This window comes from Moorena sp. SIO3A2 (assembly GCF_010672265.1).
GTDB lineage: Bacteria > Cyanobacteriota > Cyanobacteriia > Cyanobacteriales > Coleofasciculaceae > Moorena > Moorena producens.
This window is the reverse complement of sequence record NZ_JAAHHC010000027.1, coordinates 1-98,363: the sequence shown is the minus strand read 5'-3', so window position 1 is coordinate 98,363 and position 98,363 is coordinate 1. Positions and strand designations below refer to the sequence as shown.

The following is a 98,363-nucleotide window of genomic DNA, read 5'->3' as shown; positions in this document are numbered from 1 at the left end:
GCATCTTGGTGGAACGGGCATCTTGGTGGAACGGGCATCTTGGTGGAACGGGCATCTTGGTGGAACGGGCATCTTGGTGGAACGGGCATCTTGGTGGAACGGGCATCTTGGTGGAACGGGCATCTTGCCCGTTACAATAACCCACCCTACTCCACTACTATGAACCAACGGTGATGTTTTGATTCACTGCTTGAATGGCTTGGCGAGCAATATCCTCTGGAATCCTGGTGTACCCTAGTTCCCCGTTGAGGTCCTGACCTTTAGTGAGAATCCAATTAACCATATCTTTTATCCCCTGGGCTTTGGCCTGATTGGGGTACTTCTGGTACAGTAGCAGCCAAGTTAGACCCACAATTGGATAACCATCGGCTGGATCGTTAAGTTTGAGGGTGAAGTCCTGGTTAAACTCCACATTGACCAGCCCTTTACTGGCTTGGTCAAGGCTAGGCTTGATATAGCGACCCTCTTGATTTTCAATCCTAGCGCTAGGGAAGTTGTTTTCTACAGCATAATTAGCCTCTACATAGCCAATGGCACCGTCAATCCGCCGCACTTCCCCAGCTACTCCACCATTTTGAGGACGGCTTGAGAAGACCTTGAAGCCCCAATCTGGTGTTGGGCTAGGTTTGATCAGACCATGGGTAATCGCACTCAAGTACTTGGTGAATATGAAACTGGTACCGCTACTATCTGAGCGCACAACAACTTTGATGTCTCTTCTGGGCAGGTAAGTGTTAACTTGCTTCCAATTACCAATTTGACCAGTAAAGATTTTCCCTAAAGTATCGCGAGATAGTCTGACAGAAGTCACTACACCTTGGAGATTGTAAATGACTGACACAGCTCCCCCCGCTGTTGGCACCATTTGCAAGCCCCGTTTCATCTGACTTTTTTCCTCATCGGTTGGGGGCATATCAGTGCCAGCGAAATCAACAGACTCGTTAATGAATTCCTCAATACCAGTACCACTGCCAATGGTACTGTAATTTACATTAACGCTGGTTTCTTGTTGGTATTGGGAAAAGTAACGCTGGTAAAGGGGTTGGGGAAATGAAGCACCGGCACCAAACAATGGTATTGCACTTGCTGCCTTGAGTGAAATTAATACAATGGCAACTGTAACTGTTAAGGTTATCAATGTCCGACGGGACTTGATTAGAGTTAAAATCATTATATTAATTCTCATAGTAATGAGGTACAAATTTTAGGGTTTTATGGTTTTAGGGAGTAGGGAGCAGGGAGAATGGAGCAGGGAGTGAGGCTACGCTAAGCGAACGTAAGAGGTAATAGGTAAGATGCAAGAGGCAAGAGGCAAGAGGTAATAGGTAAAAAATCCTGTGTACCTCATAGCTATAATAAAAGCTATAGTCTAGAAATATTAAGGATAATTCAAGGGGTAAGCTATCAGCTAATGCGCTACGCGCACCCTATGGGAATAGCTTATGGTTATGGGAAAACCATGACGTTTAAATTTTTGTTAAGTGATTTGGATTAGCTCCGACCGCACCTTAAGTGAAGCAGGGATGATAGTTGCTGGAGTTATGGGATTGGCCAAAAGGCCACGCTACGCGATCGCTTTTGTAAATGTTGCGTAGCTGGAGTTATGGGATTGGCCTTTTGGCCACGCTTCGCGATGAAGCTTCGCTTCCGCTAAAAGCGATCGCATCCTCCTCTACCAGATGTTCGTGATGGGGGGTGATATAACCTCTGAAAATATCAAAAACACTGGCATGTCCAGTAAGCGATGGGAAAAGGTGTTGAACAGGTAGGTATTATAACCAACAATTACATCCGATGGAACTATGCCCACTTCCTCGACTATGCCGCCGATCGCATCTTCCTACAAAAAGTAGGAGGAGGTTACATCTTTATCCACCGGATGCTGATGGAACACTTTGCCGATATGAAGCTTGAGAATTAACAGGTTACTATAGCATTTTGATTTGATATGTCAACAATAATATCAACCAGTATTTGATCAGCCGATTGTTATTTTAAAAACTATGTTAATTTCTAATACATTGTTTCCTCATTCCCAGGAAAATTATTAACAACAAGCCTGATCTATAGTAGAACCTGAATATCGCGTAGTGTTGGCTGTGCCGATCTAACCTTTTTGTAGTTTTCCGGAACGCATCCTTTAACTCTTGTAGATCCTCTTGAATTTTCCAAGAGGGTGATTACCAATTGACTCAGCAAAAAATCGAGTACGTTTCCTTGATTGAGGAGCTTAAAGGCAATCAACAGCCGACTGGGTTCTACAAAATTGTAAAAACTTCAAGTAGACCGGAGGAAAGACTAGCTCAACTGAGGACTTCAAGTACTTATGATCTTGAGGTTTACTCTTTGATCCGCTGCTTGGACTCTAGTGGAGTAGAAAAAGATCTTCATCGCAAATTTAAAGATTTTAAAAATTTTCAATCGAAGCGGAAAGGTAGAGAATGGTTCGATTTCAGAAACTACAACATTCATGAGGTTGTCGAAGAGATAAACTCATCTGTTAAAGATACTGCTCCTCCTGAACCAGGAGACTCTAAAGGGAATCCGATCGTCGGAGCACTTCTGTTGCTACCACTATTGGGTATTGTTATTATTAACAACCAACCTAGTCTTACAAAAGACCAAAGGAACTATCATGCCGCGAATAATGTTTTTAGTAGTAAAAATATGGATGCATTTGAACAGTATACTCAGGCTCAAGAGAAATTTCAAAAATTGGCAGACTCTTCTAGTCATAAATGTGTAAAAAAATATGGTGAGGATATGGTTGCCGTCATTTATGAATCTAAAACTTTTTTGAGGAGTACTGGGGGAGATTACCGTCAAGCTTGGAAACTATTTGAATCTCTCCGGGAACAAGTATGGCCAAAACAACCTGTCTGTAAGAAAATAATGGATGATATAGATAAGAAAAATAATTAATTAATTATTTTTTCGGTAAAACTTGGATTTGCAGCGATTGCCGTCTCTTAGTTATGATTGCAATCGCTTTTCTCTTTTGCCTGTTCAACACATCTGGCACGATCTTTAATTATATCAAATATAATCACTAACGAGTCCTTTAAAAAGTACCCCCAAGGGTACTGTCAAAGGATTATTGTATTGCTCATAATCAAAATAGCACTGAAATATTATTGCACCTAAATAGTTAGGGTAGGCAATTATTCCACTCTAAGATTAAGCTAGGGATAACTTAATATACCCTTCAGCTATTAGCTATCAGCTATCAGCTATCAGCCATTCGCGTAGCGTGGCCTTTGGCCAAGGCATGTGGCCAGACTACGGGAAAAGTTTATGCCCATAGCGCAAAATACTTGAGCTGCTTTTGAATAAAATAAGCTGACGGCTGATCACTGACGGCTGTTCGCGGAGCTTGCGCGTAGCGCTATATTGCCGAAGCTACGGCTAGTGACAGTGGTGCAAGATTTCAGGGAAAGCAACTAAAGTAAACCATTGAGTTAGGTATATATCCTAAATTTATAGTGATGGCAGACTATAGCAATCTCGAAAGCAATCTCGAATCAGAACAAACAGAACATGCAGATTTTTGTGAGCATTGTCACCAAATTAACCTGATAGATAATCAACTTGAAACCCTGATCCAGACACAAGCGATCGCAAAAAATCGATTAACCACTGTTCGACAGGCTCCTGGCTGCTCTACTTCTGTTCTGCGGGGACTAGACCAGCAGCTGATTGATGAAATGAAAGCATTGCACCCAATAGCTTGGTGAGTTTTGCCGACCTAGATGTGGCTAATGGTCCAGCAGTTCACCCTTTCCTTCAGGCAGCAGCTCAGCAGTCCCTGGCACGGGCAATTAAGGCTCGTGGTCGCACCCTTTCGGTAAATTCTGGTTACCGAACTATTGCTCAGCAACTAATGCTATTCAATCATGGTAAAGTTAGACGGTGTGGTATTCGTTTGGTGGCCCCTCCTGGTAAAAGTGATCACCAACGTGGTTTAGCAATAGATATCAATGACGATCAAGGCTGGAGACCTTATCTAGAGCGGGAGGGTTGGAGGTGGTTTGGACCTGCGGACAGACCTCACTTTGACTATAGGGGCAGAGCAAGACGAGACCTAGGTCGTCTTGCTATAAAAGCGTTTCAGCGACTCTGGAACCAATATAATCCGGACAAACCCATTGCTGAAGATGGGATTTTCGGACCAAATACTGAAGCGCGACTAAATCAAGCCCCCATAGTTGGCTTTGGAGAAACTAACGAATCTCTTCCAGAAAGAAGACTCAGCCTGACTAAACCTTATCTCGAAGGTGATGATGTTCGCGAAGTTCAGGAAGCTTTAGTTAAAGCAACTATTATGCTCGAGGTAGATGGCGTTTTTGGTCCGGCTACTGAGGAAGCTGTTAAGGAATTCCAGAAGCTAAAGGATTTAACAGTAGATGGAATTGTCGGAGCTGCAACTCGGTCGGCTCTGGGATTGTGAAGTTATAGCAACAGAAGTATAGTTGACGACATAGTATTTGCGTTTAAAGGAAACAGGGCATAGGGAATAGGAAATAGAAATATGTCTTAATCTTTACTTCGACTGCTATATTTGTGAACTTATTATCTCTCTTCTGCCTAGAGTGACAGAAGAGAGATAAAATCAGATGAGTAAAATTAGGATTAAGTCTACAAACTAGTTAAAGGTATCAACTACTAAGCCGAAGCCAGTGCTTGCGATCGCTTCTGCTTGTGCCTGCACTCGTGCCAACAGTTGAGAGCCTCAGATCCGGACATCAACCGGTAAATTGCGCTGATTAACTCACCCACATAGCTTAGAGCACTAAGGGTTACCGATCCAGTTATTAAGATTAGTAGCCAATTGATCAATAACTGTTGAATTAGTGAAAAAATAGAATTCATTGACAATCGTCTCATTTAATAGTAATGACTGGTAGGAGCAGTAACGTTACCTAATGATTATCCGATCTACCAGTCAGATTGTGAAGTCGTTAATTATACCTTACTTAGTGTCAATTGTCAATACCTGTTGGTGAAAGATAATTTAGCTCAATAGTCGGGAGCATCGTCTATTATCTATGGAAAAGGAAAACCAAAAGAATCAAAAGAATCAAAAGACTAAAACTAGAGTCTCCAAAACCTTGAATCTTTTCAGGAACTTTGGCTTAAAGGCAATTCCAATTATGATGGTAAGGAATTCTCTGGTTGAGGAATCAGAACTTACCCTCAATTTCTTAGTCTTAATCATTAGCTCTTGCTTAATTGCTACATTTGGACTAGTGCTCGACAGTGCTGCGGTGATTATTGGAGCGATGATTATTGCTCCTCTGATGTTGCCTTTAAGAGGATTGTCCTTTGCTACCTTGGAAGGAGATTGGCAACTGTTACGGAGTAGTTTTGTTTCCATTGCTGTAGGCACCGTACTGGGGATAAGTTGTTCTTGGTTAGTTGGTACAGTTATCGGATTCCCTGAATTTGGAGCCCAAGTTTTAGCAAGAACTCAACCTAATCTGATTGATTTACTAGTTGCGATCGTGGCCGGGGGAATTAGTGGTTTCTCTAAAATTCGTCCGTCTTTAGAAGATGCGGTACCAGGGACAGCAATTGCAGTAGCCCTCATGCCTCCCCTTTGTGTCGTTGGGTTAACCCTATCCCAGGGAGAATGGGCCTATAGTCAGGGCGCATTTCTCCTCTATATTACTAACCTGATTGGGATTAACCTAGCTTGCATGATCGTCTATGTCTTTAGCGGGTATGCTCAGAGTACTGAACTCAGCCGGTCTTTAAACTGGGGATTCTCGTTAGTGCTGATTGCTGTATTAGTCGTGCCCCTAGGACTTACCTTTTGGGACGTGCTTGAGCAAGGAAGAGTTGAGGAGCCAGTTCAGGAATTGATTAATAAGAGTCGAGTGTTTAACAAACCAGGTATAACAGAAGTTTCTACTTGGAAGATCAATCGGAAAACTAATCCTCCTTCTATCGAAATGGATATCCGTTCAACAAAACCGATTACATCGGAACAGGTACAGAGGTTTGAGGATTCGGTTAATATTAAGCTAGGTAAACCCTTTAAAGTGAGAGTTGAGGTTACTCCATTTATACCAGTGGAATCGCCTAATCCTAAACCTAATTAACTTGAATTGGAGTAAGCATTCAGCTGTCAGTGGTCAGCTGTCAGCCTAATGCTTACAGCGGTTTTAAATTCGGTCAGGTACAAAGTTATGGGTTTTAGGGAGCAGGGAATCGGGAATCGGGAATCGGGAATCGGGAATCGGGAAAAATACTGTGTACCTCACTTATGATTATAATTGCTATAATTTGAGCATAGTTTACCTTAGTAAAACGGATCAAGTGATATTTATTTGATGACATAAAAGGACACAAATAATGGCAATAATGGAGCTTTTTGGGGATGATTAGTAAAATTAGTAATACTGGTAGTAATACTGGTAAATTATTCACTATTGGTCATTCTAATCTCAGTATTGAAGATTTTATTGCTTTACTGAAGCAGCACGAAATTACGGCGGTGGCTGATGTGCGATCGCATCCTTACAGCCGTTACTTACCTCATTTTAGTCAAGCCCCCCTCAAGGCGGAACTATTGTCAGCAGGAATTCGCTATGTCTTTCTGGGTAAGGAGTTGGGGGCAAGACCGGCTGATCTCAGTTGTTATGTTGGTGGTAAAGCGTTATATGAAAAAATTGCCGCCACTGACCTGTTTTCAGCGGGTCTTAAACGGGTAATTCAAGGGGCTGAAACTTACCAAATTGCCTTGATGTGTGCTGAAAAAGACCCGATCACTTGCCATCGGACAATTTTAGTCTGCCAACATTTAGTGAAATCCGGTTTAGAGATTAATCATATTCTAAATGATGGCAGCTTAGAGTCCCATCAGGAGTTAGAAGAAAGGCTGCTCAGCTCTCATGGGTTAAGTGATTCCCAAATCAATCAACCGAAGCAACTTTCCCTATTTGATGACCCGACATCTATGGATAACTGGGAGAATTGCTCTCGGGAGGATAGACTTAAGGAAGTTTATCATAGGCAAGGGGATACTATTGCTTATCAAGTAAGCAGTCAGCAGTCAGCAGTCAGTGGTCAGCCTAATGCTTGAAATAAACCTTTCGTAGGGTGGGCATAGCGCTATAGCTGATAGCTGATAGCTGAGAGCTGAGAGCTGAGAGCTGATAGCTGATAGCTTGCCTTATCAAGACCCTGACTATGAATAAAACTATTAATTTATTTACAATTGGGTTTACTAAAAAGAGTGCTCAACAGTTCTTTGAGCTTCTGATTAATGCTGGAGTAAGGCGAGTTATCGATACGAGACTGAATAATAAATCTCAATTAGCTGGTTTCACAAAAAAGACGGATTTTGAATACTTTTTGCAGCAAATTGGGAATATTGACTATATACATCGTCTAGAATTGGCTCCGACCAAGGATATCCTAAATACCTATAAAAAAAATAATGGCGATTGGGAAACCTACGAAAAACAGTTCTTACAATTAATTACAGAGCGTGAAATCGAAAAGACAGTATCACCAGATTTATTAGATGGTAGCTGTTTGCTGTGTAGTGAACCTACTCCCCATAACTGTCATCGCCGTTTAGTAGCAGAATATCTGAGTCAAAAATTGGGAACTATAAAAATAGTTCACCTATGATTTATCCCAAATCCCCTTTGCTAAGACCATAGAAAAGCATCAGTCAGCTATCAGCTATCAGCTCTCAGCTCTCAGCTCTCAGCTATCAGCTATCAGCTCTCAGCTCTCAGCTCTCAGCTCTCAGCTCTCAGCCATCAGCCATCAGCTATCAGCTATCAGCTATCAGCTCTCAGCTATCAGCTATCAGCCATCAGCTATCAGCTCTCAGCTCTCAGCTCTCAGCTCTCAGCTCTCAGCTCTCAGGCATTCGCCTGTGGCGAAGCTACAGCGAACAGCTTTTGAATAAAATAAGCTGACCGCTGACCGCTGACCGCTGACCACTGACCACTGACCGCTGACCGCTGACCACTGACCGCTGACCACTGACCACTGACCGCTGACCGCTGAATGCTTACGTCTAAACTAACCTTACTTGGGATTAGATAGCAGCATGACTCAGATTATTTGCTTGGCTAACTCCTGGAAGCATGGCGAGAGATGTATCGCTGGAATTAATTCCCTTAAACGTCAATGGATTCGTCCTGTATCTGATTTACCGGATGGTCGCATTCCGAAACCAATGCGTCAGATTGCGGGAAGGGAACCAACTTTACTGGATATTTTAGATATTCCTTTGGCTAAAACTGGACCCGACTTTGGCTTTGAGTATGAAAATCTTTTGGTATTACCAGGACAATGGCGACGAGTAGGACAAGTTCCCGCTGGATATCTCAATAAGTTTTGCAGCCGGGAAAAATACATTCTCCATAATAATGAGCGCTATGTAACCGTGAATTTCTTGCAGTCATTACCGGTAGAGCAACGCTGTACACTACAACTGGTGAAAGCTGTGGAGTTCTTGGTTCAACCTATTGGTGTCAGAGATAAGGGTGTAGAAAAATGGGAAGGTTCACTGGTAACAGATTGTGGACAAGAATTGACTGCTACGATTACTGACCCCGTATTTGTTAGGCATTTAGAGTTAGGCTATCGACCACAAAATCAGTGTTTGGTTACGGTTAGTCTCAGCATGCCTTGGCGACCTGATTATTGGAAAAAAGATGATGATCCTTGTTGGAAGTTGATAGCGGGTGTGATTGAATTACCTAACAAATCAGGGAATAAACTGAGAATAGGAATGGATGATGAGCTTCCTTTTTAGGAATTCAAGTAGGGTGGGCAAAGTAAGATAATCTAGAGTATTCAGAATAATCCAACAGTTTTTGCCCACCATAAAAGTCAAATAAATACCAATTCAAGTAGGGTGGGCAAAGTAAGATAATCTAGAGTATTCAGAATAATCCAACAGTTTTTGTCCACCATAAAAGTCAAATAAATACCAATTCAAGTAGGGTGGGCAAATTAAGATAATCATTAATACTAAAAAAAAATAAACTGTTTTTGCCCACCCTACAACCTAAATGATAACAATTTTATTTCTTTTTGCTACAGAGGATACGGGAATCAGGTCATAAGATGATAAACTGATAATGTAAGGCGGTGATATAGGGGATTAAGGTGTACCAATATTTGGTGTAATTGGTATTACTAGGAACGAATGCGATCGCATTCTACTAACTAGCTTCCTATAATCAACTAAATCATTCCTTTACCATTGTTTACCATTGACGAAAGTTAATGGATAATCCCTAAGTCAGCATGGGAGACCCTAGTGATGCTAGTTGAGTTCAGCGTAGAAAATTATCGCTCATTTAAAGAGCGCCAGACCTTGAGCATGGTGGCATCTAAGAAAAAAACTGGCGAGAATAGCAATAGTTTCCCGATGCCTAATGTTAAGTCTCTGCGCCTACTCACCAGCGCTGTGGTCTACCAAAACTTCTTGAAATGTGAGAGCCTTGTGTCTTTAGACCGAGGGTGAAACAGAGAGACTGGGTTGACCCAGTCGTGTCTCTAAGCGTCTTTCTTTATTTCAGATCTAATAATTTTTTATACAAGTTCTCCCACACTGGTATTTGATTCTCTAGCTGATAATTGAAGCCACTTCCAAGTAGTCCCAGTTAGCCAAACGGTATGGGGCTTCTTCAATTCATAATGATGTACGGGTACTCCCCGCATTCTTTTTCTGGTTTTCCACTCATTTATTGTTGACATCTTCAGAACCAACCTCTCTACTAAGAGTATATAAAAAAACAAGGAGGTGATGACAAGTGTACAAGACCATTCCAGTCAAAGCTAGTTTTTCAGAGGAGGAAAAAGCCTTTTGGTTGTTCCAATGCGAGAATGCTAATAGCCTAGGGAATTGTGCAACTTATTATGCGAAGCAAAAACATTACTCTTGGTTGGAGCAACAACCAGAAGCTTATACTACTTTCTGGAGAGGGGATGTGTTGAGATATGGGTGGAAGACCTATAAGTGCGGGGTAAAATACGCAGAACTTTGTAAAGAACTAAAAGAGAACCCTCACTATAGAGCGATGGCAGCTCAGTCTGCTCAACAAACCCTTAAGTCTGTGGCTGAATCAATAACAAGTTATAACAAATTAGTTGGACTTTACTATAAAGGAGAAGTTGATAGGCCAAAACTTCTTAGATATAGAAAAAAAGGCGGATTGGCTGCTGTTACTTTTCCTAAGCAAGCTTTGACTTACAGGAATGGGTTCTTCTATCCCTCAATCAGTAAAGAGAGTAAACCTGAACTGCTTTGTGATATAACTTTGTCCCCTCCAGATTTTATTGATTCAGATTGGGTTAAGGAGGTCACTGTCCGACCATGCTTAGGCCAATTATGGATCGACTGGGTCATAGATGACGGGAAACAGCCCATAGACCTTAACCCCAGTCTTGACTATTCTCAAGCGTGGAGCTTCGATCATGGTGGAGATAACTGGCTAACAGGTTTATCGACTCATGGGCAAAGTCTGATTATTGATGGGCGAAAACTAAAGTCAATGAACCAGGGTTATGCTCGTCTAGTTGCAAAATATAAAACCGGAAAGTCTGATTTTTATTGGGATGCTAACTTAGATAGAGTTCAACTGAAGCGAAACAACCAGATCCGGGATACAGTCAATAAAACGGCTCGCTTTATTGTTAATCGCTGCCTCAATGACCGAATTGGCAACATTGTGATTGGTTGGAACGAACGACAAAAAGATTCAATAAATATAGGTCGAAAAGGGAATCAAAAATTTGTCGTAATCCCGACAAAGAGACTAATAGAAAGATTGAAACAATTATGCCCAGAGTATGGTATTAAACTGACAGTAACAGAAGAGTCTTATACAAGCAAGGCGTCATACTTAGACGAAGACCCATTACCAAGACACGGTGAAAAACCCAGTGGATGGCAACCTTCGGGAAAAAGAGTAAGGCGTGGACTGTATAGGACAAAGCAAGGATACCTAGTCAATGCAGACTGTAATGGTGCGGGAAACATTGCTAGGAAAGTAGCCAAACAGTTAGGTCTAGACCTAACCAAGGTGGGTAGGGGAGCTTTGACACTCCCGCATCGGTATGACGTTTTTAATTCTCTTAAAAAATCATATCGAATGAGAAGTGTTCGCGAAGCGTCGGCGAAAGCCGATAGCAGTACGGGAAAACCGCTACTGCGTAACATCCTCATAGAATCCTCCGTGTTTTAACCGGGGGAGATGTCAAGGTCCTAATGCTTCCGGGAAGAGTAATCTGGTGCGTGCAATCCACACCATGGGTCAGATTGTGCTCCAGTCCGCTACTGGCATGCAGCTTGGCAGTAGATGGAATATCGAACCATTTCGGTTAAATGCTGACTACCAGCAGAAGCCGAGCTGTTTTGAAATTATTTTCATTCAGGATAATATTCGCTACCAATACGGATTTTCCTTAGACCAAGAGCGGGTGTACGAAGAGTGGCTAATCGCGTATCCCAAAGGACGTCCTCAAACGTGGTTTGAGCGTAACTATCGTTCAGAAGAACAGGAGTATGATTGGTATTTTGGGCGAGGGCTGAAAGGCGAGAAGGAACGTATTAAGGGTTGTGTTAGCTCAAATTCTTTATTTCTATCTCATGCCGCCCAAAATAACCATCCTCAGTTAGGAAAGATATTTATCTGGTTTAGCTCTAAGTTAAAGTTAATTCCAGCAAGGTTCCAAAATCTATCTAATTTTACTGCTTTGAAATTTGATAGATATACTAATTATAGTGAAAATTTTTTAAAATTAATCAAGGGAGGTCATATCGACATATCAAATGGTATCCAACGATTATGTGAAATTGGAGGATATTGGATAAATGCTTTGGATAATGGATAAATTTTAATTATTGATCAACTAGACCGCAGCTTACATTCAGAAATATCAACCTATTTAATCAAGGAATTTAATGATAAAGCAGCTAATCAAAATAACGCTCAATTGATTGTTACTACCCACGATACAACTTTCCTAGATCGAGACATAGTAAATCAAGACCAGGTATGGTTGATGGAGAAAGATAGCAACAATAGCACTAAGCTCTATTCTTTACTAGATTTTAAAATTCGTGAGGATGAGTCCCTACAGAAAGGCTACCTCAAAGGTCGATATGGAGCGGTTCCCTTTGTTAGTGGGCTGGATAGTTATGATACCTACAAGACCACTAAAAATTGATCTGACTAGACCATCAAGGGGTGCATATTCTAAAAGCTGTTTGACCCGGTGGTGCGTTACGGGACGGGCTGTTCCAACGCTGACCACGAGGCGGAAAATGAATGCGAGCCCGTCCCTAACGCACCCTACACAACTACTGCCCTCCTACGGAGAATGGCAACAAAATCACTAGGGAATTCGTCAACTATCCCGAATTATCATTGGTCGCTCTACTTGTTGACTCGAACAGTATGACGCTACACTCCAGACTCTATCGCTATTGTTGGCTAGGATTACTAGTGATGATTCTGCCACTTTCCGCTTGTGCTAGTGATCCTTCCCCTGAGCAGCTATTGGAACAAAACCAGGAACGTTGGGAAACTCAAAAGCTAGATAACTACCGGTATAGATTACAGGTAAGTTGCTATTGTATTGGTGAGGTCACTCAGCCAGTAGTTGTAGAAATCCGTAATGGTGAAACGACTTCCATTGTTGCTGCTGATAGCGGCAAACCAGTTAATCGGAAATTTTTTAATACCTATGATTCCGTCTCGAAGCTTTTCGATGTTGTCCAAAAGGCTATTGATCAGGATTATTATAAGCTTGATGTTACCTACGACCCGACTTTAGGTTATCCAACTCAAATCGATATGGACTTCAGAGCAGAGATGGCGGATGATGAAAGAACTTTGACTATTGGGAATTTGGAAGAATTAAAGTAAGGTGGGCAAAGTAATATAATTGTAAGCTATCAGCTATCAGCTATCAGCTATCAGCTATCAGCTATCAGCTATCAGCTATCAGCTGATAGCCTGTCGCCACGCTACCGAAAGAGTTTATGCCCATAGCGCACGCTACACCAAAGAGCTTTTGAATAAAACAAGCTGACGGCTGACCGCTGACTGCTGAATGCTTACATATAATTTATAATAATCCAAATAATTCAACGGTTTTTGCCCACCCTACAAGACCGATGAGTAGATGAGTAGGGTGGGCAAAGTAATCTAATTTATAATAATCCAAATAATTCAACGGTTTTTGCCCACCCTACAAGACTAAAACCCAAGTAGGGTGGGCAAAGTAATCTAATTTATAATAATCCAAATAATTCAACGGTTTTTGCCCACCCTACAAGACTAAAACCCAAGTAGGGTGGGCAAAGTAATCTAATTTATAATAATCCAAATAATTCAACGGTTTTTGCCCACCCTACAAGACTAAAACCCAAGTAGGGTGGGCAAAGTAATATTATTTATAATAATCCAAATAATTCAACGGTTTTTGCCCACCCTACGATCTACAAACTAAAACCCAAGTAGGGTGGGCAAAGTAATCTAATTTATAATAATCCAAATAATTCAACGGTTTTTGCCCACCCTACAAAACCGATGAGTAGATGAGTAGGGTGGGCAAAGTAATATTATTTATAATAATCCAAATAATTCAACGGTTTTTGCCCACCCTACGATCTACAAACTAAAACCCAAGTAGGGTGGGCAAAGTAATATTATTTATAATAATCCAAATAATTCAACGGTTTTTGCCCACCCTACAAGACCGATGAGTAGATGAGTAGGGTGGGCAAAGTAATCTAATCTAGAAGAATCAAAAGAACTAAACGGTTTTTGCCCACCCTACAAGCTACAAACTAAAACCCAAGTAGGGTGGGCAAAGTAATATTATTTATAATAATCCAAATAATTCAACGGTTTTTGCCCACCCTACAAGACTAAAACCCAAGTAGGGTGGGCAAAGTAATATTATTTATAATAATCCAAATAATTCAACGGTTTTTGCCCACCCTACAAGCTACAAACTAAAACCCAAGTAGGGTGGGCAAAGTAATCTAATTTATAATAATCCAAATAATTCAACGGTTTTTGCCCACCCTACAAGACCGATGAGTAGATGAGTAGGGTGGGCAAAGTAATCTAATCTAGAAGAATCAAAAGAACTAAACGGTTTTTGCCCACCCTACAAGCTACAAACTAAAACCCAAGTAGGGTGGGCAAAGTAATCTAATTTATAATAATATTACTTTGCCCACCCTACAAGCTCACAAAGTTAAAAAGTGCTATAATGAAAATTACACTATTACTGACACCTATTGTGGTAGGTTGTATAATTACAGCTGCTCCAGTAGCCTTGGCGGATAGTCCCTTAACTAGTACTCCTTTTGCTAAGGCATATAAAGATGTTGATATGATTACATATGCCTCGGTTTATGGACTTGATGATAAGGTTTTCCAAAACCTAAGCAACCCCAATATTACCCATGATGTGCGAGCAGCGATTATCAACCAACTTGGGTTTTCTGTTGAGCCGAGCCAGAGGGCTAATCAGTATCTTGAGTATATTGCTCGCAGCCGTAGTCAGCAGCCATCAGCGATTACCCTTGAGATGTTAACGGCAGCAGAAGCCCTAGCGCTAGGCTATTTACTAGCGATGGATGACCCAACTTTGGAGAGTGCTGTTGCCGTAGCCAATCGCTCTAGATCAAGCAGTAGTCTGGGACAAGTTCAGCGAGCTAATGCTCTATTATTATTAGATGCAGCAGTTGTGAAGGATCCTGAAGATTTCTCTATTGCTTTCATCCGTAGCCTGGTTCGGGCACAACAGTCATTACGGGCAGGGATTGGTAATTGGTGTGCGGTATACCAGAATGTTTTTTCGGTCTTAAAGGAGTTTCCCCGTCAACGAAACATGCGCCCTGAAGCGATTGATGTGGTTAACGATTATATTAGAGGCTACCGGAACTATTGTAATAGTCGCTCTATTTCTCGTTGACATGGGATTTGGAATGCGATCGGCGTTCGCGCAGCGTGGCCAAAGGCCTCAGCCGCGCCAAAGGCGATCGCAAAACCCAATCGAGTTTCTAGTTTACTAGGTCAGCTTCACACCCCACACCCCACACCCCACACCCCATACCCCACCTCTCTGCTCCCTATTCCCTATATACAACCTTCCACAGCACATCAATACCTCTGCCCACATAGTCTGAATCCTGGTGTTGTTCAATCCATTCGGTTAAAGTGGGGATAACGGATTTTTTGCCCAATTGAACCAAGGCATCGGTTGCCATTATATGCACAAGAAAGTCCTTATCCTCAAGGAGTGCTATTAGACCCTTGACTACGGTTTCTGAGCTGTTGCCCAATTCAACCAAGGCTGAGGCTGCACTACTACGCACATAAGATTCATTATCCTGAAGCAGTGCTATTAGACCCTTGACTATGTTTTCCTTGACTACGGTTTCTGAGCTGTTGCCCAATTCAACCAAGGCTGAGGCTGCCCTCCAACGCACAAAATAGTCATTATCCTCAAGCAGTGCTAGTAGGGTGTTGACTAAGGTGTCTGAGCTGTTGCCCAATTTACCCAAGGCATCGGCTGCACTACTACGCACAAAATAGTCATTATCCTGAAGCAGTGCTAGTAGGGTGTTGACTAGGGTTTCTGAGCTGTTGCCCAATTTACCCAAGGCATCGGCTGCACTACTACGCACAAAATAGTAATTATCCTCAAGCAGTGCTAGTAGGGTGTTGACTAAGGTGTCTGAGCTGTTGCCCAATTGAACCAAGGCATGGGCTGCCATCATACGCACAAAAGATTCATTATCCTGAAGCAGTGCTATTAGGGCGTTGACTACGGTGTCTGAGCTGTTGCCCAATTGAACCAAGGCATGGGCTGCCATCATACGCACAAAAGATTCATTATCCTGAAGCAGTGCTAGTAGGCGGTTGACTACGGTGTCTGAGCTGTTGCCCAATTCACCCAAGGCTCTAGCTGCACTACTACGCACATCAGAGTCATTATCCTCAAGCAGTGCTAGTAGGCCGTTGACTATGTTTTCTGAGCTGTTACCCAATTGAACCAAAGCATCGGCTGCACTACTACGCACATCAGAGTTATGCTGCTCAAGCAGTGCTAGTAGGCCGTTGACTACGGTGTCTGAGCTGTTGCCCAATTCACCCAAGGCTCTAGCTGCACTACTACGCACATCAGAGTCATTATCCTCAAGCAGTGCTAGTAGAGCCTTGACTATGTTTTCCTTGACTACGGTGTCTGAGCTGTTGCCCAATTTACCCAAGGCATAGGCTGCCCTTCTACGCACATCAGAGTCATTATCCTCAAGCAGTGTTAGTAGAGCCTTGACTACGGTGTCTGAGCTGTTGCCTAATTTAACCAAGGCATCGGCTGCACTACTACGCACATCAGAGTCATTATCTTTCAGTCGTTCTAGCCATATTTCAATTACCTGATCTTTTTCCCCGAATTCAGCTCGATAGTTCAGCAATCGTTCCTGATCAATTAAATCAGATTGGTTTTTCAACAATTCCAATACCGGTGCCTGAAAATCCGTTTCATAAAAACTGCAAATTATTTGATAAACCTGCTTGCGAATATTATAACCAACCCGCTCGTCACCACTCACCTCCAACTCAACCAACCGCTCTAAAATCTGTTGCACTAACTCACGAGCAGCACCCCGCAAATTCTTTGGGTCTTCTGCTAAACAATTACCAGCAAACAACAAATCCCGATGCAACCACTGCTCATAGTCACTCTTATTATTCAAAACTATCTTAATCGCTTTCGCCGCTTTCTTCGGTTTTTGTTGTGCTATCAGCAATAGTAACACTTCGCGCCAGTGGGAGTCATGCAAATGCTCCCGAATATGATTCAAAACAATATCAAAATCCCCGTCATTATCCGCTTCATAGTCAATATCTTCAGCACACAAATATTCCTGAAAGGTCTTATGGACAAAAGCATAACAATCTTGCCCCTGCTCATTCAACAAACCAGTGCGATCGCGAATCAATTCTACAAATCGTTTCGCCTCTTGCTCAGCCTGATGAAGCTTCACCTCCTTCATGGTTTTAATCTGCTGCTTCAACTGATCAATCAAATCATCCCGGTCTATCAGCGATGCAGCGCGGTCTTGGGGGTTTCCCCCATGAGCGACTGCATCAAGAAGCGTGCCACTGTCGTTATCTTCAATATTTCCCTGAGTGTGAATCCAATAAGCCAGGGATTCCATCAACCGGGGTAAATCATCCAAACCCAAATAGGTTAACCACTTATCACTACTTAACTCTTTATTGGCATCCCAAGACGTTAACAACGTTTCCACTGCCTTGTCATAAAGCTTATGGCGCTCCTTGGGCAATACCGCTTGATACCGATGAATCAAGGCAATAATTGTCAACAATAACGGATTCCGTGCCAATAGCTTAATCCGGTCATTATCATCGAGAGCCTTTCGTAAAGTATCCTTGCGCCTTTCCGCTTCTGCTTTGTCTTTAAACCTACTACTATACCAGTTATCAATAAAGTCTGAAATTTTCTCGTCATCAAAGGGTTCAATTTGATAGTGGGGAAAGTCTTCAGTGCGGAAAAAGTCCCGTCGATAACCAGCGGGGCGAGATGTAATAATCGCCGGATTTCTGTTAAACTGTCCTAAAAAACTATGGATGCGCCTGACCACATCATACCGTTTAGCGTCTTCTGCTACTTCATCCAAACCATCCAGCAATATCAATGCTCTACCATCAGACAACCAATGGTCAAAAAATCCCACTGGTATGGTGTTGACGGCCATGGTTTTTTCAGCAAACATCCGGGCATAGTCGATCAGGCTTTTATCTGGATGTCTGGCCAAGTCTCGTATCCTAATTAAAATCGGTAGCCAGTCAGTATCACCATCTAATCCCAAAACCTCAGCTTTGCTCTGAGCTAACATTACCGCAAAATAACTCATCAAGGTGGTTTTACCAGAGCCTGGCGCACCTAATATCACTACTCGTCTTGACTGATTTTGACTCAACAACTGATCAGCCAAAAATTTCCTCGGAGTTGTCTTTTCCAACAGCGCCCTTTCTGGTTTTTCACCACTTTGCTCTGCTAACCGCTCCAATTCCAAATCCCTAGCAGTTGCCACCTCCTCCTCCACATCTGGCATTACAAAAATCTGGGCTAATTTCTCCGATTTTTCTACATCTTGCCCAGCCACAGCCATGCCAGCAAATGTAACATCATCAAACCAGTTAGCTAACTGTTTACAATAATCCTGTTTAGCTACCTGAAACTTTAGATAAGTAGCAGTATGCTCAAAATAACCCTTAACAAAGGTCTCTATCCAATGCTGGAGACTAGCTTGTTGATTTAGTTTAATGTTATTGGTTTCAGCTTGCTTTTGAAATAGCCTGACTAAAAAATAACAATCTGGCTTTTCTTGATTAAGTAAGGGTTTGGTTAATTCCTTCAAAACCGCTGGATTAGTAAAATAGTTGCCCAAAAACTTCTTAACTCCATTCCAGCCATCCGGGGGAGCATGAAAAAATAAGCGCTGTTGAGTATCGAGTTGTTTGTCCCATTGATCAACTGCTTCTACTCCAGCTTTGATGGCTTTTTCGACATCGCTTTTTGTCAGAGATTGAACTATATGCTTACCCACTACTGCCGCAGCAGTACCTAACAAAGATGTCGCTATTTTTGATATTTCTATACTAGTCAAAAGTGAGAGGGGGTCCATAATTAAGATGTGCTTAGGTTTAATGAGTTTAATTGTAATAGCAATTCATAGTCCCAACTGATTTAGAGCATCCCCACACTGAACCAACGCTTGATCTGAATTTGGTTCAATTGCCAGGGCTTGATTGTAGTTCTTAATTGATTCCTCTAACCGCCCTATGCTCTTTAAAGCATTACCTCGATTAATCAGCATCTGACTCAATAAAGTTGCTTGATCAAGTCCCAATTCTTGGTAAATCTGGATTGCTTTATCATAAGAAGCTATGGAGCGCTCATACTGCTTGAGGCAATATAAGGCTCCACCCAAACTACTTAAAGAAGCTAATTCTCCGTAGCGGTCACCAATCTCATGTTGAATTTGTAAACCCTGTTGAAGATAGTTAATCGCTTCTCGATATTGGCCTAAGGATCGATAAGCATTACCCAAGCTACTTAAACAATCTGCCTCACCCTTGCGATTGGCCGTAGGCCACGCTACGCGATCGCCGATTTCTCGTTGCCTTTGTAAAGCCTGTTGAAAATAGTCAATCTCTTCGCCAACAGGTCTACCACTACCAATATTGATATTGTTTTGCCCTGGTTGGATTACATTATCAGAGAAATCGTTAGCTCCTATATCAACAGAAAAATTAAAAACACCTGCGCCCCAATCAAAGAAATCCGGAGCACGGCGAATAAAGTATTTAATAGCAAATGCTGGCAAAACAAAAACGAAGCAAAGAGTTGGAAAATTATCTCGAAATAGCTCTCGCCGTTGGTTTAAGTGGCTCAAGATGGTAGGAACAGTATCAAGATTGTAGTAATCCCCGTCTCCCCGATATCCTGGCTTGATATAAGCTTCTAAAGATTTTTCGAGACCTTGAATGAAGAGAATACTCAATTGATCGCGGTCTAGAATATTTTTAACACGATCATAAAGATTATCAATGGGCTCGGTTAATGTTAAGGTTGCTATTTGCTTCTGGGGTAAATCCTGATGCACTCGCCCAATGATCCGCTTAGCCTCTGCTGGAGGACATTGCATGAACACAATCCCAAATCCCCTCCGTCGCTTCAGCGATCGCAAAAAGGCTTGGTAAATCTCTTCCCGAGAGGGAGGAGTATCGTTAGATGAGTTAGCAAGACTCATAAAGCTCTCACCTTGGCAAGTACATCTTGAAATCTTGGAATCCCTTCGATTAGTGGATGAACGTTACACCAAATCTGTAGGTTATCGTTTTCATCATAATAGCGGTATTCCAAGAGGCAGCGACTCAACAACAGACGTAAGTGATCAACATCATTATATGCCTGCTTGAGATGACATGCTCGTGCTAAAATTTCCCATTCAGTCTCCTGTACAGTCTTCTGATAGGTCTCTCGTGTTTCTTCAATCGCTCGCTTTGCCGCTCTTTTAGTAATCGGTAGTTCATCTGTCCAGTCAATCGCTTTCTGGATTAATTGCATCAAGTTTCGGACATGTCCACCACTCATTAGACAAAGATTCTTTAAGGTCTCACCGTTATCAAATACCGGCGGAAAATCTAGCCCATCTACTTTCCCCTCTAGGGTTTGAAGCAAGTTGGGTTCGATCAGGGCAATTCGACAATAGATCAATTCCCTCATTTTGTCTAGCCCTAGTTTATTTTCTGTTCCGTCTGGATTGCGGATCATGATCATTGGCAAGACATCAGGTTTATCGTAATTATTTTCGAGCTGAGTTCCCCGTCCTGAGTACACCATGGCTATTGGCACAGTATAAATTACATGACAAGCCAATCTTCGTAACATTTCACTGCGATTGAGATAAATTTCATCATAGTTACTTGGTTTCCCTATTTCTTGGGTTTCTGCCATGCGATCAAGGTTGTCAACAATCAATACAATTCCTCGACTCTTAGCAGACAAGGACTTTTGAGCTTCCTGGATAAAGTCGTTGAGAGCTTCGACTAAAGATGGCGTATTGGCGTTGATTTTTTTGCGGAGTTCACGCCGTTTATCTGGTGTTGCTCGAAGGTTAGTAGTAATCTTGGCAAACTGGGAGATTTGCCCCTCTAAACTTAACCCATCAAACGCTACCTCGGTCAGGGCAATATCCTGTAAGGATGCCCAACGATCTTTCATCCAATTTAGTAATGGATTATGATGTTCAAGCTTAATTGCTTCCACCAAGTGGCGAGTGCAAGCAAAAAGAATATCTGCATAATCAGCATCTTGGGGTTCAATATCTTCGTCATCTGCAGCAAAGTAAACCACAAAATACTTGGCTTGTTCTAAATACTCTTTTAGCCGTAAAAGTTCAGTAGATTTACCTACTCCTCTGTGCCCAGAGTAGAGCTGGCATGTTGGCTGCTTAGAGCGCGTTATTTTCCGTCCTAACTCTCGAGTAACCTCCCAACCTCCACGAACATCTTGACAGTCAACATAAGCCTTTTTTGGTGGAGGCTGAAAAGGTTCAAAGGAACTATATATTTCGCTCAGTAAGTCCAACGCCACGACTACCTCAAACAATGATTTAGTTTAGATATTATTTATTATAGTATATCAAATTTAAATTGGGTGAGGGATTTTATTATGGTTTTTAGGAAGTAGGTAACAGGTAACAGGGAACAGGGAATAGGTGAAAAACTGTGTATTTTTTTACCATTATCAACCCTAAACTTACCTAAGTTATCATCCCGACAAAAAACGCGATGCTCTGAGCAGCTAAGGGATGAAGCGTTCGCAAAGCGTGGCCCAAAGGCCTCAGCTTCCGCGCTTATGCGATCGCATGCCCTCAATCTAACCCATAATTCCTGGGTTTTGATCCCCCTAAATCCCCCTTAACAAGGGGGACTTTCCGGAATTAAACCTTTGATAAACAGGACTTTAATTACTCCCCCCAATGATCACGGGGGGCTGGGGGGGATCGAGATATAAAATGCTATAGAAAGCCATGGAACCATTGAGCAACTACGCGATTGACCTGCATGTCACGCTAGGCGATCGCATTCCCTCAATCTAACCCATAATTCCTGGGTTTTGATCCCCCTAAATCCCCCTTAACAAGGGGGACTTTCCGGAGTTAAACCTTTGATAAACAGGACTTTAATTACTCCCCCCAATGATCACGGGGGGCTGGGGGGGATCGAGATATAAAATGCTATAGAAAGCCATGGAACCATTGAGCAACTAAGCGATTGACCTGCATGTCACGCTAGGCGATCGCATTCCCTCAATCTAACCCATAATTCCTGGGTTTTGATCCCCCTAAATCCCCCTTAACAAGGGGGACTTTCCGGAATTAAACCTTTGATAAACAGGACTTTCCGGACTCCCCCCAATGATCACGGGGGGCTGGGGGGGATCGAGATATAAAATGCTATAGAAAGCCATGGAACCATTGAGCAACTACGCGATTGACCTGCATGTCACGCTAAGGGATGAAGCGTTCGCAAAGCGTGGCCCAAAGGCCTCAGCTTCCGCGCTTATGCGATCGCTTTCAAATATACCCTAGCAAAACGCTCTAAGAGGATATCTGAAAAGTTTTTTGATATTGAATTTTGCCCCCCTAGCCCCCAATTCTGGGGGGAACAAGAATCAATTTGTTGGTAAAAGTCCCCCAAAATTGGGGGATTTAGGGGGCTTTAATGTAGCAAATGAGACTTCTCAGACAACCTCTAAAAAAAAACGCGATCGCTACTACCAAATCAAGCAAAAAAACAAAAAAAGTAATCTAAACTTTTTCATAAATACCCCCTCCGTGCCAAAATTATTTTCAAAAAAAATCTGAAAATTACTTGACAACATAAAAAATATTTTATAAGATAAAAATGTCCTCGTACAAAACACCTAAAACTAATCATGGACAATCAAGACTTTATCCCGAATTCCGATGATAATCCTAACAATCCTAATCCGCCTGAATCCTCTGGCGAATCCCGGCCAGGACGGAAGCAAATCAAACATATATTGATCGGTTCTCCCAAAACTGTGCGGATGACAATTTACAGCCTTTATAGCCTTGGCTACGCACAAGTTGATGAGTGGAGCACTCCTCAACCTACCGAAAATCCAGGTGAAGTAATCAGTATATTGATTCGATATCTGTCGGTAGATTAAGATAGCAACTTGCCAGGGATGCCAATCCCTGGCGACAAGGAAAAACCAAGGATAAAGGACAAAGTCTCAAGTGTCTGTGATTAGTACGAGGAATAGGTTAGTAGGTTGTTGATTGTGACAATTTGCTAACGAAATAGAGGACAAATAGTCAAGGACTCTAGGGTTGTTGACAATTACAATAAATAATTCGGTCAAGCATTGGAATTAACCAGAACTTGACCGAATTTTTTTATTTTGATCATTGAGGGAACAGGGAATCGGGAATCGGAACCCACCCCTAACCCCTCCCAGGAGGGGAACGGGAATCGGGAATCGGGAATTGGGCAATTGTTGCGTAGGGTGCGTTAGGGGCGGGCTTGCTTTCATGTTCTCCTCTACGCGCCTGAAGCCGCCCCGTAACGCACCACCCAAAGACTTGTGATAGTGCAATAGTTTTTTTTTAAACACCCACATCACCTATATCACCCCTAGTGCAAATGCAATAGTTTTTCCAATTATCCACGTTAACCACTTATACCTCCCATAGTGTAAATGCAACAGTTTTTTTCAACCACCACTATCTCCACACTTTCCACCCATTGCATCTTTTAAAAAATCGTGTTAATATAAACAATATCGTAAACACAATGGTTTTTCGCCATGATGATTTCTACCGCACAAGCCGCTGAATTACTAGGTATCTCTGCCACTCGCGTCCGTTTCCTGTTGAGCAAGGGCAGAGTTAAAGGTGCTTATAAAGTCGGTAGAACTTGGGTGATTCCCTTATTTGATGGCATGCCCGTGGTCACTCCTGGCACTCGTGGACCAAAGCGGAATTGGTCAAAGCGTACAAATTACACGAAGGCTGTGATCCACGTTAACCAGAAAGTGATTCGCCAAAATCACAACACCGGCGAAAGGAATCCAGTGATTACTGTCAAACGAGGCACTAATAACACTTACGGTCATACCGTAGAAGTCAATGGCCCTTGTCGGGTCATGTATCGCCCGGATAATCCCCTACACTGTGGAGCACGGGTATGGATTGAGACGATTTCTGACTTTAAAGTGAGCTGAGCCAGGTCTAAGGTCAATCAAACGTTGAGCCATTCCAACCCCACATATGTCTCTGGGCATCAGCAAATTCAATATAAATTCGGTTAAGTGCTACACCCAAGGTCTCATTAATCGTCTTGCAAAAATCCTGACTCATGGCCTTAGTTTGAGTGGGCTTCATGGTGCCAATATTTTTAATTTCCACATAGCAAACTGGGTCAAAGCTACCAGCAAACGTCATAGCAACACCAGGCTCAAACGCTGTCATCACATAAGCTTCAGGTTTACCCACATGCTCGGCTAGTTTTCCTGACAGGATTTTCAGCAACCCTTCAACAGCTGCTGATTCTGGAGCATCAATGGAAGTTTGAACTTTAATTAGTGGCATAGTTTTGATATCACACCCTAGTTGAGCTTTTGAACAGTTGAAATGTTAAGCGGTCAGCGGTCAGTGGTCAGTAGTCAGCAGTCAGTGGTCAGTGGTCAGCGGTCAGTGGTCAGCCGTCAGCCGTCAGCCGTCAGTCGTTGGCAACTAACCCAAAGCTGATAGCTGAGAGGATATCTGAAAAGTTTTTTGATACTTAATTTTGCCCCCCTAGCCCCCCAAGCGAGGGATTGCTCGCTTGGGGGGGACAAGAGTCAATTTGCTTCTAAAAGTCCCCCAAAATTGGGGGATTTAGGGGGCTTGGATGTAGCAAATGAGACTTATCAGACAACCTCTGATAGCTGAGAACTAATAACTGATAACTGATAGCTAATAACTGATAGCTGATAACTGATAGCTGATAGCTGATAGCTCTAACCGCCATACTGCCAACCAGTGTTTTCCAGCAACAACTGATCTCCTTCCCGATGAATGCCAGCACCAACGACTTCAGCAACAAAGACGGTGTGATCGCCTTCTTCCACAGTTCCTCTGACCTGGCATTCTACATAACCGAGGGAGTCAGAAATAATCGGACAACCAGTTACTTCTCCGAAGTAAAATTCTACATCAGCAAACTTATTACCAACGCGACTTTGGGGTTTAAAAAATTTGGCTGCCATATCTTTTTGCCCACTATCGAGGAAGCTAAGGGCATATACTCCTGTTTTCTTAATAATGGCGTGGGATCCAGAGTCTTGTTTAACACAGTTAACGATTAGTGGTGGTTTGAAGGAAGACTGCATTACCCAGCTGACCGTGAAGCCATTGATTGTTTCTTCACCATCCCTGACCCCACAGATATATAGACCATGGGGAATTTTGCGCAGCATGGTCTTTTTCGCTTGTTCGTCTAGCACGAGTCTTTCTCCCTATTTTCTTAGCGTTCGCGTAGCGTGACCTTTCGGGCAAAGCCCGACGCTGGGCGAACGGTCAATCCCAATTAGTTTACAGAATTTTCCCTTTTAAAAGACAGGATTGGGGATGTCCTTTTGGGCTCTAAACATGCGCTTAACTCGATATAGAACACCTCTGGGCTGAAAATTATGCTTATACTGCCTGAATTCCCCAGCATCTAGCCAAACCCCGTGGCATTGGAAGCATTTTTCGTACCAGACGCTGTACTCATCAATATCAAGCATCCGGATCATTTTGGCTCCACAGCGGGGACAGCAAATATCATCATTGATCTTATTCAGCTCAGAGCCAATTTCCGGGTCTCCAATATCTAGACTCTCAGAACCTTTAATCTTTTTGAGTATTTCGGCCTCCAGGGAATCAAACCAAATGCCTTTGCAGTTGACACAGCGGTCTACTTCAATGCCATGGCAGGTAACTGGCTCTAATTTTCCTTTACACTTTGGGCAATTAAGTGTTGGGCAATTAAGTTCCTTCACACTTTCACACAAAAATTAATGTTATATCATATATCTTATACAATAGAAGGGTGAGGACGAAAGAGGTGAGAGTGTTCGGGATGATAGAGACGGGAACGGGTTTTAAGGCCATCACGGTTTAAAGCCGTCTTTAGTGCCGGACTGATTAAGTAAAGGGTTGTCCGAATTAGATTGTGCTCTTGAGTAGTTGCTGCCATTTTCTCAAGGTCCACTAGCCAGATTTTTTCATCTGGCCAGCCAATGCGGAAGCAAACCGCTACTGGTGTATCAGCAGAATAGTGTTTTAGGAGTTTGGCTTGAGCCGCTTCTACATGACGAGCACTCAGATAGAGGCACAAACTAGCTTGATGGGCAGCTAGGGATGCTAATTCCTCTGAGTCTGGGACCGCAGAAGCACGACCACTGATCCGGGTCAGGATAATCGTTTGTACTAATCCCGGTATAGTTAGCTCAACACCAAGTTGTGCGGCTGCTGCTTGAAAGGCGCTGATGCCTGGGATAACTTCAAAGGGAATAGAGGCTTCTGAGAGAGCTTGCATTTGCTCGTGGATAGCACTATATAGAGTCAAATCTCCTGAGTGTAGCCTGACCACAGATTTATGCGATCGCACCCGTTCAATCATCAGTGGCACAATCTCTTCTAGGGTTTTGTTGCCAGAGCGAATAATTTCGGCATCAGCCCGAACACTCTCTAACATCTGTTTGGGCACTAGAGAATCTGCCACGATAATAACATCTGCCTTTTGGAGGATTTTTAAGGCTTTGACAGTTAATAAGTCTGGAGCGCCTGGTCCAGCACCGATGATGTAGACCGCTGGTGCGATTGAATTCATATAGTTTCGGAATTATGCTTTAGGAGATAGTATTTTGGTAAGCATATGCGCTACTTGAGGTGCCGTCAGCTCTCAGCGGTCAGCCGTCAGCTCTCAGCCGTCAGCTCTCAGCTTTTTTATTCAAAAGCTGAGAGCTGATAGCAGGCGCGATCGCTGCACGGGGTCAGATGAGTAAAACGAGCAGGGATTTTCAAGCAGTCCTACCAGTAACCCAGATGCTTGTTTACTATCTCCCGTTGATTAGCTGACGGCTGAGAGCTGACAGCTTAAGCTGTGTGTTTACCTGTCTTTTACCTGTGTGTTTACCAGTTAGTGACCAACAATCAAGCCAAGGTTCCGAGCACCTTATAGATCAAGGAATTCACTAAACCAAGGGCAATTGAGCCAATCAAAGCGCTCCAAAATCCCCAGCGCAGCCGAAATCCCGTTACCAAAGCTGCGGCTAAGCCAAAAACAATGGTGTTGACCACAACAGCAAAAACCCCAAGAGTCAAGATAGTCAGAGGAAGAGCTAAAATATCCAGGATTGTTTTCAATAGGCCATTGAGAATACCAAACACCACTGCTGAAACCAATGCTTTACCAAAGCTATCAATCTCGACACCAGTTGGGAGTTTGGAAATGATCAACAAACTGATGGCAGTAACAAAACATGCAATTAAAAGACTAACAATATCCATGGGTATAACCCCCTAGAGCACCACTACTTAAACATTAAAGCGGAAAAGCATCACATCTCCCTCTTGCACAACATAATCTTTACCTTCTGAGCGAACTAACCCTTTTTCCTTAGCAGCCGTCATCGCCCCAGACGCTACCAAATCCCCATAAGCAATGGTTTCCGCCCGAATAAAGCCTCGCTCAAAATCCGTGTGAATTACCCCAGCCGCTTGGGGGGCTTTCATACCAGCAGTAATAGTCCAGGCCCGGGTTTCTTGGGGACCAGTAGTGAGAAAGGTACGTAAGCCCAACAATTCGTAGGTAGCACCAATCAAGGATTTTAATCCCCCTTCTTCCACACCAAGGGACTGAAGAAAATCCTCTCGCTCTTCCTCAGGTAACTCAATTAGTTCTGACTCTACTTGAGCAGAAACCACTACCACTTGAGCATCTTCGGTAGCAGCAATTTGCCGCACTTGCTCGACCCAGTCATTACCAGTGGCTAAGTCATCTTCAGACACATTAGCGGCATAGATGACTGGCTTACTAGTCAGTAACCCCAATTGCTTGACTGACTCGGCTTCTTCTTCTGTTAAACTAATCTGGCGCGCTAATTTGCCTTCATTCAACCCAGCGCTCAAGGTTTCCAAGACATCAAGTTCCATCTTGGCATCTTTGTTACTACGAGCTTGCTTCCGGGTGCGCTCAATCCGGCGTTCTACTTGCCCTAAATCCGCTAAGGCTAATTCTAAATTAATTACTTCAATATCCCGCCCTGGGTCAACGGAGCCGGAAACATGGATGATGTCATCATCATCAAAGCAGCGCACCACATGGACAATGGCATCGACTTCTCGGATATTGGCTAAAAACTGGTTACCCAAGCCTTCCCCTTTACTGGCTCCCTTGACTAAACCAGCAATATCCACAAACTCAATCCGAGTTGGCACAATTTTCTCAGATTCAGAAATCTTGGCCAGAACCTGCAACCGCTGATCTGGGACAGCAACTACACCGACATTCGGCTCAATGGTACAAAAAGGGAAATTCGCAGCATCTGCCTTGGCATTGGCAACTAGGGCATTAAATAAGGTTGATTTGCCTACATTGGGCAGTCCAACAATTCCAGCTCTTAGCATAGCAGTATATTATAGTACTTTAAAATGGACAATGGGCAATAGAAACTTGAACCGATCGGCCAGTTGTTCTACTGTTGTCCCAATTATCGCTTATCTTCTTGGTTTTTATTTTATAATTTTATTTTATAATTTTATTTTATAATTTTATTTTATAATTTTACTTAATAAATGGTCTCTAGTGATCTCTGATGGTCTCAATTAAACCAGTTTCAACTAAACTCCTTAGGGCTATTGCTAAACCAGATAAATTTACGTCTTTTGAACAGGAACGTGATAGTCGTAAGCAACATCTAGTAGCTTGTAGGGTGGGCAAAAACCGTAGGGGGATTTTGAGTATTATAGATCAGAAAAATTTGCCCACCCTACTTTAAGATGCAGCACGGCCAAAAATCCTTAAATCCTTATATAGTCAGTAAGATTCAGCTTGTAGGGTGGGCAAAAACCGTAGGGGGATTTTGAGTATTATAGATCAGAAAACTTTGCCCACCCTACTTGAATTAGGATTTTTTTTACTTGTAGGGTGGGCAAAAAATCCTCTAGCTTGTAGGATAGGGAAAAATAGTTGGGGGATTTTGAGTATTATAGAACATAAAAATTTGCCCACCCTAACCCTAATTGAATTAGGATTTTTTTTACTGGTCGGGTGGGCAAAAATAGTAGGGTAATTTTGAGTATTATAGAACATAAAAATTTGCCCACCCTACGTTAAGATGCAGCGCGGCCAAAAATCCTTCTATACTTGATTAACTCTTGCCTCTTGCCTTTCCTTAAGGGAGTATATTCACAAGTCAAATAAAAATGCTATATTACTAAATCTCTAAACTATGCCAACAACAGCTGATTTTCTGATCTACACTCAATGGGCAGGTATTCTGACTTTAGCCTGTGGCTTGATTGCTATACTCGGTTTTATCTTCAAATGGGGTCTCCGGTTTCGCCTGGTGGGAGTCACTGGGTTTATGCTGGTGCTAACGGCTAGCTTTTTCTCGTTATCCTTAGTACCGTTTACCCGTACTACCATTCCAGGGGCAATCCGATATACTGTAGTCTACGATAATGGTGGCAACCAAACGGTGATTGCTTTGCCCCCTAGTGCTACAGAGTCAGAAGTAGAAGCGACACTGCGCCAAGCTGCTAGTAATTTTTATTCCTATGGACGCCTCGGTGGCGCAAATAACCAGTTAACAATTCGAGCCCGGACGATTATCCATCCGGAAGCTGGTGTATCCAAGCCGGTATTGTTGGGTCAGGTTATGCGATCGCTTTCTCAGCGTGATGATCCAGATATGGTGATTGAAGTCTATTCCCAAGAATTTGCTCAATTGCCTCAAGAATAATGGGTATGAGGTACACTCAATTGTCTTCTCCCGACTCCCGACTACCTAAAACCCGGCGACTGTGTACCTCACCCAATTCATAACTCCTATATCGTTAACTGCTCAGAGTGATTAAAAAATTGCCGTGTCAACCCATAGGTTATCAATAAGGTTGCGATCAAATTAGTAAATGCAAGCATAAACATAATTAATATCTGATAGGAAGCAGCATCCAAGGGCTCAATACCACTTAACAATTGACCTGTGATGATTCCCGGTAAAGTGACCAATCCCACTACCATCATGGAGTTAAGAGTAGGAATCAACCCAGCCCGAATCGCATCCTTACGGTAACCAGCTACTGCTTGTTGTCCCGTTGCCCCTAAGCTTAAATGGGTTTCGATTTCCAGAGTGCTCTTGCTAATGGTACTAACTAGCCTTTCCCCTGCGATCGCAGCCCCATTCATGGCATTCCCCAGCACAATACCTCCTAAGGGAATCAGGTACTGGGGTGCATACCAAGGTTCTGGTTGAATCATCAATAGATTTGTATAGATTAAGGTCAATGCTGTACTGAAGAACAGGGAACTGAATACTATTGGTAACAATCTCGGTATCTTATGGTTACTAATCCGATTGCGGGCAGTAATCGTACCAATAGTCAGCATTACCATTAAGATAGCTAAAACAGGAATCGGGTGATCTAAGGCAAAAATTACAGCCAGCACATATCCCACAACAATAAGTTGTACGATAGTTCGGCCAGTTGCGATCGCTAGTTGAACTTCCAAACCCAGCCTTTGCCAGCTGGATAAACCAATTGCGATCGCCATCATGCCCAATCCCCACACTAAATCGCTAAGATCGAGTTCAATTAAATAATCCACCAGCCACCACAGCTAATTTGTTTTAATCCATTGTGTCAGATCGTCTGTTAATTGTGATTGCAGTTGAACGCGCACGCGCAGCCAATAGGCCAAGGTTATCTGGTTGAATGCGATCGCGTTCAACCAGATAACCTTCAAGGCCAGGAGTGAAAATTAAGCGACAGGTAAAATTTGAACCCTTTTTGCCAAAAATTCTGTTTTAATTAAAAGCAATTTAAGGTGTGAGGAACAAGTGAATACTATACCCCCTCTTGACTTAACACGGCAGTACCAAGTGATTGGAGAACAAGTCAGTGCTGCTGTCGGTGACGTTCTTTCATCTGGACGTTATATTGGTGGTCCAGTGGTAGAGCACTTTGAGCAACAGTTTGCCGCTTACACCGGTACCCTGGAATGCATTGCATGTAACTCTGGCACAGACGCTCTGTATCTCGCCCTGCGAGCTTTAGATATCGGACCCGGTGATGAGGTAATTACCACACCCTTCACCTTCATCGCTACCGCTGAAGTAATTGCTGAAGTTGGTGCTACCCCAGTCTTTGTCGATATCAATCCCGAAACCTTTAATATCGATCTCAATCAGATTGAGAAAGCGATTACCCATAATACTAGAGCAATTATACCAGTTCACCTATTTGGACAGCCAGTGGATATGACTGGTGTGATGGATATCGCCAAGACTCATTGTCTTGCAGTCATTGAAGACTGCGCCCAAGGGACTGGTGCTGAATGGGTGGGAAAAAAAGTTGGTAGTATTGGACATATTGGTTGTTTTAGCTTCTATCCCACCAAGAATCTGGGAACCTGTGGCGATGGTGGTGCGGTAACTACCAATGACAAAACTGTTGCGGCCTCAATACGGATGCTGCGAGACCACGGCAGAGCCTCTGGTTATTACCATAAAATCAATGGTATTAACAGCCGTTTAGATGCCGTACAAGCCGCTATTCTTAACGTAAAGCTACCCTATCTCGATGGCTGGAACAATGCCCGTCGTCAGGTAGCAACCCGGTATCACCAGTTATTGCAGCTATTACCTGATATAATCCTGCCTCGGGAAACCCCTGGTGGAAACTCCGTCTGGAACCAGTACACCATTCGCTTAACTCAAGATAGTAGCAATAGCAACTATCGGGACGAGGTGCGCCAAAAATTAAAGCAGGCAGGTATTAGTTCTATGGTCTATTACCCCCTGCCGTTACACTTGCAGCCAGTCTACAAAGACTTAGGCTATCAAATCGGTCAGTTTCCAGTTGCTGAGCAAGTCTGCCATGAAGTATTGTCCCTGCCAATGTTCCCAGAACTTACCGTTGAGGAACAGCAACAGGTGGTTTATGGATTGAAGGACTGTTTAGGGTGAAGGTTAAAAGTTAACAGGTTAAAAGTTAACCGGTTGAAGGTTAACCGGTTGTTCGCGTAGCGTGGCCTATTGGCCAAGGTTAACCGGTTGAAGGTTAACCGGTTGAAGGTTAACCGGTTGAAGGTTAGAAGACTAGTTTTCAAGCATGCAACCTTGGCCAAAAGGCCACGCTACGTGAACAACCCTTCAAGCATCCAACCTTCAAACCTACCCTACACCGAACGCCAAAGGCGAACAACCTTGGCCAATAGGCACGCGCGTCGCGTTCAACCGTTCAAGCATCCAACCTTCAACCAGATCACCTTCAACCTTGAAACCTTCAACCTTGAAACCTTCAACCAGATCACCTTCAACCAGATCACCTTGGCCAATAGGCCACGCTACGCGAACAACCATCAAACCTTCACCTCTTTACCCTTGACCCCTTGGAGGGCTTCTACCAAGCTGCGAACCGCTGCTACCATTGCGACTTCGCTATCTAACTGATTGATAGCCGAACCAACGCCAACACCAGCAGCACCAGCAGCAATGGCCATGGGAAGGGTCACACTGGATAACCCGGAAGCACACAACACTGGTACTGAGACAGCACGAGAAATTTCATAGGCAGCTGCCAAGGTTGGTGCCGCTTTTTCAATTAAACCCAAGGTGCCAGCGGAGCGAGGTTTACTGCTGGTACCCCCTTCAGTTTGAATAATATCGGCACCTGCTTTGACTAATTCTGCCGCTAGTTCTACTTGCTGATCTAACTTTAGAATGTGGGGGACAGTTACTGATAAGGTTATATTGGGTAATAATTTACGGGTTTCAATGGTCAGTGCCAATACGTCGGAAGCATCAAACCACTTCCCCTGAGCATAAAAGCTATCAAAGTTACCAATTTCAATCAGATCAGCACCAGCTTGGATAGCAATAACAAACTGCTTTGGTTCTACAGCAGAAACACAAATTGGTAAATCCGTTAACCCTCGTGCCAACCTGACTAGATCGGGGCAGGCGGCAATATCGACAAAAGTCGCTCCACCCCGTGAAGCTGCTTTAACTACAGCAGCAACTTTCTGGGTATCAAAATTATTTAAGCCACTAATTACTTTCAGGCAACGACCTTGGTTTAAGGCTTCGTTTAGTTTGTGATGCATAGTCATATTTTCTGTTTACCCCTGTATTATCAACCAACTTTACCTAATTTTTAATTAACTGTAGGAAATTTTTTTTCTCTCTGAAGAATTCATCCAAACCCCTATATTTTTGCCTAAACTAAAAGCAGATCGGTGCTGATGGCTACTCCTTCTATATACAAATAAATGAATTTCCCCCAAGTCAAGCTATCTCCTTTTCACAGTGACGTCTTAAAGAATACCGAGTTAGGTCAGCTTTGTGGCAAAAAGCAGCTGTTTCGCGCACGCTATGAAGTGTTACGGATGATTGGTCGAGGTGGTTTTGGTGTAACCTTTCTAGCCAAAGATACATCCTTACCGGGTCAGCCGTTTTGTGTCATCAAGCAACTTTGCCCCAAATTCAGTGATCCAAAAGCATTACATAATGCTCGTCAGCGGTTTGAGAGAGAGGCAAAAATTTTGAACAAACTGGGGACTCACCCCCAGATCCCCATGTTGCTCGATTATTTCGTAGACCATGGAGAATTCTACTTGGTTCAAGAGTACATTCGAGGCATTACCCTAGCTAGGTTGGTGAGGCGTTCTGGTTGCTTATCCCCAGGAGCCGTTAAAGGTTTTCTGCGAGACATACTACCGTTATTGCAGTATATCCATGACCATGGGGTAATACATCGTGATATCAAACCTCAGAATATTATTCTTTCTAATGATGATGGTCGGTTGGTACTAATTGATTTTGGGGCAGTTAAGGAGTTAATTGCCCAAGCATCAGATAACAGTGTAAGAAACCCAACTACCCATTTCATCGGTACGGTAGGATTTGCACCACCGGAACAGTTTAGCCTACGACCTGTGTATAGCAGTGATATTTATTCCCTAGGGGTTACCTGTCTTTACCTACTTACTGGAAAAGCCCCCCTAAAATTTCAGAGCGATCGCCAAACTAGTGAACTGAAGTGGGGCAAAGCATTGGACTTGAGTGATTCCTTTGCTAATATTCTCAACAGAATGCTGGCTATTTCCCTCAAAGAGCGTTATTCAAACGCAAGAGCGATCCTAAGGGCCTTGGATCATAAATTACTTCAAGAGAATCTTGACGAGTTTCTAGTTATTCAACCTCAAGCTAATCAACACCAACGACAGGCAAAGCAAAACACCGGGAAAAGTCAGAAGTATACACCTCCTACAGAAAAAACGGCGATCGCGATTCGAGAATGGAAACAAAGGATGCAAGCCAGACACCGCCAGAAGGATATACAAAGAGTTGAACACCTATTTAATCATTAGTGCTAAATTGGCCATTACAATGATTCCGGACAAAAAAAGTTAGTTTTTCATCCTTAATTGGTAAGCATTCAGCCGTCAGCCGTCAGCTTTACGTAACTCAGATTAAATGAATGCTGACCTGTTTTATTCAAAAGCTGTTCGGTGTAGTGTGACCTATGCCGATCAGCACATCAAGTAGCGTGCCCTATGCCCATCAGCTGATACGCGACACGCTGATAGCTGATAGCTTACCTTTATTTTTTACATGTCAGCCAGTATTACGCATGCCAGCAGCAATACCGTTGATCGTCAATAAGGCTCCTCGTAGTAACTCTCCCTTACTATACCGGGATTGAACCACACCCAATGTTACCTGGTTGCTATGTTGACGTAGGCGTTTGAGCAAAGATACCTGTAAAAATCCTAAGGGAACGATGGTACCATTACGCAAATGTACAGACCGTTGTAAATTGGGGTCGCCATCTAGGAGTGTTTGGTGTCCTGTAATCGTCAGGACTAAGTTGCGGGTCAGGTTAAATTCCTTAGCAATTTGCTCAAACAAATGCTCGAAGCGTTCCAGGTCTTCAGGGTTTGAAAGTTCCTTGACATAGTGGTGAGCAATTTGTAGATCCACCTTGGCTAAGGTCATCTCTACTTTGGAAATGACCATTTTGAAGAAGGGCCATTTTGAATAGAAACAGCGCAATAGGTTGATATTTTCCTCTGGAGCTTGATCAACAAAGCTTTGTAGGGCAGTGCCAACACCGTACCAGCTCGGTAGCAGGAAGCGGCTTTGAGTCCAACTAAAGACCCAAGGAATTGCCCGCAGACTGCTTAAATCCTTCTTCCCTGATTTACGCCGTGCAGGGCGAGAACTAATTTGCAACTGGCTAATTTCTTGAATTGGTGTCACTTGATGGAAGAAATCTACCAGATCCGGTTGGTCGTGAATCAGAGCTCGGTAATGGCTACGGGAGATCTGAGCTAACTCCTCCATAATTTCATTCCAGGGCTGGATATCATCAAAGCCATTATTGAGTAAGCTAGCTTGAATAACTGCTGTGGCTATTGTCTCCAGATGATAGAGCGCTAATCCTGGCAGAGAGTACCTAGAAGCAAGGACTTCCCCCTGTTCGGTAATTTTGATTCGGCCATTGATACTGCGACCCGGTTGCGCCAGGATAGCTTCATAAGATGGACCACCACCACGACCCACTGAACCACCACGACCATGGAAAATCCGTAAAACAATACCATACTCTTGAGCCACATGCTCTAAGGCTTTCTGAGCTTTGTGGATTTCCCAGTTACTACTTAGGAAGCCAGAATCTTTATTACTGTCGGAGTAGCCGAGCATTACCTCTTGTAAGTTAGGAGAGGTTAAAGCTTGAAGATTATTTGGTTGTTCAGCTTTGGCGTTCGAGTAGGGTAGGTTATTTGGTTGTTCGCGTAGCGTGGCCTTTTGGCCAAGGTTATTTGGTTGTTCGCGTAGCGTGGCCTTTTGGCCAAGGTTATTTGGTTGTTCGCGTAGCGTGGCCTTTTGGCCAAGGTTTAATGGGCTAACCTGCAACTTTTGATATCCACCAGCCAAACTAGCACGATACAAGGGTAGCTCAAACAGGGATTTCATCACTGCTGGAGCACGCTTAAGGTCTTCCACTGTTTCAAACAGTGGCACCACGCGAATGGTACTTTTACCAGTGGCTGGGTCATACAGACCAGCTTCCTTCGCCAACAAGAGGACTTCCAACAAATCGCTGGCCGTGTGACTCATGCTGATAATGTAGGTTTGGCAGATTTGGGGACCAAACTCTTGTTGCAGCTGCCGCACCATCCGGAAGGTTTCGATAGTCTCGCAGGTTTTTTCCGAAAATGGCAGTTCTGCTGGGATTAATGGACGTCGGGTTCGCAACTCAGCGGTTAACCACAAGCATGCTTCGGATTCCGATAGCAAGTTGTAGGGCTTAGGCAAAACTTGCAGGTACTCAGCAATTTCACTCAGGGCTTCTGAGTGGCGAGAACTTTCCTGGCGAATATCTAGGTGAGCCAGGTAAAAGCCATAAATTTCCACCTGACAGATTAAATTATCTAACTCACGACAGTTCAACCCGGTTTCCACCAGATTACTCTCAATCAGCTTTAGTTCTGCCAAGAATTCTTCTCCAGAGCGGTAAAAACTCCAGCTTTTACCATTAGCCATCTCATCTGGTACAGGCATACCATTGGCCAGCTGTTGGTTTCGCTCACGGGTGTTTTCGAGTTTTTGCTTAACGTAAGTCAGTTTGAGTCGATAGGGTTCTTGCCGATAGCGAATGGCGAGCTGTTCGTAAACCTCTGGCAATTGAGAGCGGTCTTGTTCTAGAGAGTCTAACAGTTCCGGTAGCACATCACACCAGTGCAACGACAGGCTCAATAATTCGGTCAGACGCCTAACCTCATCTATATATTTACCCAGCACCAAATTCCTCTGATAGCAGGCAGTTTGCCAGGTAATTTGGGGAGTGACAAACGGATTACCATCCCGGTCTGACCCTACCCAAGAGCCAAAATGACAGAAGTTCTTAGCGGGTGGGTTCAGCCAGGGGAATGAACCCTTCAACGCTTGCTTGAAACGACTATACAATTGGGGTATTGTATCAAACAGTACTTCGTGGAAGTAGTGAAGAGTGTAATCTACCTCATCAAGTACTCCCGGCTTAAACTGATGTAGCTCATCGGTGCGCCACCAGAGGCGAATTTCTTCCATGAGCTTTTGGCTACATTCAGTCACCTCCCAGGACGAAGTGATTCCTAAGGTACCATAGGTTTGCTCCGCTTGGTCTAATTGTTCCAGAATCTTAGCCATCCGTCGCTGTTTACCCCGAATCGTACGACGGACGATTTCTGTGGGGTGAGCGGTGAAAACCAAGCGAATATCAAGATTCTCAATCAGCCGCTGAATTTGACCAGGTGGCACATTTTGCTTGTGCAAGTGGGGAAATAGCCAATCTAGTAGCCCTAATTTTCTTTCCGATCCTTGGTTTTCCTGGTGGCTCTTTTCAATAACATTGGTAACCGCAGCCCCTGGTTGAGTAACCTGATTGCCTATTTCCACCTCTTTGTCAACGGTTACAACAGTTGACAAAGACGAATTACCATTTTTTAAAATACCTTGGGATAAGGGGGTTAACTCTGGTTCAGTGCTTCTTCGGTAGGAGCGGCGTCTTGAGAGTTGTTGATTTCGCTGTTCATAATGTTGTTCAACAATATTAATCAGCTGAAAGTAAAGGGCAAACGCCCGTGATGCTCGGATAGCCTCATTAAGGTCAAGCTGCTTGATTAAATCAGCTACTGAGGATTGAGGATCTTCAGTTGCTTGTCCTTCTGGAGAACACAATTCCCGCAGTTGCTTGAGTAAATCGACGAGTTCCTGACCACATTCAGATAGGAGAACAGATTCCCACATATCCTCTACAACTTTAAGTCGATGGCGCAGAAACAGGTCAGAAGTAGCGGGGAAGGTTGATTCTTGATTAGATGGAGATGGGAGCAAACTCATAAGCTCTATCTATTCCCTATACAAAGCTGATCTATTTTACGGGTTTGAGGTTCTTTGGAGTAATTAAGGAACAAGAATTTAAATTTCTTGGGAAAGCTCATGGAAGCTTAACATCTTTACATTAACTTTAATACTAAGCCAAATTGTTGAGTATCTGTCTAGCGGTTATCAATTTGGTGAGGTACAGAGTCTTGGGTTTTATGGAACAGCGGATCCCCGGAACAGGGAACACATAAGAGTTAATCTGGAAGAGCTAACACGGAACACATAAGAGGGAACAGGGAAAAAATCCTGTGTACCTCATTAGGCTAGAAACCGCTAGAAAAATCATTAAATTTCTGAAATCTGACTATTGGGTGTAACTGTGAAACTACAAATCTTTATACGTTTTTCTTGAACCATGACCCCAGTGTGGCTACTTCCCCCAACAGATTTGCAACTATTGAACCATGATGTCCATCTCTGGCGTGCGCAGTTGGAGCTGAGTGAATTATTGATTGAAAAATTGGCAACTACTCTTTCTGAGGACGAGCAGCAAAGAGCTCAGCGATTTTACTTTGAGCGGGATCGGAAGCATTTTATAGCAGGTCGGGGTCTTTTGCGCCAAATCTTGGGTCGCTATTTGGCCATGAACCCACGCCAAGTGGAGTTTTGTTATGGAAAGCGGGGCAAGCCAGCACTCCAGGAAACCTCTGGGGGCAGAAGACTCCGTTTTAATGTTTCTCACTCTCATGGACTAATTCTGTATGCTATTACCCGGGATCAGCGCATTGGCGTTGACCTAGAATATCTGCGACCAATGCCAGATGCTGAGCAACTCGCTCAACGTTTCTTTTCCCCCCAAGAGTATGCCGTGATTTGTTCTGTGTCTGAGGAGCAAAAGCACAAGGCATTTTTTCAGGGATGGACGAGTAAGGAAGCCTATCTCAAAGCAATTGGTGAAGGACTAGCTGGCTTGGAACAAGTGGAAGTTTCTGTAAATCCAGCTGAACCGACTGCCTTGCTGAGCATCAACAAAGACCCTCAGGCAGTTTACCCTTGGTCTATAGCTGGTTTAACCCCTGCGCCGGGTTACTTTGCCTCGTTGGTTGTCGAAAGAAAAGATTGGCAGTTAAGTTGTTTTGATTACACCGAGGAATCAGTCCCTGGTTAGAGTGTGGAGTGACTGGGTGTAGGGTAAAATTAGGCCGTAATCCTAACTGGTTAATCGTAACTGAACCAGATCAAGTAGTTTGCATCGGAATGCGATCGCTTATATCATGTCAGGATAATTACCCTTAATAAAAATTTCCCCCATCTCCCCATATTCCCCTCCTGGGAGGGGTTAGGGGTGGGTTCCCATCTCCCCACACTTTCCACCCTCCCCACCCTCCCCGCGCCCCCCAAAATTGATGGGTATTCAACCAGAATTGATATTAGGGGTGACCGGGGGAGCCTCAACACCCATTCACCCCGAACGGGTGTATAATCTTACCGTAAAATGGCACTAAGTAGGGATAGATTGTCACATCTCCCACACCTTTTTATAGGGGTATGCCTATAGATTGATAGGGCTGAGTTATCTTAGTTGGGTAGGTCGTGACTTGTCGATCATCGCTAGGCAAACGGGCACTCCCCTGATCCTAAGTTAGGGTGTCCACATTAGCCTCTGGAGTCGGCGACAGTCGCTTCATTCAACATTTGTTTTTTTAAAATTACCTCAAACTACCTTGGAAAGGAGTCAGTCGTGGCAAGTCATAAAATCCTGGTAATCGATGATAGTACGGTAATCCGCAAGCGTGTCAAAGAGATGTTACCTCCGGGGTTTGAAGTCCTCGAAGCTAAAGATGGGGTGGAGGGAATTAATTTAATTTACCAGGAAGAACCTAACTTTATAATGTTAGATTTTATCCTGCCAAAAATGAGTGGATTTGAGATTTTTGATAAACTTCAAAGTGAGCCTAAATTACAAAGAATTCCTCTGGTATTAATGTCAGGTCGAAAAGAAGAGGTAACTGCTAAAATTAAAGAACCTTTTAAGTATTTTGCCTTTATTGAAAAGCCTTTTAATAAAAAGCAGCTGACGGACGCTATCAAAGAATCTATGCAAAAGGCTAAGAAGCGACCAGCAACTCCTGCACCACCAACAATTAGTGCAGCTACCGATCAGTCCTCAGTCGCATCAGCTCAAGAAATTGCACAGTTGAAGGCAAAGGTTGCCAAAATGCAGAAAGAAATTGATGCCTTGAAGAAACAATTAGGTCAGCTGGTGACCTTTATTAAGCAAAAGTTGAAGTAGTTTATGCAAGTATAAAGGATGAAGTATGTTCTTACTTCATCATTCATCCTTCACTAATTCTTAGTCCAATTACTCCAACTCACGGCGTCCTTCTAAGGCTCTAGCTAAGGTTACTTCATCTGCATATTCTAGGTCTCCCCCCATGGGTAAACCAAAGGCAATCCGGGTCACTTTGGTAAACGGCCTGATCAGTTGACCTATATATAGTGTGGTTGTCTCCCCTTCTACACTGGGATTGATGGCTAAAATGACTTCTTGAATCGTTTTCTGGCTGACTCGTTGTACAAGTTGCTGGATATGGAGTTGTTCTGGACCAATGCCATCCATGGGGGAGATCACTCCTCCCAGAACGTGGTATTTACCTCGGTACTCGCGGGTTTTTTCGATGGCAATCACATCCCTTGAGTCGGCAACTACACAGATAGTCTTCTCGTCCCGGTTGGAATTGCGGCAAATTTGGCAGACGGGTTCAGCAGACAAGTGAAAGCATACTCTACAGAAACCAACTTGTTGTTTGGCTTCCACCAACGCTTGCGCTAGGGCTTTGACTTCCGGTGTTGGACGCTTGAGGATATGAAGGGCTAGTCGTTGGGCAGTCTTTGGACCAACTCCAGGCAGGCGTTGTAGCTCTTCAATTAAGCGAGCGAGGGGGCGTGTGTAAACCATCTATTGACACTCCCCGCCCTTGAAGGACGGGGATTCTTTCTTCAAAGGGATTCCAACGAATTTACCCTCAGAAAGCATCTTGACCGTGTGTCCCACGGCTGCAAGTCCGCGCATAGCGACTACTTGAGCGGCTGCAACATCTCTACTGGTTGTGTAGCCGCAATCTTCGCAATGATGAACACGCTCAGCTAACGTCTTTTTCCCAGTTTCAGTTAAGCAGTTGGGACAGATCTGACTAGTCTTTTTGGAGTCTACTTTTTGAAAATAGACGCCACGCTTAAAACAACATTGCTCTAATATCTGGAAAAACTGTCCCCATCCTGCATCCAAGCAGTGCTTACCCAACATCCCTCTGGCCAACCCTTTAAGATTTAGATCTTCAACAAAGATCATTCCAGCCCAATCACAGAGATTATGAGCTAATTCCCAGTGGTAATCTTTTCTGACGTTAGCAATTCGTTCGTGTAACTTACTGACTTTCTTTTGTGCTCGCACACGGTTTCTACTTCCAATGCGCTTCCTACTTACCCTCTTTTGCAGCAATTTAAGCTTGCGTTCAAGGCGTTTGAAAGGGCGTGGATTAGGAAACAAAGCACCATTGCTAACAGCAACAAAATGTGAAATTCCGACATCAATCCCCAAGGCTTCTCCGTGAGGCATGACTTGGGGAACATCTACATCCCATGCTAGAGTGAGCATCACATACCAACCGGAGGATCTCTTGACTACTCTAGCTTGCTTGACTACAGCATCAGCGGGTATCTCCCGTGATTGCCTCATCTTCACCCAACCAATCTTGGGTAGTTTTACTCTGTTAGCTTCAAGGGGCTTGACTCCTAGTTGTGGAAAGACAAAAGACCGCATTTGTCCCTGCTTCTTAAAGCGAGGAAAGCCATGTCCTTGTTCCCACATACTTACAAAGGCTTTTTCTAACCTTTTGAGTGTTTGTTGCAAGACATGAACTTGAACAGCTCTTAATTCTTCAATAGCTTTTCTGGCAGCAGTTAAACCACGACACTGACTGGCATAAGTAGGACGTTTAGCATCGGCTGGGATAATGTATTCCCTAGGGAGAGAGCAGGCGTTAATTTGACAGCTACGAGACTTATACCAGTCCTTGCGTTCGACTAAAGCGTAGTTATAAACCTTGCGGCATTGCTCCAACCAGTCTTCAAATAAAGAGACTTGCTTGGCAGTTGGCTTCAGTTTAAACTCGTAGGTTAAATTAAACAATTGGCTTTCCTCCTTAAGCTCAGGATAACACATTTTTGAATAAAGGTGCAAGCGTTAGCTCAATAAGTGGGATGACATGCTCAAAGCCGCCCTAGAAGGGCGGGGCTTGAAACCCATTATTTTTGTTTGGTCAAGAATCGGGAATCGGGAGTAGAGAATCGGGAAAGTGTTCATGGACAATTTAGTGCTACTAGATCATGGGATTTTTAGAATCACAGTGGCAAAACAAAACATTAGAATCAGCTCAGCTATAAGATATATAGATCTAGATAGATCTGCGATCGCATTTTATCCGCCCCTATGAGTACAACCCCTGATTTCCTGAGCCACCTCAACCCTTCCCAACTTCAAGCCGTTGAACATTTCTGTGGTCCGTTGTTAGTTGTTGCTGGTGCCGGGTCTGGCAAAACCCGAGCCTTGACCTATCGCATTGCTAATCTGATTCTCAAACACAAGGTCTCACCAGAAAATATCTTGGCGGTGACGTTCACTAACAAAGCCGCACGGGAAATGAAAGGGCGGATTGAGCAAATATTTGCTCAGCAGCTGGCGCAACAGAAGTATGGTCAACGGTTGGAGCTTCTGCCAGAAGACCAACAAACCCAGTTGCGATCGCGTGTTTACAAAACTATCACCAAACCGTTGTGGATTGGCACCTTCCACAGTCTGTTTGCTAGGATTCTCCGGTTCGATATCAATAAATATCAAGATGAGCAGGGACGGAAGTGGAATCGTAACTTTTCCATCTTTGACGAATCCGATGCCCAGACCCTGGTTAAAACCATTGTCACTCAAACCTTAAATCTTGATGACCACAAATTTAACCCCCGTTCTGTGCGCTATGCCATCAGCAATGCCAAAAATCGCGGTTTTTCTCCCCAGGAATTTGAGCTACAACAGTCCAATTTCCGGGGACGAGTGATTGCTGATGTCTATAGCCACTACCAAGAGCAGTTAGCTGCTAACAATGCTTTGGACTTTGATGACCTCATCTTAGTGCCAATGAGGCTATTCCAACAGAATGAGTCGGTCTTAAGCTACTGGCATCAGCAATTTTATCACATTTTAGTGGATGAGTATCAAGATACCAATCGGATTCAGTATGAACTGATTCGCTTGTTGAGTACCAATGGCGAAACTCGAAAGAGTCAGTGGGATTGGCAGAATCGCTCAGTTTTTGTAGTAGGGGATGCAGACCAGTGTCAGCCACCAGGTACTCAAGTACTCACTACTGAAGGATATGTCCCAATCGAAGCACTAGATCCAAATCAACATCGGTTAGTCAGCTATAACCCTCATTCTTCCGCAGTAGTTGGCAGAGTCGAAGGTTATCGTTTCAACAAAGCCAGTCGTCCTTTTAGTGGCCATCTGATTGAGGTAACGGTTGATAGCCAAACTACTCGCTCCACACCAAACCATCGATGGCCAATCCGGTGGAATCAGCAAGCTAAGGACAAGACTCATGTTGTCTACCTAATCCGCCGAGGTCAGTGGTACCGAGTCGGATGGTGCAAGCTATTTAAAAGCGATGGTGGATTTCAGTTAGGCTATCGAGCCAGGGTTGACAAAGCAGATGCCGCTTGGATTCTGGTGACAACCGACAATCGGACAGAAGCTTCCTTCAAAGTTTCTTATATTGCCGCTCGCTATGGTATTCCCACTGCCCCGTTTGAACCAATTAATGGTGCCACTGAGTACACCCGTCAGATGCTGGAGCAGTTATTTAATGCCCTGGGTGATGTGTTACCAGAACGGGGGATTTCCTGTCTTCAAGACTTTGGACTCGACCCAAACTACCCGATTTACAGCCCTGATATTGCCTATCAAGGCGGACGGGGTAAAAGTACTATCGAGCTAGCAGCGATTAATTTATTACCAGAACTGATGGATATAGCCGTCTATCAGGGTGGCAAAACAGTGGCTTGGAAACCAATTAGGATTCAGCGTCAGGAATACAGTGGCTTGGTGTATAGCCTAGAGGTAGAGAAGCACCATGTCTACTTTAGCGATGGATTGCTTACTCATAACTCTATCTACAGTTTCCGAATGGCAGACTTCACCATCCTTCTGGGTTTTCAGCAAGACTTTGGTGACGGTTTAGCCGATCAAGATACTCGCACTATGGTCAAGCTAGAAGAAAACTATCGCTCTAGGGAAAATATTCTTCAAGCTGCTAACCACCTGATCGAAAATAATACCCAGCGGATTGAGAAAATTTTGCGAGCAACACGGGGTATCGGGGAAAAAATCTATTGTTATAGCGCTGATGACGAATTGGAAGAAGCTCAGTTTGTAGTCAGTAAAATTATCCAGCTAAAACGACAAAATCCAGAACTGGATGGAGGCAGTTTTGCTATTCTTTATCGTACTAATGCTCAATCCCGTGCCTTTGAAGATGTCTTGATCAGAGCCGATATTCTCTATACTGTAGTTGGTGGGTTCAAGTTCTATGACCGTAAAGAAATTAAAGATGCTCTGGCTTACCTAAGAGCGATCGCAAACCCATCCGATACTGTTAGTCTATTGCGCATTATCAATACTCCTCGACGAGGAATTGGACAAACTACCATTAACAATCTGGTCGCAGCTGCCCAAGAATTAGGAGTTCCCCTGTGGGAAATTATCAGTGATGAGACCTCAGTTCATACATTTGCTGGACGGTCAGCTAAAGCGGTAAAGAAATTTGCTCAGCTTATTTCTCAATGGCAGGAGCAATTGGAAGAGCGATCGGCATTAGAGATTCTCAAAGGGATTATGGAAGAGTCTGGTTATATTGGCGATTTAAGAAACAAAGGCACTGAAGAAGCTGAGAATCGATTGGAAAATATTGTGGAATTGTTTAATGCAGTCCAGCAATTTCAAGAAGAAAACGAAGAAACGAGCTTAGAAGGGTTTCTTGCTAATGCAACTCTAGCCTCTGACATGGATAACCTGGAAGAGGGGAAAAAAGCAGTTTCTTTAATGACCCTTCACTCTGCTAAAGGGCTAGAATTTCCCATTGTCTTTCTAGTCGGCCTAGAGCAAGGACTGTTTCCTCACAGTCGTAGTCTCAGAGATCCTGTAGCGTTGGAAGAAGAACGGCGTCTGTGTTATGTAGGGATTACTCGCGCTCAGGAACAACTGTTTTTATCCCATGCTCATGAGCGACGCTTTTATGGGAATCGGGAACCGGCTAACCGTTCTCAGTTTCTCAAGGAGTTACCCTCAGAGTTAATTGAGACTATGGTGGGAATGTTTTGATGGTCTCCTCGGTACTTGATACATAGCGCCTTCATAGGTAAGCATTCAGCCCTCAGCTGTCAGCTGTCAGCTTAAAATAAACCCGGCGTAGCGTAGGCTCTTCCCGTAGCGTGCGCCAATGCGCAATGGGCAAAGGGGAGAATTTAATATTGATAATTGATAGATTAATGAGAATTGAAAGTTTTCATAAAAGTCCTTGGTCAAGGCCAAAGCCTGATAGCTGATAGCTGATAGCTGAATGCTTGTCTTCATACTTGATATTACTTCATACTTCATCTTAGACAGATGCCTTGGCAATTTCCTCAAAGACTAACCCAATCCCTAGGAGCAATCATAATTATCCTAGGTTGTATCTTAGCAGTTGGCAAGCTACAGCAACCCCAACTCAATGCCCTTAAACAAAGCTCCAAAAACATCTCACCCGCAGACCTCCAGCGAGACGTAGAAGCAAAACAAGTGTATCTCAATCTGCTTCAGAGACTACCTACATTTGGCTTCGATAATGTATTAGCTGACTGGGTATTTCTGAATTTCCTTCAATACTTTGGTGATCAAGACGCTCGCCGAATTACTAGCTATCAGCTTAGCCCAGAGTACTTTGACGTTATTATAAACCGAGACCCCAAATTTTTAACAGCGTATTTTTTTCTATCTAGCAGTAGTTCCTTATATGCAGGAATGCCAGAAAAATCGGTCGCCTTAATGGAAAAAGGACTCCAGTCACTATCCCCTAAAGTTCCTCCTAAATCTTATTATGTGTGGCGTTACAAAGGAATTGATGAATTATTATTTTTGGGTGACCCTAAAGCCGCCCAAAAATCCTTTGAAAAATCAGCAGATTGGGCAAGTCAATACCCTGATGAGCAAAGTCAAAACATTGCTGAAATTTCCCGCAACACTGCTGAATTTATAAAGCGCAATCCTACTAGTAAGATAGCTCAAGTGAGTGCTTGGTCAATGGTTTTAAATAACTCTCCTGACCCTCGCACTAGCAAAATCGCCATCAGTAGAATTGAAGCCCTAGGTGGTAAAGTTATCATCACACCAGAAGGAGCAGTTAAAATTCAACTGCCCCAGACAGATTAATAGTGTTTGTGGTTGAAGGTTAGAAGGTTTAAGGTTAGAAGGTTGAAGGTTAGAAGGTTGAAGATTAGAAGGTTTAAGGTTAGAAGGTTGAAGGTTAGAAGGTTTAAGGTTAGAAGGTTAGAAGGTTAGAAGGTTGTTCGCGTAGCGTGGCCTTTTGGCCAAGGTTGAAGGTTAGAAGGTTAGAAGGTTGTTCGCGTAGCGTGGCCTTTTGGCCAAGGTTAGAAGGTTAGAAGGTTAGAAGGTTGTTCGCCTTTGGCCTTCGGTGTAGGGTAGGTTGAGGATTGTTCGCGTAGCGTGGCCTATTGGCCAAGGTTGACGACTCTGAGATCGCCATTACCCATTACCAATTATCCATTACCCATTACCCATTACCAAAAAAACGACACTCATTCCTATCAACATGGCTATAAAATTGCTATTAGTAACTGATTTAGTAATAACCCTAGACTAAAACCTGTTAGAGAAACCCCACAGATGATCCAAAAAGCCTGCCATTCACCGTATCCTTCTGTTTGAAGATCTAATCTGGTTAAGGCAGCAGCAGCAATCAGCACCAGAATACGGCTAGAATAATGAATCCAGCGCAGGATGATAACGGCTAGGAAAGAGCTGAAAATTACGGAGACAAAAGCTTTGGTATCAGATTTCATCCAAGTCCCGTACAATTTTCTAATCTGATACACTGGAGCAGTTATCGCTAAAGCCATCAACACGATATAAACTGCTCCGATCAGCCAGAGCCATACCGATATATGAAATAAGGAAGGATGTGATGCTGATGTAGTGTGTTCTACCGTAATCAATTCCTGAAAGTCAACAGATATCATCCAGCCAAAAATACTATGGCTTAACAGAAGAATTGATAATGAAAACCAGGGCAGTTTTTTGATTAACCACATTTAATTTAAAGAATCCCACGACTAAAGTGCGTGGGATTTGAGGTCATTAATCATTAGTCTTTTATTAATTGTTAATGGCTAATTGTTAATGGTTACTTGTTAATTAACCATTAACAAGTAACCATATCCTATTATTAAATGACCAATGACTAATGACTAATCACAAATGACTTAGGAGGTCAGCTGTCAGCCGCCAGCCGTCAGCTGTCAGCTGAGGTAACAGAGATTAAACCAATGCTTACCTGTTTTATTCAAAAGCTGTTCACTGTAGCTTGCCCTATGCCCATAAGCTGATAGCTGATAGCTGATAGCTGATAGCTGATAGCTGATAGCTGATAGCTTACCTTAGGACTTAGGAGACATTGCTTGAATAATGTAATCGAAGTAGGGACCTGTCAGCTCAGCCTCCTCGTCGGTGAGGATTCCCAAAGATGCCTCTTTTAAGCAATTTATCGCTTCTGACATCCCTGCCATTGGCACACCTAGGGCATTATACATTTCTCTTGCCCCGATTATACCAATGTCTTCAATAGGTTTCTGATCACCAGCAAGCACACCATAGGTGACCAAGCGCAAGTACCATCCATAGTCCCGTAAACACTGATTTCGTTCACGCTGACCATAGGCATTGCCTCCTGGTGCTATGAAGTCAGGGCGTTTCTGCCACAGCTGACTACTGGCTTTTTGTACAATCTTTTTTTCATTTTCCGACAGGGTGGCAGCAATGCGCAATCGCTGCTCACCGCTTTGCAAAAAATCATTGATACTTTTGAGTTCACCAGAGCTGAGGTATCTCAGCTCGTCGTCGGCTTTGAGAATGACTTGACTAACTACACTCATGTTATTAGTTTATGGAGTTTTTTATTGAGTTACTCAGGCAATTCATCCCAAGCTAAATTACAGATTTTACCTCGGGACTTGTTGCCAGAACTGTTAATTAGTAGTTTACCGACTTTGGGTGACACAACGGAAGGCATTGGGCATAAGATCAACAAATAGAGCAAAACCCATGCTTGCTTGCTGGCATCGATAGTCTCTTTCCCCTCTTACCCCATCCTTTACATTCCCTTGAAGCATCCTTTGCCCCCTCTTGCCATCTGTAGCTGGCATGAAAACAAAACTATCAGGATTTACGCAAAAACGCTATAAGTACTAGGGTACCTTAATAAAGCCACCTACAGGTAGCGACGGGTGCGCCGACCTGAGGTGGTTTCCACCATGAGCTACTGCATTCGATCTCCCTACTCCCTACTCCCTACTCCCAGATCCGCTGTTCCCTTTGCTATATAATGCCAATGATGATAACTAATCAGCCCAGCCCTGAGTGTTGGCAACAAGGTCAACTGATTGAGGTAATGATTACAGACCTCAGTGATAGTGGTGATGGCGTTGGACGCCTAGGAAATCGGGTCGTTTTTGTTCCGGATACTGTCACAGGCGATAGAGCTTTGGTGCGCCTGATGCGGGTCAAACCTAACTATGCTACTGGTAAGTTACACCAACTGTTAGTGGAATCCCCTAATCGTGTTCGTTCCCGATGTATCGTGGCGGATAAGTGTGGTGGTTGTCAATGGCAGCATGTGAGCTGGGACTATCAGCAGTTGGCGAAGCAAAATCAGGTGATTCAAGCCCTCAAACGCATTGGTGGATTTAGCGAACCCACCGTAGCCCCAATCTTAACCACAGATTCTCCCTTGGGCTATCGCAACAAAGCGACCTATCCCCTTAAACGCTCAGCAACGGGTTCAGTTCAAGCGGGTTACTACCAAAAAGGTAGCCACCAGCTCATTAATCTTAATCAATGCCCCGTGCAAGACCAGCGCTTGAATCCCCTGCTAGGGGAAATTAAGCAGGATATTCAGCAATTGGGGTGGTCGATATACAACGAAAGCCGCCACCAAGGACGATTGCGTCACCTTTCGTTACAGATTGGACAACAGACTGGCGAGATGTTGCTGACCTTGGTCACAACGGATCTGAATTTAAAAGACTTGGATATCCAAGGGCAAACTTGGCTAAATCGTTATCCCCAACTGGTTGGTGTTTGTGTGAATCATAACCCCCACCGCAGTAATGTCATTTTTGGTTCCCAAACCTATTGTGTTGCAGGTCAGCCATACTTGAGGGAAAACTTTGCTGGTCTTGAGTTGCGGCTGCGACCAGATACGTTTTTCCAAGTTAATACTGAAGCGGCTGAGGTTTTGTTAAACCTAATCATTAAACAGCTAGCCCTGAAGGGGCATGAATGTGTAGTTGATGCTTACTGTGGCATTGGCACGTTTACTCTACCCCTTGCCCAACAGGTAAGCCAAGCTATCGGTATTGAAGTGCAAGCCGCATCAGTAGAGCAAGCTGAGCAAAATGCCTTGATCAATGGGATCACTAATGTGAAATTTCAGGCGGGATCAGTGGACCAGTTACTCCCCCAGTTGACTATAGCGCCAGATATTATCTTACTTGACCCACCCCGTAAGGGATGTTCTCCAGCAGTTATTGACATCCTCAGGCAAGTGGCACCAAAACGGATCGTTTATATTAGCTGTAACCCAGCTACCTTAGCACGAGACCTCAAACTCCTTTGCCTCAACGGTGACTACCAGTTAACCCACATCCAACCTGCTGACTTCTTTCCTCAAACCTCTCATGTTGAATGTGCTGCTTTTCTCGAGCACTGATATTGGCGTTGCCCAATTGTGGAACACCCAAGCATCATCCCTGATTGGTGATGGGCAATTGGTGATGGGGAATTGGTAGCTTACCCAACGGTGGCACGGGCATCTAAATAGTTTCTTTATGTATAGTCTTTATGTATAGTCTCAATTATCTACATCAATTATTTACCTATTTCACTGGTATTTCATGAGGAAACTACCCAGAAGGGTCTGGTCTGAGCGAAAATTTTCTGATACTATAGACGTAGGGAATCAGAAATACACTAAGGTTAGGGAAGATGAGTAACGCTAAATGGCTATTATAGCGCTGTTTAGGCATTTTTTCCATTGAGCTGATAGGTAAAGCAGCGACATTAGTGAAAAACCTATTGAACTACCTATTGAACTAATTAACAGAATAATTAACCATAGAGAGGTTGTAGTTTAGCTATGCCAGCAGGAATCTTCATGTCTGAATATAGAAGCCAACCTCAAGAAATCGAGAGTTCCTAGTCAGGTGGTTGCTAAGCACGATTCAGCCGTGTTTAGCGTTAACCCGATCAAAATCAGGCATCTAGCCTCCTATTATATCAAGTCCACCAAAAAAAAGCTAGGGGTTTCTTGAGTGATTGCCACATCTTTGAGTCCGGCTGAGTGCGGTTGGGAAACGGTTAGCTTTGCTTCTACCCTTTACCTTTGCCCGATCCTCGATTTGCTTCTTGAACAAATTCCCAATAAATGGCAACCGGAACTCCGGCTGGGATTACAAGAAGCGTTAGTGAATGCAGCAAAGCACGGTAATAATTTAGACCCAAGTAAGACCGTAGAGGTTCAATTTTCAGTAGTCAATGGTGAATATTGGTGGGTAATTTCAGATGAAGGGTCTGGTTTTACCCATGGTGATGACCAAGAGAGTCCCGAGGTTAGCCTACCCTGCGATGAATCAGAAAGCGGTAGAGGCATGAGCCTGCTTCACCAAATTTTCGATAAAGTCCTGTGGAACAACCAGGGAACAGAAATTAGGCTTTGTAAACAAGTGAAGCATCCCTCTAAGCGCCCTCTATTTTCCTAAGCCCCTATTTCCCTAAGGGTGGCGTTTCCCATGAGTTGGACAAGGGGGAGCTGAAATAGAGCGGTCTAGCCATCCAGAGGCTTGGCGCAATCGTTCAAGGGCTTCTTCTGGATGATCATTGAGCAGAAATACCAAAGCAGCAGCAGCCTGCTCACTGGCTCGGGCGGAGCGATTAGACTTGAGGCGATGCCAATCATTGGGTCTGATCGCCAAACGTTCTGCTAAGGCTTGAGCCAATTCCAGAGTGCTAGGTTCCATCTTAGCATCAGTTTTGGTGAATTGGATGGATTCAGGCATTGTTTTTTGAGTGCTGAGTGGGGGAGTGTGTCAGTGCTTACCAACTCCCAACTATTTTAACCTAGGATTTAAGATTGTTATATGCCTCCAGAATCGTTTCATTCATCTTACCGTGATTCACGAAAAAATAGACAGGATCAACAAGATGTGAATGAGTTTGAAGAGGAATTGGCAGAAATAGAGCGATCGCTTAATACTCTCAAGACACGTTATACTCAGGTGCAGCGGGATCAGCGACAGCAAGCTCAACTCCAGGAGCGTCGAGAGCAAGTTAGGAAAGACTTGCGCAAGACTAAACGTAATAATACTAAAACTAATAATACTAATAGTAATCGACAAGCCCTAAAGGCTGAGTTAAGGCAAATTCAGGAACAACTGGAAGTCCTGGAGCTGAATTTAGAGAGTCAGTTGTTTTCTTGGCACAGTCTACAGGAACCGTTTTGGCATGGGGTGCGGTTTGGGGGATTGGGGTTGGTGATTGGTTGGATACTTAAGTCTTGTGTTAGTTAGTTAGTTGTTGACGGTTGTTCTTGTGTGCCTAAAGCCTAATTCCTAATCCTCGAATCGAATAATCCAATAACTCTATCGGATGCATTAAGGTAATGTCTTTTCCTTGCAGCCGCAAATGCTTCTTGATCTGTAACGAACACCCTGGATTTGGGGAAGCAATCAACTCTGCGCCAGTATTTAATAAATTATTAACCTTCTGCTGTCCCAGCTCATCGGCTACTTCCGGTTGCAGCATGTTGTAAACTCCAGCACTACCGCAACACAAGGCGGCATCCATCGGTTCCTTTAAGGTCACTCCTGGAATTTGCCGCAATAACTGTCTCGGTTGTACACTAATTTTCTGTCCATGTAATAGGTGACAAGCATCCTGATAGACAATAGTTAATGGCTCATCCCTAAGCGGTGAAAGGGTTGCAGTTAGTCCTACACTAGCTATAAACTCCTGGGCATCCCTGACCTTACCTGCAAATTCTTGAGCTTTTTGAGCATACTCGGGGTCATCTTCCAGGATGTGACCATACTCCTTCAAGGTATGACCACAGCCAGCAGCATTAATAATGATGGCATCAACTTCTGTGCCCTCAAAGCTATCAATCATCTGTCGTGCTAAGGCTTGAGCTTGCTCTGTTTGTCCTTGGTGTTCTGGCAAAGCGGCACAACAGCCCTGAGTTTTGGGAATCACCACTTCACAGCCATTGGCGGTTAACACCCGCACCGTTGCTTGATTCACTGAGGAGAAAAACAACCGTTGCACACAGCCAAGTATTACTCCTACCCGGTAACGCTTCTTGCCCACAGGGGGAATGACATCGGGTAAATTATCCCGAAAGGAATCTAGAGTAACCTTTGGTAGCATTGACTCCATGGCTGCTAAGCGAGGAGATAGCAGTTTGAGCCAATTCGTAGAGCGCACTAGTTTCTGCACGCCCAAGGTCTGGTACAGATACAAAGGAAACAATAATGAACGCAATCGCCCCGGATAGGGAAACAAGCTAAAGATTAGCTGTCTAAACAGCAAATCTGGAAAACTACGAGGCTGATTTCGCTGAACTTGATGACGAGTGGCAGAGATTAGCTTATCGTACTCAACCCCAGACGGACAAGTTGTCACACAAGCTAAACATCCCAAACAAGAATCGAAATGTTGTGTGCTCCCTTCGGCCAAGGGGGCTTCCCCTTGACTAATTGCATTCATTAAATAGATCCGACCCCGAGGGGAATCCATCTCTTTCCCAAGCACCCGGTAACTTGGACAGGTGGAAAGACAAAAGCCACAATGAACGCAGGCATCAATCAATTCTTGCTTGGGCGGTTTTTGAGCATCAAAACCCTTTTGCTTATTCGTTGTTAGTTCTTGGATATTGGTCATTGTTTAAAGGTTGGAAGGTTGAAGGTTGAAGGTTGAAGGTTGAAGGTTGGAATGTTGAAGGTTGGAAGGTTGAAGGTTGAAGGTTGGAATGTTGAAGGTTGAAGGTTGGAAGGTTGAAGGTTGAAGCTTTAAGGTTGAATGGTAATTGGTTAAAGGCTAATTGGTAATTGATGATTGATATAGCGTTTATGATAGTTATATGATACTTTCAAGTTTTTTACCCCGACTCCCGACTCCCGACTCCCGACTCCCGACTCCCGACTCCCGACTCCCGACTCCCGACTCCCGACTCCCGACTCCCGACTCCCGACTCCCGTTCCCCTCCTGGGAGGGGTTAGGGGTGGGTTCCGACTCCCGACTCCCTAAAACCCATAAATCAAATTCCTCCAACAAATCGACCAGGACTTAAAACATTTTCTGGGTCAAATTTTTGTTTAATACCACGCATTACGTCTAACCCATTGCCTTGATATCCCCAAATATCTAACTCTTGCTTCAAGGTTATAGGAGCTTCTAATACTGTTAAAAATCCTTGTTCAGATTCACAATAACTGCGCATAGTTTTAATCATTTCCGAACTAACTGCTTCGGAATCAAACCACACTTTACCCAATCCACTTCTAACATGAATTACTCCCAATCCTCCCAAGCTTTCTAGGGTGTTGAATGTTTTAGCAGCAGCAGTTGGTAATACTCCTATTTTGCAGACAATTGTTGAGGATTGTCGCGATTTCCCGATTGAGTTTGCCAATGATTCCCATAGACTCGTGTCATCCCCGTTACTATAAAAACTATTCCGTAACCCTAACTGTTCCGCAACTGACTGTATTCGAGCACATTGCTCTTTAACACTGTCTGCTACACTTTGGAACCTTACCATTAATCCCATATCCTGACCAATCCCTAATTCTGTGACTAACTTAGGGGATAATAAATCTAGTGCTGTGGGAGTCAAGGCTGAGGCTAATACTGTTTTTATAGCTGAGGCAATTCCATCCATTTCACCTGTCAACACAATAGTTTCTGCTGCTTCTGGTAATGGATATAGCCGAAAGGTTGCCTGAGTGATAATTCCGAGGGTGCCATAGGAGCCAGTAAATAGCTTCATCAAATCATATCCAGCGACATTCTTTACCACTCGACCCCCGGCTTTAGCGATTTGTCCATCACTGCGGACAAAGGAAATCCCGAGCAACATATCCCGAACCCCTCCATAGCGTTGACTTAGGGAGCCGCTGTCTGCGGTAGCAATAATACCTCCAATGGTCGCTTCTTGAGGATAAGCTGGATCTAATCCTAGAAATTGACCGGTTTTTGCTAAAATAGCTTGTAAGTCAGCTAATTTAACTCCAGCTTCTACGGTAACTGTCAAGTCTCCTACGGCGTGGTCAATGATTTGGTTGAGGTGCTTGGTACTTACTACCACATCAACGTCTTTACCGATACCTCCCCAGCCTAATTTACTGCCGTTACCACAGGGGAGGAGATGATAATGTTGCGAATGAGCTAGAGCGATGACTTGGGCTAGTTGCTCGGATGTGCTAGGGTAAACGATACTATCGGGAAGGGTGTCGGGAGCAATGGCTGGTTTGATGCGCTCTTGCCAGCTTGGGTCTAGGTTTCCCCAGGTGTAGATATTGGAATTTCCGACAATTGGTTCGAGGGTTGAAGCGATCGCATTCATACAAGTTGAGGGGGTTTGTTGATCAGATTGTGGGATAATCCATATAGTAATCGTAATGGATTGGTGAACAAAAACAGATCCTGATCGTCTTTCCTATCAGCCCATAACTGTGTGTTAGAGCTATAAACAGTACAGCGAACCTTTATTGAGAGAAAGCGGAAATGTCTGTCAATTATGCTGATTCCTATTGGCAATATCTCGAAAGTGCTGGTCTGAATCTGGATTCAGAGGCTTTATCTACTGTAGAGACCAGTATTGAAGGTACCTCTTGGGAGAATCCGACTTCTGCTATAGAATTGAACAACTGTGCTGTAATAGCATTAATTGAAGCTGAGCAATGTGAAAACTCATCCCTACGTGCCATGTATCTTGAGATGGCTTTTGATGCTTTGAGTCAGGGAATTGAGTTGTCTGATCATCCCCTGTGTGCTGCTCATTTAGCTCTAGTTTTCGCCATGACTGGAGAAATGGAGCAGGGGATACAAACAGCATTTCCGACGTTAATTAATACCCTACATCCTGCTGATATTAATGAGCAATCCATTCCTCTAGGACTAGTTTATCTACCTCCTGGAAATGACTTTACAGATAATCGGTATGAGCAATTGGCTCACATTCTAGATGCTGAGGATGGCTACGCTCAATCAATTTTTTTGTTAAGTGAGGTTTTATGTCGCTCACAATTGGTGTTTTATAATGCTACGGGATTAAGATTTCTCCATCTTGCTGTTCAACTCTTCTCCGATTCCCCTTCTATTCATTTAAAGTTGGGAATTGCCAACCTGATCAATAGTCAATGGGAAGGATTATTTAATTTACACCAGGCTAAAAATTTGGCTCCCTATTCGGCTAGGATTATACAATCCCTATACCTCGCTTATCGAGATTTAGGACAGATAGACTTAGCTAAGTATTGGCGAGATATGGGGCTAGCTAGGGCTGGCGAGATTAGGGACGAATATTCGGATTTAATCGGGTTTGAATGGACTGAATTGGAGCTTGAAAGTCCATTTACTTATGTAACCTTTGAAGAGCAGTTACTATTAGCGGTTGAGCCAAGTCTCCGGAGTTTGGTGACAAGTGTGTTAATTGCTCAAGGAGACTGGTTTGAAAAAGAAATGGAGTTTTGGCGCAACTGGCTCCAACCTGGGATGACTGTAATTGATGTTGGTGCTAATGTGGGAGTCTACACTTTTAGTGCTGCTTTACGAGTAGGATCAGAAGGCTGTGTGCTAGCGGTTGAACCGTTTTCTGGTTGTGTTCGTTGTTTAGAAGAAACCTGTACTATTAATCAGTTAGAGTGGGTGAAAGTTTGTGCAGGAGCAGCTAGCGATCGCAATGGTACTGCTCAACTGGCTCTTCATGGTGCTAGCGAACTTAATGAAATTGTTTCTAGTGATGAAGAAGCAACGGTCAAACCAGGTAATTTTGAGGAGGTTTCCTGCTTTACTCTGGATAGTTTGATTGAGCAAGAAGCTATTAGCAAGGTTGATTTGTTAAAAATTGATGCAGAAGGTCATGAACTGCAAGTTTTAACAGGCAGCAACAGAATTTTAACGGAATTTACCCCAACGATACTATACGAAAATATTGCAGGGAGTCGGGGTAGTAACCTAGCTGTTGCTGATTTTCTCAGAGATAGAGACTATCAACTATTTCAATATCAGCCTTACCTAGGGCATCTAATTCCGATAAATTCTAGGGAGGATTTACAAGGAAGACTGAATATTATTGCGTTGCCTGAAAATATAGCAAGGGAAGAATAGTTGAGGATATAGTATTTTGGTTTAAAGGGAACAGGGAACGGAGAACAGGGAACAGTGATAATATTTGACTATTTCAGTACTTCAATTCATTGTTATCACTGTCTTGATGCAGTCGCTCATGGGGGAAACCACGGCAGTCGCTCATGGGGGAGACCCCCAAGACCGCGCTGCCTCCCCAAGACCGCGCTGCATCGCTTCCGTTATTAATTTTTTGGTACTGGTGGAATATGTTAAAAAAAAGTAGTTAAATAAAACAACAAGCAACAGGAAACAGGCAAAGATTGATTTGATAAACTTTTAAAGAACAAACTAGACTGATTGCCTGTGTAGTCGTTAACTAACTTGTCATTCCCTCAAAAGTGAACTGCTGACAGCGTTGCAAAAATCCCAGGGGAACCTCAAGACAACTACCCCAATGGAGATGAACATAGGAAGCATGGAGCTGATACAGTTGCCAACCTTCCACTCCAACCTTTCTCTGGTGATATCCCCGTAACTCAAACAAGGGATTGGAGGGCATGACTGTCAAGTGGGAGCGATGAAATTCATGTCCCCAAACCGTTGCTCCGGCAGGTAACAATGGTCCATCTACCAAAGCAGTTGCCTGTCGATATCCTAAAGTAAGGGATTTTCCCATCACCGTAACCGTGGGTAATACCCCTACCATTGACCAAGATTTCCCGTCAAAATCTGTAATCTGCTCCCCTAAATACATCAATCCGCCACACTCAGCATAAGTGGGCATTCCTGACTCAATAGCTGTTCTTACTGACTCTCGCGCACTAGTATTTGCAGCGAGTTGCTGAGCAAAAACTTCTGGAAAACCACCACCAAAGTACATCCCTTGTAAATCAGGAGGTAAAGTAGTATCGGTGAGGGGACTCCAATACACTAACTCTGCTCCTAGCTGTTCCAAACTATCGAGATTGTCTTGGTAATAGAAACTAAAAGCGCGATCGCATGCTACAGCAATTCGGATTAGGGCAGGTTGCTGGTTAGTAGAGGTTACAGGTTGCTGGTTAGTAGAGGTTACAGGTTGCGGGTTATTTGGTTGCAGGTTAGTAGAGGTTACAGGTTGCAGGTTATTAGAGGTTACAGGTTGCAGGTTATTTGGTTGCAGGTTGTCTAGAGAACCTTGGCCAATAGGCCACGCTTTCGGCAAAGCCGTTCGCGTAGCGTGGCCAAAGGCCTCCGCTGCGCGAACGCGAACAACCTCTAACCGGCCAACATTCAACTCAGAGTTAAGCTCTAACCTGTTAACCTTCAACTCAGAAAAACCTTGGCCTATTGGCCACGCTTCGCGAACAACCTGTAACCTACTAACCTTCAACTCTGAGTCAAGATGCTCCCAATTAAAGCAACTCTGTCCTAGATCAGCAAGTCGGTTAATCAAAGCATCCAGTTGAGTAATTTCAGCAGTAGGTATCAAGCCCAAATGCCGATCGGGAATAGTTATATTATCCTGACGCTGTAGCTCTCCTAATACAGGAATGTGTAATGGTTCGAGAGCATCCTTGAGCAATTCCAAATGCCGTGAGCTTCCGACTCGATTCAATACTACTCCAGCTATGGTAATCCTGGGATCCAAGGATTGATAGCCATATGCGATCGCAGCCACGGAACGAGATAACCGAGAGCAATCCAACACTAATAACACTGGTACGTCTAACAACCGTGCTACATGAGCTGTGCTGGCAAAATCATCTTTTCCTGATGCTCCATCAAATAACCCCATCACCCCTTCAATCAGGGCATAATCTACTCCCTGGCAATGGCGATAAAAGCACTCTTTAACATAATCTTCACAGGTTAATACTGGGTCTAAATTCCGACAAGGACGTCCAGTAACCCGCTGATGAAACATGGGGTCAATGTAATCCGGACCGACTTTAAAGGATTGAATTTTATAGTTACACTTGGATAAATACGATAATAGGGCGAGCGTAACTGTTGTTTTGCCCACCCCACTACGTTCACCAGCGATGATTAAAGCCATTGAATAGTTGAAGGTTTAAGGTTTTAAGGTTAAAGTTTATGATCTCAAAATTGAACGTGCAACTTGTTAACCTTCAACGCTTTTGTGAAACCTTCAACTTGTTACCGTCAAATTCAAAATTTCCTTGGTCACTGCCATACTTTCTTCGTATAGCATCTCCCTACCCCAGCGTTGTAATTGCTGAGAGAGCAAAAACTCTGTCTTCTGGTCAAACAAGGGCGATACCTGCTGAATGCGGCAAGACTGAGCCCCACCACCAGCTTCCATCCGCATACAACCTGTGGTTTGTGAACACAACACAGTGCAGCAATCAGCTTGCAGGTTGGTCGAACCCAAGCGCAGGCTAATCAAATCACCTGCCACATCTCCGACATCAGCTACGGGGATAGCTGCCAATTCTGCTTCTACAGGTTGCTGGTTGGGTCTGATAAATTTAACACGCCGCAGGTCGTAATCCCCACCTTCTTTGAGATCAGACGTGGGAAGCCATTCTAAGCGAGACGCTAACCAACTGAGAAACATCAGTGCTTGAGCCTCATTCCCTTTTTCGTAATCAATGGTAACTTGATCAACTTCGTAGATTGCCCCACGACGTTCTGGTGGATCAAATGCTTCTGCGGTTAACTCTTGCCATGCTGCCAACCGTGCCCAATTTAGGTCAGCCACTGGTGTGCCCTGATTGATCAGCTCACACATTTGTGATAACTGTTCCTCTGGATTGGTAAAGCTACTTGAGTCAACAATGACGGTATTACTTAGCCCTGCTAACCGTTGGAACAACCCATGCTCAGGATCAGGAGTTCCCTTCCACCAGAGGAATTTCGGCAGTTCTGCTAACATCAATTCCGAAATGACACCGCTAATCCGTTCCAAAGCAGCAGCGGTGCCAGTTAGAGTGATGTATTCACAACATATTAATGTACTCTGGCTTTGCTTTTGAATGGGGCAAGAGGCAGATACCTGAGCCTTAACCCCTTCATCTTCCCCGGCAATAGGACAAAGGGCAATAATGCGACAGGGGTTAGAGGCTGCGATCGCATCGGCAATTCCAAATCCTTCTAAATCACCGGAATACTGTAGATTCTTCTGTCTCTGTCCCTTCTGGAGAGATTCATTGTATTCCTCCCGTAGTTTTGCCTTAGTCGCCTCATCTGCTTTACCAGTTCTTGCCAATCCGTAGGCTTTCTGTGCTGCCTTGAGAGCAGCGACCATGCGTGGACCTAGGATACCATCGATTGGACCAGAATAATATCCCAGTGCTGCTAATAGCTGCTGGGTTTCTTCGGGTTCATAAACCACTAAACTAAAGGTGGTTGCCCTGATCGCACTGGGAGAGTCACCGTTTTCACCATAGCTTTGCCAAATTTGACGCAGTTCCGCTTCAATTTCACCCAAGGAAACATCTTTGGGAGGTTGTATCGAAAGCACCGGAGGAGATTGTGTAGCCATAGCAATTCACTTGTTTTTTGTCAATAGTCATTACTTACTAGTCATTAGTCAGTAGTCACTAGTCAATAGTCACTACTGACTAACTAACTTAAAGTCTGCGCCAGCGACGTCCATCTCGATTAATTAGGTGTTCGGCTTCCTTCGGTTCCCAAGTTCCTGCTTCATACTGAGGTATGGATGCTGGATCAGCCGGACCATCCCAAGCTGCCAAGGCTGGTGTCACTACCCGCCAGGCTTCTTCCACTTCATCAGCACGGGTAAACAAGGTTTGATCCCCTAACATACAGTCAAGTAACAGCCGATTATAGGCATCAGCGGTTGCCACGCCAAAGGAAGAACCGTAGCTAAAGTCCATATCTACAGTGCGGGTGCGCAAATCTGGTCCTGGCCGTTTTGCCTCAAAACGCAGAGAAATTCCCTCATTGGGCTGCAAGCGCAGGGTTAAGACATTCGGGCTAGTCTGCTGAGCCGCAGATTTAAAAATCATTAAGGGAACTTTACGAAACTGAATTGAGATCTCACTGACTTTCTTCGGCAGTCGTTTACCCGTGCGGAGGTAAAAGGGCACTCCTTGCCAGCGCCAGTTATCAATCAGTAGCTTGAGGGCGACGTAGGTGGGGGTAGTGGAATTGGGGTCAACCCCTTTCTCTTCGCGATACCCAGGCACTTGTTTGCCTTTCATCCAACCTGCTGAATACTGACCCCGCACTGCTGAATTTTCTAGATTATGAATATCTGCCAGGTGAGTAGCTTGAATCACCTTGACCTTTTCAGTACGGATACTGTCAGCGTCCAGAGCATTGGGAGCTTCCATGGCCGTTAGGCAAAATAGCTGCATCAAATGGTTCTGCACCATATCCCGCAGTGCGCCGGATTTGTCGTAGTAACCTGCCCGTTCTTCTACCCCTACCGATTCGGCTACGGTAATCTGGATATGGTCAACAAACTGGCGATTCCACAGGGGCTCAAAGATAGCATTACCAAAGCGGAACACTAACAGATTCTGAACAGTTTCTTTACCCAGATAGTGGTCAATGCGATAAATTTGCTCTTCCTTGCAAACTTTTTGTACCACCCGGTTGAGAGATTGAGCTGAACTTAAATCCTTCCCGAAGGGTTTTTCAATTACCAAGCGCTGCTTTACTGGGTCAGTCAGCATTCCCGCTGCCCCCAATTGCTGGATGGCTTCTGTAAAGAATCTGGGAGCTACGGCTAAATAAAATACCCGGTTTCCCCGTGTTCCCCGTCTACCATCGAGTTCTGCCAAGAAAGCTTTCAGCTTCTGGTAACTTTCCGGTTTATCCATGTCACCGGAACAGTAGAACAGGCCATCGGCAAAGTCTTGCCACAACTCCTCCGATTGAATCCCGTCGGAAAATTCTTCGATTCCCTCCCGCATTTGTTCCCGGAAGTAGTCATGAGTCCAATCTCGACGGGCAACACCAACGATGGTAATTTCTGGTGGTAGCCGTCGTTCTCGTTTAAGCTGGTAAAGTGCTGGTACAAGCTTGCGTTTAGTCAAATCTCCGGACGCGCCATAAATCACCATAATCAATGGTTCTGGCGTGCGCTCCTGTTGCAAGCCCACTCTTAAGGGATTTTCTAACAGAGTAACCATCTTTGCCTATTGAAGGTGATCAGGGTCAAGGGTAAAGCTTAAAGGTTATTTTTGCCCAGGGGTCTGGTTTAGGGTAGGTTGAAGGTTGAACGCGACGCGCGTGCCTATTGGCCAAGGTTAAGACTTTACATTAGCTTTCTATCGAAGCCATTTTGTCACCCGACAACCTTCAACCTAAATTAACTGGAAACCTTAAACGTCTTCTATTACACCGTAGCCAATAGTTTGACTTTGCTTTCTAAAGATGATATTAAGGAATCAAAGGGCTTAACAAATTTAACGATCCCTTCATCAAGCAATTCATCCATAACTTGGCTGAGATTGATATTGACATCAGGATCGTTTAGAGAGTTGATGGTTTGGTAAGCTTCTTCAACACCTGTCTCAATCCGACTTTCTGGGGAACAGTGATCGGCACAAGCTTCGATAGTATTGGGAGGCAGGGTGTTGACAGTATTCGGTCCAATGAGTTCATCGACGTACATCACATCGCTGTAGGCAGGGTTTTTGGTGCTGGTGCTTGCCCACAATAACCGTTGTACCTGTGCCCCTTTTGCTGATAGAGCTTTCCAGCGATCGCTTTGGATAATTTCTTTGTACTTCTGGTAGGCAATTTTAGCATTAGCGATCGCAACTTTGCCTTCGATTCCCTTTAGCTTCGCTGTCAAATTCGGGTCATCGCTCGCCGCACTTTTTTCCTCCAATTTTGCATCCACTTTGCTATCAATGCGGCTGAGGAAGAAACTAGCTACAGAAGCAATCTTGCTAATATCTTTCCCTTCTGCCGCTCGTTTTTCCAAACCCCGGATATAAGCCCAGAATGTCTCAACGTAGCTTTCTACAGAGAAGAGCAAGGTGACATTAACGTTGATGCCTTCACTGATAGCTTGCTCTACTGCGGGTAACCCTTCTGGGGTACCGGGAATCTTAATCATCACGTTTTCCCTACCAATAGCTTGGTAATAGCGTTGGGCTTCGGAAATCGTGCTTTGAGTATCTTTAGCGATAGTGGGTGGGACTTCAATGCTGACGTAACCATCTAACCCATTGGTTTCGTCGTAGACAGGTTTGAAGATATCACAAGCATTAGAAATGTCTTCAAATACCAGGGATTCGTAAATTTCCATCACCGACTTCTCGGCACGAATACCGGCTTCGATATCGGTATCGTAGATGGCATTGCCTGCGATCGCTTTTTCAAAAATTGCTGGGTTTGAAGTGATCCCACAAATTCCCCGGGTTTGAATTAGTTCTTTGAGTTCTCCAGACTCAATCAGCGTGCGGCTCAGATTATCCATCCAGATACTCTGACCATAATTTTTTTCAATCTGAAAAATCGGATTCTCGGCTGTCGTTGTCATTGCTTAGCTCCTTACTTGTTATTTGTCAAGGGTTTACAGTTATTTGGTTGTTCGCCTTTGGCATTCCCTTAGGGTAGGTTGGTTGGTTGGTTGAAGGTTGGTTGGTTGAAGGTTGGTTGGTTGAAGGTTGGTTGGTTGAAGGTTGGTTGGTTGAAGGTTGGTTGGTTGAAGGTTGGTTGGTTGAAGGTTGGTTGGTTGAAGGTTGGTTGGTTGAAGGTTGGTTGGTTGAAGGTTGGTTGGTTGAAGGTTGGTTGGTTGAACGCGATCGCGTGGCCTTTTGGCCAAGGTTGTTCGCCTTGGGGTTCGGTGTAGGGTTAGTTGGTTGGTTGAAAGTTATTGGCTTGACTATTGGCTTGACGGTTGGTTGGAGTGGGGTAAAGCCTTTCTCAAAGAGTAGCCGTCGCCTTACCCCAAAGGATAAACCGAAGGGTAGGGAGGTTTTCAAAGCCACCTTCAACCGGTTAACCTTCAACCGCTTAACCTTCAACCGCTTAACCTTCAACCAGTTAACCTTCAACCGCTTAACCTTCAACCGCTTAACCTTCAACCAGTTAACCTTCAACCGCTTAACCTTCAACCAGTTAACCTTCAACCGGTTAACCCTGATCTACGTGCCCTGCCACTTCCAACTTTTCTTGCGCCTGCCTTGCTTTTTCCTCAATAAAGGACTTGACCAAAGCTACATCCTCTTTGCTGCCAATAATTAATGGAGTACGAGCATGGAGGGTTTTTGGCACAACGTCCAAAATGTTTTCAGTACCTGTACTGGCAGCGCCTCCGGCTTGTTCTATCAAAAAGGCTAGGGGAGAAGATTCGTATAGTAGACGCAACTTCCCTTCTGGTTTCTTAACAGTACCGGGATAAAGGAAGACACCACCCTGATGCAAGATGCGGTGAAAATCTCCCACTAATGCCCCACCATAGCGAGCAGTATAGCCTTCATGGCGATGGACATAGCGAATATAGTCCCTTATTGATTCTTCCCACTGCCAGAAGTTTCCTTCATTGGTGCTATACACTGGGCCATGTTCTGGCACCTTAATGTTTTCCTTCGACAGGATAAACTCTCCCAAACTTGGGTCGAGGGTGAAGACATGAACACCCGTACCGATGGAATACACCAGCATTGTGCTCGGACCATAGAGAACGTAGCCAGCAGCAATTTGCTTATGCCCGTTTTGCAGAAGATCACGGGCTTCCCCGTCTAGATCCTCTCCTTCTTGCTTACGAATCGAAAAAATCGAACCAACATTCAAGTTGGTGTCGATATTGGAGGAACCATCAATGGGGTCATATAGCAGAGTGTAACGTCCAATTGGGCAATTTTCCGGGATATAGTAGGGTTTTTCCATTTCCTCGGATGCCAAGCGACAGACGAGACCACTTTGCTTAAATACCGAGATGAAGACATCATTGGCATAGAGATCCATCCTTTTGACAGATTCACCCTGCACATTGACTTCACCCGTGAATCCTAACACCCCTTCCATCAAACCAGCTCGGCTCAAGCGTTGAGAAATTAGCTTGGCAGCTAGGGCTATGCGATTCATGAGGGCACTGAGGTCTTGTGCCTCCATGGAAAAACTTTGGAGTTGCTCGAAAACGTGACGGGATAACGTTTTACAATCCCGATCCAGGGCTCTTTCTTGAGTTCTAGGTTCAGCTACCTCTGCCATAATTTTTGTCCTCCCTAGGTCTTAGGGCACTTGGTTTGTCAGAGATGTTGGTGTTCGCGTAGCGTGGCCTATTGGCCATCGGAAGAGTACCGATTGGCCCAGTGCCTAGTCCTCTTCACTTTCTATCTTAGGAAGGCATTTTTAATGATGCTTAATAACTTTAGAAGAAATACAGAAATCAAATCTTCACACCATTTTTCTTGTCTAATAGCCTATACCTGAGGTCAAATTGATGTGAACATAGGCATTGCAACCTTAAACGGAGATTATGGGAGAAACTAAACGCATTGGCATTCTCACCAGTGGTGGAGATTGTGCTGGTCTCAATGCGGTGATTCGAGCTGTGACTCACCGAGCTGTGGCTACTTACAACTGGGAGGTGCTTGGCATCTGTCGGGCTACTCAGGGGTTGATGCAAAATCCTCCTCAAGCGATTAACCTAACTTTGGACAAGGTTGATCGCATCTTGACTATGGGTGGTACAATGCTTGGCACTACTAACAAAGGCGACCCCTTTGCTTTTCCGATGCCAGATGGTACGCTATGCGATCGCAGCGCTGATATTGCTGATGGCTATCACCAACTGGGTCTAGACGCTCTCATTGGTATTGGGGGCGATGGCAGTTTGGCGATTTTGCGCAAACTTGCCCAACAAGGGGGGATGAAATTGGTAGGTATACCCAAGACTATCGATAATGACGTTGCCATTACCGAACGCTCTATTGGGTTTGACACTGCCGTTAACATTGCCACCGAAGCTCTAGATCGCTTACACTTCACAGCGGCTAGCCATGACCGGGTGATGATTTTGGAAGTGATGGGGCGTGATGCTGGTCACATTGCTATCAGTGCTGGCATTGCAGGAGGGGCTGACGTTATTCTGATTCCAGAAATTCCTTATACCCTTAACAATGTCTGCCATAAAATTAAGCAACTTCAGGAGCAGGGGCGAAACTTCTGTTTAATCGTAGTTTCCGAGGCGGTTCGCACTGCAAGCGGTGAGGTGCTTCAGAGTAATGTGGGGTTTGGTGAATGTCGATTAGGTGGCATTGGCCAATATCTAGCCCAAGAGATTTGTAATTCGATTGGAGCGGAAACGCGAGTGACAGTTCTTGGACACACCCAGCGGGGTGCCACTCCTTCACCCCTTGATCGCTTAATTGCCTCAGCCTTTGGTGTGGCAGCAGTTGACTTAATCGCCAATGAACAATATGACCGGATGGTGACATGGCAATATCGCCAGGTGGTGAGTGTACCGATTGAGGAAACGATTAAGCATTATCAAGCTGTGAATCCTAACGGAACTTTGGTGAGAACCGCTAGAGGATTGGGTATTTGTCTAGGAGATTAGAGTGTATTTAAGATTATGAACGTTTTAAGTACATGAATCGTGTTGACTGTTGACTGGTACTGGTCAACGGTCAACGGTCAATGGTCAAATTCTGAACACTTAATCAGTCGTACCAATTAGATGTTCAACAGCTTATTACCAACTACCAGGAATTGCGCCGTTGAGTGTTACGATTATTATTTTCCCGAGGTCTGGCTTTATTGACCCTGATTCTACGTCCCATCCACTCAGCACCATCCAAGCTTTCTATAGCTGAGTCTTCTTGATCTGATTCTGTCATTTCCACAAAGGCAAACCCGCGCATTTTGCCGGTTTCACGGTCTGTGGGCATAACAACTCGTTTAACGGTGCCGTAGTCTCCAAAAACTGTTTTTAAGTCGTCTTCGGTGGCTTGATAGGACAGGTTTCCGACGTAAATGGTCATGTCGATCGATGAGGCAGAACATAGAACTAAAGTTCAGAGGCACAGAAGAACGGAGTACAACGTATTTTGGTTGCTCACGGTCATGTCTGAGGAACCAGTGGTAAATTTCGACAGTGGCCAACCACCCCAGGGGGGGGAAGCAAAATCAAAATTTTACCAAAGGAATCCACTGAACTTGTGAATACCGTTTCATGATAGCTCACTTACGGGATTATCAGTGGTTGTCTAGTTGACAGTATTTCATAATTCATCAAAAAAATGTATTGGGGTAGTGCTTAAGCACCAATTAGACCCCAAATAACCAGGCTAAATATAGTTGAATTAGCTCTTAATCAATGGAAATAGACTGCGGACCTTTATTTTTATCATTTTCGCTTGTGTTATGACCATCTTTGTATATCTCAGAGCCATTTTGAGCCTCTAACCAACTCTTGAGAGGATCATCTGAGAGATTCAGGCGGAACACTCCTGAAAAAAATCCGCCCAAAAAAGCGACAGGCTGCTGAGTAAATTCTTCAAAAATTGGTGTCAGTTCATTGAGGAACATCAGTTGATCTCCTGGTGCTGGTTGTGCTGCCAATAGTTGTATGAGTGATTAGATTAGACATCTCCAAAAATTAACCTCAAACCCTTGCACTGCCTGGGTCAAAACCGAGTGTCTGGAGATGTCTATTGGGATTCTAATTGGGATTCTAACGTTTATTGACACTCCCCATGCCTAGAAGGCAGGGGATTCTTGGCTCACAGACCCGTCTTGCGTGGGCCAGCCGGAACCAGGAAGAGTAGAGGACAGATCTCCCCAAGCGTTTTATTAGAGTCGATGTCCCCTATTAAGGGGAGCACCTCTCCTTCAAATCCGTACGTGAAGGTTTCCCCTCATACGGCTCCTGGATATCCTGGCCTTTCGGTCTGCTCCCATGGATGTATTGGTGACAACTTTGATGTACTGCCATCAAATTTTCAGGCTTCCAGTTGTCGTGATTTTCATCAATGTGGTGGAGATGAACTCTTTCTTCATCAATGAATTTTAATCCGCAATATCCGCAGGAATGGTTTGGCTTCTTCAAAGCTTTTGATGTAGCGTTATTGTAGAGTATGCTGTTACGCTTGCTCCAGTAGGTTAAGTCTCCGTCATAAGGGGACTTAATTCCTTTAACCATTGTGTGGCCGTTTTCTTCCCATGATACTTTTGGGAAGGCTTTTCCTAATAATCTTTTGGATTCGTACCGATTTATTGATTTCTGCTTTCGGAATTTCTTTTCGGCAGATTTCATCGGGAAGTATAAATTATTAGGTGGGTCTTCCATACAGCACCACTTATGGTAGTTTCTCCAACCTCTTACAATGGGTGCTAGTTTCTTTGCTTTGATTTCTGCTCCATAATTCGAGCTGTTGACTATGGATTTTATTTTTTCTAGGAATTTCTTGAGATTCTCCTTAGCGGGGTAGCTCTTGAATCTTCCGTCATACTGGACTCGGAAATACCAGCCCAGGAAGTTAAATCCATCTGTCGTTTTGGTTATCTTGGTCTTTTCTTCACTAATTTCCATCCCTCTTTCGGCGAGGAAGGCTTTGATTTTATTCAGTACCTTTTCGCTGTTATCTTTTGGCTTTAGGAAAATTACCATATCGTCTGCGTATCGGACGCTAGGATGAATCTCCTCTATTCCGTCAAGTGCTATGTTGGCTAGAAGTGGACTGACTACACCTCCCTGCGGTGTTCCTTGCTCAGGAAATTCCAGGTCAACTCCGGCCTTGAGGCAGCGGAATATCCCAGTCTTTAAACTTGCTGGTGCAATTAACTTATCCATGATGGATTTGTGGGAGATTTTGTCGAAGCACTTCTTGATGTCCAGTTCGATTACCCTCTTATTTATGCCGTTTTTGTTGGAACTCAGATTGTTGAATATCTGTTTCTGGGCGTCATGAGCACTTCTGCCTGTTCTGAATCCGTAACTCCGGGCATGGAACTTGGCTTCATGTGCTGGTTCGAGAGCAAATTTTGCTAGACATTGCCATGCTCTATCAGCTATAGTCGGTACTTTCAACATTCTTGTACCCCCGTTTTTCTTGGGTATTGGGATTTCCCGTAACCCTTGGTGCGTCCAATTTTCCGCACTGGATACTAGTCTTTCAAGTAATTCAAACCGTTCGCTGTATTTTAGGGCAGTTTTTCCGTCGATACCGGCGGTCTTCTTGCCCTGATTGAGCTGTGTCACTTGACGGATGGCCAATAACTGTGCCGAACGGGATTTCAGAATCAGCTTCTGTATAGACCTTGCTTTCCTCAAGTCACCAGCTTGAACCGCTTTATACACTCGTCTTTGTAGGCGGAAGAGATTCTTCCGGAGTTGCTTCCAGTTTTGTCCTTTCCACAGTTCACTATAAGATTGTTTTCTCATGTGTCTAACTATGCTCTTCTTAGAGTTTGTGTATTCTGGATACCCGCGCCCAGTTTTGAGCGCATCTTACCCGACAGTGGGGATTAAGTTTGGCATAACTTACCGAGGTTACGACCTATCCTCAGACCCATATTTTTGCTGTCGTTTTTATTCGTTCCATCCAACAGATTATTCTGGTGATTTAGGGCAATCCAATTTGCCTATCCTCTTCTCGGAGTTTATAGTTATCCCTACCAGAACACTATGAGAATGAGAGGATGAAGTCCACATTGTATTTTGTTCAGATTGTGGCTTCCGGATTAGACATTTTTCTAGGATTTGTTTACCCGTGTCACCTCCCCGTTAGCGGCAGTGTGGCTAATCTGTTTCACCTCTGATTCCGCCCTGGTGCCAGCTTCACTCTGCGAGGTTGCCGCCTGCTCGGTGTGGCCAGATAGGGAGTCACTTGTCTCCTCAAGGATGGGGTTTTCACCCATATCCGTTAGATAGTTAGGATTTTTGAGGTTTTAACCCTCGCGAATCCCCCAACCCATACCCTTTCAGTTTCTGAAAGCTCCTGGTTGGAACGAACCGCACGATAAGTTCCCGTGTGCCCCACGGTACCCAAGGCTCTGCTTAGGATATTTTTAGCAGCATTGTGTTCGCGAAGCGGTTCCGAAGGAACATCACGATCCAGCCGACACCCGCATTTACAGGCATGGGTTCTAGTCGATAAAGATTTCTTGACCACTTCACCACAGCTGGAACAATTTTGGCTTGTGTAGGCTGGATTAACTGCGACAGTTATCCGACCAAACTTTTGGCCGAAATACTCTAACCACTCTCGAAATTGGTACCAACCTGCATCGTTAATAGACTTAGCTAAACAGTGGTTTTTAACCAGGTTTTTAACTCTTAAATCTTGCCTTCGGCACGCTGCGCGAACGTAGGCGACCAGGTCGTTAGACCGGATTACGCAGCGCGCCGGAGACGAAACCTTAGATAGTGGAGCCTTTATGGGTGTTCGGCTTTGCATAAAAGGGTTAAATCTTTTGTAATAAGGCTCCACTATCTTACGGTAACTTCTAACCAGTCTCTTGGCGTGCTCTTCACGTTGTCTACTTATTTTAAGGTGTGTCCTACCTAGTCTATTAATTGCTTTTTTACGGTTAGCAGAGCCTTTCTTTTTTCGAGAAACTCGACGTTGATAAAATATAGCGCGCTTTTCACCTTTTTTGTAAAACCTGGGATTAGGTTCAGAGTATCCGTCAGAGTCGGTATAAAATTCCTTCAAGCCTAGGTCCAATCCAACAGTAAAGCCAGTGGCTTCTAATTGTTCTGAATTGTCTACTTTGACGCAAAAATGGACATAGTAACCATCGGCTTTTTGGACAATCCGAACTCGCTTGATTAATTTTTGTTCGAATCTCCACAAGTCCCATGTACCCTTGAGCTTGACTTTTCCGATCCCCTTCTTGTCGGTGAATTTTATGGACTTATTATCTGGGGATAACTTCCATCCAGATTGCTTATACTCGACTGACCTAGAATGTTTCTTGAAACGAGGATAACCCTTCTTTCCAGGAATTTTCTTTTTGCAGTTATCGAAGAAACGTTTGATAGCACGTTCTACGTTCTCAACAGAGGCTTGGCAAGCATGACTATTGAGGTCTTTAACAAATTCAAACTCTTCCCTTAGTTGAGTGTTGTATCGATAGAGTTCTTTCTTCCCTGTTCCACGATTGTCCATCCAATACCGAAGTACCTTGTTACGGACAAAACGAGCCGTTCTAATGGCTTCATTTATTGCCAACTTTTGAGGCTCTTTAAGGACAGCATTGAATTCCATAACCAACACTTAAAATCACCTCCTTGGTATTGATGCATTGCTTTCTATTATAGTCGATATCTTAGGACGAAAATTTTCGGGCAGTTAGGGAATAAATTCCTGTTCGGGCTAACCCCATGGTTTGAAGTTACCGTAAGGAGAGTGGAGCCTTGTCTTGATGCAGTCGCTCATGGGGGAAACCCCCAAGACCGCGCTGCATCGCTAATCAATAAGTTTTAACCTTTTTATGCATAGCCTGCCAACCATAAAGGCTCCACTCTCCTAAGGTTTCGTCTCCGGGATAGAATCCAGGGGCTTGCGCCCTCAGGGTCTTTGGTCAGCCAACTTGGGGCTTGCTTCCATCCTGAGCTTGAAACTACCCTACATTTAGGTGCGACCCGTGGCGAATTTAATAATTAGATGCGGAAAGCTCACCTTTCCGCTATTTTATGGGCTATGTCTAAAAAAAAATGCCTATTGCTGTTTGGCGATCGCCCCTAGCTCGCGCAATCCATCACAATCGCAGCCTACCTTATGCTCGTTACTTTCAACTGGCAACCGTTGACCCCAAGGGCTATCCTGCTAACCGCACCGTAGTTTTTCGGGGTTTTTTGGACAACTCCAACCAACTCAAAGTTATTACCGATACCCGTAGCCAGAAAATTCACGACATTAATCATCATCCCTGGGGAGAAGTTTGTTGGTACTTTCCCAACACTCGCGAACAATTTCGTTTAGCAGGCCAGTTGACCCTGATCACTGCTGATTATCCTGACGAAGGACTTCAACAAGTCCGCCAGCAGACTTGGCAAAATCTTTCCGATGCAGCTCGCTTACAATTTGCGTGGCCTGACCCTGGTGTTGCTAGAGTACCAGATAAACAAGCCTTTTCCCCACCACCACCTGCCCTAGATCAGCCTTTGCCAAATTTTTGCCTATTATTGCTCGAACCAGTCAAGGTTGATCACCTAAGGTTGCAGGGTTTCCCCCAAAACCGATGGCTTTACTACCAAGACAGTTCTGGGGAGTGGTTTCAAAAAGCTGTTAATCCTTAGCTTCGGGGTCACACCAAAATGGGTGTGGTTAAAATATTCTATTGTGTTACTAATCCGATTCCCTGTCTAGAGCCAACAGGAACGACAGGTAAAACCTTCAACCTTTAACCTGCTAACATTTGACAACTAGCTCAAATCCCATAACTATCTAAACACTGCCGAATTTCTTTATCCTGGAGATCACAACATGGGGCTTTAGCCCCCTTCTCTGGAGCATCTGGTGTTGAAGAGTGATCAGACATCATTGATGCCATTGAAGATCTTTGCTGAGTTAACTCTTGTAGCTGTTGTTCGAGAGACTCAATCCGGTCTACTAACGCTCGAATTACTTTGGCTTCTGAGTCAGGCAAGCTACCATGTTCAAGGGGATTGACTCGTACACCGGAACGATAGACAATCCGACCTGGTATACCGACCACAGTACAATCGGAAGGAACATCTCGCAAGACCACTGACCCAGCACCAATGCGGACATTATTACCAATTTGGATATTCCCTAGCACCTTAGCACCAGCTCCCACCACCGCATTTTCTCCTAGAGTAGGGTGGCGCTTCCCACTTTCCTTTCCTGTACCGCCGAGGGTAACACCTTGATAGATTAGACAGTAGTCTCCCACAATGGCGGTTTCTCCAATCACCACACCCATACCGTGGTCGATAAACACACCATGACCAATTTTGGCACCCGGATGAATTTCAATACCTGTAACAAATCGGGATAACTGACTGAGCAGTCGAGGAATGAATGGAATCCCAATCCCATGTAACCAGTGACAGCAGCGATGGAACAGCAGAGCCTGTAAGCCGGGGTAGCAGAACAAAACCTCAAGCCAGTTCCGAGCAGCTGGGTCACGCTCAAAGATAATACGGAAGTCAGCAATCAGGGCAGATAGCACTAGGGGTCACCATAATTAACGCTTGAACAAATTACTAACTAGTTTACCTTGTCTTGATGGAATAGCGAGTGGGGGTTTCCCCCAAGACCGCGCTACCTCGCTGCATCGCTTTTTGGTTACTCAACAGCCGTCAGGGTGTAATCCCACCGTTGTCCTCCCTCAAAGGCACCAACCCAGATTTGGTATGTGCCAGCTGGCCAATTTTGTGCGGTTATGCTGGCATCTTTTTTGGAACCTGTATCATCCCCACAAAGGATTTGATTGTTGGGAAACTGAATCAGTAAAGTGGTATCCTTTCCCTCTGTGTTGACCCCTATAGTTAAACTGGGTAAATCTGCCTCCAAAACCATCAGGTGATCTGGAGTAGGGTCTCCAAAACCAATACAGGGATCATTGTTGCGATCGCTATTTGCCATCGATGACAACGAGTAAGCACCACCGGTGTGACCACTGACTTCTCCCTGACTTGGGGAAAAACCCGGTGATAAGTTTAAAGAAGCAAAATTCGCTGTCTGAGATAAAACGGGCATAGAACAGAGGGCTACTATTAAAGCTATGACTCCTCTAACACCTTGTCGCACCATTGCAAAACCCTCCTAAGACTAGTTGTTACTATTTCCTCCCTATTTGAGTAGCAGTAAACTATTAGAAATTACAGTACTTACTTATATTTTCCTATAAACCTCTGTTGTTCGATAGCAACACCTGTGACACTCTGCTATCTGCCACATTAATTATTATTTGATACCTTTGGCGTTAATTTATTCCTTAGCAATTAGCTATCAGCTATCAGCTAATGCGCACGCTACTTGAGGTGCTATCAGCTATCAGCTATCAGCTATCAGCTATCAGCTATCAGACAATGCCTGAATACTTAGATGGACAAATGCCCAAACTTTCAATTTTGTAAAATCTCGAACTATTAAATTATCGTGTTCGATGTTTATTTTATAAATGATAGCTGAGGGCTGACAGCTGATGTTAATCCTGATATTAACTACTTTAAATATTGCTACATATTAATCAGCCACCATAGCTGATCACCCCATCATCTGCTCATTATATTTAGGGTGAATAAATAAAATTGCGATTACTAGAGGTAGAATAAAGGTCAAAACTACGAAAACAAGCGCGTTACAGCTATTTACGTCCTATGGTCGCTCAATCGTTTGATCAACCTCTTCTTGAAATCAGTGTTGAACAACTGGCAAGGCAGATGGCAGATTCCCCGGAGCAGTTACAGCTTATTGATGTCCGAGAACGGCAAGAAGTTGCGATCGCTTCTATAGAAGGGTTTGAAATTCTGCCTTTGAGTGAATTTGCTCAGTGGTCTGGGGAAATCTCTACTCGCTTTGATCCCGCAGTTGAAACCATGGTGATGTGCCATCATGGTATGCGCTCTGCTCAGATGTGTCAGTGGTTAATCAGTCAGGGGTTCACGAATGTCAAGAATGTAGCTGGGGGTATTGACGCATACTCAATCATAGTTGATCATAGCATTCCTCGTTACTAATTGCAGCTCACTACTAACTACTGCTATGAGTAGATTCTGCTATCTTAGAACAAATGTTCTTACAGCAAATATTTTTAGATAAAATGTATTAATAACCAACTTAATCCTTGGGTGAGCAGACGCTGCCATAGCTATGGATAAATCCCAGATACTTCCAAGTTTCACCAAAACCAACCCTGATTTTTGGTGATTGATTGGGATATCTAATTATCAGCCCTACTGTTTTGGACTAAAGCAGGCTTAACTAGACCCAGCTTTTAGGCAACATTCCATTATTAGTATGTTTGATCACCTTAATGGTAACTCCTCCCTCTAATTTAGACTTTTTTCCCTTTCAAATTAAGTTCAGCTTTGGTTCAAAATGTCTCGCCAACAACTAAGTTTAACAACTCGGCAACAACATATTCTCTGGGCGACTATTCGTCACTATATTGCCACGGCGGAACCGGTTGGTTCTAAAGCCTTGGTTCAAGAATATGACCTGAGTGTTAGTCCAGCCACGATTCGCTCTTGCATGAGTATGTTGGAAAAAGTTGGACTACTATATCAACCCCACACCTCTGCAGGTAGGGTTCCTTCTGATTCAGGTTATCGAACCTATGTTGACCAGCTGATTCAACCGTCAGAAACCTTGAGTCAGTATGTTGAAAATTTACTGGCAGAGAAGTTGAACTGGGAGGAAGCTAAGTTTGAGGTATTGCTAAGGGATGCTGCTCAAATTCTGGCAACAGTCAGTGGATATATTGCTTTAATTACTTTCCCTGACAATCGCACTACTCGCCTGCGCCATCTACAGTTGATGCACCTAGAGCTAGGACAGGTGATGTTGATTATAGTTACGGATAGTTATGAAACTCAGTCGGTATTGATGAATCTGCCCCAGTCAGAGGATGATAGCACGGTTGATGAGTCGATTGTGGAGCGGGAGTTAAAAATATTATCTAACTTCTTGAATAGTAAGCTGCGAGGGCGAACTCTCACGGAATTGGAGAAATTAGATTGGAGTGAATTAGACCGAGAATTTGTCCGCTATGCGGATTTTTTAAGCAATTTATTAACTGAGTTGACCCGTCGCACTGTAGTACCTAAGTCCAGCCCGATTATGATTCGTGGCATCTCAGAGGTGTTGCGTCAACCAGAATTTTCGGAAATAGACCAGACTCTAGACTTGCTACATCTGTTGGAAGAGGAACAGGAGCAACTGTGGTCAGTAATCTTTAAGGTACCGGAAGAGTTGGAATTTAAGTCTCGTGTGAAAATTAGGATTGGTGCCGAGAATTCCTTGGAACCGATGCGTGGCTGTACTTTGGTATCTGCTAACTATCAGCAAGACCAAGTCCCAGTGGGAAGTGTGGGAATTATTGGACCAACTCGCATGATTTATGAAAATGCGATCGCATTAGTGGAAGCAGCGGCAGATTATCTAACTGAAGCCTTGAGTCAACCAGCTTAAAGGGAAGTCTTACCGCAATGGGAAGACTTTGATCGGAAATGCTACATCCAGCTTTTTCTCCAAATTATTCTAATTACTATACCAAAAGGGACTGGAAAAATTTCTAAGCCCCAACTCAGTTGCCTCCCTAAAACAGGGACCATAGCTAGAGATACACCCTCATCGACCCATTCCCCTTGCCGCTAGGTGGGCAGGTTACGAATTTCCGTAGCTTCTTCAGGATTTAGGACCTCGATATCCAGGAAAGTCTGTATCTTTCCTGCTTGTCTCAGCAGAAGACTCACTATGATCCCAGGTTTTGTTGATAATCTCCTGGATTTGACTATTTAAATCTAAATTTTGGTAAATTTGAACCCCAGCGTTAACTCCGACAAGTATTGCGCTCACTACCGCTATCGGAGTTCTCACTTTTCTGAAAAAGTCTCTTAGAGTCGCAGGTTTCATGTGGGCAGCTTAAATAATGTACATCTTTTGTATATCATATGTATATCACATTTGGCCACTAGCAGAAAGGCTGACGTCGGGGATATCTTTTTGAAAATAGCTTAAATCCCTATATTAACTGGGTTATAGGAACGATATTATAGTAATTACTGATCAGCAAGCAGCTATAATACATATATCACTAGCTACCAAAAAAGCTATAATACGTATATCACTAGTTAATGTGAATAAATTGTTATGTCTAGGAAACTAGTTAGCTTCAGACTATCTGAAGACCTAGCACAAGCCCTCAAAGACCGCGCTGAGGAGAAGGGCATTTCAGTGACAGAGTTAATCAACAGACTGCTGAGACAGGGTTTGGAAACCGATGACTCAGTAGAAGAACGTTTAACAGTAGTAGAATCCTCCGTTGAGAACCTCAGAAAACAAACCAATGTTACTGATCTCGCACTTGCGATTCAAGGAGTTGCTCAATCCCTGGGAGGATCCACTGTACCTAAGACTGACTCCCATGTAGAGAGGCGTCTGGATGAATTGCAAGAGTTATTCCTGGAGATGAACGAGAATCTAAACCAGGTACTGGATCAGGAGCCAAGCAGCCGTAAACCTCGGTCTTCTCTATCAAAGGGGTCTAAATCAGCGCGATTGCGTAACCTAGTAAAAGGTAAACAGTCTTCAGTCAACCCCGAGATTCCGCAAGACTCTCAATTCAGGGACTACTAAATTTAGTAACAAGATGCATACAGCGGTTTTGACTTGAATAGCCCCCATCCTTGATTAGGGGAGGGGGTAAGCTGAGAATGAGCTGTTGCTGTAACCAAGATTCAATGGGTGTGTTCATTTGAAAACTGCTATAGATGTTCAATCATGAGGGTTTTGGTAGGTTTAAGTGTCTTGATGTGTCTCCTGATCGAGCAAGAGTCGTTTTCAGAACAGACGCTAAAGTTGTTGGAAATTATTGAATCCCAGCGCATGGAGGGCTATGTTGCCAAAGCGACTGTAGCTAAATTCTTTTATTACGCCAAAATCCTGAGGGGGGAAAAAGATGCTAGAGAAATTTTCTCTATGGTAATGGGAATTCTAAAGGAATGCTCTGTCGATTACACCATCTTAGAGAAAGATCGATTATACGACCTGATAGAGCTTACAGGTTTTGAAGTTGCTGAAGAGTTGGTTTATGCAATCGCTAATAATCTGGAAGCCTTGGTAACCTTAAATGCTCAAAAATTAAATTATATTGGCTCTAGTTTTCCAGTTTTGTCAGTCGAGCAAGTGTTAGATCGTCAGCCATTAGAAGACTCCTTTCATCGTTATGAGCCAATTTATGAGCTAAAGGTAGAACCTGAAACCTCACTCCTAAATCCCTGGCAGACTGAACTTGATCAGAAGCCAGTAAAATTGAACAATTGGTTGCGCAATGACTTTTATGATGCTGAGCAAGAAAACTGGTATCCATGGGAAGATATTTTAGGAAGAATACAATATTCTTATAGAGATGCTCCTAGGCACATAAAAGGAGTCAATCGAGTTAAAAAAATTACCTGGGATAATGGATGCCAGATGGCTTTAGTCGTCCATGTGGCTATAGAAAGTAATAATGAAGTAGATATTCTGCTACAGCTATATGCTATCAGCAACCCAAACGATTTACCAGAAAATACCAAGTTGGTTGTACTTGATTATGACTTATCTGAAACTTTTATAGAAGCACAATCACAACTTGGTGATCTTGGCATCCAGCTAAGGTTTAGGGCTGATTATGGAGATAAATTCAGTGTTAAAATAGACTATGATAAGTTCAGTTATACATATTTATTTATGGTGTAGTTGTTAAGTTTTTATAATTATAAAATGGAAATGGGTAAATTAGTTGTAATAAATCTAGGAGAGGGAAACCTGGAAACTGCTTTTTCAGCTACTCTAAAAATTGGAGATGAGCGTGCTCTTCCATCAATAGAAATACTAGGAAAATTGCCCCCAGCACCAGAATTGGCAAAACTCCATAAGCGCTGGTATTCAATATATCAAAACCTAGGCTTTTCTGTACGCTCTTTGAATAAAAAAACACAGCTAAACACTTCTATCATCAGTATCGATCAGTTTCGCCAATTATCCAGAAATTTGGAAAAAAGTCTAAATACTTGGCTTAATTCTGAAGATTTTCGTGTCATCAAAGAGGCATTTCTTAAAAATTTAAGTCCTTCTGATGAAATTCGCGTAATTATCCAAGTGGAAAATATTCAGTTACGACGAATCCCCTGGCATCTGTGGGAAATTTTTGATTTTTATCGGTATGCTGAGGTTGCTTTGGCGGAATTAACCTATGATAGAGTTAAGCGCACCGTCTCTTCTATTATCAACGATAAGGTGAGAATTTTAGCTGTTTTGGGAAACAGTGATGGAATTAATCTTGAAACAGACCGAGAATTACTAGAACATTTACCTAATACAGAAATTACGTTTCTGGTTGAGCCGTCACGCCTGAAATTAGATAGGGAACTATGGGACGACAAAGGCTGGGATATCCTCTTTTTTTCTGGGCATAGTTACAGCCAAGTAGATGGCAAGAGTGGCTATATTTCTATTAACCGAACAGATAGCTTAATAATTAGTGAGTTAAAAAATGCTTTAAAAGCTTCAATTGAACGGGGATTAAAGATAGCTATATTTAACTCTTGTGATGGGCTAGGTTTAGCACAAAGTTTAACTGACTTGCACATCCCGCAAGTTATTGTGATGCGAGAGCCAGTACCAGATCTAGTGGCTCAGGAGTTTTTAAAGGGATTTCTTAAGTCATTTTCAAGGGGAAAATCGTTATATATTTCAGTAAGGGAAGCACGGGAACAACTGCAAGGATTAGAGAATGATTTTCCCTGTGCTAGTTGGTTGCCAGTTTTGTTCCAGAATCCCGCAGAATTGCCTCCCACTTGGAATGATCTTGCTCCAATTAGCTTTATCACTCAGCAGCAAGCCAACAACGAAGACCTGATTTTATATCAAAAAAGACTAGAAGCTTGGAATCAGTGGAGGGAAAGGAACACTGAGTTAGTTCCAGAGCTCATGGAAAGAAACTTAACTGGAGCCAATCTTAGGGGAGCTAATCTTAGTAACGTTAATCTTACTGGAGCTAATCTCACTCAAGCTAATCTCACTCAAGCTAATCTTAGTAACGTTAATCTTACTGGAGCTAATCTCAGTCAAGCTAATCTCAGTGAAGCTAATCTCAATCAAGCCAATTTGACTGGAGCTAATCTAACGGCAGTTCAAGCATTGAATACTAAGTTTGAACAAGCCAATTTTACTGGGGCTTGTATACAAGACTGGAATATCAATCGTGCCACAAATCTTGATGGGATAATTTGTTATTATGTTTATCTACGAGATTCTAAACAAGAGCGCCGTCCCCATAGCGGTAACTTTACTCCAGGAGAATTTACTAAGTTATTTAAAAAAGTTTTAGAAACTCTTGATTTGATTTTCATTAATGGAGTTAACTGGCAGGCATTTATTCCCTCATTCGAGAAGCTAAAAGTTGAAAGCGGGGCACAGGAGCTAGCGATTCAATCTATTGAGAATAAGGGGGATGGTACGATCGTGATTCGCATCAACATACCTAGGGAATTCAACAAAGCAGAAATTCACAATAATTTCATCCATAATTATGATTTATCACTTAAAATATTTCAGGAAAAATATCTAGCTGACTTAAAGGCTAAGGATGAACAAATACAGATTTATCGTCATCAAAGTGCGGATCTAAAAGAAATCATCAAGGTTATGGCTAGCAAACCTATGAATAATGATATTTATATCACAAACACAGTAGATAGTCCACCTATATCAGAAGAGCGTACATTCAACATAGACCAGAGCAATTATTCAATCGGTTTTGGTGACGCGGGAACAGCCAATGACAGCCAAATAGTTGGCACTCAGCACTACTATGCCCCAACCCAAAAACAAAATTTGGCAGAGGCAGCAGCAGAGATTCAGCAACTCCTAAACCAACTCTCACAAACCAACCCAACCACAACCGAAATGGAGAAATTAGAAACTGTAGCTAAGGTCACTCAAGAAATCAAGAGTAATCCTACCCTGAAAGCTAAAGTAATCAATGCCTTGGAAGCTGAAGGAACTGAAGCCTTAAAAGAAGCTATAGACCACCCGCTGGTGAATATTTTGATGGCAATGATTGAGGGCTGGACAGATTGATAGTGTAAGGTTGATAAAGGTTTATAATGGATAAGATTTTTCCAGCTAGTCGTATTTTAATTCGAGTTGTAAACATACTAATTTAGGCAAGAGGCAAGAGGCAAAAGGCAAGAGAGAATAAAATATATAGGTATTTTGGGTAATGTAAAAAACTGTAATAACTTTTTAAAATGTATGGATAAACCTTCCCTATACCAGCAAGACTTTTATGCTTGGACTCAGCAGCAGGCCCAAGCACTGAAGCATAAGCAATTTTCTAAGCTTGATTGGCAGCATCTGGAGGAAGAAATTCAAGCATTGGGAAGACAGGAATATCGGGAATTGGTAAGTCGCCTTTGCGTTCTTCTTGGTCATCTGCTCAAGTGGCAGTATCAGCCAGAGAATCGTAGCCGCAGTTGGTTTTTGAGTATTAGAGAGCAACGTCGGGCTATTAAACGGCATTTACGGCAAAATCCCAGCTTAAAGTCTCGGCGGTCAGAAGCAATGATCGATGCCTATGAAGCAGGTCTTGATTTGGCTTTGCGGGAAACTAATTTACCAATACGAACGTTTCCAGAAGCTTGTCTTTATTCCTTTGAAGAGGTGATTGAGGAGAGTTTTTTGTGTGATACTAGCCAAGATTGGGAAAATTAGCTTGTTGGTTGAGTCAACAACGTTTGAGCCACATTACTTATGCTTTTCAGGCAAAAGGCAAAAGGCAAAAGGCAAAAGGCAAAAGGCAAAAGGCAAAAGGCAATAATAAAGAGGGTTTCAGGCAGGGCTGTTTCATTCTAAATTGCAATATTTTATGCATTGATGAGGATAAGTCTTTTCAGCCTTCGAGCATTCAGGTATGTGATGGCTGAAAGCATTTAAACTCGTTACCTAGATCCAGAATGAAATAACCCTGGGTTTCAGGAGAACGGTAGTGATAAGCATGTAGTGATTTGGCTAATGTCTGATCAAAGTAACGGAAGCTAAAATCACTACTTGTATACCACTACCTCCTATGAGAGCAAAACCGTAAGCTGTTCGCGTAGCGTGCGCGTAGCGCTTAAGCTGATAGCTGTTCGCGTAGCGTGCGCGTAGCGCTTAAGCTGATAGCTGTTCGCGTAGCGTGCGCGTAGCGCTTAAGCTAATAGCTGATAGCTTACACAAAACCTAATTCGTGATATAGTCCTGTAGAGCTTTTACTCCCAGTGGTTGCGACTGTAGTGAACGAATTGCGGCTGCTGTGGCTTTAGCACTAGCAATTGTAGTTACAATCGGAATCTTATAGCCTAATGCTGTTCGACGAATTAACAGCCCATCGGCATAGGCATCTTCTCCAGAAGGGGTATTAATAATTAGCTGAATCTTTTGATTCTTAATCCAATCCAAGACATGGGGACGTCCTTCATGGAGTTTTAACACCAACTCTACATCCAGTCCATGCTCTTGCAGCACCTTGCGAGTCCCATCGGTTGCCACCAGCTCGAATCCCAACTCGATAAAGTCTTTCGCCACTGGTACTACATTTTGCTTGTCTCGGTGATTGGTAGAAACGAATACTGTGCCAGACAGGGGTAAACGCTGACCAGCTGCTAATTCTGCTTTAGCAAATGCCTTACCAAAATCTGTGTCAATCCCCATTACTTCCCCAGTAGAACGCATTTCTGGTCCGAGGAGGGTGTCTGTACCAGGAAATTTCTCAAAGGGCAATACCGCTTCTTTGACTGCAATGTGCTTAGGGCTAGCTTCTTCAGTCAACCCAAGGGATTCCAAGGTCTCACCGGACATAACCCGAGATGCTAACCCCGCCAGGGGTACCCCTGTTGCCTTGGAAACATAGGGAATTGTTCGGGATGCTCTGGGATTGGCTTCGAGAATGTAAACGGTTTCCCCCTGCACCGCAAATTGAATATTCATCAACCCCACCACCTTCAAAGCTTTGGCCAGCTGGTAAGTCCAAGTGCGCATAGTTTCCAAAGCAACGGGTGTTAGAGAGGTGTGGGGTAAAGAACAAGCGGAGTCCCCGGAGTGAATCCCTGCCTGTTCGATGTGTTCCATGATGCCACCAATCACTACCCGACCAGTATGATCTGCGATCGCATCCACATCTACCTCTACTGCATTCTCTAAAAACTTATCAATCAGAATCGGATGCTCTGGTTCCACCTGCACCGCAAACTTCATGTAGCGTTTCAAATCCTCATCGGAATAGACAATTTCCATAGCCCGTCCCCCCAACACATAAGACGGACGCACCACCACTGGATAACTAATCCGCTTCGCCACTTCTAGTGCTTCCCCATAACTGCGAGCAATTCCATTGGGTGGCTGCTTAATATCTAACTTCCGCAAAATCTTCTCAAACCGCTCCCGATCCTCAGCTACGTCGATTGAGTCGGGAGAAGTTCCCCAAATTTTGGTTACCGCTTGTTGGTTACCAAGTTGCCCGTTATCTGAAGAACTTTCAACCTTCAAGGCTTCTTGCAACGGCACTGCTAACTTAAGCGGTGTCTGTCCCCCAAATTGAACAATAATCCCTTCCGGATTTTCTGCCTCAATAATATTGAGTACATCCTCTTTGGTCAGGGGCTCAAAATATAAGCGATCGCTTGTATCATAATCTGTAGAAACTGTCTCTGGGTTGGAGTTGACCATAATTGTCTCAAACCCCTGCTTACTCAGAGCATAAGATGCATGACAACAGCAATAGTCAAACTCAATTCCCTGACCAATCCGGTTTGGTCCCCCACCTAAAATCATCACCTTCCGCCGATCCGAAGGCATCACTTCCGACTCTTCTTCATAAGTGGAGTAATAATAAGGTGTAAATGCCTCAAACTCTGCTGCACAGGTATCTACTAGCTTATATGCTGGTACTACTCCTAGATGCTTACGGTATTCACGCACCTGATCTTCCGAGGTCTTGGTAGCAAAGGCAATTTGGCGATCGCTAAATCCCTGACGTTTGACTGCCCATAACTGTTCTTTGTTCAAGGTTTCCAATGGGGTACGTTTGAGGAATTTTGACGTTTCCAGCAATTCCAGCAACTTATCCAAAAACCAGGGGTCAATTCCTGTGAGTTCCTGTACTTCTTCTCGGGTCATCCCTAGCATCAAACCATGACCCACCGTGAAGATACGTTCTGGATTCGGGGTTCGTAAACCATAGCGCACTTGTTCGAGAGATGGCAGCTTCTCTTTGCGATCGCATCCCCACCCGAACCGTCCAGTTTCCAGGGAGCGCAACGCTTTCTGAAACGATTCTAGAAACGTCCGTCCAATCGCCATTGCTTCTCCCACTGACTTCATTTGAGTAGTAAGGATTGGTTTACTACCGGGAAACTTCTCAAAGGCAAAGCGGGGTACCTTAGTTACCACATAGTCAATAGTTGGTTCAAAGGAAGCAGGAGTTTGTTTAGTAATATCGTTGGGAATTTCATCGAGGGTATATCCCACGGCTAATTTAGCAGCAAACTTAGCAATCGGGAACCCTGTTGCTTTCGAGGCTAGGGCAGAACTGCGGGAAACCCGAGGATTCATCTCAATTACAATGACCTGGCCATTGATGGGATTCACAGCAAACTGAATATTTGACCCCCCGGTTTCAACCCCAATCTCCCGAATAATTTTAATCGAGTAATCCCGCAACCGTTGGTATTCCTTATCCGTCAGGGTTTGAGCGGGAGCAACAGTAATCGAATCCCCAGTATGAATCCCCATCGGGTCAACATTTTCAATGGAGCAGATAATTACTACATTATCTGCCAAATCTCGCATGACCTCTAACTCATACTCCTTCCAGCCCAACAAAGACTGTTCCACCAGGATTTGAGACACTGGCGAAGCATCCAAACCCCCCTGAGCCATTGTTTCGTATTCTTCTTTGTTATAGGCAATGCCACCACCACTACCCCCCAGGGTAAAAGCCGGGCGAATAATCAGCGGGTAAGAGCCGATTTTTTGTGCGATCGCTTTAGCCTCTTTGAGATTATTCGCAATTCCCGAAGGACAGACCCCTACCCCAATCCTTTCCATTGCTTCCTTGAACAACAGGCGGTCTTCAGCCTTTTCTATCGCCTCTAGCTTTGCCCCAATTAGCTCCACTCCATGCTTTTCCAAAACCCCATTCTTCGCTAGGTCAACCGCAATATTCAGAGCCGTCTGACCCCCCATGGTTGGCAGTAAAGCACATGGTTGTTCTTTTTCGATCACCTTCTCGACGATTTCTGGGGTTAGGGGCTCGATGTAGGTACGGTCAGCCGTTTCTGGGTCAGTCATGATACTAGCTGGATTAGAGTTTACCAGTACCACTTCATAGCCTTCTTCCCGGAGTGCCTTACAAGCCTGAGTCCCGGAATAGTCAAACTCACAGGCTTGTCCAATCACAATCGGACCAGAACCGAGGAGCAAGATTTTGTGAATATCGTCGCGGCGGGGCATAGTGGTTGCTCTGTGGTGAGATGAAAGTTATTAGATCCTGACTATTATATGCTTGCTTGCCAAATTATTCCCTAGTTATTTATCCAGCTTTTACAAAGCATCTAGCTTTTTATCCAGCTTTAACACATCAAGAGCCCCGATTTGTTTACAGTTTACAGTTGACGGTTGACAGTCAACGGTTAAGTTAACCATTTTGATTAAAGCTGTCAAACTAGAGGTAGCGATTTTGCCTGTGAGTGCTATGACCGTTGCCAAGAATTCAGAAGCCACTGCGGAAGTCAATGTAATGGCTGAGTCAGAAAGTATTATCATTCCACCATGTGATTTATGGAGTGATGAACCGCCCTTGGAAAGCGATCGCCATCGAGATCAAATTGAGCTGTTACTTGCTTGCCTGAAGTGGTGGTGGCGAGAACGAAGCGACTTCTATGCTACTGGGAATCTCACTATCTATTTCAGTCCTGAACATATTACCACCAGAGACTTTAGAGGACCCGACTTTTTTGTGGTACTCGGTACGGAAAATCGACCCCGCAAAAGTTGGGTATTATGGGCAGAACAAGGAAAATATCCCAATGTGATTATTGAACTGCTCTCTAACAGTACAGCTAAAGTTGACAAGGGATTAAAGAAAATCCTCTACCAAGATACTTTCAGAACACCAGAATATTTCTGGTTTCACCCCGATACCCTCGATTTCCAGGGATTTCGCCTGATGGGAGGCCAGTATCAACCCCTCGACCCTAATACTCAGGGGTGGCTGTGGAGTCAGCAGTTGGAATTATTTTTAGGTGTGCATAATTCCCAGCTACGGTTTTTCAGTGGAGATCAGCAATTGGTACCAACACCAGACGAGAGAGCTCAAGCTGCTCAACAACAAGCTCAAGTTGAACGGCAACAAAGAGAATTGGCAGAAAAGCGGGTAGAGGAATTGCTAGCTAGACTCAAAGAGTTAGGTGATGAGTCAGATGCATGATTCTCGCCATTGCTCCAACGGGCATTAGTCAAGTAATTCTAAAACTACGTAAATCCATGATCAGCTGATCGAGTGATGAGGAGGTTAATTGCTAATTGTCAATTTTTAATTGATATTAAGGCGAGAAGCGCTATAATTATCCAATAAAGCATTGGGGAAAGACAATCATGCCTCCTTCTCCTTTTCCAGGAATGGATCCCTATGTAGAGCATCCCAGCGCTTGGCCGAATGTTCATCATCGACTAATTACTGCAATTGCCGACTTTTTGGCTCCCCAACTGCTTCCCAAATATCAAGTTCTGATTGAAGAGCGAATCTATCAAACTATAGGAACAGATTCAGTCCTAGTTGGCATTCCCGATGCAGCAGTAAAACTAACTCAGACAACAGCCAATCCCACACAAACCAATCCCACACAAACCAATGTTACTGTTGCCTCAGCGCCAAGTCAGCCAACAAAAGTTATTTTACCAATTCCTGAAAAAGTTAGGCAGCGATGCAGCGCGGTCTTGGGGGTTTCCCCCATGAGCGACTGCATCAAGACAAGGACATTTAGAGATACGGGAGATCGCCACAAGTAACCTGGTGACAGCGCTTGAAGTTCTTTCCCCGACCAATAAACGCTCAGGAGAAGGACGCAATCAGTATGAAAGAAAGCGTCAAACTATATTAGGAAGTTCAACCCATTTAGTGGAAATTGATTTATTGCGGCAGTGGGAACCTATGCCTACCTTAAGTAATGGCATTCAGACCCATTATCGAGTTCTGGTCAGTCAAAATCATCGCCGCCCTCAAGCTGATTTATATGCCTTTAATTTGCCAGATTCGATTCCTACTTTTCCACTCCCTTTGCAAGCAGAAGATACTGAACCCCTTGTCAATTTACAAGAGTTATTTAATGGAGTGTATGACCGCTCAGGGTATAGCTTTGTTATTGATTATACTCGCGAACCAGTACCCCTGTTATCAGAAGGCGATGCAGCTTGGGCTGATGGGTTGTTACGGGAAAAGGGACTGAGGTGATTGTTGATTATCAGCTGATTAATCCTCAAGCCAATTTTCATATAAGCGATCGGTAAGCATATGCGCTACGCGCACGCTACTTGAGGTGCCCTCAGCGGTCAGCCGTCAGCTTATTTTATAGCGGTTTTCCATGGAGTTAGGTACAGATTCATGGGTTTTAGGGAACAGCGGATCACAGGAACAGGCAACAGAGAAGACGGAAGACGGAAGTTGGAAGTGGGCAAAAATCCTGTTCACCTTATAGTTATGAAAAACGCTGTATTCAAAAGCAGCGATTGCACTACGCGCACCCTGCGCGAACAGTACCTTGGCCACAGGCCTTTGGCACCTCAAGTAGCGTGCGCGTAGCGCTAATCGCTGTTCGCTGATAGCTGATAGCTGATAGCTGATAGCTGATAGCTGATAGCTGATAGCTGATAGCTGAATGCTTACGTGATAAGTATAGTTTTTTATAGTTTCTATTCAACAATTATCAAGGATCCACCCAGCGACCATCAGCTTTAATTAAATTAATCAATTCCTGTACTCCTTTATCTTCAGGTACCCTTTTAATTTCCTCCTTACCGCGATACAGAGCAATATAGCCTGCTTGCTTACCCACATAACCATAGTCAGCATCAGCCATTTCCCCAGGGCCATTAACAATACACCCCATCACAGCAATATCTAAGCCAGTGAGGTGTTTAGTAGCTTCCCGCACCTTATGCAGAACTTCCTCTAAATTAAATAGAGTACGACCACAGGACGGACAAGCCACATACTCCACCATAGTTTTCCGCAATCCCAGAGCTTGCAGAATACTGTAGCAAACAGGAATCTCTTTTTCTGGGGCTTCCGTAAGGGAGACACGAATCGTATCACCAATTCCCTCAGCTAGCAGAGTAGCAATACCAGCCGTAGACTTAATCCGTCCATATTCCCCATCCCCGGCTTCAGTAACACCTAAATGCAAAGGGTAATCCATCCCCAACTGATTCATCCGCCGTACCATTAAGCGATAGGCGGCTAGCATCACAGGTACCCGTGAAGCCTTGAGGGAGATCACCAAATTGCGGAAATCTAGGGATTCACAGATACGAATAAATTCCAGAGCAGATTCCACCATCCCTTCTGGGGTATCACCGTAGGTAAACAGCATCCGTTCCGCTAGGGAACCGTGATTGACTCCGATGCGCATAGCTTTCCCTTGGTCACGGAGGGAAATGACTAGAGGTTCTAGGGTTTCCCGAATTTTTTCCCCAATTTCCTCAAATTCAGCTTCAGTGTATTCACTGCGATTGGCTTTGGGCTTTTCAAAGACATACAATCCTGGATTAATCCGCACCTTATCCACATGCTTGGCAACTTCCAGAGCAATTTTCATGCCATTGTGATGGACATCAGCTACTAGAGGCACCGATTGATAGGTCGCTGCTAGTTTCTCTTTGATTTCGGCTAGGGCTTTAGCATGTGCCATACTCGGAACAGTGACACGGACAATCTCGCAACCAATCTCGTGCAAGCGGCGAATAGCAGCAACGGAACCATTGATATCTAAGGTATCTTCATTAATCATCGATTGCACCACCACCGGGTATCCCCCGCCAATAGTGACATTAGCCACTCTGACAGGGCGGGTTTGACGGCGGTGGATAGTAGTATCGAAAGCTGGTAATGTAGCAGCCCTTTGAGGTGTGCTTAGAGTTTGCATAACCTGTTAGTTGCTTTGGCTTAGCGAAAATAGTAGGTTTTTGTATTTATTCTCTTAGGTTCCCATAGAATCAGGCGCTTTTGGCTTAGGGGTGAGAGTTTTCTACTCAGGAAAGTCGGTAATCACCCATTTAGGGGGTTGAGATAGTTTCTTGAGCCGTGCTTCCTCACGGTGCGCGTTCCCTAGCGCTTTGAAAAAGCGCGGGGTCGCACCGCTGCCAACTCTAACATTTTGTCCAATGAAGTACCGTTAATGAACTGGGATGCCTCAGCAAGGTATTGTTTATTGGGGCATTTGTCACCTAAGATAGAACCGTTGATGCAGTCTTGGGCACAATTTACATTAACTTCCACAGTACTCTCAGAGATGGTTATAGCTAGTAATGACCACCCGGGCAAATTACATTCCTCATTGGCTAAAGTCATTGCTCTCAATTTTACGTTTTTCAGGAGTCGCTTGTTTGTCTCAACTTGCTGTTCAAATTCAATTCTCTATATAATCAACTAAAGCTTTTTAATGAAATCAATTCAAATGCTAAAAGAGGTTATTGGAGTTTTCACTATGCGTCTTATTTATTAGTTCCTCAATATCTTGAGCATAAAAATCCCATAGAACAGCGAAAAATTGCTATAGATATAGCCAATCAATTAAAATACCAATTTACATTTGATATAGCTAGGTATACAGTTCACTATAATTCCCCTATCTTAAAACATGAAGACACTTATAATCCGACAAATATAGGAAACGAAGTTATTGATATTTTTTTAAAAAATTAATCTAAACAGCTATGGTGTAATTACAATTACCAAGCCCGTATTTTTGTCAAGCAAATTAAAAATTTAAATTATAGAGACTTTAAGCAAAGTCTGAAAAAATATTTATTAATTTACGTACATAATCATAAATCCTTAGCCATAGTAAATAGTAAAATTTATCAAAAAATCGATCAACTCTACATTGACTATAACCAATCAACTATAACCCTCGACTTAATTCTGCGCACCTTCAGAAGATTAGTGGAGCTTTTTACGACTGAAGATAGTCAGGAACCATCTCCTCTATTTATTTTACTAACAACTCAATAAGACGCGCTCACTATTGTTAGTATTTTGCTCAAAATTGTTTTAATTTGTAAGTACGTCAAAGCACATCTAGACGTTTGTATTGCTCAAATAATTTGCTATTACGAAAACTCTCCAGAGCAATAGTGTTAGTGGTTGATAAATTTTTGGGAATTTTTCAATATTGTTCTAGGGATTTACACTCAAAATATTGAATATAATCTAATTAAAATCGGATCAGATGATCAGCCAGATAATCCGAGGGTTATTTCTTCGGATAGCTATAGAGTATTTCCACAATTAAAAGGGTCTGACCTGCGTGGTACTAATCTTAGTGGTGCCGATTTACGTAATACGAAATTAAGGGCTGCTGACCTGCGTGGTGCTAATCTTAGTGGTGCCAATTTAAGTCAGGCTGACTTAAGCCTTGCTAAACTCAGTGGGGCTAACTTAAGCGCTGCTAATCTTAGTGGTGTCAAGTTAATCACAGCTGACCTGAATAGTGCTGATTTGAGTAGTACCAACCTAAGGGGTGCTGATTTACGTCGTACTAATTTACAGCAAGCAAATCTCAGCAATGCCAGTTTGAACGAGACTAATCTGGTTCATGCTGACTTACAACATGCTGATTTGAGCGATGCCAACCTTAGTGGTGCTAGTTTGCAAAATGCCAAACTCAGTGGGGTCAACCTTAGTGGTGCTAACCTTAATCGAGGTGACTTACGCCATACTAAGCTCAATCATGCCAACCTCAGGGGTGCCAAATTGACGCAAGCTAACCTGAATAACCCTAAGCTGTGTCAAGCCAACCTCTGTCAAGCCAAGCTAAACCATAGCAATCTCAATCACGTAAACTTAGATAGTGCTAACCTTACTCAGGCTCACCTGCGTGGTGCTTCTCTGAATTATGCCAGCTTAAGGAAGACTAACCTTAGCTATGCTCAATTAAGTCATGCTCAGTTGAGTTATGGAGACCTCAGTGGTAGTGAACTCAGTTATGCTCAACTGCGTCACGTCGATCTGACTAATGCTGACTTGAGTCAGACAAATTTGATGGGTACTAACCTATTTGGTAGTAATCTTCAGAAAGCCAATGTCCAAGGTGCTAAATTTTGGTACAACGCAGTTTTGCCTGATAAAATTCAACCTGAGCTAGAACAGCGAGGAGCTATATTTATTGTTAATGGTTAATTGTTATTTAATTTTTAATGGTTAATTGACGAACAACTAAGAATGATCAAGTTTTATAAGCAGTCAGCTATCATTCTTAAGCAGTCAGCTGAATGTTTAGGAATGATAAGTATTCAATCGGACACAATGCTACAGTGAAAGTGTCTGATATTAATGAACCTGCTTTTGCGTTGTTGCTGCCATGAGTAATTCTGCTTCCGTAAACACCAGTAACTTTTGGGACTTTGATTTTACAGCCCCTCAACCGACACAGGATACAGATTTGCTTAGGCAGCTGAATTTCGTTCCAGGGTTAAAAGACATTCTCATGGTGCGTCAGGTTCATGCTCTAGAACACGCTACTGTCTGGGTTCTAAGTCAGCGCTATGGTGCTAGTGGTGCTGGTGCAACCCCTAGCACTCCTCCATCAGATAATAATGCGATAGGAGGACTATCAACTGACCAAGGATTTTATCTCTATGGTCAGGTAAATTTGGCTGAGTTGAGACGAGCAGTACCCACTGCCCTAGAGCGACTGACTAGGGGAGAATGGAATATGGCTATCCACCCCCGCTGCGGCACGAATCTCTCAGTAGCAGTGTTTTTAGGTGCTGGACTAGGGTTGGCAGTTCATCTGTTACTGCCGCGAGGACCGATTGAACAACTGTTGGGTCTTGGCTTTGCAGGGGTGGCTGCTACTCAACTAACACCTGATTTGGGGAACTTAGCGCAACGATACTTAACTACTGCCATTCCTTTTAACCTGGCGATTGTAGACATTAGGGAAACATCTGATATCTGGGGACGTCCAGCCCATTTTGTCCAGATGCGATGGATTGACTAAGCTTCAATTGTGATTTGTCTTTGGTTAGATGAGTCCAAGAGAACCGACCGACTTATACCAATTCTTAAAATTAAGACTACAAATGGAGATGGAGATGGGGAGATGAGGAGATTTTGATTAATGGTGATTATCCGAACATGAAATAAGATGCAAGCTTTAGATGCAAGCTTGGCCAGAAAAAAAAATCCCAAATTCAGACGTTATATGTAACATATATAACGTCTGAACTTTCTTGATTTATCCTGGCTAGGAGAACATTAACTGTTTCGAGAAAGGGAAGCTTTTCCAGTAGCACGTAAGCTGACTGCTGATAGCTGTTCGCGCAGCGTGCGCGTAGCGCATAAGCTTACGGTTATTAAACTCTAGCGCCACAGTTGTGAAAAGACTGAGCTCAGTTTTTGAGTCAATCCCAAGCTCTGGGATTGACTAGCTTCTTGAACCCCCGGTTCATCCTCTGGTGAATTGCCAGGGGAAATATAGCCTGCAGGAACCACCAGCAACGTAATCCCGTGTCGGCCCACCACAGTCACTTGCTCATCAGGCACAAGGGTAACTTGGGAATCATGATCACATAACCGGGCGGGCCAGTATGTGGCTTTAAATTTGACTCGCCCAGGCTTGGTCGGGGTAATGGTACGTTCTACCTTGCCGACGCCTGGTTGTGGAAATAGGATGGAATCAGGAGCCTGTACATTAATCATGTGTGTTCACCTCGTTTGACTGATTATGTTATTCTGTTCAGCCTGCTTGGTACAAAACGTTTTAACCAGGTAAAATCTGGCAACGTAGGCTGAATGTGAAATTTTTTTGCCTTAAGTGGCGATTAACCCGTGCCATAGATAGGGTTTCAGTCAAGAGAGCATCGGTATTCTCCAGTGATATAGGTATTTTTAGCTTCAACAGAAAATTCCGATCTTCCTGAAAACTAGCCTTAAATTCGGCAACGGAAACGTTTATTGGTTAAAGATTAGATACACTTCCCGGCATTCAACGAATGACACAAGGAACCATTCTTCCTAAGGAGAGTAAACACTTCAGGATTAGGTAAGTTAGAGAATTAGAAACATTTTGTTAAAATCCACATCCTTTAAAAGTTTGGTAAGTGCACTACTGTATCAAGGTACTGTCCTTAAAACCCTGGAATAGGACAAATGCGTTCACTGATACACCCTGAAACGATTGAATAACGCTTTCAACCTAAACATGACCTAGAGTGATTATTTAAGGCTCAACCTAGATACAAGACCGCAGACGCAACTGACAAGCTGTAGATACATTTAAGACTCAGTAGATGCACTATGTATTCTTATTCTACGTGTGTATCGAAGAATCTGCCACCCTAGAGTAAAAGATTTTCAGACTACAACAGACAATTGTTACTATAGGCAACTTCCTCCAGGAATAATACCAGATTTTCTTGAAAAATGTCACTTATCTGTTGGAGGCGGGAAACAAGCTGAAAAATTTCCAATCCCCAAGTTTACTATAAGTTTACATCTTTTACAGAAAATTGGTATAACAATACACAATTCATCATTTTCCCCTGACATCAAAACTCTTAAATTATGCCAACTGTTAGTTTAATTCATGCTGATTCCTATAATCCACAACTCTTACGAGCTTCCTTGGAAAGGCTGCTAGAACCTTTGGGAGGGATGAGTGCTTTTGTTAAGAAAGGTAATTCGGTTCTGCTTAAACCTAATTTACTTACTGCTGGTCGTCCTGGTAAAGAATGTATCACTCGCCCTGAAATTGTTTACTGCGTGGCTCAACTAGTCAAAGAAGCTGGGGGTAAACCCTTTTTCGGAGATAGCCCAGCCTTTGGGAGTGCTAGGGGTGTGGCTAAGGCGAATGGCTATCTGCCAATGATGACAGAACTTGATATCCCTATGGTGGAATTCCACGGCAAGGGTTATGAAACTGCTAGCGCAACCTTTAATCATCTGCGTTTGTCTAAAGAGGCCATGAATGCCGATGTGGTGATTAACCTACCGAAGGTAAAATCCCACATGCAGTTGACCTTGACCATGGGGGTCAAGAATTTATTCGGCTGTGTTCCGGGAAAAATGAAAGCCTGGTGGCATATGGAAGCGGGTAAGGATGAGACGCGCTTTGGGGAAATGCTGGTGGAAACAGCACGGGCGATTAATCCGGAGTTGACTATCATTGATGGCATTATTGGTCAGGAAGGGAATGGTCCGATTGGTGGTGAACCGAGACATTTGGGGATCTTAGGAGCATCAGAGGATGTCTTTGCTCTCGATCGCTCAATAGTGGAAATTCTCAATGTTGAGCCAGCCCTGGTTCCTACCCTGGCAGCTCAAAAACGGCTAGGGTTGTTGCCAGACTTAGCAGAGATTGACTTTCCTTACCATCGACCTCTAGAAATCCAAGTGAGGGATTGGAAACTACCTGATACTATGAAACCGATTGATTTTGGTATGCCTCGAGTAATTAGGTCTACCTTTAAGCATTTATATATCCGGCTTATCAAAGAGCCAATTAATGCTTATGGTAAAAGCTAGACAATCAGGGGTATTTGGTAAAATTTGCTACAACAGGATCCTAGATTAACCAAGTAACCTAGAGTTACCCTCCGATTGCTTAACCATGCCGCCCTATTATTGCTAGCGGCGGTTTTTTATTGATTAGTAATTAGTCATGGGTGAATACCAGAAAACTTGTTACTGGCCACAAAGCACTAATCACTAATTATTAATTACTAATCACTAAGCTGGTGATTGGTGAATACCAGAAAACTTGTTACTGGCCACAAAGCAATAATTACTAATCACTAAGCTGGTGATTGGTGAATACCAGAAGACATAGTCCGACTTTGTATAATTAATTACTCTCTAGCTCCACTATTGGTCAAGTCCAGCAAACAGTGATAGAGTTCTTCGTTACTTTTAAGATACCGAAGGTGACATTGAAAAAGTCAAACAGCCTGATGGGTCTAGGTTTGAGGAAGTAGCGATTAGCCCGAAGGGCTACGCTACGCGAACGCAGCCATCTATACATTGAGCACTCAGCTAATGCCCTAGGCGCACGCTACGCGAACAGTGATCAGCACTCAGCCTCTACAGCTAATACCGGACAAGCTGAAGCCTGTGGGTCAAACGCTTCAGCAGTCAGGAGTCAGGAGTCGGGAGTCTACTTAAGCTACAAGCAAACTACTATAACTACACGGTGGTGGATGATTTGGTGTTACCCAAAGGATTTACCTAGGACGTGATAGCCCCTTGGGAAGATCCAGTGAGCGATTCCCGATTTGGTTACAATAATGACTATCTCTCGTTTATCTAAATTGGTGAGGACTCTGGCTACCTCACCTTTAATTGTGAATACATCAGTGCTTTCCCCTGAATGCAAAGTGATCAGAAGGTGTTAGGGCAATCCCTGCCTTTTGAGGAGGTAAAAGCAGCATTGAAGACAGCAGCAAAGAAGGGGATGAATGCTTTATAGTTGCCGGATAGTGACCCAATCAAAGCTAAAGTTCGGCTTCTTTGTAAAGAAGCATTAACTGACCAGGGGATGGGGGTGATTTCCCTAGGTATCTAGGAGAGTTTCCGTCCGCCAAAACCAGAGCCTGCAAAATATGATCCCATTTGCGTTGAAGCAGCACCCATTAACATAGAAGTGTCAAAACTTGGTAAACTAACACCTTTGGAGAGCCATGTCAGAGCTTACACTCTCTAAAACTATAGAGTCAATGGCAGTGGCAGCGCCACCCACTCAGGCCGACCTTCCCTGTGACGATGATATACCAATGGAAACCGCACGGCACAAAGCCCAAATGGATCTGCTCATTTATACCCTATCGCCTTGGCTAGATAATAGGTCGGATGGCTATGTCGGTGGTAATATGTTTGTTTACTACAGCGTTGCCCAACTCAAAAATAAGGACTATAAAGGACCAGATTTCTTTGTTGCTCTAGATGTACCCAAGGGAGAGCGTCGAAGCTGGGTGATTTGGGAGGAGGAAAAGGCTCCTGACGTGATTATCGAACTTTTGTCGGCAAGCACTGCTGAGCGTGACAAAAACGAGAAAAAGCAGATTTATCAAAATCAGATGCGTGTGCCAGAGTATTTCTGGTTTGATCCTTTCAATCCAGATGATTGGGCTGGATTTCATCTCCAAAATAGAGTTTACCAACCGATAGAACCTAATGAGCAAAACCAACTGGTATCTGAAGCATTAGGTTTGAGCTTGGTGCGTTGGCATGGTGATTATAACGGCATCGAAGCAACTTGGTTACGCTGGGCAAATTTAGATGGGGAGTTACTGCCCACTTCTGAGGAAAAAGCTGAGCAAGAACAACAAAGAGCCGATCAAGAACAACAAAGAGCCGATCAAGAACAACAAAGAGCTGAACAAGAACAACAAAGAGCTGAACAAGAACGGCAAAGAGCTGAACAAGAACAACAAAGAGCCGATCAAGAACAACAAAGAGCCGATCAAGAACAACAAAGGGCTGATCAAGCGGAGTCTCAGTTGCAGCAGGTGGCGCAGAGCTTGTTAGAGCAAGGGATGACGGTGGAGCAGGTGGCCAATCTAACAGGTCTGTCTGAATCTCAGGTGGCAGAATTTGGTAACTAAAAGGAGGGTTTTTCTGGTTTTCTTTTCCCTTGGTGGGTGGGCGCACGCCCTGCGCCCCTACGGTGGTACTTTGATTGAGCTGAGGGTCTAATTATATCCCCTTCATGGGATTGGCCTACGGCCACGCTACGCGAACGCATGACTTGCTTTAGTAAAAATGTACCAAATAAGAGAAAATTAAGAGACAATCCGATCAGTGTTGGCAATCGAGATATGCGATGCTAAGTATTGAGCCGCTAAGCGAACGCATTAACACTGCTGTCTATTGTGTTGGAATCGATAACCAAGATCCAAATTAAAGCTGAGGGCTGATAGCACCTCAAGTAGCACCATCTGTAGCGCATTAGCTGACAGCTGAATGCTCACCATCGTGAGACAATAGACCATTAGTTAAGAAAATGACTTCAGTGACACCTCAACCTGCCAAACATAAAAAAGCGAGAGCCTTAAAACCAAGTAGCCGACGCCCTGCCAAGGAACTGTGTAGCGAGTGTGGACTTTGTGATACATACTATATCCATTATGTCAAGGAAGCTTGTGCATTCTTAAACCAGCAAATAGCTGACTTGGAAACAAAAGCCCATGGACGTAGTCGCAATCTAGATCATCCAGATGATTGGTACTTTGGTGTTAACCAGAAGATGCTCACGGCTAAGAAGATTAAGCCGATAGAAGGGGCGCAGTGGACAGGAATTGTCAGTACCATTGCTATGGAAATGCTCAAGCAGGGTAAAGTTGAAGGTGTAGTCTGTGTCCAAAACACTGAAGAAGACCGCTTTCAGCCGATGCCGATCATTGCTCGTACCCCAGAGGAGGTGTTAGCAGCACGGGTGAATAAGCCTACCTTGTCTCCTAACCTCTCTGTGTTAGAGCAAGTGGAACAATCAGGGATGAAGCGATTATTAGTAATTGGTGTTGGCTGCCAAATCCAAGCATTGCGATCAGTGCAAAACGAACTCGGTTTAGAAAAACTCTATGTTTTAGGTACGCCCTGTGTCGATAATGTCAACCGTGAGGGGTTGCAAAAATTTCTGGAAACCACCAGCCGTTCACCAGAAACGGTGGTACATTACGAGTTTATGCAGGATTTTCGGATTCACTTTAAACATGAGGATGGCTCGATTGAGAAAGTACCCTTCTTTGGCTTAAAGACTAATCAACTCAAAGATGTGTTTGCCTCCTCTTGTATGAGTTGCTTTGATTATGTAAACTCCCTAGCGGATTTAGTGGTAGGTTACATGGGAGCTCCCTTTGGTTGGCAGTGGATTCTGGTTCGTAATGACATTGGGCAAGAAATGTTGGATTTGGTGCAAGACCAGTTGGAAACTCAACCAGTCATGTCAAAAGGCGATCGCAAACAGGCAGTGCAACAGAGTATTCCTGCCTATGACAAGGGAGTTACCTTACCGATGTGGGCAGCAAAAATGATGGGAGTGGTGATAGAAAAAATTGGTCCGAAAGGATTGGAGTATGCTCGTTTTTCCATTGACTCCCACTTCACCCGCAACTATTTATATTTAAAGCGCAATCATCCACAAAAGTTAGAGGCACATGTGCCAGAGTATGCCAAGCGGATTGTAGAACAGTACAAGTTGCCAGACTAAAAACTGAGGGATTGGTGCGCTTCGGTAGGGTAAGCGATCGCCTGCCTTCCAACTCAGCTACTGTCGAGGGAAATTATAGGTATTTCAGTTCTGAATTAAGACCCCATGAATTAGTCTTTTGAGTCTGCTTTTGATGTCTCTATTTCTTCAGTCAATTGAGAGAGTTTAGTCGTTTCTGATTTAGGAATAATCACCGACTCTTTACTCTCCCCGTCATCCAGTCGTTTAGCCACTTCCAGAATTATATCTGCGATCACTACCGGAATCCTTACTGCTTTCGTTTGACCCAGATTCCACTTCGGCTTGCGACCACTATTTTCTCGATAACCACCACGGGGCATAACTTTACCTCACCTCTGAATCTGAAATAGTACGTTTTCCTTATATTCTACAATCTTAGATTAATTAAATAGCTAGAGCTTGTAAAACTTAACTAGTGAGTGATTTTTATACAAAACCTGCTAATTGTAATTTTTTTGGTCTATTTCGTACTTTTTATAAAATCAACCATGAAATTCCAGCAAATGAGGTGTGCTAACCGGAAACTCCCAAAATTTCTGAAGTCGGTTTAACTGATATCTTGCACCATTGTTAGTAGCCGTAGGCTAGAAAGAAACTTGAGTCCACTTAGGTGGACTTGGTTCGTTTAGGCCAAGGCTTTAGCCTAGATTCCGGACTTGACCGGAAATCGGGGAGTGTGAGGGGGTGAGCGCAAGCCCCTACGATTCATCCATGGGGTAAGCTCACCCCCTCACATAAACAACAATTCTTGTGGTACTGTAGGTAATAGGCTAAATAAGCAAG

88 protein-coding genes and 2 pseudogenes are annotated in these 98,363 nt (G+C 43.8%); 46 read left to right on the top strand and 44 right to left on the bottom strand.

Going from position 1 to position 98,363, the window contains the following annotated elements; genetic code table 11:
- Positions 1 to 157: 157 nt before the first annotated feature.
- Complete coding sequence (gene pstS / locus F6K64_RS25400; RefSeq protein ID WP_287266703.1) at positions 158 to 1,171, bottom strand: phosphate ABC transporter substrate-binding protein PstS; 1,014 nt, start codon at positions 1,169 to 1,171, stop codon at positions 158 to 160.
- Positions 1,172 to 1,744: 573 nt separating this feature from the next.
- Here pstS and F6K64_RS25395 point away from each other — a divergent pair.
- The 7 genes from F6K64_RS25395 to F6K64_RS25360 all read left to right on the top strand — a co-directional run bounded on the left by F6K64_RS25395 (position 1,745) and on the right by F6K64_RS25360 (position 7,638).
- Entirely contained in the window at positions 1,745 to 1,921 is a 177-nt protein-coding gene (locus tag F6K64_RS25395; protein WP_287266701.1) for a hypothetical protein, read from the top strand.
- Between the two features lie 266 nt (positions 1,922 to 2,187).
- A complete protein-coding gene (locus tag F6K64_RS25390) occupies positions 2,188 to 2,922 on the top strand; it encodes a GIY-YIG nuclease family protein (protein ID WP_287266700.1) in 735 nt (244 codons plus the stop codon).
- A 563-nt stretch (positions 2,923 to 3,485) separates the two neighbouring features.
- Entirely contained in the window at positions 3,486 to 3,734 is a 249-nt protein-coding gene (locus tag F6K64_RS25385) for a hypothetical protein (protein ID WP_287266699.1), read from the top strand.
- A complete protein-coding gene (locus tag F6K64_RS25380; RefSeq protein WP_287266698.1) occupies positions 3,731 to 4,447 on the top strand; it encodes a peptidoglycan-binding protein in 717 nt (238 codons plus the stop codon). Before F6K64_RS25385 ends, F6K64_RS25380 begins: the two co-directional genes overlap by 4 nt.
- A 598-nt stretch (positions 4,448 to 5,045) precedes the next feature.
- Complete coding sequence (locus tag F6K64_RS25370) at positions 5,046 to 6,101, top strand: DUF389 domain-containing protein (protein ID WP_083373903.1); 1,056 nt, start codon at positions 5,046 to 5,048, stop codon at positions 6,099 to 6,101.
- Between the two features lie 278 nt (positions 6,102 to 6,379).
- Positions 6,380 to 7,084 carry a DUF488 domain-containing protein gene (locus F6K64_RS25365; RefSeq protein WP_287266697.1) on the top strand — a complete coding sequence of 235 codons (705 nt, stop codon included), beginning with the start codon at positions 6,380 to 6,382 and terminating at the stop codon, positions 7,082 to 7,084.
- 107 nt (positions 7,085 to 7,191) lie between these two features.
- Entirely contained in the window at positions 7,192 to 7,638 is a 447-nt protein-coding gene (locus tag F6K64_RS25360; protein ID WP_071106076.1) for a DUF488 domain-containing protein, read from the top strand.
- A gap of 225 nt (positions 7,639 to 7,863) precedes the next feature.
- Here F6K64_RS25360 and F6K64_RS25355 read toward each other — a convergent pair whose 3' ends face one another.
- On the bottom strand, positions 7,864 to 8,001 hold the full coding sequence (locus tag F6K64_RS25355) for a hypothetical protein (RefSeq protein ID WP_154659690.1): 138 nt from the start codon (positions 7,999 to 8,001) through the stop codon (positions 7,864 to 7,866).
- 67 nt (positions 8,002 to 8,068) lie between these two features.
- Here F6K64_RS25355 and F6K64_RS25350 point away from each other — a divergent pair, with 67 nt between their 5' ends.
- The 7 genes from F6K64_RS25350 to F6K64_RS25320 all read left to right on the top strand — a co-directional run bounded on the left by F6K64_RS25350 (position 8,069) and on the right by F6K64_RS25320 (position 14,970).
- On the top strand, positions 8,069 to 8,779 hold the full coding sequence (locus tag F6K64_RS25350; protein ID WP_287266696.1) for a dual OB domain-containing protein: 711 nt from the start codon (positions 8,069 to 8,071) through the stop codon (positions 8,777 to 8,779).
- Between the two features lie 513 nt (positions 8,780 to 9,292).
- Entirely contained in the window at positions 9,293 to 9,496 is a 204-nt protein-coding gene (locus F6K64_RS25345; RefSeq protein WP_044492370.1) for a hypothetical protein, read from the top strand.
- Positions 9,497 to 9,785: 289 nt separating this feature from the next.
- A complete protein-coding gene (locus F6K64_RS25340) occupies positions 9,786 to 11,219 on the top strand; it encodes an RNA-guided endonuclease InsQ/TnpB family protein (protein WP_287266693.1) in 1,434 nt (477 codons plus the stop codon).
- 46 nt (positions 11,220 to 11,265) lie between these two features.
- The gene (locus F6K64_RS25335; protein WP_502708069.1) at positions 11,266 to 11,868 is read left to right on the top strand and encodes an AAA family ATPase; all 603 of its coding nucleotides are present in this window, start codon (positions 11,266 to 11,268) and stop codon (positions 11,866 to 11,868) included.
- The gene (locus F6K64_RS25330; RefSeq protein WP_353814901.1) at positions 11,869 to 12,204 is read left to right on the top strand and encodes an AAA family ATPase; all 336 of its coding nucleotides are present in this window, start codon (positions 11,869 to 11,871) and stop codon (positions 12,202 to 12,204) included.
- 281 nt (positions 12,205 to 12,485) lie between these two features.
- Positions 12,486 to 12,905 (top strand): DUF6174 domain-containing protein, encoded by a 420-nt coding sequence (locus F6K64_RS25325; protein ID WP_287251864.1) that lies wholly within the window; start codon positions 12,486 to 12,488, stop codon positions 12,903 to 12,905.
- 1,357 nt (positions 12,906 to 14,262) lie between these two features.
- Positions 14,263 to 14,970 (top strand): hypothetical protein, encoded by a 708-nt coding sequence (locus tag F6K64_RS25320; protein ID WP_287266691.1) that lies wholly within the window; start codon positions 14,263 to 14,265, stop codon positions 14,968 to 14,970.
- A 157-nt stretch (positions 14,971 to 15,127) separates the two neighbouring features.
- Here the strand turns inward: F6K64_RS25320 and F6K64_RS25315 are convergent, their stop codons facing one another.
- From F6K64_RS25315 to F6K64_RS25305, 3 genes are all read right to left on the bottom strand, one after another.
- Positions 15,128 to 18,700, bottom strand: a complete 3,573-nt coding sequence (locus F6K64_RS25315; RefSeq protein WP_287266689.1) for a HEAT repeat domain-containing protein — start codon at positions 18,698 to 18,700, stop codon at positions 15,128 to 15,130.
- Between the two features lie 63 nt (positions 18,701 to 18,763).
- Positions 18,764 to 19,846: a tetratricopeptide repeat protein gene (locus tag F6K64_RS25310; protein WP_287266688.1), complete on the bottom strand. Its 1,083-nt coding sequence runs from the start codon at positions 19,844 to 19,846 to the stop codon at positions 18,764 to 18,766.
- Positions 19,843 to 21,207: an ATP-binding protein gene (locus F6K64_RS25305; protein WP_287266686.1), complete on the bottom strand. Its 1,365-nt coding sequence runs from the start codon at positions 21,205 to 21,207 to the stop codon at positions 19,843 to 19,845. The genes F6K64_RS25310 and F6K64_RS25305 overlap by 4 nt, the downstream gene beginning before the upstream one ends.
- A 1,332-nt stretch (positions 21,208 to 22,539) precedes the next feature.
- On the opposite strand from F6K64_RS25305, the gene F6K64_RS25300 reads away from it, so the two are divergent.
- A complete protein-coding gene (locus F6K64_RS25300) occupies positions 22,540 to 22,797 on the top strand; it encodes a hypothetical protein (protein ID WP_008183892.1) in 258 nt (85 codons plus the stop codon).
- A 204-nt stretch (positions 22,798 to 23,001) separates the two neighbouring features.
- Here the strand turns inward: F6K64_RS25300 and F6K64_RS25295 are convergent, their stop codons facing one another.
- Positions 23,002 to 23,253, bottom strand: coding sequence for a hypothetical protein (locus tag F6K64_RS25295; protein ID WP_287266685.1), 252 nt, complete (start codon positions 23,251 to 23,253; stop codon positions 23,002 to 23,004).
- 183 nt (positions 23,254 to 23,436) lie between these two features.
- Here F6K64_RS25295 and F6K64_RS25290 point away from each other — a divergent pair, with 183 nt between their 5' ends.
- On the top strand, positions 23,437 to 23,853 hold the full coding sequence (locus tag F6K64_RS25290; protein WP_008188032.1) for a helix-turn-helix domain-containing protein: 417 nt from the start codon (positions 23,437 to 23,439) through the stop codon (positions 23,851 to 23,853).
- Positions 23,854 to 23,866: 13 nt separating this feature from the next.
- Here F6K64_RS25290 and F6K64_RS25285 read toward each other — a convergent pair whose 3' ends face one another.
- The 6 genes from F6K64_RS25285 to ychF all read right to left on the bottom strand — a co-directional run bounded on the left by F6K64_RS25285 (position 23,867) and on the right by ychF (position 28,285).
- On the bottom strand, positions 23,867 to 24,220 hold the full coding sequence (locus tag F6K64_RS25285) for a phenylpyruvate tautomerase MIF-related protein (protein WP_008188031.1): 354 nt from the start codon (positions 24,218 to 24,220) through the stop codon (positions 23,867 to 23,869).
- A gap of 410 nt (positions 24,221 to 24,630) precedes the next feature.
- A complete protein-coding gene (locus F6K64_RS25280) occupies positions 24,631 to 25,116 on the bottom strand; it encodes a flavin reductase family protein (protein ID WP_287266683.1) in 486 nt (161 codons plus the stop codon).
- A 105-nt stretch (positions 25,117 to 25,221) separates the two neighbouring features.
- Positions 25,222 to 25,653 carry a TFIIB-type zinc ribbon-containing protein gene (locus F6K64_RS25275; RefSeq protein WP_008188027.1) on the bottom strand — a complete coding sequence of 144 codons (432 nt, stop codon included), beginning with the start codon at positions 25,651 to 25,653 and terminating at the stop codon, positions 25,222 to 25,224.
- A gap of 35 nt (positions 25,654 to 25,688) precedes the next feature.
- Positions 25,689 to 26,486: a precorrin-4 C(11)-methyltransferase gene (gene cobM / locus F6K64_RS25270; RefSeq protein WP_287266681.1), complete on the bottom strand. Its 798-nt coding sequence runs from the start codon at positions 26,484 to 26,486 to the stop codon at positions 25,689 to 25,691.
- Between the two features lie 323 nt (positions 26,487 to 26,809).
- Positions 26,810 to 27,166: a phage holin family protein gene (locus tag F6K64_RS25265; protein WP_287266680.1), complete on the bottom strand. Its 357-nt coding sequence runs from the start codon at positions 27,164 to 27,166 to the stop codon at positions 26,810 to 26,812.
- A gap of 27 nt (positions 27,167 to 27,193) precedes the next feature.
- A complete protein-coding gene (gene ychF / locus F6K64_RS25260; protein ID WP_287266678.1) occupies positions 27,194 to 28,285 on the bottom strand; it encodes a redox-regulated ATPase YchF in 1,092 nt (363 codons plus the stop codon).
- An 824-nt stretch (positions 28,286 to 29,109) separates the two neighbouring features.
- Between ychF and F6K64_RS25255 the strand changes: the two genes are divergently transcribed.
- The gene (locus F6K64_RS25255; protein WP_287266676.1) at positions 29,110 to 29,622 is read left to right on the top strand and encodes a Ycf51 family protein; all 513 of its coding nucleotides are present in this window, start codon (positions 29,110 to 29,112) and stop codon (positions 29,620 to 29,622) included.
- An 86-nt stretch (positions 29,623 to 29,708) separates the two neighbouring features.
- Here F6K64_RS25255 and F6K64_RS25250 read toward each other — a convergent pair whose 3' ends face one another.
- The gene (locus F6K64_RS25250; RefSeq protein ID WP_287266674.1) at positions 29,709 to 30,488 is read right to left on the bottom strand and encodes an ABC transporter permease; all 780 of its coding nucleotides are present in this window, start codon (positions 30,486 to 30,488) and stop codon (positions 29,709 to 29,711) included.
- 232 nt (positions 30,489 to 30,720) lie between these two features.
- Between F6K64_RS25250 and F6K64_RS25245 the strand changes: the two genes are divergently transcribed.
- Positions 30,721 to 31,848, top strand: a complete 1,128-nt coding sequence (locus tag F6K64_RS25245; protein WP_287266672.1) for a DegT/DnrJ/EryC1/StrS family aminotransferase — start codon at positions 30,721 to 30,723, stop codon at positions 31,846 to 31,848.
- A 207-nt stretch (positions 31,849 to 32,055) separates the two neighbouring features.
- Here F6K64_RS25245 and F6K64_RS25240 read toward each other — a convergent pair whose 3' ends face one another.
- Together F6K64_RS25240 and F6K64_RS25235 are read right to left on the bottom strand one after the other, a co-directional pair.
- Positions 32,056 to 32,244 (bottom strand): hypothetical protein, encoded by a 189-nt coding sequence (locus F6K64_RS25240; RefSeq protein WP_287266671.1) that lies wholly within the window; start codon positions 32,242 to 32,244, stop codon positions 32,056 to 32,058.
- Positions 32,244 to 32,993 carry a DUF561 domain-containing protein gene (locus tag F6K64_RS25235; protein ID WP_008188016.1) on the bottom strand — a complete coding sequence of 250 codons (750 nt, stop codon included), beginning with the start codon at positions 32,991 to 32,993 and terminating at the stop codon, positions 32,244 to 32,246. Before F6K64_RS25235 ends, F6K64_RS25240 begins: the two co-directional genes overlap by 1 nt.
- A gap of 159 nt (positions 32,994 to 33,152) precedes the next feature.
- On the opposite strand from F6K64_RS25235, the gene F6K64_RS25230 reads away from it, so the two are divergent.
- A complete protein-coding gene (locus F6K64_RS25230) occupies positions 33,153 to 34,253 on the top strand; it encodes a serine/threonine-protein kinase (protein WP_008188015.1) in 1,101 nt (366 codons plus the stop codon).
- A 247-nt stretch (positions 34,254 to 34,500) separates the two neighbouring features.
- Here F6K64_RS25230 and F6K64_RS25225 read toward each other — a convergent pair whose 3' ends face one another.
- Complete coding sequence (locus tag F6K64_RS25225; RefSeq protein ID WP_287266670.1) at positions 34,501 to 37,770, bottom strand: phosphoenolpyruvate carboxylase; 3,270 nt, start codon at positions 37,768 to 37,770, stop codon at positions 34,501 to 34,503.
- Between the two features lie 400 nt (positions 37,771 to 38,170).
- Here F6K64_RS25225 and F6K64_RS25220 point away from each other — a divergent pair, with 400 nt between their 5' ends.
- Complete coding sequence (locus tag F6K64_RS25220; RefSeq protein WP_008188013.1) at positions 38,171 to 38,923, top strand: 4'-phosphopantetheinyl transferase family protein; 753 nt, start codon at positions 38,171 to 38,173, stop codon at positions 38,921 to 38,923.
- A 573-nt stretch (positions 38,924 to 39,496) separates the two neighbouring features.
- Positions 39,497 to 40,048 (top strand): response regulator, encoded by a 552-nt coding sequence (locus F6K64_RS25215; protein ID WP_008188012.1) that lies wholly within the window; start codon positions 39,497 to 39,499, stop codon positions 40,046 to 40,048.
- 69 nt (positions 40,049 to 40,117) lie between these two features.
- Here F6K64_RS25215 and recR read toward each other — a convergent pair whose 3' ends face one another.
- Both recR and F6K64_RS25205 read right to left on the bottom strand, forming a co-directional pair.
- A complete protein-coding gene (gene recR, locus F6K64_RS25210) occupies positions 40,118 to 40,714 on the bottom strand; it encodes a recombination mediator RecR (protein ID WP_008188011.1) in 597 nt (198 codons plus the stop codon).
- Positions 40,715 to 41,947, bottom strand: a complete 1,233-nt coding sequence (locus F6K64_RS25205; RefSeq protein ID WP_044494642.1) for an RNA-guided endonuclease InsQ/TnpB family protein — start codon at positions 41,945 to 41,947, stop codon at positions 40,715 to 40,717.
- A gap of 300 nt (positions 41,948 to 42,247) precedes the next feature.
- Here F6K64_RS25205 and F6K64_RS25200 point away from each other — a divergent pair, with 300 nt between their 5' ends.
- Positions 42,248 to 45,187 carry a 3'-5' exonuclease gene (locus tag F6K64_RS25200; RefSeq protein ID WP_008188009.1) on the top strand — a complete coding sequence of 980 codons (2,940 nt, stop codon included), beginning with the start codon at positions 42,248 to 42,250 and terminating at the stop codon, positions 45,185 to 45,187.
- A 66-nt stretch (positions 45,188 to 45,253) separates the two neighbouring features.
- Here the strand turns inward: F6K64_RS25200 and F6K64_RS25195 are convergent, their stop codons facing one another.
- On the bottom strand, positions 45,254 to 45,439 hold the full coding sequence (locus F6K64_RS25195; protein ID WP_287257419.1) for a hypothetical protein: 186 nt from the start codon (positions 45,437 to 45,439) through the stop codon (positions 45,254 to 45,256).
- Positions 45,440 to 45,472: 33 nt separating this feature from the next.
- Between F6K64_RS25195 and F6K64_RS25190 the strand changes: the two genes are divergently transcribed.
- On the top strand, positions 45,473 to 46,273 hold the full coding sequence (locus F6K64_RS25190) for a hypothetical protein (protein WP_008188008.1): 801 nt from the start codon (positions 45,473 to 45,475) through the stop codon (positions 46,271 to 46,273).
- Between the two features lie 404 nt (positions 46,274 to 46,677).
- Here F6K64_RS25190 and F6K64_RS25185 read toward each other — a convergent pair whose 3' ends face one another.
- The 3 genes from F6K64_RS25185 to F6K64_RS25175 form a co-directional block, all read right to left on the bottom strand.
- Entirely contained in the window at positions 46,678 to 47,100 is a 423-nt protein-coding gene (locus tag F6K64_RS25185; RefSeq protein ID WP_229414677.1) for a hypothetical protein, read from the bottom strand.
- Between the two features lie 417 nt (positions 47,101 to 47,517).
- Entirely contained in the window at positions 47,518 to 48,012 is a 495-nt protein-coding gene (locus tag F6K64_RS25180; RefSeq protein WP_008188006.1) for an allophycocyanin subunit alpha-B, read from the bottom strand.
- Positions 48,013 to 48,117: 105 nt separating this feature from the next.
- Complete coding sequence (locus F6K64_RS25175) at positions 48,118 to 48,282, bottom strand: hypothetical protein (RefSeq protein WP_008188005.1); 165 nt, start codon at positions 48,280 to 48,282, stop codon at positions 48,118 to 48,120.
- A 179-nt stretch (positions 48,283 to 48,461) separates the two neighbouring features.
- Here F6K64_RS25175 and rlmD point away from each other — a divergent pair, with 179 nt between their 5' ends.
- Both rlmD and F6K64_RS25165 read left to right on the top strand, forming a co-directional pair.
- Entirely contained in the window at positions 48,462 to 49,847 is a 1,386-nt protein-coding gene (gene rlmD / locus F6K64_RS25170) for a 23S rRNA (uracil(1939)-C(5))-methyltransferase RlmD (protein ID WP_008188004.1), read from the top strand.
- Between the two features lie 601 nt (positions 49,848 to 50,448).
- Positions 50,449 to 50,895 carry an ATP-binding protein gene (locus tag F6K64_RS25165; RefSeq protein WP_008188003.1) on the top strand — a complete coding sequence of 149 codons (447 nt, stop codon included), beginning with the start codon at positions 50,449 to 50,451 and terminating at the stop codon, positions 50,893 to 50,895.
- A 12-nt stretch (positions 50,896 to 50,907) separates the two neighbouring features.
- Here the strand turns inward: F6K64_RS25165 and F6K64_RS25160 are convergent, their stop codons facing one another.
- Positions 50,908 to 51,192: a DUF6439 family protein gene (locus tag F6K64_RS25160; protein ID WP_008188002.1), complete on the bottom strand. Its 285-nt coding sequence runs from the start codon at positions 51,190 to 51,192 to the stop codon at positions 50,908 to 50,910.
- 81 nt (positions 51,193 to 51,273) lie between these two features.
- Here F6K64_RS25160 and F6K64_RS25155 point away from each other — a divergent pair, with 81 nt between their 5' ends.
- Entirely contained in the window at positions 51,274 to 51,702 is a 429-nt protein-coding gene (locus F6K64_RS25155) for a sll0565 family protein (protein ID WP_008188001.1), read from the top strand.
- 28 nt (positions 51,703 to 51,730) lie between these two features.
- On the opposite strand, the gene F6K64_RS25150 is transcribed toward F6K64_RS25155, so the two are convergent.
- Positions 51,731 to 53,071: a (Fe-S)-binding protein gene (locus F6K64_RS25150; RefSeq protein WP_008188000.1), complete on the bottom strand. Its 1,341-nt coding sequence runs from the start codon at positions 53,069 to 53,071 to the stop codon at positions 51,731 to 51,733.
- A 199-nt stretch (positions 53,072 to 53,270) separates the two neighbouring features.
- Here F6K64_RS25150 and F6K64_RS25145 point away from each other — a divergent pair, with 199 nt between their 5' ends.
- Complete coding sequence (locus F6K64_RS25145; RefSeq protein ID WP_131827186.1) at positions 53,271 to 53,480, top strand: hypothetical protein; 210 nt, start codon at positions 53,271 to 53,273, stop codon at positions 53,478 to 53,480.
- Here F6K64_RS25145 and F6K64_RS25140 read toward each other — a convergent pair.
- Positions 53,448 to 54,755: an FAD-binding oxidoreductase gene (locus F6K64_RS25140; RefSeq protein ID WP_008187999.1), complete on the bottom strand. Its 1,308-nt coding sequence runs from the start codon at positions 54,753 to 54,755 to the stop codon at positions 53,448 to 53,450. The two genes, F6K64_RS25145 and F6K64_RS25140, sit on opposite strands and share 33 nt — an antisense overlap.
- Before the next feature lie 161 nt (positions 54,756 to 54,916).
- On the opposite strand from F6K64_RS25140, the gene F6K64_RS25135 reads away from it, so the two are divergent.
- Together F6K64_RS25135 and F6K64_RS25130 are read left to right on the top strand one after the other, a co-directional pair.
- Positions 54,917 to 56,521 (top strand): FkbM family methyltransferase, encoded by a 1,605-nt coding sequence (locus F6K64_RS25135; RefSeq protein ID WP_008187998.1) that lies wholly within the window; start codon positions 54,917 to 54,919, stop codon positions 56,519 to 56,521.
- Between the two features lie 118 nt (positions 56,522 to 56,639).
- A complete protein-coding gene (locus tag F6K64_RS25130) occupies positions 56,640 to 56,765 on the top strand; it encodes a hypothetical protein (protein WP_008187997.1) in 126 nt (41 codons plus the stop codon).
- A gap of 93 nt (positions 56,766 to 56,858) precedes the next feature.
- Here the strand turns inward: F6K64_RS25130 and F6K64_RS25125 are convergent, their stop codons facing one another.
- The 6 genes from F6K64_RS25125 to fbp all read right to left on the bottom strand — a co-directional run bounded on the left by F6K64_RS25125 (position 56,859) and on the right by fbp (position 64,621).
- The gene (locus F6K64_RS25125; RefSeq protein WP_008187996.1) at positions 56,859 to 58,517 is read right to left on the bottom strand and encodes a cobyrinic acid a,c-diamide synthase CobB; all 1,659 of its coding nucleotides are present in this window, start codon (positions 58,515 to 58,517) and stop codon (positions 56,859 to 56,861) included.
- Positions 58,518 to 58,610: 93 nt separating this feature from the next.
- The gene (opcA, locus tag F6K64_RS25120; protein ID WP_008187995.1) at positions 58,611 to 59,966 is read right to left on the bottom strand and encodes a glucose-6-phosphate dehydrogenase assembly protein OpcA; all 1,356 of its coding nucleotides are present in this window, start codon (positions 59,964 to 59,966) and stop codon (positions 58,611 to 58,613) included.
- 88 nt (positions 59,967 to 60,054) lie between these two features.
- Entirely contained in the window at positions 60,055 to 61,584 is a 1,530-nt protein-coding gene (gene zwf / locus F6K64_RS25115) for a glucose-6-phosphate dehydrogenase (protein ID WP_008187994.1), read from the bottom strand.
- Between the two features lie 206 nt (positions 61,585 to 61,790).
- On the bottom strand, positions 61,791 to 62,945 hold the full coding sequence (gene tal / locus F6K64_RS25110; RefSeq protein WP_008187993.1) for a transaldolase: 1,155 nt from the start codon (positions 62,943 to 62,945) through the stop codon (positions 61,791 to 61,793).
- A gap of 25 nt (positions 62,946 to 62,970) precedes the next feature.
- Positions 62,971 to 63,537: a hypothetical protein gene (locus F6K64_RS25105; protein WP_287266668.1), complete on the bottom strand. Its 567-nt coding sequence runs from the start codon at positions 63,535 to 63,537 to the stop codon at positions 62,971 to 62,973.
- Between the two features lie 4 nt (positions 63,538 to 63,541).
- On the bottom strand, positions 63,542 to 64,621 hold the full coding sequence (gene fbp, locus F6K64_RS25100; RefSeq protein ID WP_008187991.1) for a class 1 fructose-bisphosphatase: 1,080 nt from the start codon (positions 64,619 to 64,621) through the stop codon (positions 63,542 to 63,544).
- A 268-nt stretch (positions 64,622 to 64,889) separates the two neighbouring features.
- Here fbp and F6K64_RS25095 point away from each other — a divergent pair, with 268 nt between their 5' ends.
- Entirely contained in the window at positions 64,890 to 65,972 is a 1,083-nt protein-coding gene (locus F6K64_RS25095; protein WP_008187990.1) for an ATP-dependent 6-phosphofructokinase, read from the top strand.
- A 142-nt stretch (positions 65,973 to 66,114) separates the two neighbouring features.
- Here the strand turns inward: F6K64_RS25095 and rbp are convergent, their stop codons facing one another.
- The 5 genes from rbp to F6K64_RS25070 form a co-directional block, all read right to left on the bottom strand.
- On the bottom strand, positions 66,115 to 66,396 hold the full coding sequence (rbp, locus tag F6K64_RS25090) for an RNA-binding regulator (RefSeq protein ID WP_008187989.1): 282 nt from the start codon (positions 66,394 to 66,396) through the stop codon (positions 66,115 to 66,117).
- A gap of 328 nt (positions 66,397 to 66,724) precedes the next feature.
- Positions 66,725 to 66,943, bottom strand: coding sequence for a ssl0294 family protein (locus F6K64_RS25085; protein ID WP_044494637.1), 219 nt, complete (start codon positions 66,941 to 66,943; stop codon positions 66,725 to 66,727).
- A 283-nt stretch (positions 66,944 to 67,226) separates the two neighbouring features.
- On the bottom strand, positions 67,227 to 68,798 hold the full coding sequence (locus F6K64_RS25080; RefSeq protein WP_044494610.1) for a reverse transcriptase domain-containing protein: 1,572 nt from the start codon (positions 68,796 to 68,798) through the stop codon (positions 67,227 to 67,229).
- A gap of 311 nt (positions 68,799 to 69,109) precedes the next feature.
- Positions 69,110 to 69,274: a hypothetical protein gene (locus tag F6K64_RS25075; protein ID WP_008187986.1), complete on the bottom strand. Its 165-nt coding sequence runs from the start codon at positions 69,272 to 69,274 to the stop codon at positions 69,110 to 69,112.
- Between the two features lie 5 nt (positions 69,275 to 69,279).
- Entirely contained in the window at positions 69,280 to 70,626 is a 1,347-nt protein-coding gene (locus F6K64_RS25070; protein WP_287266667.1) for an RNA-guided endonuclease InsQ/TnpB family protein, read from the bottom strand.
- A gap of 449 nt (positions 70,627 to 71,075) precedes the next feature.
- Between F6K64_RS25070 and F6K64_RS25065 the strand changes: the two genes are divergently transcribed.
- Positions 71,076 to 71,660 (top strand): Npun_F5749 family FMN-dependent PPOX-type flavoprotein, encoded by a 585-nt coding sequence (locus F6K64_RS25065; RefSeq protein ID WP_008187984.1) that lies wholly within the window; start codon positions 71,076 to 71,078, stop codon positions 71,658 to 71,660.
- 131 nt (positions 71,661 to 71,791) lie between these two features.
- Here the strand turns inward: F6K64_RS25065 and cysE are convergent, their stop codons facing one another.
- Positions 71,792 to 72,556, bottom strand: coding sequence for a serine O-acetyltransferase (cysE, locus tag F6K64_RS25060; RefSeq protein ID WP_008187983.1), 765 nt, complete (start codon positions 72,554 to 72,556; stop codon positions 71,792 to 71,794).
- Between the two features lie 116 nt (positions 72,557 to 72,672).
- The gene (locus F6K64_RS25055; RefSeq protein WP_287266666.1) at positions 72,673 to 73,086 is read right to left on the bottom strand and encodes a hypothetical protein; all 414 of its coding nucleotides are present in this window, start codon (positions 73,084 to 73,086) and stop codon (positions 72,673 to 72,675) included.
- A 623-nt stretch (positions 73,087 to 73,709) separates the two neighbouring features.
- Between F6K64_RS25055 and F6K64_RS25050 the strand changes: the two genes are divergently transcribed.
- The 6 genes from F6K64_RS25050 to F6K64_RS25025 all read left to right on the top strand — a co-directional run bounded on the left by F6K64_RS25050 (position 73,710) and on the right by F6K64_RS25025 (position 80,811).
- Positions 73,710 to 74,069, top strand: a complete 360-nt coding sequence (locus tag F6K64_RS25050; protein WP_008187977.1) for a rhodanese-like domain-containing protein — start codon at positions 73,710 to 73,712, stop codon at positions 74,067 to 74,069.
- A gap of 361 nt (positions 74,070 to 74,430) precedes the next feature.
- Complete coding sequence (gene hrcA / locus F6K64_RS25045) at positions 74,431 to 75,522, top strand: heat-inducible transcriptional repressor HrcA (protein WP_008187976.1); 1,092 nt, start codon at positions 74,431 to 74,433, stop codon at positions 75,520 to 75,522.
- Between the two features lie 681 nt (positions 75,523 to 76,203).
- Positions 76,204 to 76,689 carry a ribbon-helix-helix protein, CopG family gene (locus F6K64_RS25040; RefSeq protein WP_071106120.1) on the top strand — a complete coding sequence of 162 codons (486 nt, stop codon included), beginning with the start codon at positions 76,204 to 76,206 and terminating at the stop codon, positions 76,687 to 76,689.
- A gap of 144 nt (positions 76,690 to 76,833) precedes the next feature.
- The gene (locus F6K64_RS25035; protein ID WP_071106121.1) at positions 76,834 to 77,793 is read left to right on the top strand and encodes a DUF1822 family protein; all 960 of its coding nucleotides are present in this window, start codon (positions 76,834 to 76,836) and stop codon (positions 77,791 to 77,793) included.
- 30 nt (positions 77,794 to 77,823) lie between these two features.
- A complete protein-coding gene (locus F6K64_RS25030; RefSeq protein WP_287266663.1) occupies positions 77,824 to 80,178 on the top strand; it encodes a pentapeptide repeat-containing protein in 2,355 nt (784 codons plus the stop codon).
- A gap of 174 nt (positions 80,179 to 80,352) precedes the next feature.
- On the top strand, positions 80,353 to 80,811 hold the full coding sequence (locus F6K64_RS25025) for a DUF29 domain-containing protein (protein WP_008187971.1): 459 nt from the start codon (positions 80,353 to 80,355) through the stop codon (positions 80,809 to 80,811).
- Positions 80,812 to 81,318: 507 nt separating this feature from the next.
- Here F6K64_RS25025 and carB read toward each other — a convergent pair.
- A complete protein-coding gene (carB, locus tag F6K64_RS25020) occupies positions 81,319 to 84,588 on the bottom strand; it encodes a carbamoyl-phosphate synthase large subunit (protein ID WP_287266662.1) in 3,270 nt (1,089 codons plus the stop codon).
- A gap of 241 nt (positions 84,589 to 84,829) precedes the next feature.
- Between carB and F6K64_RS25015 the strand changes: the two genes are divergently transcribed.
- From F6K64_RS25015 to F6K64_RS38390, 3 genes are all read left to right on the top strand, one after another.
- Complete coding sequence (locus F6K64_RS25015) at positions 84,830 to 85,564, top strand: Uma2 family endonuclease (RefSeq protein ID WP_287266705.1); 735 nt, start codon at positions 84,830 to 84,832, stop codon at positions 85,562 to 85,564.
- Positions 85,565 to 85,731: 167 nt separating this feature from the next.
- Positions 85,732 to 86,145 (top strand): DUF4058 family protein, encoded by a 414-nt coding sequence (locus tag F6K64_RS38395; RefSeq protein WP_353814875.1) that lies wholly within the window; start codon positions 85,732 to 85,734, stop codon positions 86,143 to 86,145.
- Between the two features lie 4 nt (positions 86,146 to 86,149).
- Complete coding sequence (locus F6K64_RS38390; RefSeq protein ID WP_353814872.1) at positions 86,150 to 86,587, top strand: DUF4058 family protein; 438 nt, start codon at positions 86,150 to 86,152, stop codon at positions 86,585 to 86,587.
- Positions 86,588 to 86,867: 280 nt separating this feature from the next.
- Here F6K64_RS38390 and F6K64_RS25005 read toward each other — a convergent pair whose 3' ends face one another.
- From F6K64_RS25005 to F6K64_RS24995, 3 genes and pseudogenes are all read right to left on the bottom strand, one after another.
- Positions 86,868 to 87,053 (bottom strand): hypothetical protein, encoded by a 186-nt coding sequence (locus F6K64_RS25005; RefSeq protein WP_287266660.1) that lies wholly within the window; start codon positions 87,051 to 87,053, stop codon positions 86,868 to 86,870.
- A 6-nt stretch (positions 87,054 to 87,059) separates the two neighbouring features.
- Positions 87,060 to 88,277, bottom strand: coding sequence for a (E)-4-hydroxy-3-methylbut-2-enyl-diphosphate synthase (gene ispG, locus F6K64_RS25000; protein ID WP_287266659.1), 1,218 nt, complete (start codon positions 88,275 to 88,277; stop codon positions 87,060 to 87,062).
- Positions 88,278 to 88,379: 102 nt separating this feature from the next.
- Positions 88,380 to 88,630, bottom strand: a pseudogene (locus tag F6K64_RS24995) (hypothetical protein).
- 447 nt (positions 88,631 to 89,077) lie between these two features.
- On the opposite strand from F6K64_RS24995, the pseudogene F6K64_RS39085 reads away from it, so the two are divergent.
- From F6K64_RS39085 to F6K64_RS24985, 3 genes and pseudogenes are all read left to right on the top strand, one after another.
- A pseudogene (locus tag F6K64_RS39085) lies at positions 89,078 to 89,488 on the top strand (Sll1247 family protein); the annotation flags it as partial.
- A gap of 9 nt (positions 89,489 to 89,497) precedes the next feature.
- Entirely contained in the window at positions 89,498 to 90,532 is a 1,035-nt protein-coding gene (locus F6K64_RS24990; protein WP_287266656.1) for a pentapeptide repeat-containing protein, read from the top strand.
- A 181-nt stretch (positions 90,533 to 90,713) separates the two neighbouring features.
- Positions 90,714 to 91,355: a DUF6391 domain-containing protein gene (locus tag F6K64_RS24985; RefSeq protein WP_008187961.1), complete on the top strand. Its 642-nt coding sequence runs from the start codon at positions 90,714 to 90,716 to the stop codon at positions 91,353 to 91,355.
- 362 nt (positions 91,356 to 91,717) lie between these two features.
- Here the strand turns inward: F6K64_RS24985 and F6K64_RS24980 are convergent, their stop codons facing one another.
- Positions 91,718 to 92,056 (bottom strand): NfeD family protein, encoded by a 339-nt coding sequence (locus tag F6K64_RS24980; protein ID WP_287249597.1) that lies wholly within the window; start codon positions 92,054 to 92,056, stop codon positions 91,718 to 91,720.
- Positions 92,057 to 92,920: 864 nt separating this feature from the next.
- Here F6K64_RS24980 and F6K64_RS24975 point away from each other — a divergent pair.
- From F6K64_RS24975 to F6K64_RS24965, 3 genes are all read left to right on the top strand, one after another.
- Positions 92,921 to 93,880 (top strand): Npun_F2552 family protein, encoded by a 960-nt coding sequence (locus F6K64_RS24975; RefSeq protein WP_287266654.1) that lies wholly within the window; start codon positions 92,921 to 92,923, stop codon positions 93,878 to 93,880.
- Between the two features lie 1,151 nt (positions 93,881 to 95,031).
- A complete protein-coding gene (locus F6K64_RS24970; protein WP_287266653.1) occupies positions 95,032 to 95,955 on the top strand; it encodes a Uma2 family endonuclease in 924 nt (307 codons plus the stop codon).
- 398 nt (positions 95,956 to 96,353) lie between these two features.
- Positions 96,354 to 97,559, top strand: coding sequence for a Coenzyme F420 hydrogenase/dehydrogenase, beta subunit C-terminal domain (locus F6K64_RS24965; RefSeq protein ID WP_008187956.1), 1,206 nt, complete (start codon positions 96,354 to 96,356; stop codon positions 97,557 to 97,559).
- Between the two features lie 110 nt (positions 97,560 to 97,669).
- On the opposite strand, the gene F6K64_RS24960 is transcribed toward F6K64_RS24965, so the two are convergent.
- Positions 97,670 to 97,900: a hypothetical protein gene (locus tag F6K64_RS24960; RefSeq protein WP_008187955.1), complete on the bottom strand. Its 231-nt coding sequence runs from the start codon at positions 97,898 to 97,900 to the stop codon at positions 97,670 to 97,672.
- Positions 97,901 to 98,363: the final 463 nt, after the last annotated feature.

Excerpts from the sequence above, each read along its gene's own strand:
- pstS (WP_287266703.1), bottom strand. The coding sequence starts at position 1,171 with ATGATTTTAACTCTAATCAAGTCCCGTCGGACATTGATAACCTTAACA.
- F6K64_RS25395 (WP_287266701.1), top strand. The coding sequence starts at position 1,745 with ATGGGAAAAGGTGTTGAACAGGTAGGTATTATAACCAACAATTACATC.
- F6K64_RS25385 (WP_287266699.1), top strand. The coding sequence starts at position 3,486 with ATGGCAGACTATAGCAATCTCGAAAGCAATCTCGAATCAGAACAAACA.
- F6K64_RS25370 (WP_083373903.1), top strand. The coding sequence starts at position 5,046 with ATGGAAAAGGAAAACCAAAAGAATCAAAAGAATCAAAAGACTAAAACT.
- F6K64_RS25365 (WP_287266697.1), top strand. The coding sequence starts at position 6,380 with ATGATTAGTAAAATTAGTAATACTGGTAGTAATACTGGTAAATTATTC.
- F6K64_RS25360 (WP_071106076.1), top strand. The coding sequence starts at position 7,192 with ATGAATAAAACTATTAATTTATTTACAATTGGGTTTACTAAAAAGAGT.
- F6K64_RS25350 (WP_287266696.1), top strand. The coding sequence starts at position 8,069 with ATGACTCAGATTATTTGCTTGGCTAACTCCTGGAAGCATGGCGAGAGA.
- F6K64_RS25345 (WP_044492370.1), top strand. The coding sequence starts at position 9,293 with ATGCTAGTTGAGTTCAGCGTAGAAAATTATCGCTCATTTAAAGAGCGC.
- F6K64_RS25325 (WP_287251864.1), top strand. The coding sequence starts at position 12,486 with ATGATTCTGCCACTTTCCGCTTGTGCTAGTGATCCTTCCCCTGAGCAG.
- F6K64_RS25320 (WP_287266691.1), top strand. The coding sequence starts at position 14,263 with ATGAAAATTACACTATTACTGACACCTATTGTGGTAGGTTGTATAATT.
- F6K64_RS25310 (WP_287266688.1), bottom strand. The coding sequence starts at position 19,846 with ATGAGTCTTGCTAACTCATCTAACGATACTCCTCCCTCTCGGGAAGAG.
- F6K64_RS25300 (WP_008183892.1), top strand. The coding sequence starts at position 22,540 with ATGGACAATCAAGACTTTATCCCGAATTCCGATGATAATCCTAACAAT.
- F6K64_RS25290 (WP_008188032.1), top strand. The coding sequence starts at position 23,437 with ATGATGATTTCTACCGCACAAGCCGCTGAATTACTAGGTATCTCTGCC.
- F6K64_RS25285 (WP_008188031.1), bottom strand. The coding sequence starts at position 24,220 with ATGCCACTAATTAAAGTTCAAACTTCCATTGATGCTCCAGAATCAGCA.
- cobM (WP_287266681.1), bottom strand. The coding sequence starts at position 26,486 with ATGAATTCAATCGCACCAGCGGTCTACATCATCGGTGCTGGACCAGGC.
- F6K64_RS25265 (WP_287266680.1), bottom strand. The coding sequence starts at position 27,166 with ATGGATATTGTTAGTCTTTTAATTGCATGTTTTGTTACTGCCATCAGT.
- ychF (WP_287266678.1), bottom strand. The coding sequence starts at position 28,285 with ATGCTAAGAGCTGGAATTGTTGGACTGCCCAATGTAGGCAAATCAACC.
- F6K64_RS25255 (WP_287266676.1), top strand. The coding sequence starts at position 29,110 with ATGCCAACAACAGCTGATTTTCTGATCTACACTCAATGGGCAGGTATT.
- F6K64_RS25240 (WP_287266671.1), bottom strand. The coding sequence starts at position 32,244 with ATGGTTGTTCGCGTAGCGTGGCCTATTGGCCAAGGTGATCTGGTTGAA.
- F6K64_RS25235 (WP_008188016.1), bottom strand. The coding sequence starts at position 32,993 with ATGACTATGCATCACAAACTAAACGAAGCCTTAAACCAAGGTCGTTGC.
- F6K64_RS25230 (WP_008188015.1), top strand. The coding sequence starts at position 33,153 with ATGAATTTCCCCCAAGTCAAGCTATCTCCTTTTCACAGTGACGTCTTA.
- F6K64_RS25225 (WP_287266670.1), bottom strand. The coding sequence starts at position 37,770 with ATGAGTTTGCTCCCATCTCCATCTAATCAAGAATCAACCTTCCCCGCT.
- F6K64_RS25220 (WP_008188013.1), top strand. The coding sequence starts at position 38,171 with ATGACCCCAGTGTGGCTACTTCCCCCAACAGATTTGCAACTATTGAAC.
- recR (WP_008188011.1), bottom strand. The coding sequence starts at position 40,714 with ATGGTTTACACACGCCCCCTCGCTCGCTTAATTGAAGAGCTACAACGC.
- F6K64_RS25200 (WP_008188009.1), top strand. The coding sequence starts at position 42,248 with ATGAGTACAACCCCTGATTTCCTGAGCCACCTCAACCCTTCCCAACTT.
- F6K64_RS25195 (WP_287257419.1), bottom strand. The coding sequence starts at position 45,439 with ATGAAGACAAGCATTCAGCTATCAGCTATCAGCTATCAGGCTTTGGCC.
- F6K64_RS25190 (WP_008188008.1), top strand. The coding sequence starts at position 45,473 with ATGCCTTGGCAATTTCCTCAAAGACTAACCCAATCCCTAGGAGCAATC.
- F6K64_RS25185 (WP_229414677.1), bottom strand. The coding sequence starts at position 47,100 with ATGATATCTGTTGACTTTCAGGAATTGATTACGGTAGAACACACTACA.
- F6K64_RS25180 (WP_008188006.1), bottom strand. The coding sequence starts at position 48,012 with ATGAGTGTAGTTAGTCAAGTCATTCTCAAAGCCGACGACGAGCTGAGA.
- F6K64_RS25175 (WP_008188005.1), bottom strand. The coding sequence starts at position 48,282 with ATGCCAGCTACAGATGGCAAGAGGGGGCAAAGGATGCTTCAAGGGAAT.
- rlmD (WP_008188004.1), top strand. The coding sequence starts at position 48,462 with ATGCCAATGATGATAACTAATCAGCCCAGCCCTGAGTGTTGGCAACAA.
- F6K64_RS25160 (WP_008188002.1), bottom strand. The coding sequence starts at position 51,192 with ATGCCTGAATCCATCCAATTCACCAAAACTGATGCTAAGATGGAACCT.
- F6K64_RS25155 (WP_008188001.1), top strand. The coding sequence starts at position 51,274 with ATGCCTCCAGAATCGTTTCATTCATCTTACCGTGATTCACGAAAAAAT.
- F6K64_RS25150 (WP_008188000.1), bottom strand. The coding sequence starts at position 53,071 with ATGACCAATATCCAAGAACTAACAACGAATAAGCAAAAGGGTTTTGAT.
- F6K64_RS25145 (WP_131827186.1), top strand. The coding sequence starts at position 53,271 with ATGATACTTTCAAGTTTTTTACCCCGACTCCCGACTCCCGACTCCCGA.
- F6K64_RS25140 (WP_008187999.1), bottom strand. The coding sequence starts at position 54,755 with ATGAATGCGATCGCTTCAACCCTCGAACCAATTGTCGGAAATTCCAAT.
- F6K64_RS25135 (WP_008187998.1), top strand. The coding sequence starts at position 54,917 with ATGTCTGTCAATTATGCTGATTCCTATTGGCAATATCTCGAAAGTGCT.
- F6K64_RS25130 (WP_008187997.1), top strand. The coding sequence starts at position 56,640 with ATGGGGGAAACCACGGCAGTCGCTCATGGGGGAGACCCCCAAGACCGC.
- F6K64_RS25125 (WP_008187996.1), bottom strand. The coding sequence starts at position 58,517 with ATGGCTTTAATCATCGCTGGTGAACGTAGTGGGGTGGGCAAAACAACA.
- opcA (WP_008187995.1), bottom strand. The coding sequence starts at position 59,966 with ATGGCTACACAATCTCCTCCGGTGCTTTCGATACAACCTCCCAAAGAT.
- zwf (WP_008187994.1), bottom strand. The coding sequence starts at position 61,584 with ATGGTTACTCTGTTAGAAAATCCCTTAAGAGTGGGCTTGCAACAGGAG.
- tal (WP_008187993.1), bottom strand. The coding sequence starts at position 62,945 with ATGACAACGACAGCCGAGAATCCGATTTTTCAGATTGAAAAAAATTAT.
- fbp (WP_008187991.1), bottom strand. The coding sequence starts at position 64,621 with ATGGCAGAGGTAGCTGAACCTAGAACTCAAGAAAGAGCCCTGGATCGG.
- F6K64_RS25095 (WP_008187990.1), top strand. The coding sequence starts at position 64,890 with ATGGGAGAAACTAAACGCATTGGCATTCTCACCAGTGGTGGAGATTGT.
- rbp (WP_008187989.1), bottom strand. The coding sequence starts at position 66,396 with ATGACCATTTACGTCGGAAACCTGTCCTATCAAGCCACCGAAGACGAC.
- F6K64_RS25085 (WP_044494637.1), bottom strand. The coding sequence starts at position 66,943 with ATGTTCCTCAATGAACTGACACCAATTTTTGAAGAATTTACTCAGCAG.
- F6K64_RS25080 (WP_044494610.1), bottom strand. The coding sequence starts at position 68,798 with ATGAGAAAACAATCTTATAGTGAACTGTGGAAAGGACAAAACTGGAAG.
- F6K64_RS25075 (WP_008187986.1), bottom strand. The coding sequence starts at position 69,274 with ATGGGTGAAAACCCCATCCTTGAGGAGACAAGTGACTCCCTATCTGGC.
- F6K64_RS25070 (WP_287266667.1), bottom strand. The coding sequence starts at position 70,626 with ATGGAATTCAATGCTGTCCTTAAAGAGCCTCAAAAGTTGGCAATAAAT.
- F6K64_RS25065 (WP_008187984.1), top strand. The coding sequence starts at position 71,076 with ATGCCTATTGCTGTTTGGCGATCGCCCCTAGCTCGCGCAATCCATCAC.
- F6K64_RS25055 (WP_287266666.1), bottom strand. The coding sequence starts at position 73,086 with ATGCCCGTTTTATCTCAGACAGCGAATTTTGCTTCTTTAAACTTATCA.
- F6K64_RS25050 (WP_008187977.1), top strand. The coding sequence starts at position 73,710 with ATGGTCGCTCAATCGTTTGATCAACCTCTTCTTGAAATCAGTGTTGAA.
- hrcA (WP_008187976.1), top strand. The coding sequence starts at position 74,431 with ATGTCTCGCCAACAACTAAGTTTAACAACTCGGCAACAACATATTCTC.
- F6K64_RS25040 (WP_071106120.1), top strand. The coding sequence starts at position 76,204 with ATGTCTAGGAAACTAGTTAGCTTCAGACTATCTGAAGACCTAGCACAA.
- F6K64_RS25035 (WP_071106121.1), top strand. The coding sequence starts at position 76,834 with ATGAGGGTTTTGGTAGGTTTAAGTGTCTTGATGTGTCTCCTGATCGAG.
- F6K64_RS25030 (WP_287266663.1), top strand. The coding sequence starts at position 77,824 with ATGGGTAAATTAGTTGTAATAAATCTAGGAGAGGGAAACCTGGAAACT.
- F6K64_RS25025 (WP_008187971.1), top strand. The coding sequence starts at position 80,353 with ATGGATAAACCTTCCCTATACCAGCAAGACTTTTATGCTTGGACTCAG.
- carB (WP_287266662.1), bottom strand. The coding sequence starts at position 84,588 with ATGCCCCGCCGCGACGATATTCACAAAATCTTGCTCCTCGGTTCTGGT.
- F6K64_RS25015 (WP_287266705.1), top strand. The coding sequence starts at position 84,830 with ATGACCGTTGCCAAGAATTCAGAAGCCACTGCGGAAGTCAATGTAATG.
- F6K64_RS38395 (WP_353814875.1), top strand. The coding sequence starts at position 85,732 with ATGCCTCCTTCTCCTTTTCCAGGAATGGATCCCTATGTAGAGCATCCC.
- ispG (WP_287266659.1), bottom strand. The coding sequence starts at position 88,277 with ATGCAAACTCTAAGCACACCTCAAAGGGCTGCTACATTACCAGCTTTC.
- F6K64_RS24985 (WP_008187961.1), top strand. The coding sequence starts at position 90,714 with ATGAGTAATTCTGCTTCCGTAAACACCAGTAACTTTTGGGACTTTGAT.
- F6K64_RS24980 (WP_287249597.1), bottom strand. The coding sequence starts at position 92,056 with ATGATTAATGTACAGGCTCCTGATTCCATCCTATTTCCACAACCAGGC.
- F6K64_RS24975 (WP_287266654.1), top strand. The coding sequence starts at position 92,921 with ATGCCAACTGTTAGTTTAATTCATGCTGATTCCTATAATCCACAACTC.
- F6K64_RS24970 (WP_287266653.1), top strand. The coding sequence starts at position 95,032 with ATGTCAGAGCTTACACTCTCTAAAACTATAGAGTCAATGGCAGTGGCA.
- F6K64_RS24965 (WP_008187956.1), top strand. The coding sequence starts at position 96,354 with ATGACTTCAGTGACACCTCAACCTGCCAAACATAAAAAAGCGAGAGCC.
- F6K64_RS24960 (WP_008187955.1), bottom strand. The coding sequence starts at position 97,900 with ATGCCCCGTGGTGGTTATCGAGAAAATAGTGGTCGCAAGCCGAAGTGG.